The 89,690-nt window shown below is 68.3% G+C and carries 120 protein-coding genes and 1 pseudogene (1 of these 121 running past the window's edge); 33 read left to right on the plus strand and 88 right to left on the minus strand.

From position 1 onward, the window contains the following. Nucleotides 1-141 carry the 3' end of a sigma-70 family RNA polymerase sigma factor gene (locus tag AB0I03_RS20465; RefSeq protein ID WP_360415121.1) on the plus strand. The gene continues 2,619 nt to the left of window position 1, outside the view, so 141 of the gene's 2,760 nt are visible here — the last part of the coding sequence; its start codon lies beyond the left edge, outside the window; the stop codon is at nucleotides 139-141. Between the two features lie 94 nt (nucleotides 142-235). Continuing rightward, the gene (locus AB0I03_RS20470) at nucleotides 236-763 is read left to right on the plus strand and encodes a GtrA family protein (protein WP_360415123.1); all 528 of its coding nucleotides are present in this window, start codon (nucleotides 236-238) and stop codon (nucleotides 761-763) included. A gap of 52 nt (nucleotides 764-815) precedes the next feature. Here AB0I03_RS20470 and AB0I03_RS20475 read toward each other — a convergent pair whose 3' ends face one another. The 3 genes from AB0I03_RS20475 to AB0I03_RS20485 form a co-directional block, all read right to left on the minus strand. Continuing rightward, nucleotides 816-1,340 carry a PH domain-containing protein gene (locus tag AB0I03_RS20475; protein ID WP_360415125.1) on the minus strand — a complete coding sequence of 175 codons (525 nt, stop codon included), beginning with the start codon at nucleotides 1,338-1,340 and terminating at the stop codon, nucleotides 816-818. 193 nt (nucleotides 1,341-1,533) lie between these two features. Then, nucleotides 1,534-2,523, minus strand: a complete 990-nt coding sequence (locus AB0I03_RS20480) for a hypothetical protein (protein WP_360415127.1) — start codon at nucleotides 2,521-2,523, stop codon at nucleotides 1,534-1,536. 58 nt (nucleotides 2,524-2,581) lie between these two features. Further along, on the minus strand, nucleotides 2,582-3,379 hold the full coding sequence (locus AB0I03_RS20485; RefSeq protein WP_360415129.1) for a biotin--[acetyl-CoA-carboxylase] ligase: 798 nt from the start codon (nucleotides 3,377-3,379) through the stop codon (nucleotides 2,582-2,584). Nucleotides 3,380-3,412: 33 nt separating this feature from the next. Here AB0I03_RS20485 and AB0I03_RS20490 point away from each other — a divergent pair, with 33 nt between their 5' ends. The 4 genes from AB0I03_RS20490 (at nucleotide 3,413) to AB0I03_RS20505 (ending at nucleotide 7,100) form a co-directional block, all read left to right on the plus strand. Further along, nucleotides 3,413-4,996, plus strand: a complete 1,584-nt coding sequence (locus tag AB0I03_RS20490) for an acyl-CoA carboxylase subunit beta (RefSeq protein WP_360415363.1) — start codon at nucleotides 3,413-3,415, stop codon at nucleotides 4,994-4,996. A gap of 302 nt (nucleotides 4,997-5,298) precedes the next feature. Beyond that, complete coding sequence (locus tag AB0I03_RS20495) at nucleotides 5,299-6,294, plus strand: NYN domain-containing protein (RefSeq protein WP_360415131.1); 996 nt, start codon at nucleotides 5,299-5,301, stop codon at nucleotides 6,292-6,294. 6 nt (nucleotides 6,295-6,300) lie between these two features. Then, nucleotides 6,301-6,510 carry an acyl-CoA carboxylase subunit epsilon gene (locus AB0I03_RS20500; RefSeq protein WP_360415133.1) on the plus strand — a complete coding sequence of 70 codons (210 nt, stop codon included), beginning with the start codon at nucleotides 6,301-6,303 and terminating at the stop codon, nucleotides 6,508-6,510. Then, nucleotides 6,507-7,100, plus strand: a complete 594-nt coding sequence (locus AB0I03_RS20505) for a nucleoside triphosphate pyrophosphatase (RefSeq protein ID WP_360415135.1) — start codon at nucleotides 6,507-6,509, stop codon at nucleotides 7,098-7,100. The genes AB0I03_RS20500 and AB0I03_RS20505 overlap by 4 nt, the downstream gene beginning before the upstream one ends. 115 nt (nucleotides 7,101-7,215) lie before the next feature. On the opposite strand, the gene AB0I03_RS20510 is transcribed toward AB0I03_RS20505, so the two are convergent. Then, complete coding sequence (locus tag AB0I03_RS20510; RefSeq protein ID WP_360415137.1) at nucleotides 7,216-7,908, minus strand: GntR family transcriptional regulator; 693 nt, start codon at nucleotides 7,906-7,908, stop codon at nucleotides 7,216-7,218. Nucleotides 7,909-8,018: 110 nt separating this feature from the next. On the opposite strand from AB0I03_RS20510, the gene AB0I03_RS20515 reads away from it, so the two are divergent. Beyond that, nucleotides 8,019-9,197: an amidohydrolase gene (locus tag AB0I03_RS20515; RefSeq protein WP_360415139.1), complete on the plus strand. Its 1,179-nt coding sequence runs from the start codon at nucleotides 8,019-8,021 to the stop codon at nucleotides 9,195-9,197. Nucleotides 9,198-9,297: 100 nt separating this feature from the next. Here the strand turns inward: AB0I03_RS20515 and AB0I03_RS20520 are convergent, their stop codons facing one another. Further along, the gene (locus AB0I03_RS20520; RefSeq protein ID WP_360415141.1) at nucleotides 9,298-9,840 is read right to left on the minus strand and encodes a thioredoxin family protein; all 543 of its coding nucleotides are present in this window, start codon (nucleotides 9,838-9,840) and stop codon (nucleotides 9,298-9,300) included. A 207-nt stretch (nucleotides 9,841-10,047) separates the two neighbouring features. After that, a complete protein-coding gene (locus AB0I03_RS20525; protein ID WP_360415143.1) occupies nucleotides 10,048-10,830 on the minus strand; it encodes a MerR family transcriptional regulator in 783 nt (260 codons plus the stop codon). A 94-nt stretch (nucleotides 10,831-10,924) separates the two neighbouring features. On the opposite strand from AB0I03_RS20525, the gene AB0I03_RS20530 reads away from it, so the two are divergent. The 3 genes from AB0I03_RS20530 to AB0I03_RS20540 all read left to right on the plus strand — a co-directional run bounded on the left by AB0I03_RS20530 (nucleotide 10,925) and on the right by AB0I03_RS20540 (nucleotide 14,336). Continuing rightward, on the plus strand, nucleotides 10,925-11,620 hold the full coding sequence (locus AB0I03_RS20530) for a DUF2306 domain-containing protein (RefSeq protein ID WP_360415145.1): 696 nt from the start codon (nucleotides 10,925-10,927) through the stop codon (nucleotides 11,618-11,620). Between the two features lie 22 nt (nucleotides 11,621-11,642). Beyond that, a complete protein-coding gene (locus AB0I03_RS20535; protein ID WP_360415147.1) occupies nucleotides 11,643-12,068 on the plus strand; it encodes a GNAT family N-acetyltransferase in 426 nt (141 codons plus the stop codon). A gap of 126 nt (nucleotides 12,069-12,194) precedes the next feature. Further along, nucleotides 12,195-14,336, plus strand: coding sequence for a UvrD-helicase domain-containing protein (locus AB0I03_RS20540; protein WP_360415149.1), 2,142 nt, complete (start codon nucleotides 12,195-12,197; stop codon nucleotides 14,334-14,336). 4 nt (nucleotides 14,337-14,340) lie between these two features. On the opposite strand, the gene AB0I03_RS20545 is transcribed toward AB0I03_RS20540, so the two are convergent. From AB0I03_RS20545 to AB0I03_RS20555, 3 genes are all read right to left on the minus strand, one after another. Beyond that, a complete protein-coding gene (locus tag AB0I03_RS20545) occupies nucleotides 14,341-14,583 on the minus strand; it encodes a hypothetical protein (RefSeq protein ID WP_360415151.1) in 243 nt (80 codons plus the stop codon). Between the two features lie 666 nt (nucleotides 14,584-15,249). Continuing rightward, the gene (locus AB0I03_RS20550; protein WP_360415153.1) at nucleotides 15,250-15,936 is read right to left on the minus strand and encodes a lysoplasmalogenase; all 687 of its coding nucleotides are present in this window, start codon (nucleotides 15,934-15,936) and stop codon (nucleotides 15,250-15,252) included. A 38-nt stretch (nucleotides 15,937-15,974) separates the two neighbouring features. Continuing rightward, nucleotides 15,975-16,292, minus strand: a complete 318-nt coding sequence (locus tag AB0I03_RS20555; RefSeq protein WP_360415155.1) for a hypothetical protein — start codon at nucleotides 16,290-16,292, stop codon at nucleotides 15,975-15,977. Nucleotides 16,293-16,517: 225 nt separating this feature from the next. Between AB0I03_RS20555 and AB0I03_RS20560 the strand changes: the two genes are divergently transcribed. Beyond that, nucleotides 16,518-17,360 carry a class I SAM-dependent methyltransferase gene (locus AB0I03_RS20560; RefSeq protein WP_360415157.1) on the plus strand — a complete coding sequence of 281 codons (843 nt, stop codon included), beginning with the start codon at nucleotides 16,518-16,520 and terminating at the stop codon, nucleotides 17,358-17,360. A gap of 200 nt (nucleotides 17,361-17,560) precedes the next feature. Here the strand turns inward: AB0I03_RS20560 and AB0I03_RS20565 are convergent, their stop codons facing one another. The 3 genes from AB0I03_RS20565 to AB0I03_RS20575 are packed head-to-tail and all read right to left on the minus strand — an operon-like array spanning nucleotide 17,561 to nucleotide 20,115. Continuing rightward, on the minus strand, nucleotides 17,561-18,157 hold the full coding sequence (locus AB0I03_RS20565) for a histidine phosphatase family protein (RefSeq protein WP_360415159.1): 597 nt from the start codon (nucleotides 18,155-18,157) through the stop codon (nucleotides 17,561-17,563). A gap of 36 nt (nucleotides 18,158-18,193) precedes the next feature. Continuing rightward, a complete protein-coding gene (gene egtD, locus AB0I03_RS20570) occupies nucleotides 18,194-19,174 on the minus strand; it encodes an L-histidine N(alpha)-methyltransferase (protein ID WP_360415161.1) in 981 nt (326 codons plus the stop codon). Between the two features lie 53 nt (nucleotides 19,175-19,227). Then, entirely contained in the window at nucleotides 19,228-20,115 is an 888-nt protein-coding gene (locus AB0I03_RS20575) for a carbohydrate kinase (RefSeq protein ID WP_360415365.1), read from the minus strand. Between the two features lie 292 nt (nucleotides 20,116-20,407). On the opposite strand from AB0I03_RS20575, the gene AB0I03_RS20580 reads away from it, so the two are divergent. Further along, complete coding sequence (locus AB0I03_RS20580) at nucleotides 20,408-21,001, plus strand: DUF4245 family protein (protein WP_360415163.1); 594 nt, start codon at nucleotides 20,408-20,410, stop codon at nucleotides 20,999-21,001. 127 nt (nucleotides 21,002-21,128) lie between these two features. Here AB0I03_RS20580 and AB0I03_RS20585 read toward each other — a convergent pair whose 3' ends face one another. The 3 genes from AB0I03_RS20585 to xseA are packed head-to-tail and all read right to left on the minus strand — an operon-like array spanning nucleotide 21,129 to nucleotide 23,166. Continuing rightward, nucleotides 21,129-21,632 carry a tetratricopeptide repeat protein gene (locus AB0I03_RS20585; RefSeq protein WP_360415165.1) on the minus strand — a complete coding sequence of 168 codons (504 nt, stop codon included), beginning with the start codon at nucleotides 21,630-21,632 and terminating at the stop codon, nucleotides 21,129-21,131. After that, nucleotides 21,632-21,838, minus strand: a complete 207-nt coding sequence (locus AB0I03_RS20590; protein ID WP_360415167.1) for an exodeoxyribonuclease VII small subunit — start codon at nucleotides 21,836-21,838, stop codon at nucleotides 21,632-21,634. Before AB0I03_RS20590 ends, AB0I03_RS20585 begins: the two co-directional genes overlap by 1 nt. Further along, complete coding sequence (xseA, locus tag AB0I03_RS20595) at nucleotides 21,835-23,166, minus strand: exodeoxyribonuclease VII large subunit (protein WP_360415169.1); 1,332 nt, start codon at nucleotides 23,164-23,166, stop codon at nucleotides 21,835-21,837. Before xseA ends, AB0I03_RS20590 begins: the two co-directional genes overlap by 4 nt. A 56-nt stretch (nucleotides 23,167-23,222) precedes the next feature. Here xseA and AB0I03_RS20600 point away from each other — a divergent pair, with 56 nt between their 5' ends. Then, nucleotides 23,223-24,185, plus strand: a complete 963-nt coding sequence (locus tag AB0I03_RS20600; RefSeq protein WP_360415171.1) for a 4-hydroxy-3-methylbut-2-enyl diphosphate reductase — start codon at nucleotides 23,223-23,225, stop codon at nucleotides 24,183-24,185. A gap of 131 nt (nucleotides 24,186-24,316) precedes the next feature. Here AB0I03_RS20600 and AB0I03_RS20605 read toward each other — a convergent pair whose 3' ends face one another. Next, complete coding sequence (locus AB0I03_RS20605) at nucleotides 24,317-25,459, minus strand: DNA recombination protein RmuC (protein ID WP_360415173.1); 1,143 nt, start codon at nucleotides 25,457-25,459, stop codon at nucleotides 24,317-24,319. 41 nt (nucleotides 25,460-25,500) lie between these two features. On the opposite strand from AB0I03_RS20605, the gene AB0I03_RS20610 reads away from it, so the two are divergent. Together AB0I03_RS20610 and AB0I03_RS20615 are read left to right on the plus strand one after the other, a co-directional pair. Continuing rightward, nucleotides 25,501-26,280 (plus strand): hypothetical protein, encoded by a 780-nt coding sequence (locus tag AB0I03_RS20610; RefSeq protein WP_360415175.1) that lies wholly within the window; start codon nucleotides 25,501-25,503, stop codon nucleotides 26,278-26,280. Nucleotides 26,281-26,544: 264 nt separating this feature from the next. Then, nucleotides 26,545-29,259 carry a S8 family serine peptidase gene (locus tag AB0I03_RS20615; protein WP_360415177.1) on the plus strand — a complete coding sequence of 905 codons (2,715 nt, stop codon included), beginning with the start codon at nucleotides 26,545-26,547 and terminating at the stop codon, nucleotides 29,257-29,259. Nucleotides 29,260-29,329: 70 nt separating this feature from the next. Here the strand turns inward: AB0I03_RS20615 and dgoD are convergent, their stop codons facing one another. Genes dgoD through AB0I03_RS20630 form a run of 3 tightly spaced genes read right to left on the minus strand, consistent with a single transcriptional unit; the run spans nucleotide 29,330 to nucleotide 32,469 of the window. Continuing rightward, entirely contained in the window at nucleotides 29,330-30,475 is a 1,146-nt protein-coding gene (gene dgoD, locus AB0I03_RS20620) for a galactonate dehydratase (protein ID WP_360415179.1), read from the minus strand. A gap of 31 nt (nucleotides 30,476-30,506) precedes the next feature. Further along, the gene (locus AB0I03_RS20625; protein WP_360415181.1) at nucleotides 30,507-31,244 is read right to left on the minus strand and encodes an SDR family oxidoreductase; all 738 of its coding nucleotides are present in this window, start codon (nucleotides 31,242-31,244) and stop codon (nucleotides 30,507-30,509) included. 10 nt (nucleotides 31,245-31,254) lie between these two features. Beyond that, a complete protein-coding gene (locus AB0I03_RS20630; RefSeq protein ID WP_360415183.1) occupies nucleotides 31,255-32,469 on the minus strand; it encodes an ROK family transcriptional regulator in 1,215 nt (404 codons plus the stop codon). A 116-nt stretch (nucleotides 32,470-32,585) separates the two neighbouring features. Between AB0I03_RS20630 and AB0I03_RS20635 the strand changes: the two genes are divergently transcribed. Genes AB0I03_RS20635 through AB0I03_RS20645 form a run of 3 tightly spaced genes read left to right on the plus strand, consistent with a single transcriptional unit; the run spans nucleotide 32,586 to nucleotide 35,772 of the window. Continuing rightward, nucleotides 32,586-33,950, plus strand: coding sequence for an extracellular solute-binding protein (locus AB0I03_RS20635; RefSeq protein ID WP_360415185.1), 1,365 nt, complete (start codon nucleotides 32,586-32,588; stop codon nucleotides 33,948-33,950). After that, nucleotides 33,947-34,936 carry a sugar ABC transporter permease gene (locus tag AB0I03_RS20640; protein WP_360415187.1) on the plus strand — a complete coding sequence of 330 codons (990 nt, stop codon included), beginning with the start codon at nucleotides 33,947-33,949 and terminating at the stop codon, nucleotides 34,934-34,936. Before AB0I03_RS20635 ends, AB0I03_RS20640 begins: the two co-directional genes overlap by 4 nt. Continuing rightward, complete coding sequence (locus AB0I03_RS20645) at nucleotides 34,936-35,772, plus strand: carbohydrate ABC transporter permease (protein ID WP_360415189.1); 837 nt, start codon at nucleotides 34,936-34,938, stop codon at nucleotides 35,770-35,772. Before AB0I03_RS20640 ends, AB0I03_RS20645 begins: the two co-directional genes overlap by 1 nt. Nucleotides 35,773-35,902: 130 nt before the next feature. Here AB0I03_RS20645 and AB0I03_RS20650 read toward each other — a convergent pair whose 3' ends face one another. Further along, nucleotides 35,903-37,480, minus strand: coding sequence for a D-aminoacylase (locus tag AB0I03_RS20650; RefSeq protein ID WP_360415367.1), 1,578 nt, complete (start codon nucleotides 37,478-37,480; stop codon nucleotides 35,903-35,905). A 104-nt stretch (nucleotides 37,481-37,584) separates the two neighbouring features. Beyond that, complete coding sequence (locus tag AB0I03_RS20655) at nucleotides 37,585-37,995, minus strand: (deoxy)nucleoside triphosphate pyrophosphohydrolase (protein WP_360415191.1); 411 nt, start codon at nucleotides 37,993-37,995, stop codon at nucleotides 37,585-37,587. A 437-nt stretch (nucleotides 37,996-38,432) separates the two neighbouring features. Here AB0I03_RS20655 and AB0I03_RS20660 point away from each other — a divergent pair, with 437 nt between their 5' ends. Further along, nucleotides 38,433-38,792, plus strand: coding sequence for a pterin dehydratase (locus AB0I03_RS20660; protein WP_360415193.1), 360 nt, complete (start codon nucleotides 38,433-38,435; stop codon nucleotides 38,790-38,792). A 149-nt stretch (nucleotides 38,793-38,941) separates the two neighbouring features. Here the strand turns inward: AB0I03_RS20660 and AB0I03_RS20665 are convergent, their stop codons facing one another. The 3 genes from AB0I03_RS20665 to ychF all read right to left on the minus strand — a co-directional run bounded on the left by AB0I03_RS20665 (nucleotide 38,942) and on the right by ychF (nucleotide 41,160). Then, nucleotides 38,942-39,739, minus strand: a complete 798-nt coding sequence (locus AB0I03_RS20665; RefSeq protein ID WP_360415195.1) for an SDR family oxidoreductase — start codon at nucleotides 39,737-39,739, stop codon at nucleotides 38,942-38,944. A 103-nt stretch (nucleotides 39,740-39,842) separates the two neighbouring features. Then, nucleotides 39,843-40,076: a hypothetical protein gene (locus AB0I03_RS20670; protein WP_360415197.1), complete on the minus strand. Its 234-nt coding sequence runs from the start codon at nucleotides 40,074-40,076 to the stop codon at nucleotides 39,843-39,845. Nucleotides 40,077-40,086: 10 nt separating this feature from the next. Further along, nucleotides 40,087-41,160 (minus strand): redox-regulated ATPase YchF, encoded by a 1,074-nt coding sequence (gene ychF / locus AB0I03_RS20675; RefSeq protein ID WP_360415199.1) that lies wholly within the window; start codon nucleotides 41,158-41,160, stop codon nucleotides 40,087-40,089. 218 nt (nucleotides 41,161-41,378) lie between these two features. On the opposite strand from ychF, the gene AB0I03_RS20680 reads away from it, so the two are divergent. The 4 genes from AB0I03_RS20680 (at nucleotide 41,379) to AB0I03_RS20695 (ending at nucleotide 43,443) form a co-directional block, all read left to right on the plus strand. Continuing rightward, nucleotides 41,379-41,810 carry a hypothetical protein gene (locus AB0I03_RS20680; protein WP_360415201.1) on the plus strand — a complete coding sequence of 144 codons (432 nt, stop codon included), beginning with the start codon at nucleotides 41,379-41,381 and terminating at the stop codon, nucleotides 41,808-41,810. A gap of 51 nt (nucleotides 41,811-41,861) precedes the next feature. Continuing rightward, nucleotides 41,862-42,434, plus strand: coding sequence for a TetR/AcrR family transcriptional regulator (locus tag AB0I03_RS20685; protein ID WP_360415203.1), 573 nt, complete (start codon nucleotides 41,862-41,864; stop codon nucleotides 42,432-42,434). Nucleotides 42,435-42,514: 80 nt separating this feature from the next. Beyond that, nucleotides 42,515-42,958 (plus strand): MarR family transcriptional regulator, encoded by a 444-nt coding sequence (locus AB0I03_RS20690; protein ID WP_360415205.1) that lies wholly within the window; start codon nucleotides 42,515-42,517, stop codon nucleotides 42,956-42,958. Nucleotides 42,959-43,008: 50 nt separating this feature from the next. After that, nucleotides 43,009-43,443 (plus strand): organic hydroperoxide resistance protein, encoded by a 435-nt coding sequence (locus tag AB0I03_RS20695; protein WP_360415207.1) that lies wholly within the window; start codon nucleotides 43,009-43,011, stop codon nucleotides 43,441-43,443. Nucleotides 43,444-43,614: 171 nt separating this feature from the next. On the opposite strand, the pseudogene AB0I03_RS20700 reads toward AB0I03_RS20695, so the two are convergent. The 3 genes and pseudogenes from AB0I03_RS20700 to AB0I03_RS20710 all read right to left on the minus strand — a co-directional run. Continuing rightward, nucleotides 43,615-44,364: pseudogene (locus tag AB0I03_RS20700) on the minus strand (succinate dehydrogenase/fumarate reductase iron-sulfur subunit); the annotation flags it as partial. After that, on the minus strand, nucleotides 44,361-46,262 hold the full coding sequence (locus AB0I03_RS20705; protein WP_360415209.1) for a fumarate reductase/succinate dehydrogenase flavoprotein subunit: 1,902 nt from the start codon (nucleotides 46,260-46,262) through the stop codon (nucleotides 44,361-44,363). The gene AB0I03_RS20705 and the pseudogene AB0I03_RS20700, both read right to left, overlap by 4 nt. Before the next feature lie 13 nt (nucleotides 46,263-46,275). After that, on the minus strand, nucleotides 46,276-47,079 hold the full coding sequence (locus AB0I03_RS20710) for a hypothetical protein (RefSeq protein ID WP_360415211.1): 804 nt from the start codon (nucleotides 47,077-47,079) through the stop codon (nucleotides 46,276-46,278). A gap of 168 nt (nucleotides 47,080-47,247) precedes the next feature. Here AB0I03_RS20710 and mshB point away from each other — a divergent pair, with 168 nt between their 5' ends. Both mshB and AB0I03_RS20720 read left to right on the plus strand, forming a co-directional pair. After that, entirely contained in the window at nucleotides 47,248-48,120 is an 873-nt protein-coding gene (mshB, locus tag AB0I03_RS20715; RefSeq protein ID WP_360415213.1) for an N-acetyl-1-D-myo-inositol-2-amino-2-deoxy-alpha-D-glucopyranoside deacetylase, read from the plus strand. Nucleotides 48,121-48,162: 42 nt separating this feature from the next. Then, nucleotides 48,163-48,840 (plus strand): MgtC/SapB family protein, encoded by a 678-nt coding sequence (locus AB0I03_RS20720; RefSeq protein ID WP_360415215.1) that lies wholly within the window; start codon nucleotides 48,163-48,165, stop codon nucleotides 48,838-48,840. A gap of 36 nt (nucleotides 48,841-48,876) precedes the next feature. Here the strand turns inward: AB0I03_RS20720 and AB0I03_RS20725 are convergent, their stop codons facing one another. Further along, entirely contained in the window at nucleotides 48,877-49,614 is a 738-nt protein-coding gene (locus tag AB0I03_RS20725; protein WP_360415217.1) for a hypothetical protein, read from the minus strand. A gap of 156 nt (nucleotides 49,615-49,770) precedes the next feature. Between AB0I03_RS20725 and AB0I03_RS20730 the strand changes: the two genes are divergently transcribed. After that, nucleotides 49,771-50,139, plus strand: coding sequence for a hypothetical protein (locus tag AB0I03_RS20730; RefSeq protein ID WP_360415219.1), 369 nt, complete (start codon nucleotides 49,771-49,773; stop codon nucleotides 50,137-50,139). Nucleotides 50,140-50,890: 751 nt separating this feature from the next. Here the strand turns inward: AB0I03_RS20730 and AB0I03_RS20735 are convergent. Genes AB0I03_RS20735 through AB0I03_RS20745 form a run of 3 tightly spaced genes read right to left on the minus strand, consistent with a single transcriptional unit; the run spans nucleotide 50,891 to nucleotide 51,578 of the window. Next, nucleotides 50,891-51,100: a hypothetical protein gene (locus tag AB0I03_RS20735; protein WP_360415221.1), complete on the minus strand. Its 210-nt coding sequence runs from the start codon at nucleotides 51,098-51,100 to the stop codon at nucleotides 50,891-50,893. Further along, entirely contained in the window at nucleotides 51,097-51,357 is a 261-nt protein-coding gene (locus AB0I03_RS20740; RefSeq protein WP_360415223.1) for a hypothetical protein, read from the minus strand. The genes AB0I03_RS20735 and AB0I03_RS20740 overlap by 4 nt, the downstream gene beginning before the upstream one ends. After that, entirely contained in the window at nucleotides 51,336-51,578 is a 243-nt protein-coding gene (locus tag AB0I03_RS20745) for a hypothetical protein (protein WP_360415225.1), read from the minus strand. The genes AB0I03_RS20740 and AB0I03_RS20745 overlap by 22 nt, the downstream gene beginning before the upstream one ends. A 286-nt stretch (nucleotides 51,579-51,864) precedes the next feature. Here AB0I03_RS20745 and AB0I03_RS20750 point away from each other — a divergent pair, with 286 nt between their 5' ends. Continuing rightward, a complete protein-coding gene (locus AB0I03_RS20750) occupies nucleotides 51,865-52,695 on the plus strand; it encodes a helix-turn-helix transcriptional regulator (RefSeq protein WP_360415227.1) in 831 nt (276 codons plus the stop codon). Beyond that, on the plus strand, nucleotides 52,692-52,868 hold the full coding sequence (locus tag AB0I03_RS20755; RefSeq protein ID WP_360415229.1) for a DUF397 domain-containing protein: 177 nt from the start codon (nucleotides 52,692-52,694) through the stop codon (nucleotides 52,866-52,868). The genes AB0I03_RS20750 and AB0I03_RS20755 overlap by 4 nt, the downstream gene beginning before the upstream one ends. Before the next feature lie 106 nt (nucleotides 52,869-52,974). Here the strand turns inward: AB0I03_RS20755 and AB0I03_RS20760 are convergent, their stop codons facing one another. Next, nucleotides 52,975-53,181 (minus strand): hypothetical protein, encoded by a 207-nt coding sequence (locus tag AB0I03_RS20760; protein WP_360415231.1) that lies wholly within the window; start codon nucleotides 53,179-53,181, stop codon nucleotides 52,975-52,977. A gap of 111 nt (nucleotides 53,182-53,292) precedes the next feature. Here AB0I03_RS20760 and AB0I03_RS20765 point away from each other — a divergent pair, with 111 nt between their 5' ends. From AB0I03_RS20765 to AB0I03_RS20775, 3 genes are all read left to right on the plus strand, one after another. Continuing rightward, nucleotides 53,293-53,619 (plus strand): hypothetical protein, encoded by a 327-nt coding sequence (locus AB0I03_RS20765; RefSeq protein ID WP_360415233.1) that lies wholly within the window; start codon nucleotides 53,293-53,295, stop codon nucleotides 53,617-53,619. A 48-nt stretch (nucleotides 53,620-53,667) separates the two neighbouring features. Then, nucleotides 53,668-54,045 (plus strand): hypothetical protein, encoded by a 378-nt coding sequence (locus tag AB0I03_RS20770; protein WP_360415235.1) that lies wholly within the window; start codon nucleotides 53,668-53,670, stop codon nucleotides 54,043-54,045. Between the two features lie 78 nt (nucleotides 54,046-54,123). Next, nucleotides 54,124-54,855, plus strand: a complete 732-nt coding sequence (locus tag AB0I03_RS20775) for a DUF2637 domain-containing protein (RefSeq protein ID WP_360415237.1) — start codon at nucleotides 54,124-54,126, stop codon at nucleotides 54,853-54,855. A gap of 260 nt (nucleotides 54,856-55,115) precedes the next feature. On the opposite strand, the gene AB0I03_RS20780 is transcribed toward AB0I03_RS20775, so the two are convergent. From AB0I03_RS20780 to AB0I03_RS20800, 5 genes are read right to left on the minus strand one after another with little or no spacing between them, the layout of a single operon-like run. Then, entirely contained in the window at nucleotides 55,116-55,361 is a 246-nt protein-coding gene (locus AB0I03_RS20780) for a holin (RefSeq protein ID WP_360415239.1), read from the minus strand. Between the two features lie 2 nt (nucleotides 55,362-55,363). Then, nucleotides 55,364-56,053 carry a hypothetical protein gene (locus tag AB0I03_RS20785; RefSeq protein ID WP_360415241.1) on the minus strand — a complete coding sequence of 230 codons (690 nt, stop codon included), beginning with the start codon at nucleotides 56,051-56,053 and terminating at the stop codon, nucleotides 55,364-55,366. Then, nucleotides 56,050-56,319 (minus strand): hypothetical protein, encoded by a 270-nt coding sequence (locus AB0I03_RS20790; RefSeq protein WP_360415243.1) that lies wholly within the window; start codon nucleotides 56,317-56,319, stop codon nucleotides 56,050-56,052. The genes AB0I03_RS20785 and AB0I03_RS20790 overlap by 4 nt, the downstream gene beginning before the upstream one ends. A gap of 36 nt (nucleotides 56,320-56,355) precedes the next feature. Then, entirely contained in the window at nucleotides 56,356-57,204 is an 849-nt protein-coding gene (locus AB0I03_RS20795; RefSeq protein WP_360415245.1) for a hypothetical protein, read from the minus strand. Between the two features lie 53 nt (nucleotides 57,205-57,257). Beyond that, on the minus strand, nucleotides 57,258-57,620 hold the full coding sequence (locus AB0I03_RS20800) for a hypothetical protein (protein WP_360415247.1): 363 nt from the start codon (nucleotides 57,618-57,620) through the stop codon (nucleotides 57,258-57,260). A 99-nt stretch (nucleotides 57,621-57,719) separates the two neighbouring features. On the opposite strand from AB0I03_RS20800, the gene AB0I03_RS20805 reads away from it, so the two are divergent. Continuing rightward, nucleotides 57,720-57,980 (plus strand): hypothetical protein, encoded by a 261-nt coding sequence (locus AB0I03_RS20805; RefSeq protein WP_360415249.1) that lies wholly within the window; start codon nucleotides 57,720-57,722, stop codon nucleotides 57,978-57,980. Here AB0I03_RS20805 and AB0I03_RS20810 read toward each other — a convergent pair. From AB0I03_RS20810 to AB0I03_RS20835, 6 genes are read right to left on the minus strand one after another with little or no spacing between them, the layout of a single operon-like run. Next, complete coding sequence (locus AB0I03_RS20810) at nucleotides 57,977-58,777, minus strand: hypothetical protein (protein ID WP_360415251.1); 801 nt, start codon at nucleotides 58,775-58,777, stop codon at nucleotides 57,977-57,979. The genes AB0I03_RS20805 and AB0I03_RS20810 overlap by 4 nt on opposite strands. 8 nt (nucleotides 58,778-58,785) lie before the next feature. After that, nucleotides 58,786-61,197, minus strand: coding sequence for a DUF5047 domain-containing protein (locus AB0I03_RS20815; protein WP_360415253.1), 2,412 nt, complete (start codon nucleotides 61,195-61,197; stop codon nucleotides 58,786-58,788). Further along, the gene (locus AB0I03_RS20820; RefSeq protein ID WP_360415255.1) at nucleotides 61,194-61,922 is read right to left on the minus strand and encodes a hypothetical protein; all 729 of its coding nucleotides are present in this window, start codon (nucleotides 61,920-61,922) and stop codon (nucleotides 61,194-61,196) included. The genes AB0I03_RS20815 and AB0I03_RS20820 overlap by 4 nt, the downstream gene beginning before the upstream one ends. Next, nucleotides 61,919-62,479 carry a hypothetical protein gene (locus AB0I03_RS20825; protein ID WP_360415257.1) on the minus strand — a complete coding sequence of 187 codons (561 nt, stop codon included), beginning with the start codon at nucleotides 62,477-62,479 and terminating at the stop codon, nucleotides 61,919-61,921. The genes AB0I03_RS20820 and AB0I03_RS20825 overlap by 4 nt, the downstream gene beginning before the upstream one ends. Before the next feature lie 3 nt (nucleotides 62,480-62,482). Continuing rightward, nucleotides 62,483-63,367, minus strand: coding sequence for a hypothetical protein (locus AB0I03_RS20830; RefSeq protein ID WP_360415259.1), 885 nt, complete (start codon nucleotides 63,365-63,367; stop codon nucleotides 62,483-62,485). Further along, nucleotides 63,364-66,546 (minus strand): tape measure protein, encoded by a 3,183-nt coding sequence (locus tag AB0I03_RS20835; RefSeq protein WP_360415261.1) that lies wholly within the window; start codon nucleotides 66,544-66,546, stop codon nucleotides 63,364-63,366. The genes AB0I03_RS20830 and AB0I03_RS20835 overlap by 4 nt, the downstream gene beginning before the upstream one ends. A 67-nt stretch (nucleotides 66,547-66,613) precedes the next feature. Here AB0I03_RS20835 and AB0I03_RS20840 point away from each other — a divergent pair, with 67 nt between their 5' ends. Then, nucleotides 66,614-66,907, plus strand: a complete 294-nt coding sequence (locus AB0I03_RS20840; RefSeq protein ID WP_360415263.1) for a hypothetical protein — start codon at nucleotides 66,614-66,616, stop codon at nucleotides 66,905-66,907. A gap of 347 nt (nucleotides 66,908-67,254) precedes the next feature. On the opposite strand, the gene AB0I03_RS20845 is transcribed toward AB0I03_RS20840, so the two are convergent. From AB0I03_RS20845 to AB0I03_RS21065, 45 genes are all read right to left on the minus strand, one after another. Beyond that, nucleotides 67,255-67,833 carry a hypothetical protein gene (locus AB0I03_RS20845; protein ID WP_360415265.1) on the minus strand — a complete coding sequence of 193 codons (579 nt, stop codon included), beginning with the start codon at nucleotides 67,831-67,833 and terminating at the stop codon, nucleotides 67,255-67,257. Between the two features lie 72 nt (nucleotides 67,834-67,905). Further along, nucleotides 67,906-68,226, minus strand: coding sequence for a hypothetical protein (locus tag AB0I03_RS20850; RefSeq protein ID WP_360415267.1), 321 nt, complete (start codon nucleotides 68,224-68,226; stop codon nucleotides 67,906-67,908). A gap of 9 nt (nucleotides 68,227-68,235) precedes the next feature. Then, complete coding sequence (locus tag AB0I03_RS20855) at nucleotides 68,236-68,742, minus strand: hypothetical protein (protein ID WP_360415269.1); 507 nt, start codon at nucleotides 68,740-68,742, stop codon at nucleotides 68,236-68,238. 42 nt (nucleotides 68,743-68,784) lie between these two features. Further along, the gene (locus tag AB0I03_RS20860) at nucleotides 68,785-69,195 is read right to left on the minus strand and encodes a hypothetical protein (protein WP_360415271.1); all 411 of its coding nucleotides are present in this window, start codon (nucleotides 69,193-69,195) and stop codon (nucleotides 68,785-68,787) included. Continuing rightward, entirely contained in the window at nucleotides 69,192-69,596 is a 405-nt protein-coding gene (locus AB0I03_RS20865; protein ID WP_360415273.1) for a hypothetical protein, read from the minus strand. The genes AB0I03_RS20860 and AB0I03_RS20865 overlap by 4 nt, the downstream gene beginning before the upstream one ends. 12 nt (nucleotides 69,597-69,608) lie before the next feature. After that, a complete protein-coding gene (locus AB0I03_RS20870) occupies nucleotides 69,609-70,040 on the minus strand; it encodes a DUF6093 family protein (RefSeq protein WP_360415275.1) in 432 nt (143 codons plus the stop codon). Beyond that, nucleotides 70,027-70,404, minus strand: coding sequence for a hypothetical protein (locus AB0I03_RS20875; RefSeq protein ID WP_360415277.1), 378 nt, complete (start codon nucleotides 70,402-70,404; stop codon nucleotides 70,027-70,029). The genes AB0I03_RS20870 and AB0I03_RS20875 overlap by 14 nt, the downstream gene beginning before the upstream one ends. Nucleotides 70,405-70,416: 12 nt before the next feature. Beyond that, nucleotides 70,417-70,716, minus strand: a complete 300-nt coding sequence (locus AB0I03_RS20880; RefSeq protein ID WP_360415279.1) for a hypothetical protein — start codon at nucleotides 70,714-70,716, stop codon at nucleotides 70,417-70,419. Between the two features lie 9 nt (nucleotides 70,717-70,725). Then, a complete protein-coding gene (locus AB0I03_RS20885) occupies nucleotides 70,726-71,760 on the minus strand; it encodes a major capsid protein (protein WP_360415281.1) in 1,035 nt (344 codons plus the stop codon). A 14-nt stretch (nucleotides 71,761-71,774) separates the two neighbouring features. Next, nucleotides 71,775-72,164, minus strand: a complete 390-nt coding sequence (locus tag AB0I03_RS20890) for a head decoration protein (RefSeq protein WP_360415283.1) — start codon at nucleotides 72,162-72,164, stop codon at nucleotides 71,775-71,777. A 35-nt stretch (nucleotides 72,165-72,199) separates the two neighbouring features. Continuing rightward, entirely contained in the window at nucleotides 72,200-72,697 is a 498-nt protein-coding gene (locus AB0I03_RS20895) for a hypothetical protein (protein WP_360415285.1), read from the minus strand. A gap of 33 nt (nucleotides 72,698-72,730) precedes the next feature. Beyond that, the gene (locus AB0I03_RS20900; protein WP_360415287.1) at nucleotides 72,731-73,666 is read right to left on the minus strand and encodes a hypothetical protein; all 936 of its coding nucleotides are present in this window, start codon (nucleotides 73,664-73,666) and stop codon (nucleotides 72,731-72,733) included. A 70-nt stretch (nucleotides 73,667-73,736) separates the two neighbouring features. Beyond that, nucleotides 73,737-75,122 carry a phage portal protein gene (locus AB0I03_RS20905; RefSeq protein WP_360415289.1) on the minus strand — a complete coding sequence of 462 codons (1,386 nt, stop codon included), beginning with the start codon at nucleotides 75,120-75,122 and terminating at the stop codon, nucleotides 73,737-73,739. A 3-nt stretch (nucleotides 75,123-75,125) separates the two neighbouring features. Then, entirely contained in the window at nucleotides 75,126-76,760 is a 1,635-nt protein-coding gene (locus AB0I03_RS20910; protein ID WP_360415291.1) for a terminase, read from the minus strand. Further along, complete coding sequence (locus tag AB0I03_RS20915; protein ID WP_360415293.1) at nucleotides 76,757-77,206, minus strand: hypothetical protein; 450 nt, start codon at nucleotides 77,204-77,206, stop codon at nucleotides 76,757-76,759. Before AB0I03_RS20915 ends, AB0I03_RS20910 begins: the two co-directional genes overlap by 4 nt. 661 nt (nucleotides 77,207-77,867) lie before the next feature. Continuing rightward, nucleotides 77,868-78,035 (minus strand): hypothetical protein, encoded by a 168-nt coding sequence (locus tag AB0I03_RS20920; protein WP_360415295.1) that lies wholly within the window; start codon nucleotides 78,033-78,035, stop codon nucleotides 77,868-77,870. 10 nt (nucleotides 78,036-78,045) lie between these two features. Further along, the gene (locus tag AB0I03_RS20925) at nucleotides 78,046-78,339 is read right to left on the minus strand and encodes a hypothetical protein (protein WP_360415297.1); all 294 of its coding nucleotides are present in this window, start codon (nucleotides 78,337-78,339) and stop codon (nucleotides 78,046-78,048) included. Continuing rightward, nucleotides 78,336-78,629, minus strand: coding sequence for a hypothetical protein (locus AB0I03_RS20930; protein WP_360415299.1), 294 nt, complete (start codon nucleotides 78,627-78,629; stop codon nucleotides 78,336-78,338). Before AB0I03_RS20930 ends, AB0I03_RS20925 begins: the two co-directional genes overlap by 4 nt. 136 nt (nucleotides 78,630-78,765) lie before the next feature. Further along, the gene (locus AB0I03_RS20935; RefSeq protein WP_360415301.1) at nucleotides 78,766-79,116 is read right to left on the minus strand and encodes a hypothetical protein; all 351 of its coding nucleotides are present in this window, start codon (nucleotides 79,114-79,116) and stop codon (nucleotides 78,766-78,768) included. 38 nt (nucleotides 79,117-79,154) lie between these two features. Then, a complete protein-coding gene (locus AB0I03_RS20940; protein WP_360415303.1) occupies nucleotides 79,155-79,343 on the minus strand; it encodes a hypothetical protein in 189 nt (62 codons plus the stop codon). Beyond that, nucleotides 79,340-79,891 carry a DUF6221 family protein gene (locus tag AB0I03_RS20945; protein ID WP_360415305.1) on the minus strand — a complete coding sequence of 184 codons (552 nt, stop codon included), beginning with the start codon at nucleotides 79,889-79,891 and terminating at the stop codon, nucleotides 79,340-79,342. The genes AB0I03_RS20940 and AB0I03_RS20945 overlap by 4 nt, the downstream gene beginning before the upstream one ends. After that, on the minus strand, nucleotides 79,888-80,424 hold the full coding sequence (locus tag AB0I03_RS20950) for a hypothetical protein (RefSeq protein ID WP_360415307.1): 537 nt from the start codon (nucleotides 80,422-80,424) through the stop codon (nucleotides 79,888-79,890). The genes AB0I03_RS20945 and AB0I03_RS20950 overlap by 4 nt, the downstream gene beginning before the upstream one ends. Then, nucleotides 80,421-80,786 carry a hypothetical protein gene (locus AB0I03_RS20955; RefSeq protein ID WP_360415309.1) on the minus strand — a complete coding sequence of 122 codons (366 nt, stop codon included), beginning with the start codon at nucleotides 80,784-80,786 and terminating at the stop codon, nucleotides 80,421-80,423. Before AB0I03_RS20955 ends, AB0I03_RS20950 begins: the two co-directional genes overlap by 4 nt. Nucleotides 80,787-80,821: 35 nt before the next feature. Next, nucleotides 80,822-81,640: a hypothetical protein gene (locus tag AB0I03_RS20960; RefSeq protein ID WP_360415311.1), complete on the minus strand. Its 819-nt coding sequence runs from the start codon at nucleotides 81,638-81,640 to the stop codon at nucleotides 80,822-80,824. Further along, nucleotides 81,601-81,810, minus strand: coding sequence for a hypothetical protein (locus tag AB0I03_RS20965; RefSeq protein ID WP_360415313.1), 210 nt, complete (start codon nucleotides 81,808-81,810; stop codon nucleotides 81,601-81,603). The genes AB0I03_RS20960 and AB0I03_RS20965 overlap by 40 nt, the downstream gene beginning before the upstream one ends. Then, nucleotides 81,807-82,022 carry a hypothetical protein gene (locus tag AB0I03_RS20970; RefSeq protein WP_360415315.1) on the minus strand — a complete coding sequence of 72 codons (216 nt, stop codon included), beginning with the start codon at nucleotides 82,020-82,022 and terminating at the stop codon, nucleotides 81,807-81,809. Before AB0I03_RS20970 ends, AB0I03_RS20965 begins: the two co-directional genes overlap by 4 nt. After that, nucleotides 82,019-82,585 carry a hypothetical protein gene (locus AB0I03_RS20975; RefSeq protein WP_360415317.1) on the minus strand — a complete coding sequence of 189 codons (567 nt, stop codon included), beginning with the start codon at nucleotides 82,583-82,585 and terminating at the stop codon, nucleotides 82,019-82,021. The genes AB0I03_RS20970 and AB0I03_RS20975 overlap by 4 nt, the downstream gene beginning before the upstream one ends. Then, nucleotides 82,582-82,938, minus strand: coding sequence for a hypothetical protein (locus AB0I03_RS20980; RefSeq protein WP_360415319.1), 357 nt, complete (start codon nucleotides 82,936-82,938; stop codon nucleotides 82,582-82,584). The genes AB0I03_RS20975 and AB0I03_RS20980 overlap by 4 nt, the downstream gene beginning before the upstream one ends. Then, nucleotides 82,931-83,347 (minus strand): hypothetical protein, encoded by a 417-nt coding sequence (locus tag AB0I03_RS20985; RefSeq protein ID WP_360415321.1) that lies wholly within the window; start codon nucleotides 83,345-83,347, stop codon nucleotides 82,931-82,933. The genes AB0I03_RS20980 and AB0I03_RS20985 overlap by 8 nt, the downstream gene beginning before the upstream one ends. A gap of 154 nt (nucleotides 83,348-83,501) precedes the next feature. After that, nucleotides 83,502-83,852: a hypothetical protein gene (locus AB0I03_RS20990; protein WP_360415323.1), complete on the minus strand. Its 351-nt coding sequence runs from the start codon at nucleotides 83,850-83,852 to the stop codon at nucleotides 83,502-83,504. A 291-nt stretch (nucleotides 83,853-84,143) separates the two neighbouring features. Beyond that, on the minus strand, nucleotides 84,144-84,338 hold the full coding sequence (locus tag AB0I03_RS20995; RefSeq protein ID WP_360415325.1) for a hypothetical protein: 195 nt from the start codon (nucleotides 84,336-84,338) through the stop codon (nucleotides 84,144-84,146). Next, complete coding sequence (locus AB0I03_RS21000) at nucleotides 84,335-84,502, minus strand: hypothetical protein (RefSeq protein WP_360415327.1); 168 nt, start codon at nucleotides 84,500-84,502, stop codon at nucleotides 84,335-84,337. The genes AB0I03_RS20995 and AB0I03_RS21000 overlap by 4 nt, the downstream gene beginning before the upstream one ends. After that, nucleotides 84,495-84,704: a hypothetical protein gene (locus tag AB0I03_RS21005; protein WP_360415329.1), complete on the minus strand. Its 210-nt coding sequence runs from the start codon at nucleotides 84,702-84,704 to the stop codon at nucleotides 84,495-84,497. The genes AB0I03_RS21000 and AB0I03_RS21005 overlap by 8 nt, the downstream gene beginning before the upstream one ends. After that, on the minus strand, nucleotides 84,691-84,948 hold the full coding sequence (locus AB0I03_RS21010; RefSeq protein ID WP_360415331.1) for a hypothetical protein: 258 nt from the start codon (nucleotides 84,946-84,948) through the stop codon (nucleotides 84,691-84,693). The genes AB0I03_RS21005 and AB0I03_RS21010 overlap by 14 nt, the downstream gene beginning before the upstream one ends. A 197-nt stretch (nucleotides 84,949-85,145) precedes the next feature. Further along, nucleotides 85,146-85,607 carry a hypothetical protein gene (locus AB0I03_RS21015; protein ID WP_360415333.1) on the minus strand — a complete coding sequence of 154 codons (462 nt, stop codon included), beginning with the start codon at nucleotides 85,605-85,607 and terminating at the stop codon, nucleotides 85,146-85,148. A gap of 19 nt (nucleotides 85,608-85,626) precedes the next feature. Further along, nucleotides 85,627-85,812: a hypothetical protein gene (locus tag AB0I03_RS21020; protein ID WP_360415335.1), complete on the minus strand. Its 186-nt coding sequence runs from the start codon at nucleotides 85,810-85,812 to the stop codon at nucleotides 85,627-85,629. A gap of 3 nt (nucleotides 85,813-85,815) precedes the next feature. Then, nucleotides 85,816-86,004, minus strand: a complete 189-nt coding sequence (locus tag AB0I03_RS21025) for a hypothetical protein (RefSeq protein WP_360415337.1) — start codon at nucleotides 86,002-86,004, stop codon at nucleotides 85,816-85,818. Beyond that, a complete protein-coding gene (locus tag AB0I03_RS21030) occupies nucleotides 86,001-86,372 on the minus strand; it encodes a hypothetical protein (RefSeq protein ID WP_360415339.1) in 372 nt (123 codons plus the stop codon). The genes AB0I03_RS21025 and AB0I03_RS21030 overlap by 4 nt, the downstream gene beginning before the upstream one ends. Then, complete coding sequence (locus AB0I03_RS21035) at nucleotides 86,362-86,727, minus strand: hypothetical protein (RefSeq protein ID WP_360415341.1); 366 nt, start codon at nucleotides 86,725-86,727, stop codon at nucleotides 86,362-86,364. Before AB0I03_RS21035 ends, AB0I03_RS21030 begins: the two co-directional genes overlap by 11 nt. Continuing rightward, nucleotides 86,724-87,464, minus strand: coding sequence for a hypothetical protein (locus AB0I03_RS21040; protein ID WP_360415343.1), 741 nt, complete (start codon nucleotides 87,462-87,464; stop codon nucleotides 86,724-86,726). Before AB0I03_RS21040 ends, AB0I03_RS21035 begins: the two co-directional genes overlap by 4 nt. Beyond that, entirely contained in the window at nucleotides 87,461-87,793 is a 333-nt protein-coding gene (locus tag AB0I03_RS21045; protein ID WP_360415345.1) for a hypothetical protein, read from the minus strand. Before AB0I03_RS21045 ends, AB0I03_RS21040 begins: the two co-directional genes overlap by 4 nt. Continuing rightward, nucleotides 87,786-88,271: a hypothetical protein gene (locus AB0I03_RS21050; RefSeq protein ID WP_360415347.1), complete on the minus strand. Its 486-nt coding sequence runs from the start codon at nucleotides 88,269-88,271 to the stop codon at nucleotides 87,786-87,788. Before AB0I03_RS21050 ends, AB0I03_RS21045 begins: the two co-directional genes overlap by 8 nt. Continuing rightward, entirely contained in the window at nucleotides 88,268-88,639 is a 372-nt protein-coding gene (locus tag AB0I03_RS21055) for a hypothetical protein (RefSeq protein ID WP_360415349.1), read from the minus strand. Before AB0I03_RS21055 ends, AB0I03_RS21050 begins: the two co-directional genes overlap by 4 nt. Before the next feature lie 3 nt (nucleotides 88,640-88,642). Then, nucleotides 88,643-89,146: a hypothetical protein gene (locus AB0I03_RS21060; RefSeq protein WP_360415351.1), complete on the minus strand. Its 504-nt coding sequence runs from the start codon at nucleotides 89,144-89,146 to the stop codon at nucleotides 88,643-88,645. Continuing rightward, on the minus strand, nucleotides 89,139-89,615 hold the full coding sequence (locus AB0I03_RS21065) for a DUF6011 domain-containing protein (protein ID WP_360415353.1): 477 nt from the start codon (nucleotides 89,613-89,615) through the stop codon (nucleotides 89,139-89,141). The genes AB0I03_RS21060 and AB0I03_RS21065 overlap by 8 nt, the downstream gene beginning before the upstream one ends. Nucleotides 89,616-89,690: the final 75 nt, after the last annotated feature.

Genomic DNA, 89,690 nt, shown 5'->3' on the forward strand with positions numbered 1-89,690 from the left:
TACGCGTTCGGCGTCGACGTGAACGTATTCCGGGTCGCCACCGGCGAGGACGCGGTGATCCGCTTCGAACGCGGCGACGACCCGTTCATCGTGGGCGTGGTCGCGGTCGCAGCGCCGGCGGGCGGCGAGGCTGCGGAGTAGGGCGGCGGTCGGCTCGGGCATGCGGACCCGCCGCGGCATCGGCGCGGAGCTCGGCGGTATCGCTCCCGCGTGGCTCCGGGTAGGCTGTGGCTTGATGTCAACCTCCATTGAGACCCCGCCGACCCCGGCCCGTCGCGGCTTCGCGGGTCTGTTCGTGCGCGCCGTCCACCTGGTGAAACGCCACGCGGCCGAGCTCATTCGCTTCGCCGGCGTCGGCGGTGTCGCCTACGTGATCGACATCGGGCTGTTCAACCTGATGTTCCTCGGCCTCGACTGGTCGTACTGGTACGCCAAGATCATCTCCGCCGTCATCGCGATGACCGTGGCCTTCTTCGGCAACCGGCACTGGACCTGGCGCGAGCGCCGCGGCAGCGCCGCCGCGCACCGCCAGTACGCCCTCTACTTCTTCTTCAACGGCATCGGCCTGCTCATCGCGCTCGCCTGCCTGTGGGCCAACTCCGGCCTCGCCCAGATCTGGCCGCAGTACTTCGACACCGACCTCGCGGTGAACATCGCCGCCAACATCGTCGGCGTCGGCCTCGGCTCGGTCTTCCGGTTCTTCGCGTACCGCACCTGGGTCTTCCGCCACACCCCCGAACTCGTTGAAGTCCGGGCCGGGTAACGCAGCAGGCCCGCGCCGAACGGCACGGGCCCTCTGGTCACGCCGCTTTGACTCAGGTGCCGTCGGCGGCGCCGGCACGACGCGAGCGGTCGTCCTCGGCCAGCTGGTACAGCAGCGCCTTGGTCTTGTCGACCTTCGGAACGTCGACCAGGTTGATCTCGCCGTCGTCAGAGGCCGAGTCGATGTTCATGTCACCGAACCCGAAGATCCGCTCCCAGACGTTCTGGGTGTACGACACGGTGTTCACGCGCGCCAGCGGGATGTGGCGGCTCTCGCGGGTCACGAGGCCTTCGCGCCACATGATGCGCTGGTCGGTGATCACGTAGTGGGTGGAGCGCCAGCGGATCCACGGCAGCACCGAGAGCCAGATGAGCAGCGCCAGGAAGAGCACGACCTCGGCGAGGACCAGCCACAGGGACCAGCTCTCGTCGATCCGGCTGGTGAACGTGATCGCGATGGCCGCGATGGCCAGGAAGACCACGAACCACAGGACCGGGGCGACGCCTTCCTTCCAGTGCGGGCGGGTGTGCAGTTTGACCACTTCACCGCGGGCGAGTTGATCGTCGGGATATCCCACTGCGGACCTCCAGGAGTGAGAACGGGCGGGGGCAGGACGCATTCACGGCCCGCAGGCTTCACCGAGGCTGCCATTCCGCGGCTCGCAAGTCGTGCCATGGGTACAAATACCAAAAGCACAGTACAACACCCAGGCATCGCGGTTCGTCCCACGATTCAGGCGAATCCCTGAACGCGTCCGCCGCTCGCGTTCGCTAAGGCACCCAACCGTTCTTCGCGGCGTGCCAGCCCAGCTGGATGCGGGTGTCCACGTCGGCCAGATCCATCAGCTCCCGCACCCGCCGCTGCACGGTCCGCAGGCCGATGCCGAGCTTGGAGGCGATGGACTGGTCCGTGAGCCCGGCGATCAAGAGTCCCAGCAGGACCGCGTCGTCCTCGTCGAGCCGCTGCGCGCTGCTCGCGGCCGTCGTCGCGGGGATGCCCGCCGACCACAACTGGTCGAACAGGGCGCCCGCGAGCTCCACGATGGAGCGGTTGCTCGTGACGATCGCCTTCGGGCGCCCGCCGCCCTCCTCCATGAGCGTGGTCTTGTCGTCCACGATGAGGAGCTTGAGCGGCAGCCGCTTCGCGAACCGCACCTCGTCGCCCGAGGCGAGCGCGTGGCGCAGGTAGTCCGAGTACGGGTCGATGTCGAGCACGGTGCGGTCGAAGAGGATGCGGTGGCAGACGCCGCGGGCTTGCAGGTCCTCGTGGAGGGCGGCTTCGGGCACGGGCAGGACCATGGGCGGGCGCACGAACGTGCGCAGGCGCTTCTCGGCGCCGGCCTTGAGCTGCCGCAGGCGGGAGCGGATCGCGACGGGGCCGGTCACGACCTCCCAGCTGCCCTGGTCGCGGCCGCCCGGGCCGGGGCCGGCGCGGTGGATCTCGAGGAGCTCGCGCAGGGCCTCGTACTCGCCGAGGACCTCGCCGAGCTGCGCGGCGATCCGTCCACCGAGGACGGTGTCGGGTCCGACGGCGCGGAAGCGGGAGTCGGCGACCATGGTGGCGAAGCCGTCCTCGACGAGGCGCATGAGGACGTCCCTGGTGCGGCCGGGTTCGAGCCCTGAGTCGGCCGCGAGCTGCGACACCGAACCGTCCGACTTGGACAGCAGGAGCCGGTAGAGCCCTTCGGCCTCGGGGTCCAGGCCCGTGGGGCCCGGAGGCCGGGCCTCGAAGGGTTCGCCGCCGTGCTCCTGGTCGGCCAATGCGGTGCTCCTTCGCTGCTGTGCTTCGCGGCTCCGTGCCGCCCGGGTTCTCGGGGCGCTAGCCCTGCGGCCGCAGGTGGACGATGTCGCCCGCGGCGATGGTCTCCACGGCGCCGTCGTCGGTGCGGACCTGCAGGCAGCCCTCCTCGTCGATGCCCGCCGCACGGCCGGTCAGGTTGCGGCCGTTCGGGAACGATACCGTCACATGGCGTCCGAGGGTCGCCGAATTCCGGCGCCACCGCTCGATCACGGACGCGGGCCCGCGCTCGTTCCAGGTCTCGTAGACGGCCGCGACGTGGGCGAGGAAGCCCGCGGCGATCTCGGTGCGGTCGAGCGTGGAGGCCCCGGCGAGGTGCAGCGAGGTGGCCTCGGGGACCGGCAGCTCCTCCTCGGTGAGGGAGACGTTGAGCCCGGCGCCGACGATCACGGCGCCGCCCTCGACCTGGGCGAGGATGCCGCAGACCTTGCGTCCGTCGATGAGGACGTCATTGGGCCACTTGAGCTTCGCGCTGACGCCGCACACGGCCTTGAGCGACTCCTCCAGGGCGACGGCGGTGAGGAGGCCCAGGGTGCCCCACTGCTCGCGCGGCACGGTGGGCCGCAGGAGGAACGACATGGTCAGGCCGGCGCGGGGCGGGCTCACCCATTGCCGGTCGAGGCGGCCGCGGCCGCGCGACTGCTCCTCGGCGATGAGGACCTTCCCCTGAGGAGCGCCGTGCTTCGCGGCGTCCGCCAGGTCCGCATTCGTCGAACCGGTGACTTGCACCACATCGAGTTCGGTCCAGAAGTCGGACTTCTCCGACAACAGCGACCAGAGCTCGTGCCGGTCCAGTGGCTTTCTCGTCGGTGTGCTCACGCACATAGCGTAGCCACAGGGAAGGCCGATACGATCCGAGTCGTGACCGACATCGACTTCCACACGACCGCCGGGCGGCTCACCGACCTGGCCGAGCGCCTCTCCGAAGCGGCCACCGGGAACCCCCGGGCGATCGAGAAGCAGCACGAGAAGGGCAAGCGCACCGCCCGCGAACGCCTCGAGCAGCTGCTCGACGAGGGGTCGTTCGTGGAACTGGACTCGCTGCGCCGCCACCACTCGACCAACTTCGGCATGGAGGCCAACCGGCCCTACGGCGACGGCGTCGTCACCGGCTACGGCACCATCGAGGGCCGCGAGGTCTGCGTGTTCGCGCAGGACTTCACCGTCCTCGGCGGCTCCCTCGGGCAGGTCTCGGGCGAGAAGATCACCAAGATCCAGGACCTCGCGCTGCGCACCGGCCGCCCGATCATCGGCATCTCCGACTCCGGCGGCGCCCGCATCCAGGAGGGCGTGGCCTCCCTCGGCGGCTACTCCGAGATCTTCTTCCGCAACGTGCGCGCCTCCGGCGTCATCCCGCAGATCTCGCTCATCATGGGCCCCTGCGCGGGCGGCGCCGTGTACTCCCCGGCGATCACCGACTTCACCGTCATGGTCGACCAGACCAGCCACATGTTCATCACCGGCCCCGACGTCGTCCGCGCCGTCACCGGCGAGGACGTCGGCATGGAGGAGCTCGGCGGCGCGCGCACCCACAACGCGGTCGCGGGCAACGCCCACTACCTGGCCTCGGACGAGACCGACGCGCTCGAGTACGTCAAGCACCTGCTCTCGTACCTGCCGTCGAACAACCTCGACGAGCCGCCCGCGTACGAGTCCAAGGACGTCGAACTCGACCTCACCGCCACGGACCTCGAACTCGACACCGTCATCCCCGACTCGGCGAACCAGCCTTACGACATGCACAAGGTCCTCGAATCGGTGCTCGACGACGGCGAGTTCCTGGAGACCCAGCCGCTGTTCGCGAAGAACATCATCACCGGCTTCGGCCGCCTCGACGGCAAGCCCGTCGGCGTCGTCGCCAACCAGCCCATGCACTTCGCCGGCTGCCTCGACATCGACGCCTCGGAGAAGGCCGCGCGGTTCATCCGCTTCTGCGACGCCTTCAACATCCCGATCATCTCGTTCGTCGACGTCCCGGGCTTCCTGCCCGGCACCTCGCAGGAGCACGACGGCATCATCCGCCGCGGCGCGAAGCTCATCTACGCGTACGCCGAGGCCACCGTCCCCAAGCTCACCGTCGTCACCCGCAAGGACTACGGCGGCGCGTACTGCGTCATGGGCTCCAAGGGCGTCGGCGCCGACCTCAACCTGGCGTGGCCGACCGCCGAGATCGCGGTCATGGGCTCGCAGGGCGCGGTCAACATCCTCTACCGGCGCGAACTCGCCAAAGCCGACGACGAGCAGGCCACCCGCGCCGAGCTCATGGCCGAGTACGAGGAGAAGCTGAACAACCCGTACGTCGCGGCCGAGCTCGGCTACATCGACGCGGTCATCCAGCCGCGCGAGACCCGCGCGATGCTCGTGCGCGGCCTGCGCATGAACGCCTCCAAGCGCGACGAGCTGCCCGCCAAGAAGCACGGCAACATCCCGCTGTAGCGGACACGGCGAGGGCGGCGGGGAGCCTGCCACGGCGAAGCTTGCGAGCCGTGAATGAGCACAGCCTCGCCGCCCTTTGCCGTTTCCTCTCACCGGAACGAGTGAACGCAGTCGGTGAGAGCCCCACGCGTCCGCCGCGCCGCCCGCGCCCGCTACCGGGCGAAACCGCTTTGCCACGAGAAGCGTCGCGCACCACTCCCATCCCTGGAGCCCGATCCGGGTACCGTCTTATACAGCTGGGGGAAGCGGGACAATTCGTCCCGCCCGACGATTGGGAGTGGGCCATGACACCTTTCGGAGGGATGTTGCCAGGATCGCCGTCCCGGCGGTACGCCATATTGATCGACGTCGGCTACCTCTACGCGGCGGCGGCGGAGCTCCTGCTCGACGCCACCTCCCGCCGCGACTACCGCGTCGATGCCGAAAAGCTCATCAAATCCCTCATCGAACGCGCCGCCCACCACCTCTCCGACGGCGAACTGCTGCGCCTCTACTGGTTCGACGCCGCCCGCGACCGCGTGCCCACCGTCGACCAGCGCGTCATCGCCAACATGGAGTTCGTCAAAGTCCGCCTCGGGAACCTCAACTCGCGCGGCCAGCAGAAGGGCGTCGACGCCCAGATCCGCTCCGACCTGGAACTGCTCGCCCGCCACCACGCCGTCCACGAGGCCATCCTCCTCGCCGGCGACGAGGACATGGTCCCCGCCGTCGAGGTCGCCCAGGCCTACGGCGTGCGCGTCCACCTCTGGGGCGTCGAACCGCCGTACGGCACCAACCAGGCCGAGCGCCTGGTGTGGGAGTCCGACACCGTCGCCACCATCGAAGCCGAGGACCTGCGGGCGTACTTCACCAAGAGCGGCACCGCCGCCGCGGCCACGTACAGCATGGTCGGCGCGCCCATCACGCAACCGGAACCGCGCGTGCCCAGCCCGGCCGCGGTCTTCGGCCAGCGCCAGTCCGTGGCCGTCACCATGAACGCCGCCGAGGCGCTGGCCCAAGCCGAGTCCGCTCGGCCGAAATTCGTGCGGACCACGCAGACCGGCGAGAAGCTCGACCCCGAGACGGTGCGCCAGATCGGGGAGTACGTGGGCCACAAATGGCTCCTGACCAGGGGCGCCGACAACATAGCGGATCTGCTCCCGGGCCCGCAGCTGCCCACGGTCATCGACAAGGAGCTGCTGGTGGAAGCCGAGAAGGAACTCGGTTACTCTCTACGCGACCACCCGGAAGCGCGGATCTGGGTCCGCGACGGCTTCTGGGAGCGGGTGCACCGCGAATTCGATATCGACGAGGAGTAGTTCTCGATGAGTCTGGAACTCAAGGTCGTCCGTGGCAACCCCACAGATGAGGAGCTCGCCGCGCTGGTCGGGCTGATCACGGCCCTGCCGCGCCCGGTCGAGGAGTCCGAGGCCCCGAGCCGCCGGGCCGCCTGGTCGAACCCGGGGCTGAAGCTGCGGGTGCGCCGGACCTGGCGCGACACGTCGGTGCCGGCCCGCAGGGGCATGGACCGTTGAGCCGCCCGTTCGTTCTGGCATCGCAGTCGCCCGCTCGGCGGGAGCTGCTGAAGGCGGCCGGGATCGAGCCGCAGGTGATCGTCTCCGGTGTGGACGAGAGCCAGGTGATGGGCCACGACCCGGCCGAGCTGGCGGCGACGCTCGCGGAGATGAAGGCGAACGCGGTCCTCAACCTGGTGGGCCCGGATTCGCTGGTGCTGGGGTGCGATTCGGTGCTGCACTTCGGGCACGAGATCCTCGGCAAGCCCGGCGGGCCGGAGGAGGCGACGTCGCGGTGGAAGCGGATGCGCGGGAATTCGGGCACGCTCTACACCGGGCACTGCCTGATCGACGTGGCCGCCGACCGGCAGATCGTGCGTTCGGCGGGCACGGTCGTGCACTTCGCGGAGGTCTCCGATGAGGAGATCGCGGCGTACGTGGCGACGGGGGAGCCGCTGCACGTGGCCGGCTCGTTCACGCTCGACGGCTACGGTTCGGCGTTCATCGACCGCATCGACGGCGACCCGGGCACGGTGATCGGCCTCTCGATGCCGTTGCTGCGCAACATGCTCGGTGAGCTGGAGATCGCGTTGCACACGCTTTGGCGTTAGCCGCCGGGGCTGCGGCTCGGCGCGTAGGGCATGCCCCTTCCCACCCGCATCCGCCTCCGACCAACCGAAAAGGACCACACTCCCACACGGGTCCGACATCTAGCGTATTCGCAGGTCAAGGGCATACAGGCGGTGGTAAGGCGCCGACGCGGCGGCGGCGGGTCTTCGTGGCCTCGATCGCGTCCACCGCTTCGAGCCGCCAGCGGCGCGTCGCCTCCAGGGTCGGATCGCGCCCGTCCTCGATGTGCGCCAAGGCGATCGCGGCGGCCCGGTCGGGGTCGGCCGCTTCGAGCGCTTCGAGGAGCTCGGCGTGCTCGAGGCGCTGGCGGTCGGGGTCACGTTCGGCGGACAGGTGGAAGAGCCAGCGCATGCGCGCTTCGAGCGGCTCCATGATCTGGGCGAGGAGCGGGTTGTTCGCGGCGGCCGTGATCTCGCGGTGGAAGGCGGCGTTGGCCTCGGTGAGCGCTTCGGGGTCGGTCCGGGGGCGGACGCAGTCACGCAGGCGGGCCAGGGCTTCGGGGCCGGCTCCGGTAGCGGCGAGGCGGGCGGCGAGCGGTTCGAGTCCGGCGCGCACGTCGAGGAGGTCCTGGATGTCCTTCGGGGTGGGCACGGTGACGATGCTGCCCTGGCCGGGGACGGTGGTGACGAGGCCGTCGGCGGCCAAGCGCTGCAATGCCTCCCGCAGGGGGATGCGGGAGACCTCGAACTCGGCGGCGAGGTCGCGTTCGATGAGTCGCGCTCCGGGCTCGAGGGCGATGGTGACGATGCGCTCGCGCAGGGCCTGGTAGACCTGTTCGGCTCGGGTCATGACCCTTCTCTCTCCACGGCCCGGCCGGTGGCCGGGTGTCGGTCAACGGTATACGGTCGCCTCTAGTGGTATACCGCTATTGGCGGGAACTGAGGCGAGAGGATCTTGACATGACCGACCTGCTGCTGCGCGACGCCCGGCTCTGGGGCCGCGAGGGACGCACCGACCTCCTGGTCCGCGACGGCAGGATCGCCGCCGTCGAGGACTCGCTGGAGAGCGAGGGCGCGGTCGTCGAAGACCTCGCCGGCGCCGTCGTCATCCCCGGCCTCGTGGACGCCCACGCCCACGTCGACAAGACCCTCTGGGGCGGCCCCTGGGTGCCCCGCACCGCCGGCCCCGGCCTCGCCGCCGCGATCGCGTACGGCGCCGAGCGCCGCGCCGAGTTCGGCATCCCCAACCCCGACTTCATCACCGCGCTCCTCACCGACATGGTCGTCTCCGGGACCACCCACGCCCGCTCCCACGTGGACATCGACCCGGGGATCGGCATCGGCGCCGTCCACGCCGTGCGCGAAGCCGTCGAGCGCCTCGCCGGGCGCATCGACGTCGAGCTCGTCGCCTTCCCGCAGACCGGCATCCTCGCCGGCCCCGGCACCGCCGAACTCCTGGACGAGGCACTCAAGGCCGGCGTCAAGTCCATCGGCGGCATCGACCCCGAAGGCTTCGACGGCGACGCCGAACGACACCTCGACCTCGTCTTCGCCCTCGCCGAGAAGCACGGCGCCGAGATCGACATCCACCTCCACGACGGCGGCGACCTCGGCATCCGCGAGTTCGACATGATCATCGAGCGCACCCGCGCCCTCGGCTACACCGGCAAGGTCGTCATCAGCCACGCCTTCGCCCTCTGCGACGCCGACGACGCCACCCGCGCCCGCCTCATCGCCGACCTCGCCGAACTCAGGATCGGCCTCACTTCCGTGGCGCCCAAGAAGATCCTGCCGCTGCGCGAACTCGACGAGGCCAGCGTGACGATGGGCATCGGCAACGACGGCGTGCGCGACCTGTGGAGCCCCTACGGCACCGGCGACAACCTGCAGCGCACCCAGTGGTTCGCCCGCAACGCCGGCTTCAGCAGGGACGCCGACATCGAACTGGCCCTGGAGGCCGCGACCTTCGGCGGCGCGCGCCTGCTCAAGCTCGACGGCTACGGCCTCGCCGTCGGCGACACCGCCGATCTCGTCGCCGTCGCCGGACGCAACCCGTCCGAGGCCGTGCTCGAGCACCACCAGCGCAGGCTCGTCGTCAAGAACGGCACCGTGGTCGCCCGCGACGGCGCACTCGTCTGAACCGCAGGTCAACCGGCTCGCCGGGCCACTGCACGTCCCCGGGCGCTGAACGACTGCCTCGCCCGGCCTCGGGACGACTACCGTCGCTGCCGCTGAACGGCTACGACCGCCACTTGATGCCGCAACCGGTCGACGGGTAGTGCGGCTCGGGCACCGGCTCGCCGCGGCGGACCAGCTCGATCGCGCCGGCCAGGTACTCCCCGGTGACGGGCACGCCGTTGCCGGGGGTCGAGCCGTCGAACGCGCCCCGGTAGGCGAGCGTGCGGTCGGGGCCGTACAGGAAGAAGTCCGGGGTGCAGACCGCGCTGTAGGCGCGCGCGACCTCCTGCGACTCGTCGACCAGGTACGGGAACGTCCAGTTCGCGCGCGCCACCTGGTCGGCGAGGCCCGCGGGCGCGTCGTCGGGGTAGTTCACGGCGTCGTTCGAGCAGATCGCGGCGACGTCCAGATCCGCCTGCCCGGCGGCGAACGACCCGAAGGCCTGCTCGAGGTGGCGCACGTAAGGGCAGTGGTTGCACACGAACGCGACCAGCAGCATCGGCGCGTCGAAGCTCGCGAGCGACCGCACCTCGCCCTCGAGGTCCGGCAGCGAGAATTCAGGGGCGGGCGTGCCGAGCGGCACCATGTTCGAGTTGAGGGCCAAGGGAATCGCACTCCTCACTAGTCGGACGACCACCCCATCGTAAGGGGCCGCCCGAGAAGTGCGGCGGGGCTCCAGGCCAGGTGATTGGAGCCCCGCCGCGGGCCGTCGCGACTACCCCACTTCGTCGGACGGCCTCCTGGTGATGGCGGCAAAGTCTCTCGTCGAGCAGGCTTGGTCTTCGCCGCCGCGCCACCGGGGTGCGTGGAATCAGCGTAGAACCGCCCAATCGACTTGCACAGTCCAAAACCCGACAAGTGCAGACATTGCCATCTGCGCATGGGCGGTGCTCGCGCCGGGCCCGGACGGTCCGGCATGACGGTCCCTTGTGGATAAGGAATGCTCGCGTTCGACTGGATGGTCATCGGGCCCTTTGAACTCGCGGCCGGAGACTTCGACTTGGGCGATGCGCCGGAGGGTCGTGAAGAGCGCGTCGCCGAGCACCGTTCCCACGATCATCGCCTCGAGAATCTCGTCGCGGTCCCCGCGCTGCATGAGGAGGCGGATGTCGGCCTCGGCCACCTGCTCGGCCGCGAGCGCGTACCGGTCCTCGTGCTCGACGAGGTCGGCGAGGCCGAGGAGGCGCAGGCGCCCGATGACGTCGGCGAGCGTCCGCAGGTACTCGTGGCTCTGCGGGATCCGGTTCCAGCCGCGGCGGCGCACGATCGCCAGGGCCGTCTCGAGATCGGCGTCCTCGGGCTCGTCGACCGGCGCGCGGTGGCTGAAGAGGGCCCGGCTGGCGACGCCGAGGGCGCTGTCGAGGTCGCGGCGCGGGTCCTCGACCTCGGCGAGGACTTCGCGGACCTTGGCGATCGGGAGCGCGCCGGTCTCGACCAGCGACCGCACCAGCCGCAGCCGCCGCACGTGCTCCTCGCCGTAGCTGACCTGGTTGTGCCCGGTCCGCTCGCCGCCGCCGACGAGGCCTTCGCGCACGTAGTACTTGATCGTGGCCACCGGGACCCCGGTCCTGGCGCTGAGCTCTCCGATTCGCATGCGTCCTTCATACCCGAGCGGTGGTGGCGCCTTGCCCGAATTAGTGATAGCGTCACTATCGATAGTGTAACTCCCAACGCTTGGGGCACCCCTCATGAGCGCCACCCTCACCGCCCCGAAACGATCCGGATCGCGACGCGGCCGCATCGCCGTCGCCGTGGTCGCGATCGCCAGTGTCGCGATCGTCCTCAGCGCCGTACCGCCCTACCTCGCGGGGGTGGAACCGCGCGTGGGCATCCGCGACGACGTGCCGATCCACCTGCCGGTCCTCATCGCCCATGCCGCCGCCGGGGGCATCGCGCTCCTGGTGGGCCCGTTCCAGTTCTTCGGCTCGATCCGCCGGAGGCACCCGCGGGTCCACCGCGTCCTCGGCCGCGTCTACCTGCTCGGCGGCATCCTCCCGGGCGCGCTCACCGGCATCGTCGTGGCCGTGCTGACCACGGCCGGGCCGATCGCGCTCGTCTCGTTCGTGGTCCTCGACGTGTTCTGGCTCTACACGGCCGTGCGCGCCTACCGGGCCGTGCGGGCCCGCGACTTCGCCGCGCACGAGCGGTGGATGCTGCGCAGCATGGCCGCGACCTTCGCCGCCGTGACGCTCCGGGTCTACCTGGGGCTGTTCATCGCCGTGCAACTGCCGCTGCTCGACGGGTTCTACGGCGGCGACTTCGACGCGCTCTTCAGCGTCGCCTACACGGGCGCGATCGTCGGCTCGATCGTGCTCAACCTGCTGTTCATCGAGATCTACCTGCGCCGCAAGGGGAGCCCGAGGATTTCGGCTGGCGCGGCCTGAACGGCGGGCATAGGTTGGACCGATGAGCGACGCGTACACGATCTCCTCGGACCCCGACCGCCTCGATCGCGAGTGGATCCACAAGGTCATCTCCACCGACACGTACTGGGCGATGGGCCGCACCCGCGAACGCAGCGACTTCGCCATCGACCACTCGCTCCCGTACGGCCTCTACGACGGGGACGGCCGCCAGCTCGCGTTCGCGCGGCTGGTCACCGACCAGGCGTACTTCGCGTGGCTCAGCGACGTGTATGTCGACCGGGAGGCGCGCGGCAAGGGCCTGAGCAAGCGGCTCGTCGCGCACATCGTGGCGGAGGCCCAGCGGATGGGCCTCAAACGGGTCCTCCTGGCGACCGCCGACGCCCAGGGCCTGTACCGCCAGTTCGGGTTCGAGGAGATCGACGACGACTACTCGTGGATGTACCTGGTGCGGCCCGCGCAGCCTTAGGGCCTGTCCTCGGCGGACCCGCCGTCACCCCCAGGGTGCGCAAGCACTCCCTCGTCCATGATCGGCGGACGGGTGTCGCCGCGACACGCTAAGCTGGTGCGTTCCCGAATTCGAGCGAGGAGCGCAGTGTCCCAGGAACCAGGCCCCGCCGACGCCCAGCACGACCAGGACGTCGACACGACGCATGCCGTCCCCGTCCCCGATCCGGCCAGCACCCCCGAGCAGGAGATCGCGATCGAGCAGGGCTTCGTCGACCGCGTGTACGCGCGCGTCGACGTGCTCCGCGGTGAAGCCGAAGGCAACCGCGACTCCGGCTACGCCCATCTCGCCGCCACCGTGCCCGGTGCGCGGTACGAACGCGACGTGTTCGTCTTCCAAGCCGCCCGCCGCATCGCCGACCTCGACTCCCAGCACGAAGGACTCGTGTTCGGGCGCCTCGACTTCGACGACGGCAAGGTCCGCCACGTCGGCCGCCTCGGCGTGCGCGACGAGGAGTACCGCACCCTCCTGGTCGACTGGCGCGCGCCCGCCGCCGCGCCGTTTTACCGCGCCACCGCCGTCGACCGGCAGGAGGTCGCGCGGCGCCGCGTCATCCGCTCTTTCGGCCGCACGGTCGAGGAGATCAGCGACGACCTGCTCAATGAGGACGCCGGCGAGCGCCTCCCCGTGATCGGCGACGGCGCGCTCATGGCCGCCTTGGGCCGCAAGCGGACCGGGCGGATGCGCGACATCGTCGCCACGATCCAGGCCGAGCAGGACGCCGCCATCCGCGCGCCCGGCCGTGGCGCCACGATCATCACCGGCGGGCCCGGCACCGGCAAGACCGTCGTGGCCCTGCACCGCGCCGCGTTCCTGCTCTACCAGGACCGCAGCCGCTACGAGGCCGCCGGCATCCTCGTCGTCGGCCCCTCGGCCGTGTTCATGAAGTACATCGGGCGGGTCCTCCCCAGCCTCGGCGAGGAGACCGCCGCCCTGTACTCGCTCGGCGAGCTGTACGCCGGGGTCGAGGCCACCCGCCAGGACCGGCCGGAGGTCGCGGCCGTCAAGGGCGGCACCGTGATGCTCCCGATCCTGCGCCGCCTCGTGCGCCAGACGCCGCCCGGCGCCCCGCACGAACTGCGCATCGTCTACCGCGGCGACGTGTTCACGCTCGACGCCGCCGAGCTCGCGGCCGCCCGCGCCCGCGTCTTCGAGAAGGAGCCGCGCCCGAACCTCGCCAAGACCGAGGCGGGGCGCGCGCTCCTGGTCGCCTTGTGGCGCAAGATCAAACCGGTCATCGAAGAGGCCGAGCCGGCGAAGTTCTCCCGCGACGTCGGCTCGCGCGGGGAGTTCCTCACCTTCCTCGACCACTGGTGGCCCGACCTCGACCCTTCCGACGTGCTCGGCTGGGGCGGCGACGTCCGCCGCCTCGCCTCCGCCGCCGAAGGGCACATGAAGAAGGAGGCGATCGAGGGCGTCGCCGCCTCGCTGCGCGAGACCGACTTCTCGATCCCCGACGTGGCGCTCCTCGACGAGCTGCGCATCCTCCTCGGCGTGAAGCCCCAGCCCCGGGGCCGCGACCGCATCCGGTCGTGGGACGGCATCCAGGAGGTCTCCACCGCCCAGGACCGCTACTACGACCGGCCCGAGCGGCAGGCGCGCGACGCGTTCTACGAGGACTACGCGCACGTCATCGTCGACGAGGCCCAGGACCTCTCGCCCATGCAGTGGCGGATGCTCGGGCGCCGCGGGCGCGGCGCCGGATGGACCATCGTCGGCGACGAGGCCCAGTCCAGCTGGCCGCGGCCGAGGGAGAGCGCCGACGCCCGCCGCCGCGCCGTCCCCAGCGGGCGAATCCACGAGTTCCACCTCACCAAGAACTACCGGAACTCCAAAGAGGTCTTCGAGTACGCCGCCGACTGGGCCAAGCCGCGCCTGCGCAACATCGACCTCCCCGAGGCCGTGCGCGAGACGGGTGTCGAGGTCGTGGAGAAGACGGTCGCGGCTGACGCGCTCCTGCCGGAGGTCGCGGGCGCCGTCGTCCAGGCCCTCGACGCCGTCGAGGGCACGGTCGGCATCATCGCGCCCTACGACCGGCACGCCGAACTCGGCGACATCGTCCATGATGGACGTGTGACCCTGGTGGGCCCCTTGGAGTCCAAGGGCCTCGAATGGGACGCGGTCATCGCCGTGGACCTCGAAGCCGTCGCCAAGGCGCACGGCGCGGGTGTCGCGTACGTGGTCCTCACCCGGGCCACGCAGCGCCTCACCAGGATCGACCTGGCCTGAACGGTCAGCCCTCGGGGGTGTCCTGGCCGCGACGCCGGTCGGACCTCCTGAGGGCGTAGATGAAGAGGGCGGCCACGAGAATCCCCGGTCCCATGTGGACCAGCAGCACGCCGATGAGGCTCGGGCCGCCCCAATCGTCCTCGTAGCTCGACGGATCGCCGAAGTCGATCACGAACGGCTCGATCAGTGCCCGGACGATGAAGTAGCCGCCGATGACGAAGGCGAGCAGCCACAAGACGCGTTTCATGACTCGACTCTAGTGCGGTGTGCCCTCCTTGCGAAGGTCTCGCAAGCGCAGTCCTCGCTGCCCCGCGCATCGCCGGATCCCCTCGCCTGGGTTCTCGTCTCAGGCTTGAGGACTCGGTGCCCGCGGCTTCAAGCGGGCGGCGATGGAGGAGGCCGGTCGGGGCGGGCCTTTTGCCTTGGGGCGGTGCGGGTCCGGGGCCGGGACGAGGAACGTGAAAGCTTTCGCATCGTGTGGGTGATGCGGACTTGCCTCGATATCTGGACAATTGAGAGTACGTACAGGGATACGGAATCCGTGTAGGTGAACGAGATGGTGGTAAGCAGACTACGACATAAGCCTCTGGCCATCTGCCTGCATTGCACGGACGTCGAGACCGGTGCCGGGCCATGAAGAGCCCGGTGTCACTCGGCCACGGCCCTTGCGATACCGCCCGGTGGTCCCACCTCATGGCAAGAGCCGCCTAGATGGCGGCTTGGTCGGCTCGGTCGACTGCGCCAGTCGGGCGCTGCTGAAGTTTGCGTGGCGCCCGGTGCACTGAGTAGTGCCGTCGCTGCTATGAGCTTCGCAATGGGGCGCCAAACCAGGTTCGGGCGGTCCTCAGCGGATACCGACTGCCACAGCCGGAACCGCCGGAGCCGAGGATCGCGGCGATGTTGACCAGCGCGTTCACGCTGCCGCCTTGCGGGGGAGGGCTTTGACGGTGCCGAGGACCAGGAGCAGTTGCGCCGCCGCGTAGGTCGCCATCACCGTTTGGGACTGGAGGGGGAAGTCGACGCCGGCCACGCCCAGGCCGAGGACCAGGTCCGAGACCACGAAGAGCGCTCCGCCGAGCCCGGCGAGGCGGTTGAGGCCGGTCGCTGCCGCGGCCATCGCGACCAGTAGGAGACTGTAGACCGCGACCGGCATGGCGAGGTCCCCGAGCCGCGGCCACAGGACGATGTTGGCGCCCGACCAGACCGCCAGATAGCAGGCGGGCGCGAGGAAGCGCCCGCGCAGCGGCAGCACTCCCGATCGGATGAAGACCGCGATGTACGTGAGCTGCATGAGGCTGAACAAGCCCATGCCTGTCAGGAACGCGGGCGTGCCGTCGACCAGCAGCGCGATGTCGGCCGCGCAGGCCAGGAGCAGGCCGAGGCCGAACAGGCGAGCCGGGCGCATGCCGGGCGGGGTCGCGACGATGAGGTGGGCGAGGAGCAGGAGCGCCAGCGCGGGCTTGGACGCCCAGCGGAGCTCACCGAGGTGCAGGCTGATCGCGGCGAGGTCCACCGCGATGGCGATCGCGAAGGCCCACAACCAGAAACGCGCGGGGAAGCGCACCAGGACCGAGCGGATGACCATGAGGGGAGGGTTCATGGGTGCCGGAGCCTATCAGAGCCCCCGCCGGCCGCGGACTAGTTGAGGGTCAGGCCGTTGATCGTCTCGGCCTGCACCACGTTCTTCGGCGCGCCGCCGTGGAAGTTGTTCTGGAACTTCACGTTCGTGATCTGGATCGGGCGGCCGACGATCCCTTCGAGCTCGGAGCGGAACACCGGGTCCGCTTCGCAGGTCTGCTCCAGGACCGCCGCCTCGATCTCGGCGGGCGCGTCGCCGCCGAAGCGCTTGCGAACCAGGTCGACGACCTTGCGGGTCACGTCGGCGCCGTTCTGCGCCAGCACCTCCGCGGCTTTTCCGGCCGCGGCGGTAGCGATCGTGAGGAGTATCGGATCCATGGGGCACCCTCCGTTCAAGGCCTCCACCGAGCGTACCGGTATGGGGCCATGGGCGAGGTCCACCGGAGCGCCACCGACGCCGAGCGTCGTGAGGAACGCGGCCTCTTGACCACAACTGGTTCGAGCGGGCGAACGTCAACGCGACCCCGCGCGGCTGGAAAAAGCGCTGGCGCTCTACGAGTCGATCGGCGATGCTGGCGCCGATGCGATACGGAATCTGCTCCAATGACCACTGACGCCGCCGACTGGGAGTGGGACGAGACCCTCTTCGCCGGCAGCGCCGCCCACTACAGCGTCGGCCGGATGCCCTATCCGACCGCCCTCGCCGAGGCCGTACGCGACGCACTCGGCCTCGACGGCACCGGCCGACTGCTCGACGTCGGCTGCGGCCCGGGCTCACTGACCCTCGAGCTCGCGCCGCTGTTCGCCTCCACTGTGGGCGTCGACCCGGACGCGGGCATGCTCGCCGAAGCCGCACGCCGGGCCGAGGAGGCCGGACTCACCGGCATCGCATGGCTTCAGTCCCGCGCCGAAACGCTGCCCGAGGACCTGGGCGTCTTCCAGGTCGTGGCCTTCGCGCAGTCCTTCCACTGGATGGACCGCCTGCTCGTCGCCGACCGCGTCCGCAAGCTGCTCGACCCCGCCGGGTACTGGATCCACGTCGGCGCCACCACGCACCGCGGCGCGGACGACACCGCGTCGCTGCCGCACCCGGCCCCGCCCTGGGACCGGATCAGCGAACTCGTCGCGGCCTACCTCGGGCCGGTCCGCCGCGCCGGACAGGGCTACCTGCCGGGCGGCACCGCCGGCGGCGAAGAGGACATCATGCGGCAGGCCGGATACACCAAGGTGACCCGCATCCAGGTCGACGACGGCCGGATCTTCGAACGGAACGTCGACTCGGTCGTCGCGGCGGTGTTCTCCCTGTCGAGCTCGGCACCGCACCTGTTCGGAGAGCGCCTGCCCGCCTTCGAGAGGGAACTGCGGGGCCTGCTGACCGAAGCGGCCCCTGACGGCTGCTTCTCGGAGCGCGAGGTGCCGACCGGCGTCGTCATCTGGCGTCCTTAACGAACCTCCCGCAGCTGCAATCGTCGCGGTAGCGGTGCCGCCTGGGCCTTGGAATACGGGCCCCAGGTCGAGGAGACCACGACGAGACGCTGATGCGGCGCGACCCCCAAAGAGCGGCGTGGCGCGGCGTCAAGCTGAGCGTGCGGCCGAGTCACCTGGGGGACAAGCGGTTTCGGGGCGAGACGGCGCGCCGTGCGGCGTCACCATGCGCCGCTCGCGGCCGCCGGCGTGAGGTTCCACAGCGTGATCGCGTGGTGCTCGTGCTCGTAGCCGAGGGCGGCGATCGAGGCGGTGTCGATCTTGAACTCGCGGCCGTCGCGGGCCGGCCGGCCGAGCCAGCGGGCCGCCGCGACGCGGAGGCTGTGGCCGTGGGCGAAGAACGCGACATCGCCGTGTTCCAGGAGCGTTTCGGCCTCGGCGAGGGCGCGGTCGAGGCGGGCGGTGACGGCTTCGGCCGTTTCACCGCCGTGGCCTCTGCCGCCGTCGGTCCAGAGCGACCAGTCCGGGTTCTCGGCCGCGATCTCCTCGCTGGTACGCCCCTCATAGTCGCCGTAGCCCCATTCGGCCAGGTCGGGGACGACCGCGGTGACCGCGAGGCCCGCCAGCTCGGCGGTGACGAGCGCCCGTCTGCGCGGGCTCGACCAGACCGCCGCGAACTCGCGCCCGGAGAGCAGCGGTGCGAGCGCTTTCGCCTGCGCCACACCGTTCTCGGTGAGTTCGAGGTCGGTGACGGACGTATGCTGGCCCGACGCGGACCAGGTGGTCTCGCCGTGGCGGATGAGCACGATCTCTCCCATGGCGACCACCTTAATCCGGCCCGACGCCGAACGCCTCTAGATCGCGCGGGCGAGGAACACGCCCATGTACCCGTGCTCGTCGGTCCAGCAGCGGGTCGTCGCGAATCCGCTGGCCTGGAGCTGGTTCTCGAGTTCGCCGCGGTGGAACTTGGTGGAGATGCCGGTGTGGATCTCCTCGCCGACCCTGAACGCGATGTCGAGCGCGAGCGCCGAGACGTCCACCTTCATCGGCTTCATGGCGCGCAGGCGCATCTCGATGGTGGCGGTGTCGTTGTCCCACAACGCGATGTGCTCGAAGTTGTCCGGTTCGAAATCGGCGTCGAGGCGGTGGTTGAGGACGTACAGGACGTGCCGGTTGAACTCCGCGGTCACCCCGGCGGCGTCGTTGTAGGCCGCGAGGATCACCTCCGGGTCCTTCACGAGGTCGGCGCCGAGCAGGAACCAGTCGCCGGGGCGCAGGGCCTCGCGCAGGTCGCTCAGGAACTGGCTGCGCTCCATGCCGGTGAAGTTCCCGAAGGTGCCGCCGAGGAACGCGACGAGCCGCATGTCGTGGTGGTCGGGCAGGTGCGCGAGGTGGAGGGTGAAGTCGCCGATGATGCCGCCGAGACGGGCGTCCGGGTAGGCCGTGGCCAGTTCGAGGAGCACGTCCCGGACCTCGCCCTCGGCCACGTCGAAGGGCCAGAACGCGTCGAGCCGGCCGGCCTCCGCGAGCGCGCCGAGGAGCGGCCGGATCTTCTCGGCCCGGCCCGCGCCGAGCTCGATCACCGAGACCGGGTCGGCGCCGAGCGCGTCCGCGATCTCCGCCGCCCGGTCGTGGAGGACCGCCCGCTCGCTGCGGGTCTGGTAGTACTCGGGCTGGCGGGTGAGCTCGGCGAAGAGGATCGACCCGCGGCCGTCGTAGTGCAGGCGCATGGGCAGGTGCTTGGGGTGCGCGGTGAGGCCCCGCCGGACGTCGCTGCGCAGCGACGCGTCGAGGTCGGACGCGTCGAGGCAGATACGCAGTTCAGGAGCAGGCACACCACGATCTTATGTCGACTTGAGGCGTGTTGCGCCTCAGTGAACGCGCTGCGTCACGGCGCGCCGGGGACGGTGCACGCCTGGGCGGCGATCTGGCTCGCGTAGCGCAGGGCCGCGGCGACCACGGACCGGTTGCCCCAGGCGGGGACGCGGTCGAGGCGCATCCAGCCCGCCGAGGTCAGCCAGCCGATGAGCCCGGAAGTGAACGCGTCGCCCGCGCCGATGGTGTCCACGACGTCGACCTGCGGGGCCGTCATCTCCGTGGTGTGGCTGCGGTGGAAGGCCACCGAGCCCGCGTCGCCGAGGGTGACGACCACAAGCTCGGGGCCCGCTTCGAGCCATTTGCGGGCGATCTCGTCGACGGCGGTGCCCGGGTAGAGCTGGGCGAGGTCGCGTTCGGAGACGCGCACGAGCGTGGCGAGGCCGACCAGGCGCTCAGTGCGTTCCAGGACCTTCGCGTGGTCGCCCATGGCGCCGAGGCGGATGTTCGGGTCGAAGGAGACCGGGACGGCGCGGCGGGCGCGGTTCACCCAGTGCTCGATGGCGTGGGCGGACGGCTCGAGATAGGCGGCGAGCGACCCGAAGTGGAGGAGGTCGACCTGCGCCGGGTCCGGCTTGGGGAGTGCGCGCGACTCCCAGGCGAAGTCGGCGGTGCCGGTCGTCCAGTAGTCGTATTCGGCGCTGCCGTCCTCGTGGACGATCGCGAGGCCCAGAGTCGAGGGCAGATCGGTGCGGAGCAGCCAGTCGCGGTGGACGCCCGCGGCGATGTGGCGGCGCCAGACCTGGCGGCCGAAGTGGTCGCCGCCGACGGCGCCGACCAGCGCGGTCGGGATGCCGCGCCGGGCGAGCGCGACGGCGGTGTTCGCAGGTCCGCCGCCGCAGGTTGGTCGGAGCTGGCCGCCGGGGGCTGGGACGAGGTCGATGATGTTCTCGCCTGCCACGAGGATCAAAGGGGGGCTCCTTCCATGGGCCGCGGGTACCGCTGCGGAGAGGGTATTCCAGGGGCCGGACGGCCCGGAAGTCGGATTCGCGTCGCGGTGTGCGGGCGCGTCCGGGTTGCGGCCGGGCCAAGGAGGCTGGCGGGCTCGGTCGCGGGCGGGAGCAGGGCCAGCGCCCGGGGCTTGCGGGCCGAATCCGGCGCGGACGGACGCCGGGGCCCGGGCGCGGGCTTCTTGCGCCACGCCGGGGCGGGGCGGTGGGGCGGGTGGCGGGGCGGTCGTTCAGGATGGAGGCATGTCCACCGAAGAGGTCAAGGTCGAAGCCGAGGTCGCGGACGGCACGGTCGTGAATGAAGCCGTCGCGAACGCCGACGCGGCCAAGTCCGCGCGCCCCAAGCAGCGGCGCATGCGCGACATGGCGATGTCGATGGCCGTGCTGCTGGTGCCGATCGGCCTGTTCTACGTCGGCTGGCAGTGGGTGGCCGCGGACCGGCAGGTCAGTGTGGTCGACACGAGCGCGAACTACACCACCGCGGCGAGTCTCGGCCTCGCGGTGATCGAGCCCGAGCTCAGCGACGAATGGAAGGCGATCTCGACCGACCTCGCGGTCGACGGCGAGACCGTCACGCTCCGGACCGGCTACTACTCGCCGGAGGGCAACGGCCTCCAACTCTCGGAGACCAACGGCACGGCCACCGACGTCAACGAGAACCTCACCGGCACCGGCACCCCGGTCGAAGCGGCCGGAATCCAGTGGGCCGCATACGAATCGGAGAACGGCGAGACCTGGGTGGCCGAGATCGACGGCGAGACCGTCGTGCTCAGCGCCGAACCCGACGGCGTCGGCGACCTCACCGAACTCGCCGAAGGCGTCGCCGCCGCCTCCTAGGACCTGGCCACTGAAGCCGGCCAGCTCACGACACGGTCGGCACTTCGCGGGTTGCTTCGGCGTCCCAAGCGCCCCGCTCGTTGACGGGGCCGCCGCGATCGACGGCGCTCGCGAGGCGAACGCGCCCTCAGCGGCCGTCCTCTGGCTGCTCGGCCACAAGGGCGCCCGCGTAGTAGCGCAGCGCGCGGGCGTACTGGCTCAGGCTCGCCGACTCGGCGCGGTCCAGCGTCAGGTGCAAGAGCGCCGCGACCGCGTCCCGCGGCCGCTCGTCCTCGAGCAGGGCGAGGGCCAGGAACGCGCGGGCCGCGTCGTCGTCGAACCGTTCGACCGCCTGCTCCAGAGCCGCCACCGCCTCCTTGTTCCGGCCGAGGTTGCGCAGGGTGCTGCCGTACTGGATCAAGCCCTGGCGCAGCAGGTCGCCGTCGAGCCCGGCGGCGAAGGCCCGTTCGTACACCGGGGCGGCCTCGGCTTCGCGGCCGGCGAAGTCGAGCGCGCTGGCGTACTCGAAGACCGCGCGGGCGTGCTCGGGGTTGGCGTCGAGCAGGTCGCGGAAATAGGCGATGGTCGGTTCGGGACTGTCGCTGTCAGCGGCGGCCCATCCGGCGTCGAACGCCTGGTCGAGATCGGTCATCAATCCTCGTCTTCCGCGTCGGGTTGCGTCCGCGCCCGCAGGCGCTCCCTTGCGCCTTCGAGGTGGGACTGGCACAAGTCTGCCAGCTTCTCGCCCCGCTCCCACAGCGCCAGCGACTCCTCCAATGTGGCCCCGCCGGCTTCGAGCCGTTCGACCGTGGCCACCAGTTCCGCGCGGGCCTCTTCGTAACTCAACTTGTCGCTCACTGCTCGTCCTCCCTCGTGTGCACCACAGCGGCCCGCAGCGATCCCGCCGCCAGCCGCACCTCGATCGCCTCGCCCGCATCGGCCGCTTCCCGCAGCACCGCACCCGTCTCGGTGTCCGTGACGATCGCGTAGCCCCGGTCGAGCGTCGACTGCGGCGACAGCGTGCGCAACCGCGCCCGCAGGTGCTCCAGGTCGTCCGTCGACCGCTCGAGCCGCGAGTCGACGCGGGCGCGCATGCGGTGCCGGAGGTTCGCGAGCACCTCGCCGCGCGCCTCCAGCATCGTCTCGGGCCGCGCGAGCACCGGGCGGGCGCGCATCGCCGCGAGCCCGTCGGTCTCGCGGGTCAGCATCACGTTGAGCGCCTGGCGCAGCCGGGTGCGGCTGATGTTCAGGCCGCGCTGCTCCTCCGCGAGGTCGGGGACGACCTTCTTGCCGGCCTCGGTGGGGGTCGAGGCGCGCCAGTCGGCCACGTAGTCGAGGATCGGCGTGTCCGGTTCGTGCCCGATCGCGGAGACCACGGGGGTGACCGCTTCGGCGACCGCGCGGCACAGCGTCTCGTCCGAGAACGGCAGCAGGTCCTCCATCGAGCCGCCGCCGCGGGCGATCACGATGACCTCCACGTCAGGGTCGCGGTCGAGCTCGGCCAGCGCCGCGCACACCTCGGTGACCGCGCGCGGCCCCTGGACGGCGACCTCGCGGACCTCGAAATCGGCGGACGGCAGGCGGGCCTTCGCGTTCTTCAGCACGTCGCGCATCGCGTCCGAGGCGCGGCCGGTGATGAGGCCGATCCGGTAGGGCAGGAATGGCAGCGGCTTCTTGCGCTCGGCCGCGAAGAGGCCTTCGGCGGCGAGCAGCTTCTTGAGGCGTTCGAGGCGGGCGAGGAGTTCGCCGAGGCCGACCTGGCGGATCTCGCGCACATGCAGCGAGAGCGACCCGTTCTTGTCCCACCACTGGGCCTGGGCGCGGATGACGACCTGCGCGCCGTCGCGCAGGGGCGGCTCGCAGGCGGCGACCGCACCGGTGAAGTCGACGACCCGCATCGAGACCTCGGCGGACGGGTCGCGCAGGGTGAGGTAGACGGTGCGGCCGCGGTGGCTGATCTCGGTGATCTGGCCTTCGGTCCACACCTCGCCGAGGCGGGCGAGCCAGTCGCCGATCTTCTTCGAGACGACCCGCAGCGGCCAGGGGTTCTCGGCGCTCATCGGCGCGCCCGGTCCCGTCGCGCCCGGTCGCGAGGCGGAGCCGGACCGGGCCGGGGCTCCCGGCTGCTCCGGGGCGCCGGGTCGTTCCGCGGTGCTGTCGGTGGCGCTGCTCGCTGCGTCGGTCACGTGGCCAGACTAACTGCAGGGTGTGACGAAACCGGGCGGCCGGATACCATCGAGGCGTGGCAGACCCGAAGCGAGTGTTGTTGGCCAAGCCGCGCGGGTACTGCGCGGGCGTGGACCGGGCCGTGGTGACCGTCGAGAAGGCGCTGGAGCTCTACGGCGCTCCGGTGTACGTGCGCAAGGAGATCGTGCACAACCGGCATGTGGTGGAGACCCTCGCCGGCAAGGGCGCGGTGTTCGTGGAGGAGAACGAGGAGGTGCCGCCGGGTTCGGTGGTGGTCTTCTCGGCGCACGGCGTGGCGCCCGAGGTGCACGACCAGGCGGCCGCGCGCGGCCTGAAGGCGATCGACGCGACGTGCCCGCTGGTGACGAAGGTCCACAAGGAGGCCGTGCGGTACGCCGAGGAGGACTTCGACATCCTGCTCATCGGCCACGAGGGCCACGAGGAGGTCATCGGGACCTCCGGCGAGGCGCCCGAGCACATCCAGCTCGTGGACGGGCCCGACGCGGTCGACCAGGTCACGGTGCGCGACCCCGCGAAGGTCGTGTGGCTCTCGCAGACGACGCTCTCGGTCGACGAGACCATGGAGACGGTCGACCGCCTCAAGAAGCGCCTGCCGATGCTCCAGAGCCCGCCGAGCGACGACATCTGCTACGCGACGCAGAACCGCCAGCAGGTCGTCAAGGACATCGCGGACGAATGCGACGTGATGCTCGTGGTCGGCTCGAAGAACTCCTCGAACTCGGTGCGGCTGGTCGAGGTCGCGGTGCAGCACGGCGCGAAGACCGGGCACCTGATCGACTTCGCGCACGAGATCGACGAGGCATGGCTCGAAGGCGCGTCCACTGTGGGCCTTTCGTCGGGGGCCTCGGTGCCTGACAACCTGGTCCAGGACGTGCTCGCGCACCTTGCCGAACGCGGCTTCACGAATGTGGAGGAGTTCGAGCCGGTGACCGAGAAGATCGCCTTCTCCCTCCCGCGCGAACTGGCGAAGGACCTGAAGGCCGCCGGCCGCGCCTGAGCGCGGGGACCTCTTTCGGGTGACAGTTCCGTTTACGACGGTAAGAATGCGGGTTTTCTGTCGGACCGCCGCGTGAGACTTGAATCGGGGTCGCCCCCCTGGGAGGGCGGGGGACTGCCCGGGGAGTTCGACTAGGGCCGGAGGTCCGGGGCGGCCGCGTCCCAAGTCGGCTTTCGCGTCGGCGTGATCACCGGCGCCGGGGACTCCGGCGCCTCGCCCGCGACCTCGAGCTCGCTGAAACGCCTCGCGGTCACCAGCAGCCGCGACTCGACGCTCGCCACCGCCGCGTTGTACGACCCCACCGCCGCGTCCAGCGACGAACCCAGCCGCGAGAAATGCCCCGCCACCGCGCCGAGCCGCTCGTGCAGCTCCCGCCCCAGCTTGTGCACCTCCTTGGCGTGCAAGGCCAGCGCCTCCTGCCGCCACGTGTGCGCCACCGTCCGCAGCAGCGCCATCAGCGTCGCAGGCGAAGCGATCACGACACCCCGCGCGAACGAGTCCTCCAGCAGCGCCGGGTCGCCCCGCAGCGCCGCGTCCAGGAACGCGTCCGCCGGCACGAACAGCACCACCATCTCCGGCGTGTCCTCGAACGCCCGCCAGTACTCCTTGCCCGCCAACGACTCCACATGCCGCCGCAGATGCTTCGCGTGCAACCGCAGCAGCTGGTCCCGCCCCGCCTCGTCCTCCGACTCCAACGCCTGCAGATACGACTGGAGCGGCGCCTTCGCGTCCACGACGAGCGTGCGCCCGCCCGCCAACCGCACCACCAGGTCCGGGCGCACCCCGCGCCCGTCCACCAGCCCCGAGTGCTGCTCGGAGAAGTCGCAGTGCTCGACCATCCCCGCCGCCTCCACGATCCGCCGCAACTGCACCTCGCCCCACTGGCCGCGCACCTGCGGCGACCGCAGCGCCCCCAGCAGCCGCCCCGTCTGCTCCCGCAGGTCCTCCGAGGTCTCCGCGACCCCCGAGAGCTGAATCCGCAACTGCGCGTACGCGTCCACGCGGGCCCGCTCCACATCGCCGAGCCGCGTCTCATAGCGCGCCAACGTCTCCGCGATCGGCGCGAGCACCTGCCCGACGGCCTGCCGCGAATGGTCCGTCGCCTCGTACGCGACCGCCTTCAACGTCGCCTCGAGCCGCTGCTCGTTGTCCGCCGCGGCCTCCAGCCGCGCCGTCGCCGCCGCCAACTCCGCACTCTGGCGCGACCGCCCCGCGAACCAGCCGCCGAAACCGCCCGCCGCCAGGCACACCACTGCCAATAGGACCCACGTCATACGGGCCAGTGTAGGCGGGTGACCACGGGTACAGTCGGTACATGGAGCTGTGGTTGACCCTGCTGGTGGTCGCGATCCTCGTCATCTTCTTCGTGGTGCAATCCAATCGAAGACGCGCCGAAGCCGAACTCGCGGACGCCGAGGCCGAGGCCCGGCGCCTCTACGAGCGCCTCGGCGGCCAGACCATGAACCTCATCGCCCCCGGGGACAACCTCCCCGCGGGCCAGGCCCTCGCCGACGCCGGCGAGCGCTACACCGCCGCGGGCTCCCAGCTCGAATCGGCGCGCACCATCAACCAGTACCGGCTCGTCGCCGAGACCGCCATCGAAGGCCTGCTCTACGCGCGGGCCGCCCGCACCGCGATGGGCATGGACCCCGGCCCGGAGATCCCGTCGATGGTCGGCAAGCGCCGCACCGGCGCGCTCACCGAACCGGTCAGCGCCGAGGTCGAGGGCCGCACTTACACCGGTTCGCCGGACCCGAGCGACGAGAACCGCCACTACTACCCGGGCGGCCGCGTCGAGGGGCGCCCCGTGCCCGCGGGCTGGTACAACACGCCGTGGTGGCAGCCCGCGCTGGCGGGCGCTGCGGGCGTGTTCGTCGGCATGATGGTCTTCGACGCGATGATCGCCCCCGCTTACGCGATGGGCGCGGTCGAGGGCGGCGACCAGAGCGGCGGCGACTCCGGTGGCGATGCCGGCGGTGACGCCGGTGCGGACGGCGGGGACGCGGGCGGCGACTCCGGCGGCGGCGATTACGGCGGCGGGGACTTCGGCGGAGGCGGCGACTTCGGTGGCGGCGGCGACTTCGGCGGGTTCTGACCGCCCTGACCTGGCTCTACCAGCCCTGAACCGCAACGCGGTTCAGGGCTTTTGCGTGCCCTGATACCCGCGCCGCGAATAATCTCCCGTGCCTAAAACGTGACGCATGCAACCGTCCCGGTCTTTCGAGGCGTACCGATTTTGGGGTCGCCAAAGTGGAGCTACCCCAGCGAACCTGTCCATAGTCACCAAATTCATGCCTCTCGGAGACCACCCCCGGTCTCGCGGCCGGCACCGCGGGGCCACCCCCAACAAGGAGAGTTCGTGACAGTTGCACAGCGGCGTTCACGCCGCATTCTCGCCGCCGCCTTCGCCGGCGCGCTCATCCCGGCCGCGGTCGCCACCGGCGCCGCCGCCCAGGAGTCCGAGACCGAGATCCTCATCGAGGAGAAGGTCGCCCCCGAACTGCTCGAGGCGATCGACGACCAGGGCGACGCGGAGCTGTGGCTCCTCTTCGCCGGCTCGCCCGACTACAGCACCGCGCTCGCCGCGGACACCAAGGAGGCCAAGGGCACCGCCGCGGTCGAGGCCGCCGAGGAGTACGCCGAGCAATCGCAGGCCGACGTGCTCGCCGCGCTCGACGAGGCCGGCGTCGATTACGAGTCCTACTGGGGCGCGGCCACGGTGAAGGTCGTCGGCGACGCCGACCTGCTCGCCGAGCTGGTCGCGTTCGACGAGGTCGAGGCGGTCGTGGCCGCGCCCGACTACGCGGCGATCGAGCCGATCGCCCCCGACGGCAAGCCCGAGAACGACTTCCAGACCTGGGACGCGGTCCAGCAGGCCGCCGTCGAGTGGGGCGTGGAGGACGTGGGCGCGCCCGAGGTGTGGGAGCAGGGCTTCACCGGCGAGGGCATCGTCGTGGCCAGCATCGACTCCGGGGTCCAGTACGACCACCCGGCGCTCGTGGAGCAGTACCGCGGCAACAACGGCGACGGCTCCTTCACGCACGACTACAACTTCTACGACATCCAGGACGTCTGCGCGGGCGACGCGCCCTGCGACGACGACGGCCACGGCACCCACACGATGGGCACCATGGTCGGCTCCGAGGGGATCGGCGTCGCGCCCGGCGCGGAGTGGATCGCCGTCAACGGCTGCTGCCCCGACATCGAGACGCTGATCCTGGCCGGGCAGTGGCTCGCCGCGCCCACCGACTCGGAGGGCCGCAACCCGGACCCGTTGAAGGCCCCGCACGTGGTCAACAACTCGTGGGGTTCGACCATCCCGGGCTACGACCCGATCTACGCGGAGGTCGTGGACCTGTGGCACGCCTCGGGCATCATCCCGGTGTTCGCGGCGGGCAACAACGGCTCCGCGTGCCTGACGATGAGCAGCCCCGGCGTGTACGAGAACGTGATCGCCGTCGGCGCTTACGACGAGGACCACGAGATCGCCGACTTCTCCTCGCGCGGGCACGGGATGAACGGCGTCCTGAAGCCGGACATTTCGGCTCCGGGCGTGAACGTCCGCTCCGCGCTCCCCGGTGACGAGTACGGCCTCGGCGACGGGACCTCAATGGCCACACCGCATGTGGTGGGCGCGATCGCGCTGCTCATGTCGGCGTCGCCGTCGCTGGAAGGCGATTACGACGCGGTCTACGAGACGCTGACCGGCACGGCCGTCGACACCGCTGACGACCAGTGCACCGGCGACAAGGAGGCCAACAACGTCTACGGGCACGGCCGCGTCAACGTCGAGGACGCCGTGGACGAGGCCCCCGCGGGCAAGTTCGGGGCGCTCTCGGGCGAGGTCCGCGACCAGGACGGCGAGCCCGTCGCGGGCGTGCGCCTCGTGTTCGAGGGCGCGGTGGTCCGCGAGGCCACCACGGGCGCCGACGGCACCTACGAGTTCACGCGCATCCCGGCCGGGCGCTACCACGTGACGGCCTCGAAGTTCCTGTACGAGACGGTCCGCGGCTCGGTCCGCATCAAGAACAACGGCGAAGCCGTGTTCGACGCCGAGCTCCAGAAGGAGGCGACGCAGGTCGTCGAGGGCACGGTCGTGGACGGCGGCGGGCACGGGTGGGCGCTCGACGCGACCGTGTCGACCGCGGGCGACGAGGCGGTCGCACAGACCGACCCGTTCACCGGCGCGTTCAGCATGGAGATCCCGGCCGAGGGCGAATGGCCGCTCACCGTCGAGACCGCTTACGCCGGATACGAAGTGGTCACCGTCGATCCGGCCGACGCGGGCCTGGTCGAAGTGCCGGTCCTGCCCGGCTGCCTGGCCCCCGGTTGGGGTTCGGAGGTGCTCGACGAGGCCTTCGAGTCGCGGGCGCTCCCCGCGGGCTGGGAGGTCGTGGACCGCGGCGAGACCGCCGGCTGGGTCTTCGACGACCCGTTCGAGTACGGCAACCAGACGCCGGGCTCGGGCGGCTTCGCGGAGGCGAACTCCGACGCGGCCGACCCGGACCACCTGGTCGACACCGACCTGATCACGCCGGTGTTCGACCTGAGCGCGGCCGAGGACCCGACCCTGTCGTTCGCGAGCTTCTTCGTCGACGGCGGGATCGGCTCCGAAGCGGCAGTGCACATCTCGGTCGATGAGGGCGCGACCTGGGAGCAGGTCTGGCACACCACCGAGGACCTGGAGGCCACGGTCGAGTCCGTCGACCTCGCCGCCTGGGCCGACCAGAGCGCCGTGCAGCTGAAGTTCCACTTCAACGACAACGACACGTGGGCCTACTGGTGGATGGTCGACAACGTCCGCATCGGCTGCGGCGAACTCGAAGGCGGCCTCGTGCGCGGCACCGTGACCGACGCGGCCACGGGCGACCCGATCGAGGGCGCCGTCGTCACCGACCCCGCCACGGGCAGGGCCGCCACGACCGGGGCGGACGGCTCGTACGTCCTCTTCACCGACGCCGGACCGGCGAGTCTCGAAGCGGGCCTTGCAGGATGGACCACCGGCGCTGCCGAAGCCGAAGTGGAGGCCGACGCCGTAGTGGCCGCCGACTTCGCGTTGGAGGCCGACGCCTGACCTGAGTGAACGGCAAGGGGCTCGCGCCGCGATCCGGCGCGAGCCCCTTCACGTCCCATGGCTCAGCCGCTCACCACTCCGCGAAGGAGCCGTCCTTCAGCCGCCAGATCTCGTTGCGCCAGCGGTGGGGGTCCTCGGCGGCCTTGCGGACCGCCGCCTCGTCGACCTCGATGCCCAGGCCCGGGCCCGTGGGGCGCTCGACGTGCCCGTCGGTGAACGCGAAGACCGCCGGGTCGACCAGGTAGTCGAGGAGGTCGTTGCCCTCGTTGTAGTGGATGCCGAGGCTCTGCTCCTGGATCAGGAAGTTCGGCGCCGCGAAGTCGACCTGCAGGCTCGCGGCGAGCGCGATCGGCCCCAGCGGGCAGTGCGGGGCCAGCGCCACGTCGTAGGCCTCGGCCATGGCCGCGATGCGGCGCACCTCGGAGATGCCGCCCGCGTGCGAGAGGTCCGGCTGCGCGACCGCGATGCCCGTGGAGAGCACGTCGCGGTAGTCCCAGCGCGAGTACAGGCGCTCGCCGGTGGCGATCGGGATCGACGTGCCCGCGGTGATCCGGGCGAGGTCGCGCGAGAACTCCGGCAGCACGGTCTCCTCGACGAAGAGCGGGAACAGCGGCTCCAGGAGGGGCAGGACGCGGCGGGCCATCGCGGTGGAGAAGCGGCCGTGGAAGTCGATCGCGAAGTCCATCTCGTCGCCGACGGCGGCGCGCAGTTCGGTGAACTGGTCGACGATCCGGTGGACCTGCGCGGGGGTCTCGATGTGGCCGAGCTGGGCCGCGGCGTTGCACTTGACGGCGTCGAAGCCGTTCGCCTTGGCGCGCAGGGCGTCGTCGGCGAGGGCTTCGGCGGAGTCGCCGCCGATCCACGTGTAGACGCGGGCCTGGTCGCGCACGGCGCCGCCGAGCAGTTCGTAGACCGGCACGCCCAGTGCCTTGCCCTTGAGGTCCCACAGGGCCTGGTCGATCCCCGCGACGGCGCTGGAGAGCACCGGCCCGCCCCGGTAGAAGCCGCCCTTGGTCATGACCTGCCAGTGGTCCTCGATGCGGGAGGCGTCCGCGCCGATGAGCCGGTCGGCGAGCGCTTCGACGACGCTCGCGACCGCTTCGGCGCGGCCCTCGACGATCGGCTCGCCCCAGCCGACGAGGCCGTCGTCGGTCTCGACGCGCACGAAGAGCCACCGGGGCCGGACGAAGAAGGTCTCGATTCTGGCGATGTTCAAGGGAACCTCTATCTCTTGTGGAGCTGCGGGGTCAGCGGTGCCGGATGAGCCAGCCGCCGTCGACGGGGAGTTCGGCGCCGGTGATGAAGCCGGCTTCGTCGGAGGCGAGGAAGGCGACGGCGGCGGCGACTTCTTCGGCGCCGCCCATGCGCCCCAGGAGGGTCCGTCCGGTCTCGTCGGCGATGCCTTCGGCCGGGACGGGGTCCCACTGGGGCGTGAGGATGGGGCCGGGCACGACGGTGTTGACGCGTACGGCCGGGGCGTATTCGATGGCGAGCTGCCGCGCGAGCGCGCTGACGCCGCCCTTCGCGGCCGCGTAGGCGGCGAAGCCGGGGAAGGAGGCGTGGGCGTGCACGGAGGAGACGGCGACGACCGCGCCGCCGGTCTCGGGCAGGAGCGGCGCGAGGGCCTTGAACCCCAGGTAGAGGGCTTTGAGCGTGACGTCGAGGGTCCGGTCCCAGTCGTCTTCGGCGAGCTCGTGGGCCGGGCCGAAGCGGATGGCGTACGCGTTGGAGACCAGCACGTCGACCTTCCCTTGGGCGCTTTCGATCTCGGCGGCGAGCGCCGCCCAGTCGGCGGCCCGCGCGACATCGCACTGGACGAAGTGGACGTTGCCGCCGAGGTCGGCGGTGGTCTTCTCGCCCTGCTCGCGGTCGATGTCGGCGAGGTACACGACCGCGCCCTCGCCGGCGAGGCGCTGCGCGGTGGCGGCCCCGATGCCCTTGGCGCCGCCGGTGACGACAGCGACTTTGCCCTCGAATCGATTCATGCGGCCGACCCTATCGCCCGTCCGCGGCGGGCTCGGTGAGGTCGACCAGGGCCGAGGCGAGGCCGGGGCGCTCGCGGAGGATGAGGGCCGCGCCGCCGACGGCGCCGGCGCGGGCGCCGAGGTCGAGGGCGGCGGGGACGACGTCGACCTCGCGCACGAGGGTGAGCGCGTACCGGCGGATGGCGGTGCGCAGCGGGTCGAGGAGCACTTCGCCGGCGCGGGCGAGTTCGCCGCCGACGACGATGCGCTCGGGGTTGAGCAGGTTGCAGAGGCTGGCGAGGACGCGGCCGGTCATCTGGCCGACGTCGGCGAGGACGCCTTCGCAGGCGCGGTCGCCCGCGGCTGCGGCGGCGAGCACGTCCTCCACGGTCGCCTTGGCGCCCAGGTGGGGTCGCAGTGCGGTGAGCACGGCGGGGATGCCGGCATGGAGGACGAGGCAGCCGCGGTTGCCGCACGGGCACGCCGGACCGTCCACATTGATCGAGGTGTGGCCGAGTTCCCCGGCGGCGCCCACCGCGCCGCGGAAGACCCGGCCGTCGAGGATGAGCCCGGCCGCGATGCCGCTGGACAGGCCCACGTACATGAGGTCGCGGACGCCGCGGCCCGCGCCGCTGTAGGCCTCGGCCACGGCTTCGAGCCGGGTGTTGTTCTCGATCGCGACGGGCAGCCGGAGGCGGCGCTTGAACTCGTCCGCGGCGTGCACATGGGACCACGGCTGATCGGGCAGCGAGGTGGAGACGATGCCGGTGGCCTTCTCGATGGGGCCGGGCAGGCCGACGCCCGCGCCCACGATCCGGGCGCGGTCGAGCGCGTGCTCGGCGATGAGCCGGTCGAGCAGGTCCGCGGCGACGTCGATGCGCTCGGCCCAGCCCAGGTCGGGGTCCACGGCCCGCCCGGCGCCCGCGATCTCGTTGTGCGCCAGGTCGGAGAGGTGCACCCAGACGTGGTCGAAGGTGAAGTCGAGGCCGAGCGCGACGGCCGCGCCCGGGTTGATCGCGAGGGTCTCCTTGGCGCGGCCGTCCCCGTCGGGGTCGCCGTCCTGCTCGATCACGAGGCCGCGCGACATCAGGTCGGTGGCGATCGTCGACACGGTCGTCCGTGACAGGTCGGCGCGGCGGGCGAGCTCGGCGCGGTGCGTGGGTCCCTTGCGCAGCAAGAGGGTCAGCAGCCGTTCCTGGTTCGCCCGGCGCAGTGACTGGAGGGATCCGCTCTTCGTCCGGGGCATGCGCCGATCATACAGGCGGCTCAACAATCTGTGTCAAGACTATTGACGTAATTAAGTGAGTAGGGCTAGCCTTCGTCAACAGACTTTCGTACCCCTTCCCTGAAAGGCGACAACCCATGCGTGGATCCCTCGGGACGCCGGTGTCCCAAGCGGCCCTGTCCCGCCGCACCCTCATGCGCGGCACCGCACTCGGCGCGGCGGCGGCCGCCGGCGCCGGAGCCCTTTCCGCCTGCGCCCCTTCGGCAGGAGGCGGCGGCGGTGGCAAGAAGACGCTCACGGTCATGGGCCCGGAGGGCGAGTTCAGCCCGGAATTCCTCAAGGCCGCGGAGACCGAACTCGGCGTCGAGATCAAGCGCGTCGAAGTCGACGCCACCAAGCTGACCGCGATGCTCGCCAGCGACACGGCCCCCGACCTGGTCCGCGGCCTCGGCGCGGTCGAGACGCCGTACTACGTCGCCCGCGACCTCGCGCTCGACCTCGACGACTACTTCGCCTCCAGCGAACTGCTCAAAGAGGACGACCTCGACCCCGTCAACGACGTGTGGCGGTACGACGGCTCGGTCCAGGGCCAGGGCCCCCGCTACGGCATGGCGAAGGACTACTCGCAGGACGCCATGTTCTGGTACAACACCGCCCTGTTCGACGCGGCCGGCGTCGCCTACCCCTCCGAGAGTGAGCCGGTCACGTACGACGAATGGCTCGCCATGGGCCGGGAGGTCACCCAGAAGGACGGCGGCACCACCACGGTCTACGGCCTCTCCGCGGGCGGACTCGGCCTGTTCATCAGCCTCGCCAACATGACCGCCTCCGCGGGCGGCAGCCTCCTCTCCGAGGACCTCGGCACCATCGACTTCTCCTCGCCCGAAGCGCAGAAGGCCCTCGCCTGGTACCTCGAGTACGCCCGCGCCAAGATCGGCTTCAGCCCCGTCGAGCCCAACCCCGACGGCTGGGACTGGCCGCCCTACCAGACCGGCCGCCTGGCCCAATCCTGGTCCGGCTACTGGTTCGGCGGCGCGATCGCGGCCGAGCCCGAACTCGCCGAGACCTCCCGCCTCGCCCCCGCCCCGACCATGGGCGGCGAACGCATCAGTCCCTGCTTCGGCGCCACCGGCTACTGGATCCCCAAGGCCTCCAAGAACCACGACGAGGCGTGGCAGCTCTTCGAGCTGTTCATGGGCGGCGACCCGGCCAAGGAGCGCGCCGCCGGCGGCTGGGGCCTGCCGAGCCTGCTGTCGCTCCGCGCGGACCTGCCCACGGGCACCGCGGCCCAGGCGCAGGCCCTCGCCGCGGTCGAGGCCGAGGCCGACTACCTCAAGGTCCTGTCGTTCTCGCCGTACGTCAAGGTCGAGGCGCTCGACGCCGTGCTCAACCAGTACCTGCCCGACGCGATCAACGACGACACCACCGCCGGTGCGCTCGCCGACACGCTGAACGCCGACATGCAGGCGCTGCTGGACGAGGGCAAGGAGCTGGTGAAGTGACCGCAACGCTGGCAGCGTCGCGCGAGACTCCCCCTGCGGTACCGGCCCGACCCCGCCGCAGGCGGGGCCGGGCCGGGCAGCGAACCCGGACGTTCTACCTGTTCGTCGGTCCGTGGATCGCCGGATTCGTGCTCCTGACGCTGTTCCCGCTCGGCTACGCGTTCTGGATGAGCCTCACCAACACCGACGGACTCTCCCCGAACTGGTCCTATGTGGGCTTCGACAACTACGTGCGGGTCTTCCAGGACCAGCAGACCATCGCCTCCCTGGGGCGCACCGGGGTCTTCATGCTCGCCACCGTGCCCACCGGCGTCGCCGCGGGCCTGGTGATGGCGGTCCTGCTCAACCGCGACTTCCGGGGCCGGGCGCTGTTCCGCGCCCTGTTCTACCTGCCGGCCGTGGTGCCCGGTGTGGCCGCGGCGCTGACCTTCAAGATCATCTTCGACAAGAACGCCGGGGCGGCCAACGCCGTCGTCGGCGCAGCCGGAGGCGAGCCGATCTCGTGGCTGGCCGACCCGTACACCCGCTTCGTGCTGATCCTGATGATCCTGTGGGGCGTCGGCGGGTCGATGATCATCTCCCTGGCCGCCCTGCAGGACGTGCCGCGGGAACTGCTCGAGGCGGCCAAAGTGGACGGTGCCAGTCCGGCTTACGCGTTCTTCAAGATCACGCTGCCCATCCTCAGCCCGATCATCTTCTTCCAGGTGGTCACGGGCGTCATCGGCTCGCTCCAGGTGTTCGTGCCCTCGCTGCTGCTGGCCCCGGTCAACGGCCCGGCCGCGGTCACCGCCGTGCCCGAGGGCAACTACCTGTTCATGGTGCACGTCTACGCCGAGTACTTCGCCAAGAGCCACTTCGGATACGCCTCGGCGCTGCTGTGGGTGCTGTTCCTGTTCGTGCTGCTCATCACCGGCATCGTGTTCAAGATCGGCAGCCGGGCGGTCTTCTACGGCGGCGTCGACCCCACTGAAAGGAAGGAGGGCTGATGAGCGTCGACATCGCGCGCCGGGCCCGCCTCACCGGCCTGTACCTCACGCTGATCACGCTCGCGGTGATCTTCTCCGGGCCTCTGGGCTGGCTCATCCTCACGTCGCTCAAAGCCCCGGACGAGCTGTCGGTCTTCCCGATCCAGCTGTTCCCGGAGACGCCCCAGTGGCACAACTACCTCGACGCCCTGACCTTCATCGACTTCCTCGGCTACGCCCGCAACTCGCTGATCCTCGCCACGATCTCGTCGGTGCTGACCACCGTCTCGTCGGCGTGGATGGCGTACGGGTTCGCGCGGCTCTCGGCCCCGGGCAAGAAGTTCTGGTTCGGCCTGCTGATCTCGACGATGATGATGCCCAGCATCATCACGCTCATCCCGACCTATCTGATGTTCGCGAAGCTCGGCTTCGTCGACACCTACATCCCGTGGATCCTGTGGGGCCTGTGCGGCGCCGCCTTCATGGTCTTCCTGTTCCGCCAGTTCTTCGCGGGCATTCCGAAGGAGCTGGAGGAGGCGGCGATCCTCGACGGGTGCGGCCATGTGCGGATCTTCTGGAAGATCTTCATGCCGCAGTCCGGGCCGATCCTGGCCGCCTGCATGGTGCTCACCTTCACCGCCAGCTGGGGGGATTTCGTCGCCCCGAGCCTGCTGCTGAGCGATGACACGACGACCCTGGCCGTGAGGATGACCGCCGGGTACGTCAACGAGCAGGGCTTCCCGATCCAGAACCTGCTCGCCGCGGGCAGCACCATGTTCATCCTGCCCGTGCTGCTGATGTTCCTGTTCTTCCAGCGGTTCTTCGTGCAGGGCTTCTCGACGTCCGGCCTGAAGTAACGAAGAGTCCGGCGCCCCGACCGCGCGTTCCGCTCCGGAACGCCGGTGTCTCGGCGGGGCGCCGGTGCACGACCGGGGCGGCGGATCGGACGACGGGGTCAAGCCTCCGGTCCGCCGCCCCTCTGCCCGTTCAGCCCCTCGGGCGACGGACCGAACGGCCCGACAGCGCCTCGGTGCGGTGCCCTTCGTCAACGGCCACTTGCCCGTTGACCATGACGTACGGGACGCCCGCGGCCTGGCGGCGGGGCTCGTCGAACGTGGCGCGGGCGTCGACGGTCTGCGGGTCGAACAGGACCAGGTCGGCCGCGAAGCCCTCCTTCACCAGGCCCCGGTCCTTCAGCCCGAGCACGGCCGCCGGGCGACCGCTCAGGTGCGCCACGCATTCCTCCACAGTGAACAGTCCGAGCTCGCGGGTGTAGTGGCCGAGGTAGCGGGCGAACGAACCCCAGGCGCGCGGGTGGATCTTGTCGCCGGCGAGGACGCCGTCCGTGGATCCGGTGTGGACGCCGTGGCGCATGATCGTCCGGACGTTCTCCTCATTGCCCACGTGCATGAGGCAGGCGGTCCCGAACTCGTCGCGCTCGATGAGGTCGAGGAAGAACGCCGAAGCAGGTCCGTCCCCGGCGGCCTCATTCACCCTGCGGCCCACCAGGTCCCGCAGCTCCGGCTTGGCGACCCCGGCGATCTCGATCGCCGACCAGTCGACCGGCACGCCGTTCGCGCCGTCGGTGCCCTCGACGTCGAGCTCGCGGACGATCCGCGCCCGCACCTCGGCATTGCGCAGCCGCTCGGCCAGCGCCCCGTAGCCTCCGGCGACCGACCAGCTCGGCAGCAGCGCCGCGAGCATCGTCATGCCCGGCAGGTACGGGTAGGTGTCGAGGCTGATCGGCAGTCCTTGGTCGAGCCCTTCGTCGACGAGTTTGAGGAGTTCGGCGGCGCGGCCCTCGTTGACGCGGTAGTTCAGGGTGGCGTGGGCCAGGTGCAGGGCGCAGCCCGCGCCGCGGCCGATTTCGATCATCTCCGCGTAGCCCTCCATCGCGCCCGCGCCGTAACTGCGCTGGTGGGGGCTGAAGTAGCCGCCGTATCCGGCGACCACCTTGCACAATTCGACCAGCTCACCGGTCTTGGCGTACATGCCCGGCGCGTAGCTCAGCCCGGCCGAGAGGCCGAGCGCGCCCTCTTCCATGCCTTGGGCGACATGGGCTTTCATGACCTCGAGTTCGGCGGGTGTCGGCTCGCGGTCCTCCCAGCCCATGGCGAGCATCCGCACCGTCCCGTGCGGGACGAGGTACGCGGCGTTCGTGGGGATGCCCCGGTCCAGGCGGTCGAGGTACTCGCCGACGGTGCGCCAGTCGTAGTCGACGTCGAGGCGGCCGTTCCAGGCGGCGATGGCCTCCCGCATCTGCGGGGCGGTGGCCGCGTCGACCGGGGCGTAGGAGAGGCCGTCCTGGCCGAGGACTTCGAGGGTGCAGCCCTGGCCGAGTTTGGCGAGGTGGTCGTGGTCGGCGAGGAGGGCGAGCTCGGAGTGGGCGTGCATGTCGATGAACCCGGGGGCGAGGACGAGGCCGTCCGCGTCGACCACGCGGGTCCCGTCGAGGCGGTCGGTGCCGATGGCCGCGATGCGGCCGTCCTTGACGCCGACCTCGGCGCGGAACAGGGGCGAGCCGGTCCCGTCGGCGACCTCGGCTCCCCGGATCACGATGTCCATGGCGGCCACTCGGCGCCCTCCCTCGATCGGCACGGAGCGTCAGTCTATGCAGGCCGGAGAGTGACCACCAGTGACGTCTCGGCCATCGGGAGGCCGCCGGACGCTCAGGCGCGCAGGAGCTTCCGGAGGGCGTCGACGGCCGGGCGGTTGCCCGGTAGCCACGGCACGGAGTCGAGCTCGCCGGGGGCGAGCCAGCGCAGCTCCGCGTGCTCCTTGGCGTGCGGTTCGCCCTCGGTGAGGTCCGCGAAGTAGACCCGCAGCAGGTACCGGCCGTTGCCGGTGGTGAGGTCGCCGCCGACGCGGTCGCCGACCGCGATCTCGACGCCGAGTTCTTCGCGGCATTCGCGCCGCAGCGCTTCGGTCTCGGTCTCGTCCGGTTCGACCTTGCCGCCGGGGAACTCCCAGAGTCCGGCGAGTTCGGGCGGGTAGGCGCGGGCGGCGGCGAGGATGCGGTGCCCGGCGCGGATCGCGGCGCCCACGACGATCTGCGGGGGCTCAGGACGCGGTTCGTTCACCGCAAGAGCTTATCGGCGGAGCGGTCCGGTCCGGGCTCCGCCGCTGTTGCCGGTTTGAGGGCGTTTCGTTATCTTTCGCGCGTCAGATTACGAGCTGTGACGACTAGTGAGCAACCAGTTGCTCATCCATTCGGATGATGTCGCGTCGGTCCTATGGTCAGGAATCGTGTCCACCAGCACAAAACCAGACAAGAACTGTCCCACGGAGACCGATATTCCTGATTAATCCCGTTTGCCTGTCTGGACAGAAACTGGGAGACGCGTAAGACTCGATGCAGAAACGATAAAGATCCGGCGACAATTCAGACACGAAGCCCCCGTGTCCGTAGGAGCCGAATCAGACCACCTTACTGATCCGTCGCCGCCCTGCCCAGGCAGGGCACCGCTTTGCCGGTCGCGGCGGTCGGGACAAGGCGACGACGAATGGCGATGGTGCCATGAGGAGAACGGAGCAAGACGAGAACGTGCTGCTGGATGCACTGAGGGAGCTCAACGGTTGGGTAGCGGATGACGACGGCCGCCTCTCGCGGTCGCTGCCGCTCGACGATTCCCAGCACGCGGAGCTCGCCGAACACATCAAGATCTTCGCTGACACGCTCGGCGTCAGGCCGGACGTGTCGCGGACCGATGAAGCCACGCTCATCGTGCTCGCCAGCGAAGGCGGATTCAGTCTCACTGACGTGACCTTCGCGGGCCGCGTCGAGACCGCCTACATCACCATCGCCGGAGAGCTCGCCGGCCAAGAGGATCCGACCCTCTCCAAGGGCCGCTTCCGCTGGCTCAGGCGCGGCGAATAACTCGAACCGCACGGCGGATCGCCGGGGACCCCACCTCCCCGCCGGTCCGCCTTCTTCATGTCCGGGCATCTTCCGCTGCCGGATCGCAGACGGCGCAGTGCGCTCGCGGGCGTCGCCGCGACGCAGCCGCCGCCATGCCTGCGGCCCGCTCATGACGGCACCACGGCCTCGGGGTCGTGGCCCTGCGCCGAGCGGGCCCCGTCGACCGGCAGTACCGCGCCGCTGATGAACCCCGCTCGATCCGAGAGCAGGAACGCGACCGCGTCGGCGACCTCGGCCGCCTCGCCCGCCCTGCCCAGCGGATGCAGCTCTCGCATGGCCGCCTCGACCCGCGCGTACACGGCCGCCCCGGCGTCCTCCAGCGCACGCAGCCGCTCGGTCGCGATCGACCCGAGCGCGAGCGCGTTCACCCGCACGCCCCAAGGCCCGTAATCGACCGCCAGCGCCCGCGTGAGGCCCTCGATCGCGGCCTTGGCGGTCGCATAGGGCAGCGCCCCGCGCACGGCCCGCTGCGCCTGATGCGACGACACGTTGACGATGCTCCCGGCGACGCCCTGGACCCGGAACGCGGCCACCGCGGCGGCCGACCCCGCCAGGCACGGCTGGAGGTTGCGCCGGACCAGCTCCGCGACGGCCGCACCGCCCGCCTCGTGGAGCCAGGCGTCGCGGAACACCGCGGCGTTGTTGACCCAGCCGGTGAGCGTCCCGAGCGATTCGGCGGCGGCGACGGCCCGCGCGGCGACGGCGTCCTCGCCCGCGTCGCCCACGACCACCCAGGCCCGGCTCTCGCTGATCGCCTCGTCGAGCCATTCGAGCTGCTCGTCGCGGAGCTCGATGACGACGACCGCGCGGTCGTCGGCCAGGAGCCGTTCGACGATCGCCCTGCCGATGCCCTGCCCGCCTCCGGTCACGACCGCGACTTCCCGCTGTCTCGGCTCACGCTGCATGGCCCACCTCCGAATCAACGACGCCGCGACCGAACGTCGCGGCGTCAGATTCCTTAGTGCTCAAGGAAAGGCGTGTTTAAACCCGGGGGTACTCCAAGCGGACTCAGCTTTTGCCGAAGCGCTGGTACGCGTTCTGCCGCGTGGTGTCGAGCGCGGCACCGATCACCGTCCACGAATCGCCGGCGTCACGGGCGGCCCGGACGGCTTCGCGCAGCTCGGCTTCGGCAGCGGCAAGCCGCTTGCGCGCAGCGATGATGTTGCGGAAGTGGGTCGCGTCGCGGGCGGGCGAGACGGCGGGCTCGAGCTGGTCGAGCCCCGTCGAATCGTCGCGGTGCATCCTGCGGTGCTCAGACGTTGAAACGGAACTCGACCACGTCGCCGTCGGCCATGACGTAGTCCTTGCCCTCCATGCGGACCTTGCCGGCGGCCTTGGCGGCCTGCATGGTGCCGGCCTCCATGAGGTCGTCGAAGGAGACGATCTCGGCCTTGATGAAGCCGCGCTGGAAGTCGGTGTGGATCTCGCCCGCCGCCTCGGGGGCGGTCGCGCCGCGCGGGATCGTCCACGCCCGGCTCTCTTTCGGGCCCGCGGTCAGGTAGGTCTGGAGGCCCAGGGTGTGGAAGCCGACGCTCGCGAGGCGGTCCAGGCCCGGCTCGCTCTGGCCGGTGGACTCCAGCATCTCGCGGGCCTCGTCGGGCTCCAGGTCGACCAGTTCGGACTCGAACTTGGCGTCCAGGAGCACCGCGTCGGCGGGCGCGACCAGGGCGCGCAGCTTCGCGGCCAGCGCTTCGTCGCCGACCTGGTCCTCGTCGACGTTGAACACGTAGATGAACGGCTTGGCCGTCAGGAGGTGCAGGTCGTAGAGGTGCTCGGTGTCGAGGCCGGCGGCGAACACGGTCTTGCCGCCGTCGAGGACCTCCTGGGCCTGCTTGACCGCGGCCACCTTCGGGGCCTTGGTCTTGTCCATGCGCGCTTCCTTCTCCAGGCGCGGCAGGACGTTCTCGATGGTCTGGAGGTCCGCGAGGATCAGCTCGGTGTTGATGGTCTCGATGTCGTCGATCGGCGAGACGCGGCCGTCGACGTGGGTGACGTTGCCGTCCTCGAAGACCCGCACGACCTGCGCGATGGCCGAGCATTCGCGGATGTTGGACAGGAACTTGTTGCCCTTGCCCGCGCCTTCGGAGGCGCCCTTGACCAGGCCCGCGATGTCGACGAAGGTCACCGTCGCGGGGAGGATCTTCTCCGAGTCGTAGATCTCGGCCAGCTTCGGGAGCCTGGCGTCCGGGACGGCGACGACGCCGACGTTCGGCTCGATGGTCGCGAACGGGTAGTTCGCCGCGAGGATCTCCGAGCGGGTCAGCGCGTTGAACAGCGTGCTCTTGCCGACGTTGGGCAGGCCGACGATACCGATGCTGAGTTTCACGAGGATCAAGTCTAGGCGGGGCCGTGCCGCCGCTGCACGGCGCGCGCGGGAATCGAGTGGGGGCCCACCCCCCGGCCGGGGCACTGCGAGCGTCGCCGGGGCGCGGGGGACCTGGCTTCCTCAGGCGGCCCTCGACGACGCTCGCGAGCCGTAAGTTCGCAAGGAGGCCGATCCCGAGGGTCACGACGCCGAGGGCCAGGCTCGCGGCGCCGACGAAGATGATCGCGACGGCCTTGTTCGGCGCGGTGCGGCCGGGGCCGGCCATGGCGGCGAAGAACCCGCCCGACATGAGGACGGCCGCGGCGGGGATCGCGATGCGGGCGGTCCAGCCCCAGAAGCCGTCGAGGCCGGTCGCGTCGGCGAGGATCAGGCTGACGAGGCTGAGGATGACGAGGACGCCGGCGTGGGCGTGCCCGGCCCGGGAGAAGGACTTCTGGAAGTCGGTGAGCGGGACCTTGCCTGCGGCGATCCTGAGCAGGAAGGCGCCGCCGAACTCGATGGTGACGATGGTGAGCAGGCCGATTCCGGCGATGATGCGGGAGGCGTCGCTCAGGGCGAAGGTGGACTCGAACATCGGGGCGTCCAATCGTGAGTGGTGTTGGAAACCCAACGTACGCGCCGGTCTTGACAGTGTCAAGTTGGTCGCCTAGATGGGTGCAGTGGTGTTTGACACTGTCAAGATCCGCGCTACAGTGGCTCTCGTGACCGATCGCTACCACCACGGCGACCTGCGCCGGGCCCTCATCGACGCCGCCGTCGCGTCCATCGCCGAATCCGGGCCGAGCGCCCTGAGTCTGCGCGCCGTCGCCAAGCTGGCGGGCGTCTCGCACGCCGCGCCGGCCCACCACTTCGGCGACAAGGCCGGGCTGCTGACCGCCGTCGCGGCCGAGGGCTACGACCGCTTCGCGGACGCACTGGACCGGGCGTGGGAGGCGACCGGCGACTTCATCGAGGTCGGGATCGCTTACGTGCGCTTCGCCATCGACAACAAGGCGTACTTCGAGACGATGTTCCGGCCCGAGCTCCTCCACGAGGACGACCCCGACCTCGCCCGCGCCGAGGCCCGTTCGCGCGCCGCGCTCATCCGCGGAGCGGGCGAGCCGAAGCCCGGCCCGGACGGCACCGTGCCGGAGTTCAATCCGAACGCCCTGGGCGCGTGGTCGCTCGTGCACGGCTTCGCGGGGCTGCTCATGGGCGGGAACTTCCCGCAGGCGGTGGCGGCCGACCCTGAAGGCGCCCTGCGGACGATCGCCGCGCACATCAGGTTCGACTAGATCGGCATCCGCGGTCCCTGTATTGACCGCTGGCTCACAATTAGGTTGTGCACAACCGAGTTGTGCGCTAGGTTCAACGCATGGACGGCACACCGAGACTCCGCGAGCAGGCCTGCTTCGCGCTGTACACCGCCTCGCGGGCGGTCATCGGCCTCTACCGGCCGATGCTCGACCGGCTCGGGATCACCTACCCGCAGTACCTGGTCCTCATGGCGCTGTGGGAGCAGGACGGCCTCACCGTCACCGCTCTCGGCGACGCGCTCCAGCTCGACTCCGGCACCGTCTCGCCGCTGCTCAAGCGGCTCGAAGCCGCCGGGTTCGTCGAGCGCCGCCGGGAGTCGGAGGACGAGCGGCGCGTCACCGTGCACCTCACCGGGGCAGGGGCCGCGCTCGAACGCGAAGGCTGCGAAATCGCCAAGACCGTCGGTTCGTCCACCGACATGCCGCACGATGAGCTGTTCGCCCTGCGCGACAAGCTCAACGAATTCACCGCGTCGCTCCATGACCACCGCGCCGCCGAGTAGCGGCGGCGCAGCGAAGACCGCAGGCAAGAAGCAGACCAGAAGGAGACACCATGAAGGCGCTTTACACTGCTCACGCCGTCTCGACCGGCGACGGCCGCAACGGCCACGTCGCCGGCGGCGACGGCCTCATCGACTTCGACGTCCGCATGCCGCCCGAGCTCGGCGGCCCCGGCGGCGCCCCCAACCCCGAGCTGCTGTTCGCCGCGGGCTACGCGGCCTGCTTCCACAGCGCACTCCAGAGCATCGCCCGCTCGGCGAAGGTCGACCTCGGCGCGTCCGAGGTCCAGGCCAGCGTCGGCATCGGCAAACTGGACGGCGGCGACGGCTTCGGCCTGAACGCCATCCTGGAGGTCTCGATCCCCGGCCAGCCGCGCGACGTCGCCGAAGGCCTCGTCGCCAAGGCCCACGAGTACTGCCCCTACTCGAACGCGACCCGCGGCAACATCGAGGTCGAGATCGACCTTGTGCACGTGGCGGGCGAGTAGCGGGAACGGACGACGGGGCGGACCATCGCAATGCGATGGTCCGCCCCGTCGGCGGTAAATGTGAATGCGGGTGAGCCCGGCGCTTGCCTTCAAAACGGACATTTGCAGGACCCCCGACAACAACCCTGACACGGGGGTCCGACAACGGGTCCGGGGAGCGGCCTATGCGGTCTTGCCCTTGCGGAAGATCTTGCGGCCCAGCCACACCAGCGGGTCGTAGCGGTCGCCGGCGACGCGCTCCTTCATCGGGATGATCGCGTTGTCGGTGATCTTGATGTGCTCGGGGCACACCTCGGTGCAGCACTTCGTGATGTTGCACAGGCCGAGGCCCTGGTCGTCCTGGGCCTCCTCCCGCCGGTCACTGCGCGCGTCGAGCGGGTGCATGTCGAGCTCGGCGGCGCGGATGAACAGGCGCGGGCCCGCGAACGGCGGCTTGTTCTCCTCGTGGTCGCGCACCACGTGGCAGGTGTTCTGGCACAGGAAGCACTCGATGCACTTGCGGAACTCCTGGCTGCGCTCCACATCGACCTGCTGCATCCGGTACTCGCCCGGCTTCAGGTCCTCCGGCGGCGCGAACGCCGGCATCTGCCTGGCCTTCGCGTAGTTGAACGACACGTCCGTGACGAGGTCGCGCACCACCGGGAACGTGCGCAGCGGCGTGATCGTCACGGCCTCGCCCTCGTCGAAGAGGTTCATGCGGGTCATGCACATCAGCCGCGGCATCCCGTTCACCTCCGCCGAGCACGAGCCGCACTTGCCGGCCTTGCAGTTCCACCGCACCGCGAGGTCGGGCGCCTGCTCGGCCTGGATGCGGTGCACCACGTCGAGGATCACCTCGCCCTCGTTGACCTCGACGTCGAACTCGGCGAAGCCGCCGCCGTCGGCGTCGCCCCGCCACACCCGGAAGGTCCTCTCGCTCATCGGCTTTCCTCCTCAGTAGGCGAGGACTGGTACTCCTCGGGGGTCATGTACTTCGAGAGCTCGGTCGTGTCGAAGAGCCCGAGCAGTTCGGGTGTCATGGCCGGCACCGCCTGGCGCTCCAGCCGGATCTCCTCGTCTTCGACCGAGACGACCAGGTTCACCTTGCGCCACTGCGGGTCCATGCCCGGCGCGTCCTCGCGGGTGTGCCCGCCGCGCGACTCGTCGCGCTCCAGGGCGGCCAGCGCGGTCGCGACCGAGCAGATGTACATGTTCCGCAGGTCCAGCGCCAGGTGCCAGCCGGGGTTGTAGGCCCGGCCGCCGATGGCGCTCACGTTCGCGATGCGCTCTTTGAGTTGAGCGAGTTCCCTCAGCGCCTCTTCGAGCTCGCCCGCGCGGCGGATGATCCCCACGAGGCGGCCGTTGATCGCCTGCATCGCGTCCTGCAAGGCGTACGGGTTCTCGCCGTCGTTCCCGAAGGGCCGCAAGGCGGACTCGGCCGCTGCCGCGATGTCCGCGTCGCTGAGCTTCGGCGGCTCGGTCGCGGAGGCGTGCGCGGCAGCGTACTCGCCCGCGCGCTTGCCGAACACCAGCAGGTCAGAGAGGGAGTTCCCGCCGAGCCGGTTCGAGCCGTGCATCCCGCCCGAGACCTCCCCGGCCGCGAACAGGCCCGTCACGGCCGACGCGGTCGTGTCGGCGTCGACCTCGATGCCGCCCATGATGTAGTGGCAGGTCGGGCCCACCTCCATCGGCGCCGCCGTGATGTCCACATCGGCCAGCTCCTTGAACTGGTGGTGCATCGACGGCAGCCGGTCGCGGATGTACTCGGCGCTGCGCCGGGACGCGATGTCGAGGTACACGCCGCCGTGCTCGGTCCCCCTGCCCGCCTTGACCTCCGCGTTGATCGCCCGCGCGACCTCGTCGCGCGGCAGCAGCTCGGGGGGCCTGCGGTTGTGGTCGGGGTCGGTGTACCAGCGGTCGGCCTCCTCGGGGTTGTCGGCGTACTGCGCCTTGAACACCTCGGGGATGTAGTTGAACATGAACCGCTCGCCGTCGGCGTTCTTCAGGACCCCGCCGTCGCCGCGCACCGATTCGGTGACGAGGATGCCGCGAACCGAAGGGGGCCAGACCATCCCGGTCGGATGGAACTGGATGAACTCCATGTTGATCAGCTTCGCCCCGGCCCGCAGCGCCAGCGCGTGGCCGTCGCCGGTGTACTCCCACGAGTTCGAGGTGACTTTGAAGGACCGCCCGATCCCGCCCGTGGCGAGCACGATCGCGGGGGCCGCGATCGCGATGAACCCGCCCGTGCTGCGCCGGTACCCGAAGGCGCCCTTGACGGCGCCATCCGCGGTGAACAGCTCGGTGATCGTCGTTTCGTCGATGACCTGGAGCTTGTCGGCGCTCTCGCCGGCCGCCTCGTCGTCCTGCTGGAGTGAGACGAGCTTCTGCTGGAGGGTGCGGATCAGCTCGAGCCCGGTGCGGTCGCCCACGTGCGCGAGGCGCGGGTACTCGTGGCCGCCGAAGTTGCGCTGGCTGATCTTGCCGTCCGCGGTCCGGTCGAACAGGGCGCCGTAGGTCTCGAGCTCCCAGATCCGGTCGGGCGCCTCCTGGGCATGCAGTTCGGCCATCCGGTAGTTGTTGAGGAACTTGCCGCCGCGCATCGTGTCGCGGAAGTGGACCTGCCAGTTGTCGTTGGCGTTGACGTTCCCCATCGCGGCGGCCGCGCCGCCCTCGGCCATGACGGTGTGCGCCTTGCCGAACAGGGACTTGGAGATGACGATGACGCTCTTGCCTGCGAGCCGCGCCTCGACGGCGGCCCGGAGTCCGGCACCGCCCGCGCCGATCACGAGCACGTCGCAGGCGAGGTGCTCGACCTCGTTGATGTCGTTGTCGCTCATATGCTTCGCTCTCTTATCCGACGAACCGGAGGTCGGTGATCCAGCCGGCGGCGACGGCCATGACGTAGAAGTCCGTGAGCGCCAGCGACGCCAGGGTGATCCAGGCCCACATCATGTGGCGGGCATTCAGTGCGCTGGAGAACGTCCACAGGCGGTACCGGACCGGGTGCTTCGAGAAGTGCTTGAGCCGCCCGCCCATCACGTGGCGGCAGGAGTGGCAGCCGAGGGTGTAGCACCACAGCAGCACCACGTTGGCCCACAGGATGAAGTTCCCCAGGCCGAGGCCGAAGCCGTCGGGGGAGTGGAGCGCCAGGACCGCGTCCCAGGTGTTCACCAGTGAGATCACGACCGCCAGGTAGAAGAAGTACCGGTGGAAGTTCTGGAGGATGAGCGGGAACCGGGTCTCACCGGTGTAGCGCGGGTGCCCGTCGGGCACGGCGCACGCGGGCGGGGAGAGCCAGAAGGACCGGTAGTAGGCCTTGCGGTAGTAGTAGCAGGTGAGGCGGAACGCCAGCAGGAACGGCAGGCTCAGCGCCGCATAGGGGATGAGCGGGTGGTCGGGCAGGAACCGTCCGAAGTGGGCGGATTCAGGGACGCAGCCCTCGGAGACGCACGGCGAGTAGAACGGCGTCAGGTAGTGGTAGTCCGCGACCCAGTAGTCGCCTTGGTAGAAGACCCGGAACGTCGCGTACGCGACCCAGGCGGTAATGCCGAGCACCGTCAGGATCGGGCCCCGCCGCCAGTTGTCGATCCGCAGGTTCCGCGCGGCTATGGCGGCCCGGGGCGACGAGACGGCACTGTCTTCGGTCGTGGTCATCAGCGCAGGATATCCCTGAACCTGTGACGTAAGTCCATGGGGTACATCACAATCGCGAGCATTATTCCGACTGGGGCTGTAGATTGCAAAGTTTCATTTGAAGCCTTGTCATGTCTCCTGCGGCGCAAGTGAACCGGGTCGACCCTCCCGCTGGCTAGGCTTGACCGCATGAGCGCACGCGGCATCTTCTTCGTCCACGCCCACCCCGACGACGAGACCGTCGGCACCGGCGCCACGGTCGCCCACTACGCCGCCCGCCCCGACGCGCACGTCACCATCGTCACCTGCACACTCGGCGAAGAGGGCGAGGTCCGCGTCCCGCACCTCGCCGGGCTCGCCGCCGACCAGGCCGACCAGCTCGGCGGCTACCGCTACTGGGAGTACCGCCAGGCCACCGCCGCACTCGGCGTCGAGGACACCCACTTCCTCGGCGGCGTCGCCCGCTACCGCGACTCCGGCATGATGGGCCTGCCCTCGAACCGGCACCCGCGCGCGTTCTGGGGCGCCGACGTCGACGAGGCCGCCGCCGACCTCGTGGCGCTCATCCGCGACCGCGCCCCCGAAGTCCTCGTCACCTACGACCCCGACGGGTTCTACGGCCACCCCGACCACATCCAGGCCCACCGCGTCGCCATGCGCGCCGCCGACCTCGCCGCCGACCCCGCCTGGCGGCCCGACCTCGGCGCCGCCCACGAGATCCGCAAGATCTACTGGACCACCATGCCCCGCAGCATCATCGAAGCCCAGTTCGCGGCCTTCAAAGGCGCCACCGACAACCCCTTCGCCGACGCCGCCTCCGCCGACGACCTGCCCTTCGGCGTCCCCGACGACCAGATCCACGCCTGCGTCATCGGCGACACCTCCCGCAAGCGCGAGGCCATGGCCGCCTACGCCACCCAGATCTCCCCCGGCGACTGGCTCGACGTCCTCGGCGACAAGCTCGGCGACGCAGCGCTCGGCGCCGAGCACTACCGCCTCGTCAAGGGCGAGCCGGGCCCCGGCGCCGGTGAACACGGCTGGGAGACCGATCTGCTCGCCTGACCTGGGATTCCGCGAGGGTCCAAAGGGGTATCCCTACGAGTTATGGACCCTTGGACATATCTCGGCCCTCTCGGACTCGCACTGGTGCTCGGCCTCGCGGTCGGCGCCGAACGCGAATGGCAGGGCAAGCCCGCCGGCATGCGCACGCACGCCCTCATCGCCGTCGGCACCTGCCTGTTCGTCCTCGCCGGCCGCCACGGCTTCCCCGAGACCGTGCCCGGCACCCCCGGCGTCGACCCCGCCCGCATCGCCGCGCAGGTCGTCACCGGCATCGGCTTCCTCGGCGCGGGCGTCATCTTCTTCAACAAGAACATCGTCCACGGCATGACCACGGCCGCCTCGATCTGGTCCACCACCGCCATCGCCCTCGCCTGCGGCGCCGGCCTCTACTGGGCGGCCGTCGCCGTCGCCGTCGCGCAACTCGTCGTCGTCGCCGGACTCGCTCCGGTAGAAGACGCCCTGGCCCACCACGCGAAGCACGCCGGCCGCCTCCAGATCCACTACACCAGCTCGGCCGCGCTGGCCGCGGCGATCTCGAAATGCACCGAAGAGGGCTTCAGAGTCACCGAGATGCAGGGCGAGAACGGCGACGGCTACGAACGCGTCACCGACTTCGTCCTCTCCGGCCGCGGCCAGGTCTCCGAACTCACGGTGAAACTCCGGACCATCGAGGGCATCGAGGGCGTCAAGTACCACGAAGAGGACTCGGACGCCCTTTAAGCCGGTTGCGGCGGCGCACCCGACGACTGGGACCGGTTACAGGCCCGGCGCGCCGAACGCCGCCCGTCGCCTGGCACCGCGACGGAACCGGAAGCGCAGGTACACCACCCGCACCGCCGTGCCGATCACGAAGGCCGCCGCCGCAATCGCACCGAACAGCGCCAGCGGCGAACCGCTCGGCTCGCCCGTGCGGTGCGCCGCCCGGCCCTCCGGGTCGTAGGTGACCGCGACCGACTCGCCCACCTCGAACCGGCCCTGCGGCGAGGTGCGCTGGGTGAGCTCACCGGCGGTCGGGCACTCCAGGGTGTGGTCGTACTTGGGCTTGCGGTCCTCGCCGCTGCGGACGTACACCTTCTCCTGGGAGGTCACCGTGCAGGCCTCGGTGACGCCCCGCTCGGCCAGCACCTGCTCGTTGACGCCGATGAACACCAGGACCGGCATGGCGAACAGCAGCAGGTGGACGCCGATCGCCGCCGCGATCAGCGGCGTCAGGCCCTCCCGGAGGACGAAGTACCAGACCTGGGCGAGGAGCAGCAGCACCGCGGCCGCCATGAGCGCGACCGGGACCGGCGTCCAGAACGCGTCCGCGACGAACATCGAGTACCAGGCTGCGGCGCCGGTGAACGCGCTGGCGGCGAGGACGAGGACGGCGCCGGCCATGATGTCGCGGCCCAGCTTGATCCGGTCCTCGAAGGCGGTCTCGGGGTGCTTCCCGGGCGGGGGCGGCGGGTGGCCCGCCTGCGGGTGACGGGGGTCGTAGGGCTGGTTGACCACGGCGGGCACATCCTTTGGGAAGCAGGGTCTTCGGGAGGCGGAGTCTTGGAACGTCCGAGGGGCGGGCACGGCCAGGCTAACCTCTGGCGGCAAACCCTGCGACCACCGGGAACCCGCCGAGCGCCGACCGCGTGACATCGAACAAGAGGCACGACATTGCGACCACACCACCGCACCGCACTGGCCCTCGCGATCGCGGCCGTCGCACTCGCGGCGTGCAGTGCCGAACCCGAAGCGAACATCATCACGGTCACGAGCGACCAGGTCGCCGAAGCAGTCGCCCGAAGGCTGGAGATGGACACCGGCCGGCTGTTCGAGGTCGACTGCGGCGACGACGAGGAGATCGCCATCTTGTCGGGCACGGAAGTCGCCTGCACGGTGGTCGACCCCGCCACCGGTGTCGAGGCCGACGCCACCGCCAGCTTGGAGAGCATCGGCCAGGGCGCGGGATGGCGAGCCAGGGTCGAGATCGCGGAGGAGCCGGGTACCGCGAGCCCGAGCAGCCCCGAGGCCGGGACCGACTAGGCGGGATTGTGAAGGCGTCCGCCTGCGAAAGTGGCGCGCCCGGCAGGATTCGAACCTGCGACCATTGGATTAGAAGTCCGCGAATCCCGTTCCGCGTAGTCCGGGAAGTCGGCTCGTTCCGTCCTGACCTGCACCATCATGGAGCGGTCGGATTCGTCGGAACGCTCGGACACCCCGGACTCATTTTCGATTTGCTACGGGCCCCGCTACGACATAGCCGCGACTTGCCGATCAGTGTCGGGAACCTGGCACACTCAGACGGACAAAGTCCTCTAGCGGCGTCCGTCCACAGGGGGTACAACAGAGGGGCTCCCAGTCGACGCTCGGGCCGTGAATCCCGGTCGGCTGGGAGCCCCTGCATGCCTCCTGCCCCTACCTGAGGGCCCGCTGGAGGCTGCGGACTGCCGGACTATCCACTATCGCATACCCGACACGCCGCGTTCTACGCCAAAGTTGCACGCGGCACGCAAGTGACAGGTTTACATGACTGACTCGAACATTTACTTGCCCCTTGACTCTGTTGCCACCGTGCGCAAAGCGGCCCGGCCGCGCAGGTAGGTTGCGCAACCGGGCCTGACCCGGACCTCAGCCGGGCCCTCCGGCCACGTGGGCCGAAGCGTAGAGGGATTCATGATGTCTAACGAGCGTGGCCGTGTGGAGGAGTTGGGCCGCCGCGCACCCACCTGCGCGGCGGCCCTGGGGAACCCGCCGCTGGTGAAGTTGGCGCGCGGCGGCCCCTCGGGAGGCAGGTTCAGGTGTGTCGATACTCAGGGCTTACCGGACGGCGCCGGGCCTGCTCGCTCCGGCGGACACTGATGAACGCCGCGGTCTGCTGGTACGGCGCGCACGTCCCGGCGCGGATGCGCAGGTGATAGTGCAGTAGGCAGAACCCGCAGTCGCCACCTTCATTGGCTGCATGCGTAAGGAGCGTTTCCTCGGCGCGTTCCACGGTCGTGGTCATGACGCCAGCTCCGACACCTCGGCGCGGAAAGCGTTGAACGCGGCCCGCAGTTGGATGGTCGCGAGGTCGTCGGTCGGCGCGAATGTCATCAGGTACAAGTGGTTGTCGCGGATGATGCCCATGGGCGTGGCCGACCCGGTGTCGACGCGGTTCAACCAGATCGCCTCGCCGACGACCTCGTTGGCGATCATGTCGGCCTCGATCTGCATGTGGCGCCACGGGAACGTCCCGAGGATCATCGCGGTCCTCGCAGCCACTGGACGATCTCCGAGTAGATCTTGGTGTCGAGGGCGTCCCGCCTGTACTGCTCGAGCGTGCCCAGGCCGGTGTCGTTCCACTGGACGGTGGAGGTCGCCGCATACGAGCCGTAGGGGACGCGCGCGAGTTCGCGCCAGAACCCCTCCCGCAGCATGAGGACGGCGGCGATGCCGGCGCCGCGGTCGACGAGCCGGAGTCCGGCTCCCCATGACGCGATCACACGGTCTTGCCGGGGGGGAGATTGGGCGTCTACGCTGGTTTCGATCACTTCAGAGCTCCACCTCTGTCGCTGATGCGGAGCCCCGCCGGGTCCTAGCCGGCGGGGCTCCAGGCGTCCCGCCGTAGATGCGCGGTTGGGACGCCTAGACCTGCACTGCAGGTCATATATCGACGGTAAGGCGAAACCACCCAGCCTGTGAAGAGGCGCGGCACCGGACACAATGTCCCCCAGTTTCGTGTCCACGTAGCTGGTGGACCGGGAGCTGATGTCGTGGGACACTGACCGAATGAGCGAAGCGCAACCAACACTCGCCAGACGCGACCTCGGCCTCCGGCTCAAAGCTCACCGCGAACGCATCGGCCTCACAGACAAGCAAGCCGCAGAACTCCTCGGCTACAACGTGAAAACCATCCAGCGAATCGAAGCCGGCACCCACGGCACCCGCAGGCTGGTCGTCGAATCACTCGTCAGCCACTACGGCATCCCGCAAGAAGAGGCATCCCACCTCTACGGGCTGGTAGTCCGCGGAGCCGAAAGAGGTTGGTGGGAGCCCTATTTCGACATCGGTGCAGGCCAGGCGTCAAGGCCCCGGATCCCGCTGTTTCTCGAGACCGAGCAGTCCGCGGCTCAAATCTGGGTCCTCGAAACCGAGGTCATCCCCGGGCTCCTGCAAACACCTGAATACCTGCATGTCCTCCAGGCTGCCCAACTGGTGATGTCGGAGGAGGTGACCGAGTCCTTGCAGGGACTGCGCACCAAGCGGCAGGAGCTGCTGTACGGACGCAGCTCGCTGCCTGTCCTTGAATTCATCATCGGCAAAGCCGCTATCGACTACCTGGATGCGATGGACCCCGAAGTTCGCGACGGGCAGATCGCGAGGATCCTCGACGTGGCGGCGATGCCGAACGTGAGGATCAGAGTTCTCACCCAGTTGCACGCTGCGGCTGCCGGGGCGTTCAACATCGTCTACCCGGGGGACGCCACGGACCCGATCGTATTCATGGACGCACCAGATGGCTGCCGCTACATCGAAGACCGGCGGATAGTCTCAATGTTCGAGGAAACCTTCGGGTCTGCTCGTGGCAAGACCGTCCTAGTAGAGGAGTACTTGAAATGATCAGTGAGTGGCGCAAGTCCAGCCGCTCGAGCAGCCAAGGCAACGCGGACTGCGTCGAGGCCCGCAGCAACGAGGAGCGGTTCGAGGTTCGTGATTCGAAGCTCGGCGATGCATCGCCGATTTTCGAGTTCGAGGTTGAGGACTTCCTGAGTTTGCTGCGCGCCGCCCGCTGACCTGTCATCCACCGGCAGCGTCAGGCGGAGCGGCGGCAACAACCACGCATCTCAACACAGAGTACCGGGGCGGCTCCCATTTGGGAGCCGCCCCGGCTCGTTCGTGTCAGGCAGTGCGTGGCCGTCCGGCCGGGCGTGGGGGCACCTGCCCTTCGCGTTCGATGCGCCTCAGGTGGGTGTCGCTGAGCCCCGTGGCGTCGCGGATGGCCTCGCGGCTCATGCCTTCCAGCGCGGCTTCCACGATCGCTGCGTCGCGTTTGGCGATGGCGGTGCGGGTGGCCTCGGAGATGGCGGCGAGCCGTTCGGGTGTCATACCTCAACCATAATCCGACCATCGACGGTCGGATATCAACCGTTCGGGGGATAGAAAACCAACCGCTCGTGGGCGTATTCTTATCTCATACCCCCCCGAGAGGAGCCCCCAATGGCCACCATCACCGGAACCGTCATCGCCACCCACACCACCAGGACCATGACGCTCACCGTCACCGAAGGTGACACTGTCACCGAGTACACGGACACCTGGATCGGCTGGAACCTCGGGGCCGCTACGGCACTCGCCTCCGTTGCCCGCAACGTCACCTTCCTCCAGTGGGGCATCAAGACGGAATGGATGCTCACTGAGAAGACCGCCGACCGGATCGTCATCGAGATCCTCGACGACGAGACCCGCAACATGGGTGAAGAGACCATCGAGGAAGACCCCGATGCATGGGTGATGGAAGACCCCGAGTTCCGCACCGACAACTAGCCAACAGGGCCCCGGGCAACCGGGGCACACCAATCCGAGAGGAACCCCATGACCGCCTACCCCGAAGAACTCGAGCCCGCCATCGCCGCGTTCGCCGAGCGCGAGAACCTCACCATCAAAGAAGCCGCCGGACGTCTCATCGGCTACGGACTCAACGACGTCGCCGCGAACGACCGCTACCTCGAATCCCTGAAACCCACCCCGTACCGGGTCGAGTCCTGCGAGGCCACCACCGACGCGGATGGCGAGATGACACTCACCGACTACGTTGAGATTGTCGCCCTGCCGACGCTTGAGGACGCCCGCACGGCCCTCTGCGGAATCGTCGACGCCGACGAGGGCACAAAGACCGCTATCGCGAACGCGCCGCTTGGCCACGCAATCGCCATCGGCGGCGACTACTACCGCATCATCAAGAGCAGCTAGACACGACGGCGGCCCGGACACCATCGCCAAACAGTCCCGGGCCGCCGCCACTCCCATCCGCGAGACAGGAGAAACCCAATGGTACTGACCACCCCCGAAACACTTAGCCCCGCGCAGCAGGACCAGGCCGAAGCCCGCGACCGCTACCGCGAATCCTGCGACGAGCACAAGCCCCTAACCGGGAAGGAACTCGGTGCCCTCTTCGGGCGCGGCCCCAAGTGGGGTGAGATCCGAATCCAGGAGGTTAACGGCAAGGCGAATACGGAAACCGAAGACGACCCCGAACCTGTGAACGACCCCAAGCGGAAGTGGCTGCGAATCCACCTCCCCAAGCGCCCGAAGCAGCCGAAGGGCCCCGTCCCCCGGCCGCGCCGTGAACGCCCAGAACCCGTCCAGCGCCCGCAGCGGCGAGGAGCCTCATTCGCCGCGTGGCTCGCGTTCGGAATCGGCATCATCATCTCCGTGTCCGCCAACGTCGGCCACATCTGGTTCGTCACCCAGCCCTCCGATGAGGCTCTGGTGTCCGCGATGGTGTTCGCCGCGTTCTGGCCCGTCGCCCTCGCCGTGGCTGTTGAAGTCCTCTCCCGCGTGACCTGGCCCGCCGGATTCCGGTGGCCCGGACTCATCGGAACCATCCTCGTCGGCGGCGTCGCCCTCGTCGTGAGCTACCGGCACATGAACGGCCTGCTGCTCTACTTCGGCGAATCGGACCTCTCGGCAATGCTTGGGCCGGTCGGCGTCGATGGGCTCTTGATCGTCGGCGGGTTCGCGCTCCTCGCGATCGGCGAGACGAAGAAACGCGTTCGCTAACCGAAGGCGCGCCTGCCGCAGCGGCAGCCTGACCCGCGATAGCCTGATGCCGCGGTGGTACTCCAGTCATGGTGGGCCGGTCAAACCGCAAGAACGGCCCCGCACCTAATGGTGCGGGGCCGTCGCCTGCCTCGCGAAGCTGCCGTGTTTAGCCACAGAAAAGTCGGACACAACAAAAGCGGCCCCGCCGAAGCGGGGCCGGATCATGCGCACTCACATACCAACAACTCCAGTTGGCATGATGACGTACATGACAACTCTCAAGCGCGAGAGTTGACGTCTCCCACACTGACAAGGCTCGGCGAGTCCCCCTCGCCCGCAGGCAGCGACACGATCGACGTCAGCAGCGACGCCAGCGCAGCCAGCCCCGCAACCGACAGCGCCTCCGGCCAGCCGACATCCTCCAGGCCAAGACCGGCCGTCGCGGTCGCCGCAGCCAGCAGCACCTGAGCGAACGTCTTCACGGCCCGCTCCAGGGCTTGCTTCCAGAAACTCCAAGTAGACATGGTCAGTTCTCCTCTTGTCGGACACACGTAGTGATTTCGGTGGGCGGCCCCGTAGTCAGGACCGTAAGAACCGCGGCCTCCCAGCCGGGATCGCACATCTCGATCGGGTGAGCGTCGAGGTAAGCGTCAAGCTCTGCCTGGATTTCCGCCGAGGTCGGGGTGCGCCCGTCCTCGCCATCGACCCCATCCGTTCCGTCCTGCCCCGGGGGTCCGGGCGGTGGTGGGTTCGCGGCCAGGTGGGACGCGACCGCGTTAGATATCTGCTCGGCGGTAGGCGCCGGCCCCGGTTCCCCAGGGACAGGCGGGTTCTCAGTCAGGTAGTTGATGACCGCCGCGGCAATCGCAGCCGGTGACGCATCTTCCCCGTCCTGGACTGGGTTGTCTCGGAAGTAGGACTCGACAGCTGCGAGCACCTGCTCATCGGAAGGGCCCACCGGTGCAGGGCGCTCGGCGTCAGGATCATCAATGAGCTCATCCGGTGCCGGGGCGACAGGAGTCTCACCGTTGTTCACGGCCGCTTCCTGCTCAGCCTCCAACGCCTCATACAGGGCGCTAATCTGCTCGGACTGCTCGTGCATCTCGTCCGCCTGCTGCTCGGCGCGGACGAACGTCAACGTGAGCGCGACCGCCACGAAGGCAACCGCGACCACCACAACCCAGTCTCCGAGCCTGCGTCTCGCGATGAGGCTCATGTGACCGCCAGAATGATCATCACCGTCAACGACACCACCGGCAGCACCACGCTAGCGATCGCCCATCGGCGTGCGTTGACCCGCTCGGACTCCGCCCGCTTGAGTTCCGCCTCCAACGTCGACACTCGGTGCTTGAGCGCCTCATGGTTCGCGGTGTACACCTCACGTGGGAGCAGCGCGCCCAGTTGGGCTTTGATCTCGCCGAGGTCCTCTTTGAGGTCGCCCCGAAGCTGGCGGATCTCGCGCCCGAGTGCTTCATCGGCCACGATCACCCCCTGACTAGGCACGGCCAGAACACGCGGCTACTCGCCGGCCCCGGTCAGAAGTGCGCCGATCCGAGCGACGACCTCATCTGCGGCCAACTGTCCCGATCCGACCTGCTGAACCAGGGCCAGGATCTCGGCATCACGCTGCGCCGCCGCCGCATCCCTCGCGGCATCCTCCGTGGCCCGCTGGTCGATCCGGGCAAGGATCGCCTTCGCGTCAACACCCTTGACCGCGGCGAGGATCGCCTCCTCGCGCAGGCGAGACGCCTTCTGCTCGGCGAGGATCTCCTGGGTGCGCTTCAGCGTGTAGTAGTGGTTCGACGCAACGAGGAACCTTGCCGGCCACTCGCTACCGGAGTAGGAGACACCCTGCCCCGTGATCAGATCGATCTTCTCGTCCCAGCTCATGCCGTCGTCCTCCTGGTTTCCTTCAAAGAACCGCTTGAACAGGGAGACCTTGTCACGGGCCTCCGAGTCGCGGAAGTAGCTGATGTGGGTGTGGGTGAGGTGCGAGGAGTCCCCGGAGGAGCGGACACCGAGGCGGTCCCACCGCTTCACGGACCGCCCGTCTGGGGAGTAGATGACCTCGCGGATGTCCCGCGTGTCCGGGGTTCGGGCCTGGCATTGAGCGACGATCCACCGGGACAGTTCCCGTAGACGCGGGAAGTTGCCGATGTCGAGCGCCGCGGCGGCCCCGGAGAGGCCGGTCTCGTCCCGCGAGGACTCGTCCCGCGAGTAGTCGCTGGCGGGGACGTTCGGCTCGCCCTGGTGGTAGCCGCCGCGGTGGTTCTCGTCGCCGACGATGCCGAGCGACACCCACGGAAGGCTCGTGCGTTCACGCAGGTAGACCTGCGCAGCTTTCAGCGACGCGGGCGCGTACGTCATGGTGTCCTCCTTGGTTGTGGGCGCGCCGAGGGACGGGCCGGTAGTGGATAGGGCTACGAGCCGGACTCCAGAGCCGACACCCGGTCGGCCAGAGTTGCGAACGCCTCCGCTGACGGGACCTCCACGAGGCACGCCGCCAGATCCTCCGGGCTCCATGGACCCTGGAACCCCGCCTTCCCTGAGATGTCCACGACCCGCGTGTACACCGCGCCCACCTCAGCGACCACGTACAGAGAAGGCTGTGGCCCGAACGGCTCGGGATCAAAATCGCACCTGAGCGTCAACGCCGCATCGTCCTCGCTCTCAACCGACCAGGTCCCGAGCTCAGAGTGAACGGGGTCGAAGAACACCAGCATCTCGGCAGTGTTGTTGCCGTCGTAAGCGATCGCCTGATGCAACTGGGCATACAGTGCCATGGTCCCCCGATCAGGTTCACCCATACGGGCAGAGAGGATGGACTAAACAGAGGGGTCGCGGGGACTGTCTGACCTGGAGATTTGGTCCATACTTGTGATATGAAAAAGACCCTCATGGCCGCTGGCGCTGTCGCTGCAGTCGCCGCCGCCATCATCATCACGGTCCTCGCCACCGGGACCGACTCGCAGACCTGCCAGGACTGGTCAGCCGAGTACGGGCTCACCGATCAGGCCGTCGTCGTCGCCTGCCAGACCGGTCAGAACGCCGAAGGCGACATGACCGAAGCCGAATACCAGGCACACCTCGATCAGTCCCTCAATGACGTTAAGCGCATCATCGACACCACCGGCGGGCTCTAGAACGCGATCACAGTCAGGGACCTGTTGTCCACCACCAGCAGGTCCGCTGACCCCGACTTCGCGTATTTCATCGTGAACGTGTTGCTACCCGGGTTAACGGCGACCGGGACCATGATGCCCACCGTGGACACCACCCGGACCCCGTCCGCCATCGTCACAGACCCACTGGCGTACTTGTACACGGACGTACGGGCGATGTAGTTATTGTCTGGCGTGAGCGTCGTATCCCCCGAAACGGAGAACCCGATCGTCCCGCCCTCATACCCCAGCACCGATGCCGAATCCAAGGAACTGGAGATCGTATTGCAGCCGATCATCACCAGCGCCTTACCGGCCGGAGAGACGTCTACAGTGACCGCAGGGCCTGGGTCGACGCCGTTAGTCGGATCGCCCCACTCAGTCGAGGTCCGCTCCGCCACCAGCGGATCGAAGTCGGATTGGATTCGTGCCGCGAAAATCTCCGCCGAGATCTGCGCCGCCAACTGGGTCCGCATGAACTCCAGTGCCTGCGTGGCAGCGGAAGCGCCCGGTTCGATCAGTCGTCCCCAGATCACCCACTGTGTGACTCCCTCCTGGCCACTGGAGTCGATGCCGATCACCGACACCCACATGTCCGAGGTGTACGACAGCGCACCGACCGGGTCAGCGATTTTCATGTTCGTGATCTCGAGGCCGTTCCACAGGACCACGTTCTCGAACGTGTCCGGACTCCACGAAATGATTTTTCCCATGCTGTGCCGCATACCGCCCGTCGGCTGCGACACCATCACCGATGCGAGATCATCAGAACCAGGCATGCTGTCTCCTACGCGTCCGGCGACCCGGGACGCACCGAGCTGATCTGGACCAGGGTCTGCTCACGAGTAGTACCACGCATGTGCTGGCCGGCCAGGAACGGAATCGACAACGTCTCCGGAAGGTGAACCTCCCGGTTGCCGTCGGACTGCTCGACCCGTATCGCCTGCCGCGGCCGCAGCCCCGGATTCGGTACGGCCCCGAAATCGACTGAATACGGCATGCCGATGGATCTGCGGAGGATCGCCGCCGCCGCCAAATACCCCGACTCGTCATCCGAGATCAACGGGCTCGAATAGAATCGCGGGACCTTCCCGAACCTGCTACCCCATCGTGTGGGGGAGTTCGTGCCGGTGTCGACGGCAATGCCGATCGCGGGAGAATCCACCGTCCCCTCGCCCTTAGCGACGACCCCGTTATACACACCCTCCCGGGACACGCGCCTGCTCGACGAGACGAGGACACCGTTCCGTCCGGATTTCAGTTCCCAGGCGATCTGTGTCGGGTCGGGCGCCGTCTCAATCCGGAGGATCCCCTCCGAATCGAAATACAGGACTTTCCCGTTGGAGGTGGCGACGTCGCGAAGTGCCGCAGCACGGTCCTTTTCGACGACCATATCCCGACCGACAGGGCGTTGATCAGTGTCGTCATCCCACGAGATCACCGCGTCTGGCAGTACATCCAAGACCAGGTCTTCGACGACTGAGCCGATCGCCTGCGTCTTCCGGTACTGCCGCGGGACCGTCAGCCGGGCGTCGATGAGGGACTGCATCCGGTCAGGGCCCGAGAGCCGGATATCCCCATACGGGCTGTCGGGCTGCTCAGTGTCATCGATCCGGTAATACCCCATCGGTGTCCACAGGACCTCAGGGCCCAGATCGATCCCATACCGAATGAACAGCTCACTCCCATAGGGGGCGAGGAGGTCCCGGGGATGACGAGGGAACATGCTCATGAGGTCGACCTCGTGAATACCGAGAGTCTGCAGGCTGACCGTCGACCAGATGTTCGCGGTCGCGTCGTAGCGGACATCCCCCGACAGGACCGGGATCGACGTCCCCTCCGGGTCCGACCCGGTCTGATACTCGGTGCACACCCTGGCCTCGACCACCACCGTATGCGACCCGGAGATGACCTCCGTGATATCCGTCGCCACCACCGGCGTCGCCGTCGCGAACGCCTTCGTGTAGCTCCCGACCTCGGTGTTGTTCTGCCAGGCGGTGAGTTTCACCGTGATCAGACCACCCAGGTCGGACACGGTCACGGTCCCGTACTGGCCGATCCCGCCCTGCTCCAGCACGTCATACGCGCCCGAGGGGGCGGACGCGGTCGCGTCGCGGGCGGCGAACACCGCACAAGGCCACCGACCCCAGTCATTGCCGCCGCCGGTGTCGATTGCCAACTTGTGCGCGTCCGCCGACAGCATGATGATCTTGTTCGCTTTGCCGGCGGCGGTGATCATGTCGGTGATCTCCTGCCGCTCGGTCGCGTAGTGCGGCCAGGAGCTCGCGCCGCCGTCCATCCACATGACCGAGGACACGATGATGATCACCTCGGCCGTGGAGGCGTTGATAACCCCCTCGAACCACGCTTTCTGGGCGCTCCCCAGCATGGTCTTGGAGGGACCGTCGGGGGTGGCTTCGGGGGATTTGTAGTAGCGGCAATCCCAGATCACGACCTGGACGCGCCCCCACGACCAGGTCCGGTAGATCGCCCCCGCGTCGGGCAGGTCATGGTGCGGCTCCCGCTCACGAAACACCTGCGCCGCATTGGCTTTGGTGGGGAGGGTCCCGTCGCTGTCGTTGGGGCCGTAGTCGTGGTCGTCCCACACGTGGGCGAACGAGCCTGCCTCGAACAGTGCGACCTGGTGGGGCTGCACGTGGAGGTCGTCCCAGCCGCGGCGGTAGTCGGTGAGGGTCGACCCGGCGTATCCGGGCCGCCCGTAGTCGTAGTAGATGATGTCGCCGAGGTCGATGTGGGCGAGCCAGTCCTCAGCGAGCATCCGGTCCGCGATCAACTCATGGACTGGGTGGTTGGAGATGCGGGTGGGGACCAGCTCGGTCCCGGTCGCACCGCCGTCCGTACCCAGCCCCGCGTCACCGGAAGCGGTGAACGTGAAGCTGGCCTGGGCGCCGGCGGGCGGCGGGGTCAGGAACGTCCCAGTCCGGGTGTCGTCGACGACGCCTGTGTCCTCGATCCGCCACCAATACCTGGTGCGCGCGGTGAGCCCGGTGATGGTCACCTTGGCGACGCCCTGCGCGTCCACTGCGGTCGACGCCGAGTAGACCGGATCCTCCAGTGGCACGCCCGGGGCCGGCTCGACCGTCGTATAGGCGATGCGGACCGGCCCGGTATCGACTTTCGCGACGAAGCGCGCCTCGGTGTCCGAGACCGCGCACGCCAGCAGCGCCAGAGCGGTCACGGCGCGACCATCCGCAGCCCCTCGGCCCACCAGTACACGGTCGAAAACGTCGACGCGGGCGCCAGGAACGTCAGACTCGTCGCGGTCTTACCGCTGGTCAACGAGCCCGAGGCCATCCAGTTGCGGTGGGTGCTGCTGGAGTCGGACTGCCGGGACGAGAACGCCTGGAACGCCAGCAGCGACGAGGACACGCCCGTGTGGAAGATCCGGAGGTCGATGAGGTTCGTCGAAATAGTTCCGAGTTTCGCGATCGCCCAGGCGCTCTGGCTGGCGGTCGGGTAGTGCCAGTTGTCAGCGTCTGAGACTGCGGGCACCTGCGAGTCCATAGTGAACGAACCTGATCGGTACACCAAGTCCGAGTCGTTGTTGACACGGCAGCGGACTTCATCGTCAGACCCGGACATGTCCACGCGCATCGACACCCGGACCTCGTCCCACAGGGGTGGATTCGGGAACCGGCCGCCGTCGGTCAAGTCGATGCTGAAGGTGGCGCCGGAAGCGGTCCCTGACCCAATCGGGATCCACCCGATGCCGCCAGACCCGGATTCCAGGGCTGCGACGCGGTCCATGAGATCGGTGATCGCGGCATCAGTTGCGATGAACTTCGTCTGGATCTGCTCAGGCAGCTTCGTGCCGGACCCGTCCAGGCCTCCGTTGAGGCTGACCCCGGGCAGGTCGTCGGTGCTCTCGGTGATGAACCCGTCCGGGACAGTAGATCCAGTCACAGCGCCACCAAATCCTCAGGAGAACCGACGGTTTGTAGGAGCGTTGCCCATGAGGCGTTCGCGTTGAGGAGCGCTTCCCAGGATCCGTAGAGGTTGAACACTGTCCCCCATGTGAGGGTGGTGCCGACGACTCCCGGACCCGGAGGAGCGACGACATGACAGGGCAGGGTGAACCGCCACCGGATCAGATCCGTCTCGCGATGCTGCGAGGTGTCGCCGATGCGGACGTACCCGCCCTTCATGTGCGGGCTAAGTTCCGGCGGCACCTGAATAAAGAAGACATCCCCGCTCGCGAGGACCAGGTCCATTTCGGCGGCGGCCTGCTCGTCCTCTACCTGCACCGTCAACACGAACTGCTGCGAACCGCGGCGCTCCGTCACCGCGACGGGCACGGACCGGCCCGCAACCTCCACCACGCCACCCCGGGAGGCACGGCCGATCTCCTGGCCATTCCCCGCCAGCACGCGGTAGAGCGGCCGGTTGAGGAACGGGTGCTTAATCGATTTGATCCACGCCTTCCCCTCGAGACTCGGCGTGATCGATGCAGTCTCAGGCATGGGTCAACCCGCAAAAATGTGCTCGACGATGACCACACCAGACGCGCCATTGCCGCCAGCGGTCGCCGACTGCGACGCCACCGCCGCAGACCCACCACCGCCACCGCCATACAACCGGCCACCACTACCCGCACTCGTGCCCGACGTCGCCGCGCCCGCTCGGCCCCCATGCCCCAGAGCACTCGACCCGCCGTTACCGCCCTCCACCAGCGCCGCCGACGCCAAACACCGCCCGTTCCCGCCAGCCTCGCCAGGGATCCCGACATCACCGACTGTCGTCGGCGTCGCCCCCGACGACATCACCACACCAGCCGACGACGACGCCGACGACGTAGAGCCTCCGGTACCGCCCGTTGCCGACGCCCACGGCGACCCCGACGACCCGAAACGCGACAGGCCCCCGGCGCCGCCGGCGCCACCCGACACTGCAACGCCACCAGCCCCCACCACGACTTCCTCGGTCGCGCCCAGCGACGCCGCGTCGACCCAGTGGATCGCGCAGGCGCCGCCCATACCGCCGGCGCCCATGCTTGCCTGGCTGGCACCGGTCGCAGCCGACCCTCCGCCTGCGCCGCCGCCGCCGACTACGGTCACCCGGACCGCCACGAGCCCGTCGGGCTTACTCCACGTGCCGCTTGACGTGAAAAAGTCCACTTTGTCCTCCAGACTGGTCTGCGTGACCCGGTAATGGTTTTCCACATCAGGCGAGAACTCGTAGTCGCTCAGGCCAGCGGTGCCAGCCACGACCGGTAGCCCGACCCCGCCTCGCACCGGAAACCACGCCAACAAGTTCGTTGACCGCTCGACCTTGACGGTGCCGTTCGGGACACTGGATATCGCAACCAGCACTCGAGCAAGATCGCCGTTGTACGACAAGTTGACCGTCACCGTGACCTCCCCGTCCCCATCTGGACCCGGCGCTTCAAGTCACGGTCGTGATCCTCGAACTCGAGACGAATCCGCTGCGTAATGCCCCTGCCTAGATCGATCACTGCCGTCGCCGTCAACGCACCCATGCCCATGGAGACAGGTGCAGCAATCCCCATCGCCGAACCCGATTGCGCGAACTGCGTCTGGCTGCCTAGTGACGCCGCCCGGAGCGCTTCGACACCGTCATGTCCACCCATGGCCTGCACCTCGGCAGTCGTCAGCACATGCTCGCCCGGCGTCAACATCGCCGGCACCACGTCACCCGCACCAGAAGGACCGCCAACACGACCGCCCTTCGAATACGGGATCAGAGTCCCGCCGCGGGGAAGAAACTCACGCCAGTCCCCGTTCGACGTGTAGTCGAACGAGATCGTCACCGTCCGCTGGATCGACGCCAGCCAGTCCTTGACTCGTTTCGCCTGGTTGATGACCGTGTCAACGCCGCTGACGCTGACCTCGGCCGGGTATTCATCGCTGAATTCCAGGCCGGCGTCCCGAGCCTCACCGAAAGCCGACTCGATTGCCTCGGTCGACATGTTGGTCTGCTGGGCAGTCATCTGGATGGCTTGCTCGTACGAGTAGCCCTTCGCCATCAGATCGTCCAAATAGGCTTTCATCTGGACTGTGGCTCGAGCCTGGGATTCAGCCATGCCCGAGTAGACGAGGGCGTTAGTGACCATCATCTGACCGTTCGAGGTCGAGATGTCCGCGTTCATGTCCTGGATGGTGGAGCTGAATTCTTCACCGGAGGCCTTGGCGTTCTCGAACTGCTCTTGCAGCCATTCGATGCCTTCGGCGCTGATCCCCATCGCCTCAGCCATAGCAATCATTTCCGGCGGCAGGCTGCTCGTCACTTCGGCGAGTTCACCTGCGGCAGAGGCAGCTTCGAACTGCGCCTCCAGGTAGGCGAGCATTGCCTCACGGGCCTCGTCCGATGTGGCACCGTGCTCGCTCACGGCCTCCTGATACGACCGCTCCGCTTCCTCCAAGTCACGAGTGGCCTGGATCGCGGCAAACGTCGGATCAGTACGTGCCCGGATCTCGTCCGCCAACTCCTTGAGGGACAGGCGGGCCCGGTCGGTCGAAGCCGCAAGTTCGTCCTGCGCACCCGCGAGCTCCTCAGTGGCACCAGTGGCACCTTGAATTCCAGCCTTCTGCCGGTCCGCTTCCGCCCGGTACTGCGGCAGCAGCTGCAGCAGCGCCTCAACTTCCTGCCCCTCAAGGTCGTAAGCCGCGGCAAGGTCGTTCAACAGATCATCGGCATCCTGCCCGCCGGCCACCAGCTGCGCCATCGCCGCATCGAGGTTCCGGAAAGAGGTCTCGGCTGCATCGTTTTCGGCGATGGTGACGTTCAGCCCGTGCTCCCAGTCGTACCAAGCCTCAGTGGCAATCATCAGCGACCGGTTGAACTCATCCGCAGCATCGGCTCCGGACCCGAACATCATCTCCAGGCCGGCGGTCATCCGGCCGGTCTCGGACAGGAACTGAAGGTCCTTGGCCAGTCCGGAGACGTCGATGGAGTTGATCTCCTCGAGCTTTTCCACGGTGTCGTCGACACCGTCGAGAAGCGCGTTGATTCCCAGCAGCACTGCACCAGTTACGATCCCGGCGATTGCGAACTTCGCTTTTCCTGCGGCATCGGCAAGGCCGACGAAGCTTGCAGCAAGCGACAAGGCCCCAAACGTCTTTACCTGCACGGCGAGGGTCTTAACTGCGAGAGAGACACCGATGATCGTCGCTGCCGCGGCAAGCGCCGGGGTTGGGATCTCGCTGATCATGCTCGCCAGGACACCGATGAACTCCGCGGCGGGTTGGACCACGCTCAGGATCAGTGTGATCGCGGGCATGAGCGCAGACAGGAGGCTGCCGGCGGCGCTGACGCCCGAGGAACCGACCGCCGCGACCTGAATCACTAGGTCCGCCAGGATAGGCAGCAGCGGTGCGGCGGTGACAACGAGGTCGATGAGTGCATCACGAAATTCGGGACTGGCGGCGGCTGCAGCAATCAGGCCGATCGTCAGCGGGCTCACCGCACCGGCAAGTCCGCCCATGCCGACAGCCGACAAAGCCGAAGCGGAACCGGCGGCGACCGCGGCGGCACCGAACCCCGCGAGAGCTGCACCACCTTCGCCGAGGTTATCTAGGAGCTGCACCAGGTCGACGTCGCCGAGCGCCTCGTCGAGAGCTTGAAGAGACGCAGTAATGGCATCGAAGGCAGGGTCAGCACGAGCCTCGAGGAATTCCACCGCCGGCCCGAGGGCTGCTTCGAATGATCGGAGGGCGTCAGCTACTTCATTGGCCCATTCGACTGCGGCACCGCCACCAGCGGGGTCGATGAAAGGCTCGGCCAGAATCGATCCGATGTCGCGCGTGGCACCTTTGATCCGGTCAAACGCGCCGACCCAGGTCTCACGGAGTCCCTCGGCGGCGCCGGCGTAGTTCGACTGCATCTGCTGCATGAGCGTGTCGATGAAGCCCATGGCGTCGACGGTCCCGGAGGAGATCGAGTCCCGCACTTCAGCGGCGGTCATGCCCCACGCTTCGCCGACGAGTCCGGCGGCGTTGATTCCTCGGACGCCGAGCTCGTTGAGGTCCTCCGCGGTGACTTTGCCGACCGAGGAGATCTTGGACAGGATCAGCACGACTTCTTCGATGGACTGCGCGGACCCGCCGACAGCGACCACACCATCCTGCAGGGCCGAGAAGATCGGGATCACGTCTTCAGCGGCGACACCGAAACCGATCAGCTGCTGCTGCGCCTGAATCCACAACTGCCGAGGAAACGGCGAGGAACGGGCAAACTCGGTGAGTTCCTCCATTTGCGCGGCCGCGGCCTCCGCAGACCCCATGAGAGTCTCAAGTGCGGAACCTGCAGTCTGCTGCAGGACGTTGTAGGCGGCACCGGTCGCGAACGCTGACGCGCCCCACGAGGCGAGCGCCGCAGTGCCGATACCGGCAGTGGCCGTGATGGTCTGGCCCAGGTCTCGGCTGACGCCAGCGAGCGCCTGCATGGTCGTGATCGGCTTCGCCGCCGAGGCCGCGATCCCGTTGACACTCTGGCCAGCGCGGCGAGCGTTCTGGATGAAATCGCCAACAATCAGGTTCAACCTGACTGACATGGAACGGTCGGCGGCCATCCGTTACCCCCAGACTGCTCGCTGTGATGCACACTGGAGGCGAAGCCCCTCGATGTATGGAGTTGTCATGAGCGATCAGCGGGATGCCGCAACCACCCGGTCAACGTTGATAGTGCTGCGCACCGCGACCGCGGTACTGGCCGTATGTGCCCTGCTTGTCGGCCTGGTCATGTCGAATTCGGACCCGGACTCTCCAGGAAGCAACGGGGTGCTCGCCGCGGGTCTCGTACTCGGCGTTGTGGCCGCTGGCCTGGCAGTCGCTACCGGCGCGTTCCGCAAGTTGAGTGTCGGCAGTGCGATCGTCCTAGTCCTCGTCGTGGTGCTTGTCGGCCTGGTCTTGATCGATCTGACCAATGGGTAACGCCAGCGGGTCCCACGGTCGCAAGGGCTGATCCTTCGGGCGAGTGTCGATCAGGAACGTCTTCCGCTCCGGCCGGTACTCCCGCTCTCCCTCGTTGCCTCGGTGCAGCTCAGCGCACCCTTGACAGGTCGCGTCGTGGAACTCGTAGTAACCCTCGGAGTCCGGGTTCCACGCTTCGTGCTTGGGCTGACCGCAACCAGGGCAGCGCATGTCCTCAGACATCACGTAAGCGACCGACAGGACCCGGTCGACGAACGACCAAACCGGCTCCGTACCCCTCAACAACACGAGCGGAGGAACACCCCACGCCTTCGCTGCTTTGAGGGACGCAGCTATATGGCTCCACCTCAGGTCGAGGAGGAGCTGCGCGACAAAGGGGCCTGCACCGCCGGCGCCGAGCTCGTCATCTCCCGGTACCGGTCGGCGAGCTCCATGAGGGAAGACTCCCCACACCGTTCGCGAATCTTCTCGAGCCGCTGCCACCCAAAGCCTTCAGCGCCCATCGGGATTTCTCTGCCGTCAGCGGTCTCAACCTTGATGATCGAGTCGGCGATCTCCACCAGCGTGAGCGTCATGTGGTACCTGCCAGGGTCCGCTTTGGCGTCCAGACCGAGTTCCTTCGTGGCCTCGTCACGGATCTTCCGCCGATGGTCCGCGGTACGGTCCTGCATGGTCACCACCAGCATGGACTCGTAGAATTGCCGGTTGATGTTGTCGAGCTCCGACTGGATCTGCTCGGGCCCGCGGTAGTCGATACCGCGGTCCTCGGCGCGAACCCTCTTCGCCAGGCGCAGTTCGTCCTCGAGCCGCTGCCGGTCATCCAGCAGGTCGCCTCGTTGGGCGATGCGGGCAACCGTGGTCATCCCAGTGGTGCCGTCGATCCAAGCGTCCAAGTCGAGGTCGCTCAGGGCAGGCTGGTCAGTCATTGTGTTCTCCCAGGTCCCCAGGTTGTGGTGGTCCCGCCGTGCAGCACCTGGGAGGCTGCACGGCGGGGGTTTCTAGACCGTGACCTCGAGGTCCACGGCGGCGGTCGTGTCGGACGAGAGAATGTCCACGTATCCGTCAGTCGGGTTCCGGTAGACGCCGGAGGCGAGAAAGTAGCGGACTTCCGAAGCCGGGATGGCCTCCACACGGTCGGGAACGGCGAGGTCGCCGTCGACTTCCTGGTGGGTGGTCATCGTGAAGTTGATCGACCCGGCAGTGCCGTTGGTGATGCGGATGCGCGAACCGACCGGCACCTTGTCTCCACCGGGGGAGGGAGTGCGGACGGTCGGCGTAAGGCCCGTGGTGGACACGGACTCGGGCGTGATGATGGCCATCAGGTCCTCCTAGGCCGCGACGAGAGCACGGGTCGTTGCGGATCCCTGCTTGAGCATGGGCACGGTCGCCTTCAAATAACCGGTGCCGGTGCCGCCGTTGACCTGCGCTTCGTCTGCCATCAGCTTGTACACCTCGACCTGCTGGCCGGCGGCGTACGCGGTGTCTCTCGGGAATCCGAGGCGGCGAACGAAGTAGCCGACGTCCTTGTAGTCCAGCCACTGGAGAACGTCGTCGGTCTCCCACGCGAGGAGGGCGTCGTCCCACTCCCGGAAGAGCTCGAAACGGCCCATGTAGTTCTGCATCGTCGGAGCATCGACGTTCGCGGTCTCGCACACGGCCCGCTCCGACGTGGTGTCGGAAGCGTCCATGCGGACCTCGTAGGTCGACACCATGAGGCAGGTCAGGTCCCTGCCGGCGGCAAGCTCGGCGAGCGTGGGGGCAGTGATGGTGGCGATTCCGTCGACACCCGGCACCCACGTGAGCCGAGTGACGCCCTGGTCCACGAGTCGTGGCACAGCTGTCTCCTGTCGTTGTGCCCCTCGCAGGGCGTCGGTTGCTTACTGCTGCTCGGCGAGCAGTTCGTACCGGTCCATCAGGACGACGACACGCCTCGAAAGGACCTGCTCGTCACGTCGGGCCGGAAGTGAGAGGGGGAGTTGGATCTGGCCGCACGCCCATTCGGGAATGAAGGGCCGGGTCCCGAGAATGTGGGTCCGGACTTTCTCGGCCATCCATTCGGCCATGTCCCGCCGGGGGGCCACGAAGTTCAACTGCCAGCGGAACAACCCGCCGGTGAATTGTCCGCAGACGCTGCCGCCCTGGGGTGTACCGATGTCGGGCCAGTAGACGGCGTACCGTTCCGGGATCTGTTCGGCCTCGGTGTTCTCATCCGGGGCCCCGGAGTCGAACACGGTGATCGTGGGGATCGGTGCCCGAATCAGCGCCAGGATCGCGTCTGGGACGGTCATCGGCTGCGCCCATCAGGCCAGCGGGCAAGGTTGTTCGCAGCCCGGTCGATAATCGACTCGACCCGGTCGTCGAACGCCGGATTCAAGTGCGGAAACGGCGGAGCGTTCACGGAGCCCCATTCGATGCCAAGCCCCATGCCGCCCTGCGGTTTACCGGTCTCGGGTCCGACGATCATCGACACCATCCCCGCGGAACGCTCCACTTCAGCGGTGATGGACCGCGGGTAGTGGGGTAGATAGGTTCCAGAGGTCTGCCCCCGGAGGATGTCCCTTGCTTGGAACGTCACCCACTGGCCGCCGCGCTCCGCTGCGTCTTCCACAGCGTCGTAGGCGTTCTCACCGAGACGAGCGATCGCCGCGGCAGTCTCGGAGACGTTGACCAGCTGAAACCGATACTGCATCGCGGCCTCCGATCAGTCGGTGATCTCGTCCACGAGGAGACGTTGCGCCGTCGCCAAAGACTTGTGGTGCAGGCCAGCGATCCGATAGGAGCGGCCCACCAGCTGCGCGTCAGCGGAAGCGGTGATGATCGTGGCGGTGTCGCCGACCTTGAAAGCCCCCGCACCGATCGGCAGGTGCAGGTGGTACCGCTGCTCCGTGAACACGTGGTCGCCGGATTCACGAGTGGACTCGTGCGGCTCATAGGTCTGGATCTTGCAGCGTCCGTCCAAGGGCGCTGTCGCTGCAGGAAGCGGGTACACGGTCTCCGTAGGTGCTGGGGCGGGCAATCCCGTCTCCGGGTCGATCTCGCCCTCGGGTCCTGTCACCCGGGTAACCGTGCAGGTGTCGAGCATGATGGCCTCGGCCGCGGCACGGCCTTCGGCGAGCAGGTCAAGGACAGTCATCGGCCAGAATCCGGATCGAGAACGCGCCCTTCAAACCAGCGGCCCGGCGGATACGCCGCTGCTCGTCCAGCGTCGGCTCGAACGGGGCGACCGTCTCCGACGCGTACGTGAGCGTCTGCGTGTAGTCGTCGATGGTCTCCTGCCGCGACCTGAGACCAGATGCATTGGTGTACATGCGTTTCGCCATGTCCAACGCGACAGAGAAGAACTTCGCCTCCCCGGCGTTGTCGAACCGGGTCTGACCGACCAGGTTGATGATCTCGGCGCGAACTTTCTCCTCGATCACCGTATAGGTCACGTCAGGGATCGACGCGGGATCGACCTGGAGGTAGGCGGCCAACTGGTCTTTCGTGAACAGCGCCATGGCCGCCTACCCCTACTCGTCGATGACGCCGGCCTCGGCCAGCGCTTGGATGATGTCGTCCCGCTTGTCCCCGTCATCGACGTGGACACCGTGGTCCTGGGCGTACTTCTCCCAGGCATCTCGGCCGGATCCGGCGCCCGCGCGAGGCGGTTCACCGGACTCCTCGAGATCCTCGACGCCGTCGTCTTCCCAGACGTCCGGGTTGCCGATGAGCGCAGCGGTCTTCGCGTCGACCTGAGAGCCGCGGTTGAGAACCACGGTCCTGCCGGTCTCCGGGTCATGAACATGGACAGTGATGGCGAGTGTGCGCATGAGTGCCTCCTACTGGACGTCGGCGACCATGAGCCGGTTCGGGTCGGTCAGGATCGGCATGCCCACACCGGTGACTTTGGTCCAGGTGCGGACCGGGTCGCCTTCCTTCATGACCACGCCGACCAGGCCGGGGGCGTCGGAGAACTCCAGGGACGGGTTGCCCAGTCCGGCGAGCTCCAGCGCCTCGGCGGTGATGCCCCACGCGGTGTAGCCCAGCGTGCCGGGGTCCTGCGGGAGCATGATGAACCGGTCCGCGGGGATCACCCGGGTGTCCACGTCATCGACCGACACCTGCGTGTCGTACTCGACGATGGTGGGCAGGCTGTGCGCCTGCAGGACCGTATTCAGCTGCTGGCGGGTCACGATGCTCGGGACCCCTGCGAGGGAGCCCGCGAGTTCGCGGATGTCCGCGTTGCGCAGCAGGTTGCCGACCACGGCGCGCGAGGTGATCGCCACGGCGGGCGGTTCACCGTTCAAGGCCGTGTAGGTGTCGACCCACGAGATCAGGTCCGCGAGCGGCGTCGCCGTCGCCACCGTCGACCACGGGGTGGCCGGAGCAACGAGGTTCCCCGCGGGGACGCCCCAGTCCGCTTCCAGCGTGAGCCCGTTCTCGTCGGTCAGGGTGAACTTGCCGTCCACGAGGACGTCACCACGGGCGAGCTCCATACGGGCCCGCACGGCACGGGTGTTGATCTCGGCGTCGTCGAAGATCGCGTCGACCAGGGCCGGGTTGGCGTCGCCGCCGTTGCGCAGCGCCTCGAGCTTCAGCCGCTCGTACTCGCCGATGACGGTCTTCTGGCCCAGCGGGGGAAGCTCGACTTCCTTGCGGGTCATGCCGTCGCGCTGCCCGATCGGAGTCTCCGCATCATAGGTGCGGAACTTCGCGGTCCGGTTCTTCCGGGTCACCGAGTCGATGCGAGCCGAGATGTCCGCGAACGTGCGGTCCGGCAGGAACCGGTTCAGGATCTGATTCGCCGGCTGCGGCACTTCGCGAACGAACGCGGTCAGCTCAGCGGCCTCGACGATGTCGTTGATGATAGGCATCAGTCATTCCCTCTCTATCGGACCACGATCCGGCCGGCCAGTTCGACACCGGCGGCGGCGTCGTAACCGGAGTCGGCCGGAAGTTTGTCCTCGATGACCATGCCGTGCTCGAGCAGCGGCGCGCCGAGGTCGGCGGTGCCGTTGACGGTGGTGGAGTTGAACAGGAAACCCGCGGCGGTCTGTCGACCATCGGCCGCGGCGTTGTCGTAGGGCCCGTACAGGCCCGAAGCGGTGATGCGGCCGAGCACGACACCGGAGGGGATGAACCCGTCCGGGTAGTGGGTCGCTTCGGTGAACGCGCTGACGTCGAGTGTGACGGTGCGCGTGGCCTCGGTACCGTGAGCCGACCCCAGCCAGGAGCGGTTCTCGACACCGTAGGTGGTGGTGCGGACGGAAATGTCCACGGTTCCTCCTTGTGGTATCCCCGCCCGGACGGGGGTTAGTTACCGGGACCGAACCGTGCCTTCGCGCGCGCCGAACCTCGGGACCATGCGTCCTTCGGCATTGACGGCCGCGCGCCCTGCGACGGGTCGGGCTTCTGCTGCTGGGCAACGACCTTCTCGCCCTGGAGGGCAACCAGTCGTTCCGCCTGCTTGGTGATGGACTCCTCGTCGGAGCCGGTCAGGAAGACCTCGGCGTCCTCATCGGAGATGCCGTGCCGTGTGGCGATCCGGTACCGCATTGCCTCGGTTTCGGCCTTCGTGGCCTTCGCTTCGAGTTCTGCAAGTCGTTCCGTCGCACGGTCGAGTTCAGTCTTCTGCTTGTCCTCGAGCTCCTTGAACTTCTCAGCAGCAGGCTTCAGCTGCTCGAGCTGTTCATTGAGTTCTCTGATCTGCCGCTCGGCCTCCTTGCGGGCGTCGCGCTCCGCGTTCAGGGCCTTCAATCCGCCCTCACCAAGGGCTTCGCCAACAGGTTCAATTACAGGTTCCTCAGCCATCGCGGCCTCTCACGTAACCGGCATCGCACCGGGTCAGTAGATGTATCCATGCAACCGAAGAAGACGGATTGCGTGGTCTTGGTCCTTCGCTATGGCGTATATCGACTCAGGCATCAGCCTGGGCGCTTTGCCACCGCCAGGAAGTTTGATCGCATCGCCGGAGAACGTCACGAACGTGGGCTGTCCGAAAACGTCCACGGTCTGCAGTCGCCGCCGCTGACTGGTCCGGGACACCGCCTGGTTGATGTCGATCCCCGTTTCGCGGGCTTTGATCTTGTCCCGCTTCGAAGGTGCCGCCGACGACATGCCTGCGGCTTTCCGTCTGGCGTTCACGACCTGCCCGACGTCCGCGCCGTCACGGATCGCTTGCGCGCCGGCTTTCGTGAACACCCGGTCTTGCTCCGCTACAGGCAGCGACGCGAAGTAGTCCTTCGGGCTGGTGCGCCTCGCGAAACCCTTCGTCTGCGTTGACGGCAGCGAAATACAGTCGCATCCGGGGTGGCGCTTGAACGAGGTGTTCCATGCCCTGTCATCACCGGCGAGGATCACGCACCTCGAGCAGCTCGGGGGCGTCAACACCCGCACATAATGCGAGACTCGGCGAGTAGACCCAGCGATGGAATCCGCTCCTCGGAACGCGTCCGCGACCTGCGTGCGCGTGATCATCTCCAGTGACGCGTAACCGATCTGCATCGCCCTGCTCAGGGTCGAACCGGTTGAAAGAGCCGTCAGCGTGGAAACCACCGGCTGCATCAGCAGCGAATCCAATGGCCGCCCATCCGAGGCGACACCGACCAGGCCGAACGGGTTGATGAGTCCCTCAGTGGGTTTGAGGATGTCCTGCTGGTCCAGTGCCGCCGCAATGTAGTCGCCAGCGGTCTGACCGGCAATGAACTGCGCCCCGGTCAGAACCGTGATCAGTCTGGGCATGGCCAACAGCCACGAACTGTTGACCTGGGAGGTGTTCAACCCCCGCCAGAGCCTGCGGGCCTCCGAAACAGCTGCTTTAGAGGTGCGCTTAAGGAGGCTGACGCGTTCCCTACTCGACCGTAGGAGCGTCATCAGCCAGACCCACGCTTTGCGCCGCGGACACCTGCAGGGTCCGGCCGATCTGCGCCACCGGGTCGCGCTCGAGCGCCTCGGCGTCCTCGTCTTCCATTAGCGAGATCTCCGTGTCGGTGTAGCCGACATCCCGGCGAGTCTGCCGGAGCGTGGAGATCCCTTGCGAGTACAACTTCACGGCCGCATCGGCCTTCTGAGCAACCGTAGGTGTCGACGCGTCACGCCAGATCGTCTCCAGGCGCCGCAGATCCGCATCGTTGCTCTCGATTTTCGCCATGGTGCACGCGATCCGCATGACCTGCTCCCACGAGCCCCCGAGGATGCGCTGCTTCCGCTCGACCCGCTTCACCAGCTGTGCCTCAGACGATCTGATCGCATCAGCGGAAGCGGGGTTCGACCCGGCGAACTGCATGTAGTAAGGGGGCAGGGCCAGCATCTGCGAGGCGACCTGCGCGAGCATTTTGATCGTCTCGTGGAAGTTCGCGAGGCTCGCCTCAGGGAACTGCACCACGGACGCTTCATCCTTAGTCCGCTCGGTCGCCCACTCACGGCCAGCGACGCGATCCCACACCGGGATCGGGTTCCCGTTCTCGTCAATGAAGTCGTCCTCCGACATGCCGAACCAGGCCCGGCGCGGCATGGCGTGGAACTCACCGGAGATCATCATGTCCGTCGCCATCTTGTTCGCGGCGTCGGCGATCGGAATGACATCAGCGAGTTCGGAAGTGCCGCGGGGCTTCAACATTCGGGGCCGGTTCACCAGCGGCACTACGGAGCAGAACCCCCGGTTATGCAGCGTCTCGTCCTCGAGGGACCACTTGCCGCCCTGGTAGACGTAGAACCGGTCCACCATGGGCGTGTACAGGGTTGACCAGAGGTTGTCCTCGTCGTCCGTCCACCGCTTCAACCCAGCGGTCACCTTCCGGGTGCGCGGGTCGTGGTGAGTGATCACCTGCAGTGGGTGCTCCACCGTGACGATCGGAGTTTCAGGGTCGTCCTCGTTCGGGCCGACGATCGCATAGGAGCGCTTCAGGATCAGCGACTCCAGGTGCGCCTGCTGCGACACCTCATCGAGGTCGTTCGCCTGCCAGATCCCCCACAGCCGGTCGTCTGATTTCGCCTGATTCGGAAACCGGAAGCCTTCGACATCGAGACGGTTCTCGTAGGCGTCAACGCCCATCCTCGGCCAGTTGATCACCAGCTGCGTGACCCGGTCGCCGAACTCCTCCTGCAGGGCGGGCGCCATGTACTTCAGCGGCTGTTCGCCCTCGTAGTACCGGTTGAGCTTCCTCATCTCGGCGTGCTCGGCAGCGAGCTGCCCCGACAGGTACTCGACCATCTCGACAGGGGTGCGTTCAGGCACGGTTCACCCCCGTCTGACGATCATCTTCGAGCTGCGTCGCTGCCAACCGCCCCTTGCGAGGGCATCCAATCGGGCTTGCCAGCTCAAGCAGCCGGCCATGGCCAAGTCGATGTAGTGCTCCGAGTCCGGACGCTCCTTGTAGATCGTCCAGAGCGGCGTGTCGTCGTCGTCCAGGAAGCGGACGTTGGATTTTCGGGCGTTCGCGATGTGCCGTGTGAACATGTCGTCGCCGTTGTGGGTGACCTCGCCCGAGATCATCGCGGTCCGGTAGGCGCGCATCGCTTGCCCGATCTGCCTGGGGCGGTTGGTGTACCACTCCATGACCCGCTTCGACCCGTACTTGCCCGCCCAACGGGCGACGTTCGACTCGAACCGGGGAGGGTCGTTGTAGGAGAGGACCACCCGGTAGGTGTCCATGGCCTCCTCGAAGGCACCGTCCACCTGCTCGTCAGTGACTTCCCAGTCCTCTTCGCCCGGAGGCCGCTCCCACGCGGCGATCGGCCATTGCAGGCCGGTCTCCATGTGGGTACCGATGAGCGCGCAGGCGTCCCGCCAGCGCGCCCCGTCGAACCCGACCGCAATCGGCTCCTTCGGGAGGATCACCGCGCCGAGATTCGCCAATCCGCCCGCCTCGATCGGCATTTTCCAGCGTTCGGGGTCGAACGCCTGCCTCGAGGAAGCCACCCACCGGTTCAACCACACGCGCTCGAAGTAGGAGCGGTCCGTGTCGTCCTGGTGGTACAGGGACATGATCGAGTCGATGTCCGACCACTTCGCTACCGCCGGCCCCGACGCCTCGACGATCGCCGCCCGCAAACCCTCATCAGTCGCAAGATCATGCGAGGGCGAGGCTTCGCGGTGGAAGTAGAACAGCTGCGGGTCCTTCGCCTTCCCGGCGTGGATCTTCTCCGCGTAGTCCTTCTCCGACTCCGCAACGCTTCCCTCACCAGGAACGCCCGCGGTCGTCGTCGACAAACTCCAAGGGTCAGCGATGGGTCGCTTCGGGATGTTCTGCAACATCGTCTGATGCGCATCGATCAGCTTCGGCGACGTCATCCGGTGCGGCTCATCGAAATGCTGAAATGTCGTACGCGCACCATCACGAGAGTTCGGCGCCGCTGCGAGAGCAACAGCCTTCCCGTCACCGTTCCAACGCCGGATGCGCTCCAAGCCGGCATCGAACAGATCAGTGTCCGGGCCCTCAGTCACCATCACGAGGAGAGCCGCGTACGCGAGCTCCTCGGTCTGCTCCTCGGTGTAGGCCACCATCGGGATGTACGGGTCCCTGACCGGCCGGCCCACAGGGTTCCCGTTGGCGTCGAACCCGTCGCAGCGAACCGGCGCCTCAGGGTGCAGCTCGACGAACGCGAACCACGCCGCCTTCTCCGTCTTCGCCGTCCCCTTGCGCAACGAGATACAGACACGCTTGAACCTGCGCCTGCCCGCCTTCGGATGCCCCTGGGGGAACACCTCATACGCCCGGTAGATCAATGCCCGCGTCTCGTCATCGATCACCGCCGGCTCGCCACGAAGGTCACCAGGACCGAACGTGCAACGCTCCTCGATCAGATCGCAGATCTGCGGGCCCAAAGTCGGCCACGGTTCAACATCAAGCGCCGGGACAATCAGCCCGGTCACTGCACCGCCTGAAGCAGACTCCGCGGATCAACCGCCTCATCCCGCTCCTCCTGGGCCGCCTTCTTCGCCGCGGCCTTGCGTTTCTGCGACCGCTCCTCCGCGTCCTCGCCGCGCTCGATCTCCCACTGCAGCCGGCGCCGGTCGATCGGCGTCAAACCGAAGCACTGCCGCTGGAGACGAATCTCCGCAGACAAGCTCGCCCGGACAGAAGCCTTGTCCGCCATCCAGAAGTCGTCCACCAGCACAGCCAGAGCAAACAAGCCATGCTGGTCCGAATCGTCAAACTCAGGCGCCATCGGCGACGCCCAAATGTCCGCCCACCACGACGTGGTCTGCGGGTGCCACTCGCGGGTGCCAGGAAGCTCAGGCGCCTCGACATCGTGCACCAGACTCAGGGTCGCCCTGGTTGCTGACCTGTTTCGACGGGCCGGGTTGTTCTTCGGCATCTGAGGCATCGCGCCTCCTTGCGTTAGGGAGCGGATCGCCCGCCCCACTCCTAGTTACACAGAGTCACGAAAAAGTCTGGAGATCCGTACGCAGAGAAATCAACCTCCCCCGCGGTCCCCGACGCATGGGGGATTGGGGGTAACCCCCCCACCTTCGTCACTGTGAGTGACGGCAGGTCGATTGGTGATCAGGGTGTTGAGCGTCGAGTTCGTTCGCTTCCTGTGGTGCGTTCGAATGATCTGTGAGCGTGTGGCCTTGAGGCTCAGGTTGGGCTCTGGTTCCAGCCGCCTGGTTGGTTGACTGCTGTCTGCCATCCGTGGCAAGAGGCACAGAGTCCTCGGCCGTGGGTGGGGTCGTTGGGGTCTAGCCGTTCGGCTATGAGTTGGCGCCTGTCTTTGGGCCAGTGGTCAGCGACGGTGGAGGGATGGGTGCACTGTGCGCCCTGGTGTGCTGGGTGGTTTGGTGTGCACTTGCAGGTGGGGTCTCGTCTGAGTACTGCTGCCCTGAACCTGATCTGGTGCAGGCTGCCGTAGCCGCGTTGTCGTGCGGTGCCTCGCTTGGCTTCGGCTTGTCGCTGGTGTTGCTGGCATCTGCCTTGCCCTGCTGGTACTGGTTCGGGGCATCCGGGGGTGGGGCAGGGGTGCATGGCGCGGGGCATGGCTAGGGGTTGCTGTGTATGGGGCAGGCGTCGTGTCCCTCGGGTTGTGTGCACCACGGGCAGGGATCATCCTGGTTGAGGTGGGCGCGGATGCGCTTCGCTTCCTCGTAGTCGGCTAGGGCCTTGGGCTTGATGACGTGTTCACCGGTGGTCAGCTTGGGGTTGTCCATGCTGGCCTCCTCAGTCCTCGTGTTCGAGGTCAGCGTCTTGGAGGGCGCGCCAGTGGGTGACGAGCCATCGTGCACCGCCTACGGCCATGGGGAGGGCTTCGATGGTGGGTCCGCAGAGGCAGTGCTCCTCTTGGTGGTAGTCGAGTTCGTCGGTGGGGATGGACTGCTCGGCGTGCCTGTAGCGGATGCCGTCGAGCGCCCGGTCAGCGTGGTGGAGTGCGATTGCGGCGAGGGCGTCGAGGATCCGGAGTGGTTCGGGGAGGCGGTTCCTGGGGGCGTCTGGTGGCCGCTGGTCGGGGTTCATGCGGTTGTTGCTTCAGGGAGCCGCCAGTTGGCCCACTTGGGGTCCTTGCGGTGTGAGCGTTTCCGGTTGTGGCGGGTTTCGAATTCAGCGCGGCGGATCTGGGCCCATTCGTAGCGGGGGGTCTTGTGCGGGCCGCCGTGGTCGATCAGGGTGAGGCGTTCGGGTTCGCCTTGGGCGTTGATCCAGCCTCTGCGGGGCCTGGTGTCGGCCCAGGAGGCGACGGTGGATCGGGGTAGGCCGAGGTACCCGGCTGCGTCGGAGATGGTGATGAGTCCGCCACTGGAGTCCATTGCAGCCTCCTCCGGATATGACTGAAGCCCCACACGAGGCGGGGCTTCAGGAGTCGTTTTTAGGGCGCACAGAACTACAGGCTCCGATTATCGCACGGAAACCGCAGGTCGACAAGGGGCCCTTCAGTCATGGTCGTCACTCGGGTTCGCTTGGAGCCGTCTTGGACAGTTCGGCGATGCCTCGCTTGAGTTCGTCGTCGCCGATGAATCCGTTGTTGTGGCGCTGCATCAGCTCGTCGACCTTCTGCGCCAGGGTCGGTTCGGCCTCTGGTTCTTCGTCTCGGACGAACTGGATGATCTTCTCGAAGATGTCGGCGGGGATGTCAACGCCGTGGTGTTTCTTGCCGTAGCCGTCGCGGTCGAGTTCCCACCAGTCGATGCTGACGGTGGTGTGGTCGCCGCCGGGTGAACCGGACTTCGTGGAGACACGGACCTTCTGGCGGGTCCGGTAGACGAACTCGAACTCTCTGCTGTCTTCCCAAGGCATCAGACGGCCCATTCCTCTCGGTACTCCTGGTTCATGGTCTATGCCTTGCGGTTGCCGACGACGGCGGCAGCGAAGGCAGCGAAAAGCGCCACGACGAGCATCAAGAATCGGCCGCCGGAATCGTTGTGCCAGGTGTCAGTGACGGGTTCGGGCCCGAAGGTGACGAGGAGCCAGAACACGCCTAGGACGGCGGCGAACCGAGTGGCACCCCACAGCGCATCGGTCATGTCGTGCTCCATTCGGGTTGGTAGTCGCGGTGGTTGGAGTAGGCGGAGGCGAGGTCACGAAGGATAGGGCAGCGCTCCGGCAGGTGCTGGCGGATCCACTCCTCCGCGAACAGTTGGCAGGCGGCCCGACTTTCCTTCGGCACGATGCCGGAGTCAGCTAGTGCCGGGCCGTCGAACCCGTCCGTGATGGAGGCACTGACGGTGTTGTCGGGCCAGTAGTTCGCGAAGAACCCTGTGCCGCTGAGCACCCAGTCGCCGCCGCAATCGGGCTTCCACTCCGGAAGCGTCACCTTCGACTCGCGCTCGACGATGGCCCGCTTGGCGGTGACCTCACGGAGGACACGGGCCGGGTCATGCTCGGCAATGAACCGAGCCGTGTTGCGCTGCTGGTTGCTGCTCAACGCGAACGCCCGGCACACCTCAATGTCATCAACGGCGATCACTTCGTCGTGCTCGGCGTTGAGGTGCCACGGGCTCGGCGACGCCTGAAGCGCTCGCTCCTCGTCCTCTCGCAGCCTTGATTCGAGGAACTCGGTCAAGGTGGTCACGGCTGCTCCCAGGTGAAGTGAGGCTCGTCGGGTATTGACCCGATCCAGCGTTGCGGGACGTGCTTGTACAGGCATTTCACAGCGTCCTCCTGCTCAGGAGTCCACCCATAGAGCCCGAACCACGTGATCCAGCCGTCACCATGCCGGAACTGGATTCCGGTGGCCTCGACCGTAAACCGATAACTGGCGGGCATGCCGAACGCGTCGGTGACTGCGAGGTGGAGTCTGCGGGCCTCCTCTTCCGCCTCCCTCAGTTCTCTCTCGGTCATCCACTCGTTGAACGCCGCAGGACCATCAACCACCAGCCCGCTCAGGGTCTCCTTGTCGAGAAACACGCCACCGTCAGGGCTGAGGATGTGGTCGACCGAGTGGGTGTCTTCCTCGCACCCTCGGAACGCGAAGTAGAACGCCTCACCCGGGCCATCGAAGGACCGGGTGTGCGATTGGCCGTGCCGCCAGAACACCGCAGTCCACGACGGTTCGGTGGGGTTCAGGTCGGCCCTGGTCGTTCCTGGGGGAAGCGTGGGACTCACGACTCCTCCTCGTCCGGCACGGGGGCTTCGTTGCGGAAGACGCCCTCGGCGGGCTCCACGATGATGTCCAGCAACGGTCCGACATTCGGCCTTGGCTCGCCGTAGGGCCACGCGGCCGACAGGTACGCGGCGTGGCTCCACTGGCGCATGACGACTTCGAACATGCCGTCACGCTTCGTGTGCCGGTCCCGCAGGCCGATGATGTCTCCGACGACGGGAGGATGCGCCGTGTGGATGCGTCCGTCTGACTCTCGACCATCGACCCAGATGCGTTCGTAGTGGAACTGTCCGTGCTCCGCTGGTTCCCGGACGCTGAACGCGCACATGGCAAACAGGGCGGATTCGGTGCGCTCGCTGGTCATGCCTAATCCTATCTCGAATGTAGCGTTTCCGCTGGTCAGGCGGCCTGTGATTCGGTGCTGATGCGTGCGATCTCCACAGCGACAAGGTCCGCGAACGGACCGGAATACTGGCTGCAGGCTGTGCACACCGTCTGGCCTTCCAGCCGGACGAGGGCGATCTGCCCGCACCGTTTGCACGGCGTCGCCGGGACCGGCTCAGGGTCACGCGACCTCACGTTGCCGTTCAGGGCGTGCAGCCTCCCGACAAGCTGCCGGAGTTCGAGGGCGTTCGACCCGATCGAGTCCGGGAGGCGGTCGCAAGCCCAATGCACCCGCAGCCACAACCAGTCCGTCAGGGACGCAACGGTGGGGGCGGGCCGGTCCTCCTTCAACCCCCGGCTCCTGCGGACTTCCAGCCACTCGGAGACGATCGCGTCGAGGACGACGACAGCCGGCGCCGACCCGACCTGATCAGAGACGTTCGCGCGGATCGGCTCGGCGGCGTGCAGGCTGAGGGACAGCTGCTGGTCCAGGACATCAACCCTCGCGCCTAGAGGCGCCTCCTTCGACCCGCTGATCCGCTCCGATGATCCACCGCCCGGGGTGGGGTCCAGGAGCGGCCATTGTTCGGCGATGTCGACGAGGTGCCCGCGCATCCGCTCACGGCACGAGTTGCACACGAATTCTTGCTCGTAGTTGACGGGTTCCTGGTTGTAGGACGGGCACACGGCGCACAGCCGCTCTTGGGCGATCCGTTCTTGGGTGGTCATGGTTCCCCCGTGGTCGAGTTGTGGACGATCGATGGTGCCAGGACGGGTCGTGCATTCGTTTGCGTCTACACGCTGCCGGTCCTGGTGGCGGTCCGGCAGGCGCACGTCTTGGGTTTGTCGTTTCGCTGTCCGCAACGGCCGCACTCGAACTCTTCGTACTGGAGCCCGCAGCCGCGGCAGGTCTTGAGATAGCGGCGCTCGGGGTCGGCCATCTCGGTGGTCTCGCGTTCCTCAAGCCCGAAATGCGGGCACGCCCACTGGTCTTCGGTGGTCACTTGAACTCCTCGAGATCGATGTTGCGAAGGACTTCCAGCTCCACCGGGCCGTGGAAAACCACGATCCAGCGGTCGCCCATGACGGACTTGATCCGGTCGAAGTCTTCGGGTTCGACGGAGTCACCGACGTTGGAGAACACCAGGACATCGTCCGGCTGGAGGTGGTGGACGGTGGCCCGGTCAAGGATGCGGTCGAATTCTTCGCTGCTCACGTGCGTTCTCCTTCGATGTCGTCGAGGCTGATCTGGGTGACCTCGGCGGGCTGGTCGCCGTACGCGCCTTGGATGTGTATGACGGTCCCGTGCGGCCCGGGGAGCATTGCCTCGCCCGGGCTGAGTTGCGCTGGGACGGAGTCGCCGACCAATCGACCTGGACCCTTGACAGGTCCGCAGGTCGCGAGCCGCCGCGGCTCCTCGGTCCACAGGACCTTCCCCTCAGCGACAGTGGCGATGACGGTTGCTTCCTGCCCGCCGGGGAGCGTGACGGTCTCGGGCGGGGTGTTGTCGACCTTGTTGTCAGCGAGGTACAGGCATGCCCCGTCAGGTTCCGTGACGCGCTTGGCGATCACCTGGTTGCCGAGCTCGTAGAACGCCCCGCAGGCGCCGCATTCGACGTTGTACGCGAAGTACCCGTCGCCGTGGACGTTCGCCCCGCACTGGCACATGAAGTCCATGCACACGTCGGTGCCCTTCCATTGGATGAACATGGAGGCGTCGGAGCCTTCGGGTCGGGTAAACGGGTGCTCCCCGCCGAACTGGCCGTCTTCAGTGCTCACTGCTGGTTCCCTTCGGTGTGGGCTCGGCGTGCGAGGTCGTGGATGCTGGCGTCCGGGTTGGCCTTGGCGAGTCCGGGCGGGATGCCCCACTGGGCAAGGGAGATCGCGCGTTCCAGGTCGCCGCCAGCGGCATCGAGGAGTTCAGCGCGTTCGGTCGGGTCGGGGAGGACGGTCGCGAACGTGTCGACCATCCGCAGGTGCTCGACCGCCTGGTGGAGCTCCTGGCGGACCTTCTCGCTGAATCGCTGGAACCTCAGTTCGGTGCTGGCGTTGCGCAGGACCGCGTAACGCTCATCGAGGTTCTCGCCCTCGCCGGCGTCGATGCGGCCCAGGACCGCGTCAGGATCAGTCACCGGAAGTCCCCTCAGGCAGGTTGAGTGACTTGCTGAGGGCTTTGGTCAGGTCAGCGATGGACTGCGCGGCATCGTGGACCCGGTCGAGCTCTTCCAGGACTTTCCCGCGAGAGTGCGTGAATCTGGTGTCGGTCGGGTTGGTGTCCCAGCCTTCGCTGATGCGGCGCAGCTTCGACTCGCAGTCCCCAGCGAGGACGTTGAGCTGGACGCTCAGTGCTCGGTCCCCTTCGACGCCGTTGCGGATCGCCTCGGCCTGCTTGGCAATGATGCCGGTTGCGACCTTGGCGACGACGGTTTCCGCCATGAGGGCACCGATCTCGGTCTTTGCTTTGCGCAGCTGTTCGGATGTGGCGTCTTGCTGTTTCGCGCCGAAGAACATCTCGGCAACGTCAACGAAGTCGTCCGTCATGTCGTTCCTTTCGGTGGGGCGCGGGTGCCGTACCCGCGCCGGAATGGTCAGAGGAAGATGTCGAGCACGACCAGGACGGCGAGCGCCGCGTACGCAACGAACTCCAGGACGGTCGCGGCTCGGTAGAACCGCACGAGTGCCTTGCTGGGCCTGGTCATTGCGTGCCTCCCGCAGTAGGCTGGGTGGACAGACCACCCGGTTCTCGTTCAGGGGCCGGGCTTTTCGCTGCCTGGACCGCGCCCTCGACGAGCCGCAGGATGCAGTCCGCGTGGAAGTCGAAGCGGCGCGGCTTGTTCTCCGGCTTCTGCCGCTCCTTCCACCGACGCTCCCGGCCAGCGGGCGGCCAATTCAGGAACGCCCACTTCGTGCGGGGCGTCTCGACCTTGTGCGCGATCCACCCGTGGGTGAGGGACCCGCGTTCGCCGGGCTCGCCTTCCGGGATCTCCTCGTCACAGAGGTCGCAGACGGTCATCCGCGTGGGCACGGGCCGAGTCTTCTCGCTCATCGGGTCCCCCCGAAGGCAAGCGCGAGAGCGATGCCGAAGACCACGATGAACGCCCAGAGGAAGATCACGGCTTCGGTTGCAGACGGTTCGCTCATGTCGTTGCCTTCCTGTTCGGGAGTCGGTCCCCGCCGCCGGGCTGGTTCCACCGGGTGACGAGCGGGCAGGACGTGCAGCCGACCGTCCCGCAGATGCGGTCAGGTTCGCGGTCCACGGGTTCGTCGACCGGGGCGGGCGAGTTCAGCCGCCCCGTGCAGCAGGGTTCGGTGCACTCGGGTTGTTCAGGGGGCCACGTCACGAGACACCCCCGTCTCGATGGATCGAGTCGGACCACCAAGAGCCGCAGTCGCATTGGTGGGTGCGGGAGTCGATGCCGTCGATCTTGTGCGGCGGTTCGTTCTCGTGCCCGTCCGGGAGGCGGCAGCCGCAGGGCTCGCCGCCGAGCTTCCACACGGGGCCGGTCTGCGCGGCGCAGGTCTTCTGGGTCATGACGCACCGACCTGGTTCGGCCAGCTCGGCGCGTTGAACCTGTCGGTGCAGGGCTCGCAGCGGCATTCCCCGTCGTGCCCGGCCGGGAGGGTGCACCAGCAGTCGCCCCACGTGCCGCCTTCGGGAGGCACCGACCAGCAGCGCGCCTCGGTCTGCTCAGCCATTGGCCTGCCCCCCAAGGGCATCGCGCACGGCTCGGTCGCGGAAGTTGATGTACTGCTGGGTCTGGTTGTAGCGGCGCTCCATGCCCTCGATGCCCTCCCAGCGGTTCACCATGGAGCCGTCCTTCAACAGCCACACGGAGATGCCGTCGTAGACCTCGGGGAGCACGATGCCCGTCTCGATGTCTTCGTCATTGGGTCGCATTGGCCTGCCCCTCCCCGGACTGGTCGAGCCCGAGAGCGGTGAGGATCGCCCGACCACAGTGGGCGATCGCGGTCGTGCCGTAGTCCTCCTGCAAGTGCTGGTCGAGCATCGACGTCACCTCGTGCGGAGCGCTGGTCCAGTTCCGGGCGAGCTTTTCGGCGGCGGCGAGCGCCTCGGCTTGGGCGGTGTTCTCGGCGCGGAGCCGGTCCACCCCGGCCTCCAACTCGCGGCGGCGGAGGTTCAACTGCGCCAGGCGATCAACGGCGTGGTCGCACTCGCAGGCGCAGTCCACCAGTTCTTGGTGAGCAGGACAGCTACACATAGGTGCCTCCTTCGGTTAGCGGCTGGGTGGGTTCGGGGGCGGTCAGGGAAACTTGAACGTTTTCGCGCACATTCAGGTTTTCGGCCGTTTCCTTGAACATGCCCTCGGAGGGTTCGGGGTTACTCGGCATGGCCGGACTCCAGGATCTTGTTGAGGCGGTAGGAGAGCGCCCACTCCATGAGCGGCGTCGTCCCCTCGTGGAGGTGGCGGATGATCTGCTCGTCCTGCTTCTGCTGGTGCCGCAGCTGGACTAGGTGGCAGCACTCCCAGTGGTAGGCGTGGGGCCGGACGCGGAACCAACGCCCGCCGGGCTCGTCCCACTCACGAGAGACCGGCGCGTAACCCCACGGGTAACGGCGACCGCATTCCGTACACCGCTCGAACAGGAACCGCTTGAGCCGCTGGACGATGGCAACCTTCACATCCCAGTGCCAGAAGTGCAGCTGCCACCACTTCGAGTGGCACGGCGGGTTGGAGTCCTTGTCGCCCGGTTCGACGTGCCAGACGTCAACGATGGACGGCCAGTACAGGTGGCGTCGCCCGTTGCGGGCCTCGACCTTCGGCCAGGGCCTGCGAATCATGAACGCGAGCGTGTGCGAACTATGCACGGTGGTGTTCCCCTTCTCCGTAGAACTGCAGCGCCTCGGCGTCCGCCGGGCGGTCGGAGCATCGCTGCCAGGTCTGCCCGTAGTCGCCGTGCATGACCCGGCCCTCTTCGCGGACGAGCATGTACCCGCAGTTCAGGCACGTGTCCACGTACTCAGATTTGCGCTTACGCGTTGGCATCGGTCAGTCCTCCTGTGTGGTGGTTCGGGTATCGGTGGGACGGGCGGTGAGACGGTCGAGCTCGGCGAGCAAGTCCCGCCGGTCGAGGCGGGCCTGCATGAGGTCCTGCGCGAGGCCGGACGAGCAGGACTCGACGGTCGTAACGAAGTCGGTTTCGTCGCGGTCGCGGATTGCCGCAAGATCGGTGGTCACGTTGTGGCTCCGTGGTTGGTGTAGGCGCACGAGTCCTGGTGCCCGCTGCGCGCGTGGGACCAGTCCGGGCAGGCGCGGTCGTGCAGCCAGTTCCCGTCCGGGTCGAAGTTCGGGAGGCCCCTCACCAGCGGCCAGCAGTCGGGGCACCACAGGCGGTAGGAGTCGCCGAGGTCGCTGAACCGGAAGTTCGTTCGCTTCCAGCCGGCCCGGCGGAGACCGACCGAGAAGGCGTAGACACTGCCGTCGTCGCGGCGGCGCCCGAGTTCACGCTTCGGGCATCCGCTGCATGGCGCGCAGTACTCGCCGTACGCCTCCTCGGTGATCACTGCGCCTCCCTGGTCGGCGGGTGTGGTGGTGTCAGCGCTCATCGGCCGCCTCGTCTCGTGCTTGCGCGATGATCGCGTCGGTGTCGAGGCCGAGCTGTCGGCCACGGGCGACGGACCGCGCAAGGTCGTCGTCATCGCCGCGCACGACGGCGCCCCAGATGTGGTTCCTCGTGAGGTCCTGCGCCGTGCACCGGTCGCCGTAGACCAGGTGCTCGCCGCGCGCTGCCCCGTGGATGGTGTCCTCGCCGGGCTCGGCGCCGTGGTTGAGATACAGGAGGTAGCCGTTTGGTTCGGTGGTGCCGCAGCGGGGGCACGTGGCGGGCTGGCTTTCGAGCCGTTCGCGTTCCTGCTGAGCGTCGTACTCGCCGAACAGGTCGGGCTGGACCATGGTGCTCACCGGCCCGCCTCCTCGTCGAGGTCGCGGGCGGTGGAGTCCATCAGTCGAGCGGAGAACCGCAGTCCCTCAACGAATTCGTGGTGGAGGCCGTCTGCCACGGCGGCGTCCGCGATCACCTGGAGGCTCGCGGCGGCTTCGCGGCAGTGGACGGGTCGGACCGCTTCGGCAACGTCGGAGAACCACGAGTCCTCGGCGGCCTCGGCGGCGACTTTGAGAAGGTGCGCTACGACGGAGTCACCGAACCCGCAATCGGAGTCCTCGTTGGCTCCGAACCCGCATTGGCATCCGGTGATCGTGCGGGTGATGGTGTTCCACTTGAGCCAGTGCCGCGAGTTCAGGCCTTCGATCGCCTGTCGCGAATTCTGGGCTTCGGGAACACCCGTACCCCTCCCTGAACCCGTCCCGGAGGTTTCAGCGTCTCCAGCGCCCGGCTGGGCGGCGGGAACCGGCATCGACGGGGCGGGCCGCGACTCCATGTCTTCCACGGCGGTCTGGCATCCGCAGGTCTGGCACCAGAACTCCGCGACGTCCTCGTCGTCGCCATCGATGACGCCATCGGTCCACGGTGCCCACCGGTCACAGTTCGGGCAGCGGTATTCGGTCTCGCCCTGGGCGGGCGTGTGAGGCATCCCAGAGGCGGGGGCGGAGTACTTGTCGATCAGGGCTTTGGTCTCGTCGATGTACGCCTTGGCCTTGGCGAGCTCGTCCCGGACGTATTCGAAGCGTTCGGTGCTCACTGTCCGTCTCCCTCGCCCAGACCGGCCCGGTTCAGAAACGCGCGAGCCGCCTCGCCATACGTGGCGTCGTTCGCGTTCTCCTCAGCCCATTCGATGATCAGCTCTTTGGGGAGGCCATCATCGAGGTAGGCACACCAGCCAGTGGTGGCGTCGATGTCGCAGATGAGCGAGCTGCACGGTTCGCACTGGACGTCGTCGAAAACCGTCCCGGCGTCCACGAAGGTGTTGCGGGTGTAGGTCTGGCCGGGCTCAGCTGCAGGGGCTCCGCACACGCCGCACAGGTGCGTTTTTCGAGCCTTCAGCTCTCGCGACTTCAGCAGATCAGGCATCGGTGTCTCCCTCGCTCAGACCGAGAGCGGCACGCGCAGCTTCGATCACCTCGTACGCGGCCCCAGCCTCGTCGTCCTCTTCGTCGGCCTCGCCGAGCGTCACCAGGAAGTACTGGAGGCTCCAAGCCGCGCCTCGGAACTTGCCCTCCTCGCGGACGGTGATCTCGGGCGTCCAGCCGAAGCCGTCGCCTTCCTTCTCGGCAGCGAACTGCCAGAACTGGTACAGCTCAACGGCGGTCTGGACGAGTGCGGCGCGGACCTTCGACAGCCGCCCCTCGGCGGTGTCGAGGCGTCCCTGGAGGGTGGCGATCTCGTCGAGCAGGTACGTCAGGTCGGCGGCGGCGTTCTGCCGCAGCTCCTTCTTGCCGTTCTGGATGGCGCCGATGGAGCGGCCCTCGGTCTCGGTCGCGGCCTTGATGCGCCTGCGGATCTCGGCGAGTCGGTCGGTGTCGGACGGGACAGTGGAATCGGGGGTCATCGGGATTCGTTCCTTCGGGTCAGTGCCTCATCGATGTAGATCTGGTCCACGTCGAAGTAGGCGGTCAGCGGGTCGGAGCACTTCACTAGCAGCAGCTCCTGCCCGAACGTGATGTGGCCGGGGTCGACGCAGGGCCGCTCGCCGTAGATGAGCAGCTCGAAGATCGGCGTGCTCGTGCCGGTGACGCCACCGGGCAGAACGCGGGCGAGGCAGCTCGTGAACGAGGTGAACTTGCTGCCGGTCGGGTAGGAGCCGGTGATCTCCCACATGGAGTCGGCCTCAGCGAAATGCCACGGCTTGGTGCGGCGCAGGTCCAGCGTCATCTCCAGCAGCTCACCCGTCACGGGCTCGTTGGACGACTTCTTCATCGGTCAGTGCTCCTCAGAGGTGGGACGGGACAGGTCATCGATGGCGGTCGTGAGCATTCCGGCGGCCTCGCGCAGGCCCTCGATGCGGGCCTTGAGCCGGGACCGGATGCGGCGGCGCGAGTACTCCAGGTCGTCGGCGTGGTCGGTGATCAGGTCGCGCTCGTCCTTCAGGCGGCGCGCGACCTCCCAGCGGAAGTAGTCCTCCAGCGCGGCCTCGGCGGCGGCATCTTCAACCGTGTCGAGGCCCGCCTTGATCTCGGTGGCGGCCTTCATGACGACCCCGGCCATGTGGTCGTGGCAGCAGTAGCCCTCCCAGCGGTTGGGGCTGGCGGCGACCCACGCGAGCGCCTGGGCGGCGACGAGCGGCCGGGCGGCAGTCACGGCAGCACGGGCCAGCTCGTCGCATTCGCCACAGAGGCTGGCCGGGTCGGTGCTGGGGCCGGTGTGTGAGCAGAAGTTCTGGATCGCCTCGGCGGCGGCCTGCTCGGCGGGGGTGAGGTCATTCACTGGTGCCACCTCCGATTGCGCGGGCGCGCTTGACCTCGGCGAGGAGTGCCATCAGCAGCGTGTGCGGCATCCGCTCCCGGCAGTCGGGGCCGACTCCGAGCGCCTTCGAGGTGCCCCCGGTGAGGGCTCGCCCGCAGTTGCAGCAGTGGTTGGTGAGTGCCGCGTAGGCGCGCATGGCCGCGGGCGGGTTAGCGGCGAGCGCCGCACGCATCCGCTTCAACCAGGCGCCGACGGTGTCGAAGTGCGCTCGCATCCAGGCGATGTACTCGTCGTCGCCGGGGCGGCCGGGGATGTCCTTGCGGAGCGCCTGCGGCCCGTAGCGGGTTCCTTTCGGCGGGCGTGCCTTCGGAGTGCCGTCCTTGACGTGCCAGAGCGTCATGATCGCCGGGGCGTCGGGGTCGGGGACGGCGTAGAAGCCATCCGGGAGCGGAACTTGCTCGGCTTCGGTCAGCGGCGGTTGGGTGGACATCAGGCACCACCCTCGGCACGCTTGGTGCAGTAGGACTTCAGCTCGGCGGGCAGGTGCCGCCACCACGCCCGCTCG

Source organism: Glycomyces sp. NPDC021274 (assembly GCF_040641195.1).
Classification (GTDB): domain Bacteria; phylum Actinomycetota; class Actinomycetes; order Mycobacteriales; family Micromonosporaceae; genus Glycomyces.

Bases quoted from the DNA above. Each gene is read 5' to 3' on its own strand.
- AB0I03_RS20470 (WP_360415123.1), top strand. From the start codon at position 236: ATGTCAACCTCCATTGAGACCCCGCCGACCCCGGCCCGTCGCGGCTTC.
- AB0I03_RS20495 (WP_360415131.1), top strand. From the start codon at position 5,299: ATGTTGCCAGGATCGCCGTCCCGGCGGTACGCCATATTGATCGACGTC.
- AB0I03_RS20500 (WP_360415133.1), top strand. From the start codon at position 6,301: ATGAGTCTGGAACTCAAGGTCGTCCGTGGCAACCCCACAGATGAGGAG.
- AB0I03_RS20510 (WP_360415137.1), bottom strand. From the start codon at position 7,908: ATGACCCGAGCCGAACAGGTCTACCAGGCCCTGCGCGAGCGCATCGTC.
- AB0I03_RS20515 (WP_360415139.1), top strand. From the start codon at position 8,019: ATGACCGACCTGCTGCTGCGCGACGCCCGGCTCTGGGGCCGCGAGGGA.
- AB0I03_RS20525 (WP_360415143.1), bottom strand. From the start codon at position 10,830: ATGCGAATCGGAGAGCTCAGCGCCAGGACCGGGGTCCCGGTGGCCACG.
- AB0I03_RS20530 (WP_360415145.1), top strand. From the start codon at position 10,925: ATGAGCGCCACCCTCACCGCCCCGAAACGATCCGGATCGCGACGCGGC.
- AB0I03_RS20535 (WP_360415147.1), top strand. From the start codon at position 11,643: ATGAGCGACGCGTACACGATCTCCTCGGACCCCGACCGCCTCGATCGC.
- AB0I03_RS20545 (WP_360415151.1), bottom strand. From the start codon at position 14,583: ATGAAACGCGTCTTGTGGCTGCTCGCCTTCGTCATCGGCGGCTACTTC.
- AB0I03_RS20550 (WP_360415153.1), bottom strand. From the start codon at position 15,936: ATGAACCCTCCCCTCATGGTCATCCGCTCGGTCCTGGTGCGCTTCCCC.
- AB0I03_RS20555 (WP_360415155.1), bottom strand. From the start codon at position 16,292: ATGGATCCGATACTCCTCACGATCGCTACCGCCGCGGCCGGAAAAGCC.
- AB0I03_RS20560 (WP_360415157.1), top strand. From the start codon at position 16,518: ATGACCACTGACGCCGCCGACTGGGAGTGGGACGAGACCCTCTTCGCC.
- AB0I03_RS20565 (WP_360415159.1), bottom strand. From the start codon at position 18,157: ATGGGAGAGATCGTGCTCATCCGCCACGGCGAGACCACCTGGTCCGCG.
- AB0I03_RS20580 (WP_360415163.1), top strand. From the start codon at position 20,408: ATGTCCACCGAAGAGGTCAAGGTCGAAGCCGAGGTCGCGGACGGCACG.
- AB0I03_RS20585 (WP_360415165.1), bottom strand. From the start codon at position 21,632: ATGACCGATCTCGACCAGGCGTTCGACGCCGGATGGGCCGCCGCTGAC.
- AB0I03_RS20605 (WP_360415173.1), bottom strand. From the start codon at position 25,459: ATGACGTGGGTCCTATTGGCAGTGGTGTGCCTGGCGGCGGGCGGTTTC.
- AB0I03_RS20610 (WP_360415175.1), top strand. From the start codon at position 25,501: ATGGAGCTGTGGTTGACCCTGCTGGTGGTCGCGATCCTCGTCATCTTC.
- AB0I03_RS20625 (WP_360415181.1), bottom strand. From the start codon at position 31,244: ATGAATCGATTCGAGGGCAAAGTCGCTGTCGTCACCGGCGGCGCCAAG.
- AB0I03_RS20630 (WP_360415183.1), bottom strand. From the start codon at position 32,469: ATGCCCCGGACGAAGAGCGGATCCCTCCAGTCACTGCGCCGGGCGAAC.
- AB0I03_RS20635 (WP_360415185.1), top strand. From the start codon at position 32,586: ATGCGTGGATCCCTCGGGACGCCGGTGTCCCAAGCGGCCCTGTCCCGC.
- AB0I03_RS20645 (WP_360415189.1), top strand. From the start codon at position 34,936: ATGAGCGTCGACATCGCGCGCCGGGCCCGCCTCACCGGCCTGTACCTC.
- AB0I03_RS20650 (WP_360415367.1), bottom strand. From the start codon at position 37,480: ATGGACATCGTGATCCGGGGAGCCGAGGTCGCCGACGGGACCGGCTCG.
- AB0I03_RS20660 (WP_360415193.1), top strand. From the start codon at position 38,433: ATGAGGAGAACGGAGCAAGACGAGAACGTGCTGCTGGATGCACTGAGG.
- AB0I03_RS20665 (WP_360415195.1), bottom strand. From the start codon at position 39,739: ATGCAGCGTGAGCCGAGACAGCGGGAAGTCGCGGTCGTGACCGGAGGC.
- AB0I03_RS20670 (WP_360415197.1), bottom strand. From the start codon at position 40,076: ATGCACCGCGACGATTCGACGGGGCTCGACCAGCTCGAGCCCGCCGTC.
- AB0I03_RS20680 (WP_360415201.1), top strand. From the start codon at position 41,379: ATGATCGCGACGGCCTTGTTCGGCGCGGTGCGGCCGGGGCCGGCCATG.
- AB0I03_RS20690 (WP_360415205.1), top strand. From the start codon at position 42,515: ATGGACGGCACACCGAGACTCCGCGAGCAGGCCTGCTTCGCGCTGTAC.
- AB0I03_RS20695 (WP_360415207.1), top strand. From the start codon at position 43,009: ATGAAGGCGCTTTACACTGCTCACGCCGTCTCGACCGGCGACGGCCGC.
- AB0I03_RS20705 (WP_360415209.1), bottom strand. From the start codon at position 46,262: ATGAGCGACAACGACATCAACGAGGTCGAGCACCTCGCCTGCGACGTG.
- AB0I03_RS20710 (WP_360415211.1), bottom strand. From the start codon at position 47,079: ATGACCACGACCGAAGACAGTGCCGTCTCGTCGCCCCGGGCCGCCATA.
- mshB (WP_360415213.1), top strand. From the start codon at position 47,248: ATGAGCGCACGCGGCATCTTCTTCGTCCACGCCCACCCCGACGACGAG.
- AB0I03_RS20720 (WP_360415215.1), top strand. From the start codon at position 48,163: ATGGACCCTTGGACATATCTCGGCCCTCTCGGACTCGCACTGGTGCTC.
- AB0I03_RS20735 (WP_360415221.1), bottom strand. From the start codon at position 51,100: ATGACCACGACCGTGGAACGCGCCGAGGAAACGCTCCTTACGCATGCA.
- AB0I03_RS20750 (WP_360415227.1), top strand. From the start codon at position 51,865: ATGAGCGAAGCGCAACCAACACTCGCCAGACGCGACCTCGGCCTCCGG.
- AB0I03_RS20755 (WP_360415229.1), top strand. From the start codon at position 52,692: ATGATCAGTGAGTGGCGCAAGTCCAGCCGCTCGAGCAGCCAAGGCAAC.
- AB0I03_RS20760 (WP_360415231.1), bottom strand. From the start codon at position 53,181: ATGACACCCGAACGGCTCGCCGCCATCTCCGAGGCCACCCGCACCGCC.
- AB0I03_RS20765 (WP_360415233.1), top strand. From the start codon at position 53,293: ATGGCCACCATCACCGGAACCGTCATCGCCACCCACACCACCAGGACC.
- AB0I03_RS20770 (WP_360415235.1), top strand. From the start codon at position 53,668: ATGACCGCCTACCCCGAAGAACTCGAGCCCGCCATCGCCGCGTTCGCC.
- AB0I03_RS20775 (WP_360415237.1), top strand. From the start codon at position 54,124: ATGGTACTGACCACCCCCGAAACACTTAGCCCCGCGCAGCAGGACCAG.
- AB0I03_RS20780 (WP_360415239.1), bottom strand. From the start codon at position 55,361: ATGTCTACTTGGAGTTTCTGGAAGCAAGCCCTGGAGCGGGCCGTGAAG.
- AB0I03_RS20785 (WP_360415241.1), bottom strand. From the start codon at position 56,053: ATGAGCCTCATCGCGAGACGCAGGCTCGGAGACTGGGTTGTGGTGGTC.
- AB0I03_RS20795 (WP_360415245.1), bottom strand. From the start codon at position 57,204: ATGACGTACGCGCCCGCGTCGCTGAAAGCTGCGCAGGTCTACCTGCGT.
- AB0I03_RS20800 (WP_360415247.1), bottom strand. From the start codon at position 57,620: ATGGCACTGTATGCCCAGTTGCATCAGGCGATCGCTTACGACGGCAAC.
- AB0I03_RS20805 (WP_360415249.1), top strand. From the start codon at position 57,720: ATGAAAAAGACCCTCATGGCCGCTGGCGCTGTCGCTGCAGTCGCCGCC.
- AB0I03_RS20810 (WP_360415251.1), bottom strand. From the start codon at position 58,777: ATGCCTGGTTCTGATGATCTCGCATCGGTGATGGTGTCGCAGCCGACG.
- AB0I03_RS20825 (WP_360415257.1), bottom strand. From the start codon at position 62,479: ATGCCTGAGACTGCATCGATCACGCCGAGTCTCGAGGGGAAGGCGTGG.
- AB0I03_RS20835 (WP_360415261.1), bottom strand. From the start codon at position 66,546: ATGGCCGCCGACCGTTCCATGTCAGTCAGGTTGAACCTGATTGTTGGC.
- AB0I03_RS20840 (WP_360415263.1), top strand. From the start codon at position 66,614: ATGAGCGATCAGCGGGATGCCGCAACCACCCGGTCAACGTTGATAGTG.
- AB0I03_RS20845 (WP_360415265.1), bottom strand. From the start codon at position 67,833: ATGACTGACCAGCCTGCCCTGAGCGACCTCGACTTGGACGCTTGGATC.
- AB0I03_RS20850 (WP_360415267.1), bottom strand. From the start codon at position 68,226: ATGGCCATCATCACGCCCGAGTCCGTGTCCACCACGGGCCTTACGCCG.
- AB0I03_RS20860 (WP_360415271.1), bottom strand. From the start codon at position 69,195: ATGACCGTCCCAGACGCGATCCTGGCGCTGATTCGGGCACCGATCCCC.
- AB0I03_RS20865 (WP_360415273.1), bottom strand. From the start codon at position 69,596: ATGCAGTATCGGTTTCAGCTGGTCAACGTCTCCGAGACTGCCGCGGCG.
- AB0I03_RS20870 (WP_360415275.1), bottom strand. From the start codon at position 70,040: ATGACTGTCCTTGACCTGCTCGCCGAAGGCCGTGCCGCGGCCGAGGCC.
- AB0I03_RS20875 (WP_360415277.1), bottom strand. From the start codon at position 70,404: ATGGCGCTGTTCACGAAAGACCAGTTGGCCGCCTACCTCCAGGTCGAT.
- AB0I03_RS20880 (WP_360415279.1), bottom strand. From the start codon at position 70,716: ATGCGCACACTCGCCATCACTGTCCATGTTCATGACCCGGAGACCGGC.
- AB0I03_RS20885 (WP_360415281.1), bottom strand. From the start codon at position 71,760: ATGCCTATCATCAACGACATCGTCGAGGCCGCTGAGCTGACCGCGTTC.
- AB0I03_RS20895 (WP_360415285.1), bottom strand. From the start codon at position 72,697: ATGGCTGAGGAACCTGTAATTGAACCTGTTGGCGAAGCCCTTGGTGAG.
- AB0I03_RS20915 (WP_360415293.1), bottom strand. From the start codon at position 77,206: ATGCCGAAGAACAACCCGGCCCGTCGAAACAGGTCAGCAACCAGGGCG.
- AB0I03_RS20920 (WP_360415295.1), bottom strand. From the start codon at position 78,035: ATGGACAACCCCAAGCTGACCACCGGTGAACACGTCATCAAGCCCAAG.
- AB0I03_RS20925 (WP_360415297.1), bottom strand. From the start codon at position 78,339: ATGAACCCCGACCAGCGGCCACCAGACGCCCCCAGGAACCGCCTCCCC.
- AB0I03_RS20930 (WP_360415299.1), bottom strand. From the start codon at position 78,629: ATGGACTCCAGTGGCGGACTCATCACCATCTCCGACGCAGCCGGGTAC.
- AB0I03_RS20935 (WP_360415301.1), bottom strand. From the start codon at position 79,116: ATGCCTTGGGAAGACAGCAGAGAGTTCGAGTTCGTCTACCGGACCCGC.
- AB0I03_RS20940 (WP_360415303.1), bottom strand. From the start codon at position 79,343: ATGACCGATGCGCTGTGGGGTGCCACTCGGTTCGCCGCCGTCCTAGGC.
- AB0I03_RS20955 (WP_360415309.1), bottom strand. From the start codon at position 80,786: ATGACCAGCGAGCGCACCGAATCCGCCCTGTTTGCCATGTGCGCGTTC.
- AB0I03_RS20985 (WP_360415321.1), bottom strand. From the start codon at position 83,347: ATGACGGACGACTTCGTTGACGTTGCCGAGATGTTCTTCGGCGCGAAA.
- AB0I03_RS20990 (WP_360415323.1), bottom strand. From the start codon at position 83,852: ATGAGCGAGAAGACTCGGCCCGTGCCCACGCGGATGACCGTCTGCGAC.
- AB0I03_RS20995 (WP_360415325.1), bottom strand. From the start codon at position 84,338: ATGACCCAGAAGACCTGCGCCGCGCAGACCGGCCCCGTGTGGAAGCTC.
- AB0I03_RS21000 (WP_360415327.1), bottom strand. From the start codon at position 84,502: ATGGCTGAGCAGACCGAGGCGCGCTGCTGGTCGGTGCCTCCCGAAGGC.
- AB0I03_RS21005 (WP_360415329.1), bottom strand. From the start codon at position 84,704: ATGCGACCCAATGACGAAGACATCGAGACGGGCATCGTGCTCCCCGAG.
- AB0I03_RS21015 (WP_360415333.1), bottom strand. From the start codon at position 85,607: ATGATTCGCAGGCCCTGGCCGAAGGTCGAGGCCCGCAACGGGCGACGC.
- AB0I03_RS21020 (WP_360415335.1), bottom strand. From the start codon at position 85,812: ATGCCAACGCGTAAGCGCAAATCTGAGTACGTGGACACGTGCCTGAAC.
- AB0I03_RS21030 (WP_360415339.1), bottom strand. From the start codon at position 86,372: ATGAGCGCTGACACCACCACACCCGCCGACCAGGGAGGCGCAGTGATC.
- AB0I03_RS21045 (WP_360415345.1), bottom strand. From the start codon at position 87,793: ATGCCTGATCTGCTGAAGTCGCGAGAGCTGAAGGCTCGAAAAACGCAC.
- AB0I03_RS21050 (WP_360415347.1), bottom strand. From the start codon at position 88,271: ATGACCCCCGATTCCACTGTCCCGTCCGACACCGACCGACTCGCCGAG.
- AB0I03_RS21055 (WP_360415349.1), bottom strand. From the start codon at position 88,639: ATGAAGAAGTCGTCCAACGAGCCCGTGACGGGTGAGCTGCTGGAGATG.
- AB0I03_RS21065 (WP_360415353.1), bottom strand. From the start codon at position 89,615: ATGTCCACCCAACCGCCGCTGACCGAAGCCGAGCAAGTTCCGCTCCCG.